Source organism: Enteractinococcus fodinae, from assembly GCF_031458395.1.
GTDB lineage: Bacteria > Actinomycetota > Actinomycetes > Actinomycetales > Micrococcaceae > Yaniella > Yaniella fodinae.
The window spans coordinates 748,669-863,522 of sequence record NZ_JAVDYJ010000001.1 but is presented as its reverse complement, the minus strand read 5'-3'; the positions used below and the strand labels follow the sequence as shown (position 1 = coordinate 863,522).

Sequence of the window (114,854 nt, the reverse complement as noted above, 5' to 3'; positions counted from 1 at the left end):
GACGGGGCAGCTCTCCTTCGCTTCGGCTGCTAGACGCTGAAAGTCGGCGTCCTCGATACCTTCGATAGTCGAGTTGTTGACCAACTCGATGCCCGTAATGCCGCCTTCCCCAGCGTTGAAAGTGACGTTCGCAGTACTCTCGATAGTCGTTGGGGGCGTGCCATTTTCGGCGAGCATGTTCGAAAACTGCATAGAATAACAGGTCGCTAGGGCGGCACCAATAAGCTCCTCGGGCGAGGTCGTGCCCTGCTCGGATTCCTCAGCGCGAGCTTTCCAGTGCGTTGGAAACGTGCCGAGCTGGGACGTTTCTAGACTTGTCGTGCCGCTGCCGGATTGTAGATCGCCGTTCCAGACGGCTTTGCCTGAGCTGGTGATGGGACGTGGCATGCATACTCCTAGGTTGCTTCCTGGATCACAAGGTACGGCCGTGATTGGTGCACACTGTATCACCGACCCAGGGCAGATCAACAGGGAGTATGCCGCCCAATCTCAGCTCTTCATAGAGCGGCTGCGGTGACTTGTACTGTCGTCATCGTTCAACGACTCGGCGATTCCCGAGACCGTGTTGTCGAGATATGTATCAGAGCGCCACTGATGGAGCTGATGGACCCTTGCCTCTATCGCATAAAACGACGGATGAGGCCCTCAACTCCACCTCGAGCACCACGACCACGACCTCCACGTCGTCCCATGCCTCCCATGCGAGACGGGCCGCGGCGTCGGGTACGCCCACCACCGCTGCTTCCTAGCATTCGCATCAATCTGTTGAGCATGTCTCCTCCTGAGAATGTCCGACGTACATTACAGAGGTAACGATACGCTCCCCTCGTGACTTCAAGCTAGAGCGATTGCCAAGAAGTTGAGGTTCAAGCGGACTCTCGAAAAGATCCTCTTGTTAGAGCGGTGGTACCCGGAGCGTTTGAGATGTCGTCAGTGCTGCCAAATCAAGGCGACGTCGAAGGCGGCGCAGTCTACCGAGGTCACACGCTCACGCTTTGAGGACGTAGCGCAGGGTCTCAACTACTTGGTCGGTTGTGGTGCACCAGGCCTGAGCCTCGGCGTCGACTTCCTTGAGCGGATGAACGATGTCTTCGTCGTGCAGAGTGACGTAGGGCTTACCCAACGCGGCGCAGTAACCCGCGTCAAACGCGGCATTCCACTGCTTATATTGGTCCCCGAAGCGCACTACGACCATGTCGCTTTGCTCAATCAGGGTTCGAGTGCGAATCGCATTGACTTTCGCGGACTGGTGGTCACGCCAGAATTGACTCTCTGCCTCACCCAGGTGGTCGCCGGCGGCGTCGCTTGCGGGGTGATCAGTCACCGGGGCGGTGAATTCAACGTCCAGCCCTGCGGCCTCAGCGCCACGTTGGATTTCGTCACGCCAATCGGTGTGGATTTCACCAGACAGATATACGTTAAAAGTCATTGGTTAAGCCTCCTATATCGGTCCTCTTCGGAATAGTTCTCCTCCACCACCCTAGTAGCTGTACGAATATAGGAGGTTTTGGTAAGAGAATTCACTCACCGGGAGCGCGCCCATCCTTTTGCGGTTCCAAGGGGATAATGGCAGCAATCTGCTCCCTTGCACGGTCCTCTGCGCGACTCAGCTCATAATGGCTTTGAAGGTTAAGCCAAAACTCGGCTGAGGTGCCGAAGTACTTCCCAAGCCGCAAAGCGGTATCCGCTGTGATGCCGCGTTTGCCATGAACGATTTCGTTGATGCGCCGTGACGGTACACCGATCGACACAGCGAGCTTATTCTGAGTAATCCCGAATCCCGTTATGAAGTCCTCCATGAGTACCTCACCCGGGTGAATCGGAGGGATCTTCTCAGTGGTAGTCAACGATCTCCTCCTCTGTCCAAACGAAACAAATTCGCCACTGATGCTGTACGGTCCGGTCCGGTCGTCCTGCAGAGCTTCGAGCCGGTTTCCCGGTGGACTCCGCAGGTCATTCAGTGCCACTGCGGATCCCACCTGATGAAGCTTACTCAATGCCACCCGCTGGATCCGAGGATCGATGGATGGGACGCGCTCACGACGCCACAGTCGCTCGGTGTCCTTGTTGCCAAACGACCTAATCACACTGATAGCGTCTAACGGGATGCGTTATTAACGCTAGATGCTAAAGCGGGATTCGACCGCATTCCGTGACCGAATAACCTCCTAAGTTCGGGAAGCTGCACTTCGTTGCCCGCAGCCACTCAATAACCAATGCGTCAGTAACTTCCGTCAGATATTCATCATCGGAGGCATACAGCTGGCCTCCAGCAAAGTCTGACGAAAGTGACCACACACGGCTGAGGAATCGCCATGTCATGAGACTGATGACTAGGCTGGGTCTATGGCCACAGTTATTCTCGTGCGGCACGGCCGCACGACAGCGAACGCCACCGGAGTGTTAGCAGGCCGGTCCCCTGGGGTCAGACTCGATGAAACCGGACACAAGCAGGCAGCGCACACCGCGGAACGCTTGGCGGCAGTACCCCTAGTTGGCGTGGTTTCCAGCCCGTTGGAGCGCTGCCTACAAACTGCCGAGGCCGTGCTGCAACGCCAGGCACAAACATCCGAGCTGCTCACGGATTCGGGTTTGAACGAATGCGATTATGGGTCCTGGCAAGGCGGTACCCTCACCGAGCTGGCCAAGGAAGAACTTTGGTCGCAGGTGCAGTCACACCCTTCGGGAGTGACTTTTCCAGGTGGGGAAACCATGGCGGGAATGCAGGTCCGAGCAGTGTCAGCCATTCGGCGTTACGACGCAGCCTTCGAAACAGAACATGGAAAACGCGCGGTGTGGGTTGCGGTCAGCCACGGGGACATCATCAAGTCCATCCTGGCTGATGCGTTAGGAATGCACCTGGATCTCTTTCAGCGTCTGAGTGTAGGACCAGCCTCCGCATCGATTGTGCATTACGGTACAGGCAGCCCGCGGGTGTACGGCATAAACACTGAAGCCGGAGATCTCTCCTGGCTCGCTCCGGGCCTGGACACTTCCGAAGCCCCGGTAGGCGGCGGAGCAGGCCACCAAGCATCATGAACACAACAGGTCTAGGATTTTAACATGCCCACAACAGTCCACGAGTTTAATTGGCCCGATCGCGTCGTCATTGGAACCATCGGCAAGCCGGGTGAACGCACGTTCTATTTGCAGGCACGCGCCGGAGCCCAGCTGGCTAGTATTGCCCTCGAGAAACAGCAGGCGGCGCTACTCGCAGAAATGATCGACAAGATTCTTGATGAACTGAGCTCCATTGAAGGGAACCCACACAGCGTTCCAACGCATACCCCCGTGGAACTGGTCGATAATGAACCCTTAGAAGATGTTGTCGAACTCTTCCGGGTGGGCAACATGAACCTAGGCTGGGATCCCAGCACAGCACAGGTTGTGCTCGAAGCCTTTGCCCTAAATGATTCCGATATCGACAATGAACTCGCACAGCAAAATCCAACTTCGAATGAAATGCTGCGGGTGCGGATGCCGGTCGGTATGGCCCGCACTTTTGCCAAACGGAGCGATGAAATAGTGGCAGCAGGGCGACCAATTTGCGCCAACTGCGGTCACCCCATTGACCCCGACGGCCACACCTGCGCCGAACCCGAACTGTAATGCCCGACCAAAATCTGCTCACCGCCGAGCTGGAACTCACCGGCCGCATCACCACAGCGTCAAATGCGACTTTCTTGGGGAATATCGGTGAAGTAAGCGTCGTCTACAAGCCGATAGCTGGCGAAAAACCACTATGGGATTTTCCGCACGCCACCTTAGCCCACCGGGAAGTAGCCGCCTTTCTCGTATCCGAGGCCCTCGGCTGGAACTTGGTGCCGCGCACGTGGCTGCGCGATGGTCGTTTCGGAGAAGGCATGGTGCAACTGTGGCAGGAGACAGATCCCACACAGCATGCAGTAAACCTGGTGCCTACCCACCAACTGCCGACCACGGGCTGGAAGACCGTTCTGCACGGACAGGATGGGGACGGGGAACAGGTCACACTGCTGCACGAAGACAGCCCGGAGCTACGACGCATGGCGATATTCGACGCTCTAATCAACAACGCCGATCGAAAAGGCGACCATGTTCTCGCCATGCTCGATGGACACCAGTACGGCGTGGACCATGGGTTGAGCTTTCATCATGAACCTAAACTCCGCACCGTGCTCTGGGGGTGGGTAGGCGAGCCACTGACCGATGCAGAATTGGACGGGATCCATCAGCTAAACCAAGCGTTATCCGGTGAGCTTGGCCAAGAGCTAGCCACACTTCTAAGTTCCAACGAACTTTCCGCCCTAGCGAGCCGCTGCACCGACTTACGCCGAACCGGGCAGTTCCCTGCACCCAGCGGCCATATGCCTGCGATTCCTTGGCCGCTGTTCTAAACAACACTCAAGCGCTCCAAGGCACCCACATCTACGCGAACTCAGATGGTCACCTGAACCGAGTAGCACCTGACCTGGAGCTCTGCCTGAACCAAGCTACCCGCAGCCAAGTCAGTACTAAACCGGTCATTCAGATACTGTCCGTAACTATGCAAACACGCCTGGTTCGCCGTCTGACGAAGTGCCGGATGGCTTCGCAATTTCCTGTTGCCGTTCCCGGCGCTCCGAGCATTCGGAGGAATTTCAGCACCACAACAGCGCTCCTCGCTTTTACAGTAGCGATAAGCTAATCAATGGACTGTATGGGAGTCTGACCAGCTTGGGCGAGGTCGTTTCGGGCCTGAGTAGTTGCTTTACCGTTAGTACCAACTGCATAATCGCTTCGACATCCGGCAAGGCGAGCAGAGCACCTGGGTCGCCCAGGACCAGCGTCCAATCTTGAGAAACAACCAGCACCCCTAGCGACGCTCAGTGTTCCTTGCTCGTTTCTCCAGTGGTAAGACGTCTGATCGAAAGAGTCTTTCTCCTACCCCTCGACGCACCATGTTCATATTGAGCAATCGGCTCACACCACAGGTCATGAGCGCGAAACCTTAGCTCTGTTATACCTGTCGCATACAGCCACGCACTAAGAGAGGTTGCCCGTTACCTTCACGTTCACTACAAGGCCAGGACGGATACCGTTAAACATTAAACCGAAACTCAACAACGTCGCCATCTTGCATCAGGTAGTCCTTGCCTTCCAGGCGTACTTTGCCCTGTGCTTTGGCTTCAGCCATTGAACCGGCAGCCACGAGATCCTCGAAGGAAACGACTTCAGCACGGATAAAGCCGCGCTGGAAGTCAGTGTGGATGACTCCTGCGGCTTCCGGTGCGGTGTCGCCGACGCGGATGGTCCACGCGCGGGCTTCTTTCGGTCCTGCGGTCAGGTAGGTCTGTAGACCTAGCGTTTCAAAGCCAACGCGTGCAAGCTGATCCATCCCGGACTCCTCGCGGCCGGCCATCTCAAGCATCTCTTGGGCTTCTTCTTCAGACAGCTCTACAAGTTCAGATTCGAACTGCGCGTCGAGGAATACCGCGCGGGCCGGCGCCACCATGTCGCGGAGTTCTTGTTGCTTGGCTTCATCCGAAAGTACGGCGTCGTCTGAGTTAAAGACGTAGATGAATGGCTTGGCGGTCAGGAGGTTGAGCTCCTGCAGATTGTCCATGTCTAGCTTGTCCGAGTCGATAGACGAGAAGATGGTGTCGCCACGCTCCAGGACGGTTTGCGCTGCCTGCATTGCGTCCAAGACCTCTTTATCGGTCTTCTTACCTTTGACCTCTTTTTCAACGCGCGGGATCGCGCGCTCTAAGGTCTGCATATCTGCCAGGATCAGTTCGGTATTGATGGTCTCCATATCGGAGGCCGGATCAATCTTCCCGTCAACGTGCATCACGTCGGAGTCTTCGAAGACGCGAACGACCTGGGCGATAGCGGAAGATTCGCGAATGTTAGCTAAGAACTGGTTGCCGAGGCCTTCCCCTTCGGATGCGCCTTTCACAATGCCCGCGATATCCACGAACGAGACGGTGGCCGGCAGGATTTTCTGGGAACCAAAAATTTCTGCGAGCTTGTCTAAGCGCTCATCCGGGAGATTAACGATCCCGACGTTGGGTTCGATTGTCGCGAACGGGTAGTTCGCTGCGAGAACCGTCTGACGAGTGATGGCATTAAATAACGTTGACTTACCGACGTTGGGCAGTCCGACAAAACCTATTGATAAAGACACGGCCCCTACTCTACCCGTTGGGATAGGTCCAGGCTTCGCCGTGGTCGATTTTGAACGTTCAGCGGAAATACGCAGCTCCGTTGGCCCGAAGTCCGGCCTCAGGTCAACGGAGGTTACGTGTTATTCGACGAGTTTGCCTTCGGTGCTGACTTCACGGATGAGCTCGCTGATCTCATCCGGGACTGGAGCGATTGCTTCGCGGCTAACACCGGTTGCAGGTGACCAGACCAGATTGACCTGCAGCTCTGGATCTAAGTCGGGGTAGTCGCTGCGGTTATGTGCGCCACGAGTTTCGCGTCGTTCAAGGGCTGCTTCGAGCGTGGCCCGTGCAGACAGCGCAGAAGATTTCAGGTCATAGGCGTGGGCCAAATCTTGGAACCCGGCGATATCCGGATGAATGCCGAGATCTTCCATGCGAGTCTCAATATCATCGAGCTGGCCTAGGCCTTCCTTGAGTCCATCTTCAGACCGCACAACACCCGCGTGGTCGGTCATCATATTTCGGATGGCGCGTTGGAGTGCTCGGACGTTTTCTGGTCCATCTGCGGCAAGGAGCCGGTCAAGCTCACCCCGTGCGGCGTCGACCGCATCGGCGGATCGCGTCTGGGCTTCCAGGTTCACCGAATACTCGGCGGCGGCTTGTCCCACGATTCGCCCGAACACGAGCAGTTCAATCAGTGAGTTGCCGCCCAGCCGGTTTGCACCGTGCAAGCCACTGGATGCTTCACCAATTGCATACAGTCCTTCAACATCGGTTGAGTGGTCTTCGGGATGCACCCAGACTCCGCCCATGGAATAGTGCGCGGTCGGTGCGATCTCGATGGGTTCGCGGGTGATATCGAGCATTTGTACTTCGATCATGGTCTGGTACACGCGTGGGAGTCGTTCCATGATGGTCTGGCGCGGTAGGTGGGAAATATCGAGCCATACTCCCCCGTTTTCAGTGCCACGCCCTTCTTGGATTTCCGTATAAGCGGCCAGGGCAACCCGGTCGCGGGTGGACAGTTCCATGCGTTCTGGGTCGTAGCGTTCCATGAAACGCTCACCGAGGGCATTGCGCAGAATGCCGCCTTCACCTCGAGCGGCCTCAGAGATCAACGTCCCGGCAGCGTGTTCGGGTTCGATGATGCCGGAGGGATGGAATTGCACGAGCTCTGGGTCGCGAAGTCTTGCTCCGGCTTCGACTGCCAGCCGAAACGAGTCGCCGGTGTTTTCATCTCGTCTGGATGAGGTGCGTCGCCAGATCCGGTTATGGCCACCGGCAGCCAGGATGATGGCGTCCGCATGGATGAGATACCGGGTTCCGTTGTGGAGGTCGAAACCGTAGGCACCGAACACTTGGTTATCGGTAGTCAAGATATCGGTGATGTAGACGGTATCGAGAATAGGAATCTCTAGACGTTCACTGTGTTCGACCAGGCTGCGCTGAATTTCCAGACCGGTGTAGTCTCCAGCGAAGGCCGTCCGACGGAACGTATGGGCTCCGAAGAAGCGCTGTGAAATGCGGCCGTCTTTTTCGCGAGCAAAGCCCATGCCATAGCGTTCTAGATCAGCGATACCTTCGGCTGCGCCTTTGGTGACGATTTCGACGGTCCGTGGGTCGGCCAGGTAGTAGCTTTCTTTAATGGTGTCTGCGGCGTGTTGCTGCCAGCTATCGTCAGCATCCATGGTCCCCAAGGGCGCATTGATGCCACCGGCTGCGAGCGCGGTGTGGGCATCATGGCGTGGACGCTTACCAACTGCAGTGACCGCGACGCCTCGTTCGGCGAGTTCGATTGCGGATCGCAGTCCTGAACCGCCGGTGCCGATGACCAGCACACTGGTAGAAATCTGTTGTTCTTGGTGGTTTCGTTTCATCATGCTCTCACGCTATAAACCGATCCACCATGAGTCCAATGAATTATCTCAGTGGTCACGATACAGATATGCTATCGACATGAATCTCGAACAGTTGCAGAGTTTTCTCGCGGTCGCTGAAACCGGGCATTTCACCAAGGCAGCAGCCGATCTTCACCTCGCCCAACCGACATTGAGTCGACAAATCTCGACGTTGGAGGCTGAGTTGGGGACCACGTTATTCAACCGCGCCCGGGGCAATATTTCGCTCACGGCAGCTGGGGAAGCTTTGTTGCCGGTGGCGTCCCGCATGTTGGCAGATGCCGACTATATCCGCGTGCAAATGCAAGAACTGGCAGGTTTGCATCAGGGGCGCGTGCGGCTTGGGGCTCCCCCAAGTATGTGCGTCTCAGTGGTTGCTGAAGTCATTGGCCCTTATCACCGTCAGTACCCGGGAGTGGAGCTCCAACTACGCGAGTCAGGGTCTCGTCAGCTGCTCAACGAGTTGGTCGGCGGCACGATAGATTTGGCGCTGGTTGTTGCCTCGGACCATGATCCTGGTGCAACCGGGGCTTTAGAGCACATTCCATTGCTGGTCGAAGAGTTGGTGGTGATCTCCTCCGACCAGCAGTACTTGGAAGGCTACGACCAAGAGCTGACCTTGAGCCAGTTGGCGGGGATCCCTCAAATTGTGTTTTCCCAAAGTTATGACTTGCGTGCGACCACCATGGACGCTTATCGGCAACAGGGCCTCACCCCCAACGTGGTATTAGAGGGTGCTGAGATGGATGCGGTCTTACGGTTCGTCGAGCGCGGTCTTGGTGTTGCCGTCGTGCCAGCCACGGTGTTGGTCGATCGCCCCGGGTTCTCTTCCCGACGCCTTACTGAACCATCGCTGAAGCGCACTATTTCGCTGGCCCATCGCAAAGACGCCCAGTTGGGTAGAGCAGCTGAGGTAATGCATGATTTGATTGCTTCGACCGTCCATGAGCTTGCTGAGCAGAGCCCAGCGATTCGCTCACTCGTCGACTGACAGATCCACTGGACGGCTGTGTCAGGCCGACGTGCTCTCTAAGATTGCGCGGGTGCTGGCTTCCGGTCTCAGATCAATGCGACGAAGCAGCTGTGCGTTCAGCGCCACCACCACGGTCGACAGTGACATCAAGATGGCCCCCACCGACATCGGGAGCACGAACCCTATCGGGGCCAAGATGCCAGCCGCCAGCGGAACCGCCAAGAGGTTGTAGCCGGCAGCCCACCAGAGGTTTTGTTTCATCTTCCGGTACGTCGCGCGGGACAACTCAATCACTGATAAGACCGACCGAGGATCGGAACTAGCCAGGATCACGCCGGCGGAGGCGATGGCGACATCTGTGCCGGCGCCGATGGCGATGCCGACATTTGCTTGAGCTAGTGCTGGGGCGTCGTTGACTCCATCACCGACCATCGCCACGGTCTTGCCCTCGTCTTGTAGTTGTACGACTTTGGCTGCTTTATCTTCGGGACGAACCCCGGCAAAGACTCGATCAATCTTCAATTCGTCTGCTACTTGATGCGCGACTGCTTCGGCATCACCGGTGATCATCACAACTTCGACACCCAGTCGGTGCAGGGCTGCAACCGCCTCATAGGACTCTGATCGAATTTCATCTGCCAGTTTGAGCGCACCAATGACGACCCCGTCACGCGCGACGTGCAAGATGATGGCGCCTTCGTGTCGCCACTCCTGGGCAATCGGCAGCTCGTCCTGGCCGAGCTCTTGCAACATGTACGGGCCGCCCACGCGGATGGTTTGGCCCTGCACGGTAGCGGTCACTCCGACTGCCGGGGAGGAGGAGAAATCAGTCAGTGGGAAAGGCTCGAGTCCGCGTTGCTCAGCTGCCCCGACGATGGCTTTGGCAAGCGGGTGTTCACTGGCAGATTCGGCAGAGGCGGCCAGCGCGAGCACCCCATTGGCGGTCAAATCCTCGGTGGCCTCAATGGCGGTGACCACAGGGTCGCCTTTGGTCAAGGTACCGGTTTTATCGAACAGCACAGTGTCGACCTGGCGCATGGACTCCAATGCCAAGCGATCTTTGATGAGCACTCCCCCACGGGCTGCACGCTCAGTGGCGATGGAAACCACCAACGGGATAGCCAAGCCCAAAGCGTGGGGACATGCGATCACCAAGACCGTTACAACCCTGACGATTGCTTCGTCGGGTCCACCCACTATCATCCACACGATCGCTGTGATGACAGCGGCACCCAGTGCGTACCAGAACAGCAATGCTGCGGCCCGATCTGCCAGTCGTTGGGCACGCGATGATGATGCTTGAGCTTCTGCAACCAGCTGGTTAATGCCGGCAAGTGCGGTATCATCTCCGGTCGCTGTGACCCGGATCCGAAGTCCGGAATCCGTGGCGACTGTTCCGGCCGTGACACCGTCTCCTACGTGACGGGTCACCGGGCGCGATTCGCCAGTAATCATCGATTCATCAATAGCCGCCTGACCTTCAACTATCTGACCATCGGCAGGCACGCTTGCCCCGGGGCGGACCAGGACGATGTCATCGACTTTCAAATCCTCGGGACTGACCGTGACGATCTCGCCGTCTTCAACGCGTTCTGCTTCATCGGGCAATAAAGCTGCCAAAGAGTCGAGAGCAGAGGTCGTTTGTTCGATCGAGCGCATCTCAATCCAGTGGCCCAACAACATAATGACAACAAGTAGTGCCAGCTCCCACCAGAACTCGAGATCCTGCCCGACCAGCCCCAGGGTGGCGGCCCACGAAGCGAAGAAGGCCACGCTGATACCCAATGAGATGAGCAACATCATGCCGGGGGCGCGGGCACGAATTTCCTCGACTGCCCCGGTCAGGAAAGGGCGCCCACCCCAGACATACATCACCGTGCCTAACGCCGCGGCAACCCAGATTCCCCATTCAGGCACCGTGTATCCCAGAAGATGCCCAAACATGGGAGAAAATGCCACCACGGGGATCCCCAGGAGCAGATTAATCCAGAATAGCGACCGGAACTGGGCGACGTGATCGCCATGATCCCCGTGGCCGTGATGAGCATGGCCGGCATGGCTGTCATCGTGGTCCGGCGCATGGTGATCGTGCGTGTCATGTGTGCCGTGGTGCTCGTGGTGATGGTGAGTCATGGCGCCTCTCTTGCAGCCCAGTGAGGAGCGGCAGATCGTCTTCAATCCTACAAACCCATCCTCGCACAGACCTCACCAGGCCCTTAACAGGCAAGTGCCTCTCACATAACAGTCAAGTGCTTCTCACGCATCGAGACCTTGGTGCCAGGGTCATCTTAGGCGGCCCAAAGGTTTACTGCCTCGAGATCGGGCCCGGCGATCCACGGAGTTTGGACCTCATCGACGGTGAGATATCCATGGTTCCAGTCCACGATTTCATCGAAAATATCGTCCAGCGACGCCGACCAGTAATTCGAGGTGAAGATTCGTTGGCTCATGATGAAAGGAATGACCACAGATTGGCCGGTGAGGTGATCGACCAACAGCCATCCGGGATAGTTCGCGACGATAAGATGTGCCAGCGCTTCTGGAGACTCGTCTTTCTCCACATTCGCAGTACCTCGGGACATCGTGGTCTCGTCGAGCAACTGGTCTCCAAAGAACGCACCCAGCCCGCGAAACAGTTCGAAGGATTTTTGGGTCAGGTGGCCTTCATCATCGCGTCGTGTCCGTTCGTACACGAATTCGGCGTAGTCCTCGAAGGTTGCGCATCCGTGGTCCCGGCTGATTTTTTGAAAGCGCTTGACGTCCTGGCGGATACAGGTTTTCTCTCGTCGGGTGAAAGCTCGCGGGGTCAGCAGAAAAGAAAAGTTCCTATGCATCGGATGTGCTCCTATCGCCTCGTGTGCTGTTCCGATACATAGAAGCCTGGCAGCTGCCGCGCAATCGTGTGCTACACAGGAACCAAAATGTGGATAACTACTGGGTGTCGGGTCCCGATGCGTCCTGCTGCGGTTCAAGACTGCGGATCTGATCGACGATCTGGGCCAACTGGCGCCGCGTGGTGACCCCGGATTTGGCGAAGACATGTTTACCGTGGCGAAAGGCCACCAGGGTGGGCAGGGACCGGATACCCATAATGGCCGCCAGGTCCTGTTGCTCATCGGTGTTCACCGTCGCAAACAGCACGTCGTCGAACTGGGTCGCCACGTCAGAATAGATCGGACTAAATCGTGCACACGTGGTGCACCAGGGTGCCCAGAAATCGACGATCACTGTGGCATGTTCTTGGACCGTTTCTGCGAGGGTTTCCAGCGTGAGCTGCTGCATCGCTGTCTCCAATCCGGCGTTCTTCAACTTCACCGGAGCCCACCCTACTAGTCGACGAAGATATCTTTTTCGAGATCGGCTGGATCCACTCCGGGAGAGTATTTCGCAAAGTCTGTTACCCCGGCGTCTTCGAGCACGTCTTCGCACAACACCGTTTGGCCCGCGTACCTGCTGGGTTTGGCGGTCAGCACCGCATAGGCGGCATCAGAATAAACCTCAGGGGTACGCGAGCGCTGGTACATCGTTGTGCCACCCAAGGCGTATTGCACGGCTGCCGTTTGGATGGTGGTCTTGGGCCATAGGCAGGTGGCTGGGATATCGTTTTGAGCGCCGATGCCCAGGGTCGCTAAGCTCATGCCGTATTTGGCCATCATGTAGGCCGGGGCTGCACCCAACCACTTTGGCGACATATTCACCGGTGGCGACAGACTCAAAATGCGCGGGTCGGCTGATTCCTGCAAGTACGGCAGCGCCGTGCGAGTCAACAAGAAGGTGCCGCGAGCGTTGATGTCTTGCATCAGGTCATAGCGTTTCATCTCGATATCTTCTGCCGAGTCCAGGCTGATCGCCGACGCGTTGTTAATGACGATATCGATGCCGCCATAGGCCTCGACGGCAGCATCCACGGCAACGTGCACGTCGGCCTCTTCACGAACATCCCCGACGATCGGCAGCGCTTGTCCCCCGGCGGCCCGAATTTCTTCGGCGGCGGTGTAGACGGTACCGGGCAGTTTGGGATGAGGTTCTGCGGTTTTGGCTAACAAGACGATGTTGGCACCGTCTTCGGCTAAACGTTTTGCGATGGCGAGGCCGATTCCTCGACTCCCGCCTGAGATCAAGACCGTATTGTTGCGCACTGTAGAAGTTGACACCGAGACTCCATAAGGTAGGGCTGTTGTCCAGGTTACATTCTGCCACGTTATCTCGGTACCGCAAGTATCGAGTACCTGCCTAACAGCTTCGTCACATACTCCGCGCGTTCGGCTTACCGTGTCCCTGTCATATGCCAAGGTAAGTACATGGAGATTTCAACAGCCGTCATGTTGACGATTTTGGTTGCGGTGTTATGTTTTGCCGTGGGTTTTGTGGTGGGCCGTCGAACAGCACCGGGCGGGTCCAATGGCACCGAAGCCGCATTGCGTGAGCAGCTAGCCACGGAACGAACACGAGCCGACTTATTGGAACAGCAGCGCTCTGAGGACCGCCAGCAGTTTCAATCGCAGCAGCAGATCGTGCAAATGCTGGGGCCACTGTCTCAGCAGTTAGAACATCTTGGCGGTCAGGTCGCACAGTTAGAACGGGACCGGGGTCAGCAATACGGTCAGTTATCTCAGCAGCTGCGCACGGCCCACGCCACCGATGCCGCACTGTTAGAAAATACCCACAAATTGGTCACTAGCCTGCGTTCGTCCTCGGCTCGTGGGCATTGGGGTGAGGTACAGTTGCGTCGCATTGTCGAAGCTGCCGGGATGCTAGAACACACCGATTTTGATGAACAGGTGAGTTTCTCGGTCAATACCGCTGCTCGGGACGGTGAAGTATTCCGACCAGATATGCTCGTGCACTTACCCGGCGGCAAATCGCTGATCGTCGATGCGAAGGCTCCGCTATCGGCCATCCTGCAAGCCGCCGAAATTGTCGATGATGGCACAGAAGAGTCCCACCGTCGGCGGACTGAATATGAAGCTGCCCACGCCCGCGCGCTGCGTGCTCACATCAAGGAACTTGGGACAAAGAAGTACTGGAACGCCCTGGATAACACACCCGATCTGGTGCTGCTGTTTCTGCCGGCTGAATCCCATCTTGCTGCGGCGCTCGAAGCCGATGCCCAGTTACTGGACTACTCCTTTAGTCAGGGTGTCGCACTGGTGTCACCGGTCTCGCTGCTGGCCACCTTGAAATCGGTCGCCTACGCCTGGCAGCAGGAAAATTTGGTCGATAACGCGCGCACTGTCTTCGCCTCGGCCCGGGAGCTGTACGAACGGTTAGGTCTGATGGGCCGCAGACTCGACTCATTGGGCAAATCTATTAATACAACAGTGACTCGGTTCAACTCCATGATGGCCACCCTGGAGGGTCGCGTGTTGCCCTCGGCCCGCCGCCTCGAGGAACTCGACGCCTCACTAGAAACCATCCAGGTGGGCGAACCGATTCAACAAAGCACCCGCGATGTCACCGCCCCTGAACTCCAGGCTGACATCGATACGGTGACCAACTTCAAAGAAACGGAGTAGTACGATGCATCGGCAGTCGCCCAAGTCGATCATCACAGGCTTCCAGCAGGTCTGGAACGCCCACGATGCTGATGCTCTGGCTGAGTTATTTGTCGAAGATGCCCATTTTGTTAACGTCACCGGACTGTGGTGGTCCAATAGAACACAAATCCGCCAAGCGCATCAATTTGGTTTTGACCATATCTTCGGCCAGTCGCACATGAGTGTGGGAAGAACCGAGATCCGCATGCTCGGTGAGGATCACGCGGTGGTCCACGCCCGGGTGACGGTAACCGGCCAGAACACCCCCGATGGTCAGACCGCCGGAGACCGGCGTACGATCTTCACATTCGTTGTCACTCGCCTGAGGGACGATCAAGGCCCATATTGGCGAGCCGTCTCGGCTCAGAACACGGATGTCGTACCCGGTGGGCCCGAGACACACGTCAACGCGCCCGAGGGGCAGTCTGCAGTTCGCTACCGCGCTTAGCGCCGTCGGTGTGAGGAAATGAACCCGCCCAAAATGCCCAATAAGGTCAGGCCCACCCCAACCGCGATGAGCACGATGAGTTGCGGATCCGCCCAATCCTGCACGGCTCGCAACAAGGGGCGCAACAGGGCCAACTGCGAAGCGTCATCGGTGCTATCCAACAGCTGGTTCTGCATCAGGGTGTACCCGACTTTGACCAGCACCCCACCTAGTGCCACCAGTAATCCGGTCAGTAACCACACGATCCAGCGGCTTCCCGGTGAGGCCACGACCAGTGCCATGACGAACAGTAACACTGCCAGGGCTAGCATGGCCGGCCACAACGTCATCACCTCTTCGGCTACCACCACCTGTTCAGCCGTCAAAACGGACACCGGAGGGATTGAGGTGGGCACCGTGGCATCAATATCGGACTCCATGTCCAAGGATGCATCGACCCCTGGAATAGTAGACAGCGCATCCTCGATCATCGACACCACCAGCCCCACGATCGGCTCCAGGCGCAGGTCCAGTTGGGCTGCGGTGGAATTTTCCGGAATCGATTCGCCGGCGTTGAGCTGGGAACGCAACGTATTGATATCATCGGCCCAACCGAGCCGGGTGGCTTCGAGGGACTCCTGCCAAGCCTGGTCAAAGCCGTCAGCAGCAACGACTTGGCCACTGGCTTCGCTGACCGCACGATTAATGGTCTCATCCACCGCAGCCACGCCGGTTGCGCCCACCGTCATATTGCCCAGCGCGTCGGGAACCGCTGATTTGAAATCTTCTGCGGCCTCGCCGGAGCCTAGAATCTCTTGGACAGGCTCCGGTTCATGGACAAGGTCGCTGAGCCGCCAAGAAACTAACCCAACAACCGTCGTCAAGCCAGCAAGAATGGCAAGCACAACGGCCAAGAAGTTACGCATCCGTGAATCCCGCTTTCTTCACATTGTCCGATGTGTGACATCATCATGGTGGTCAAAAACTAGTGTAGGTGGAACAGATGTCTGAACACACGTCCGGTACTGCGCAACCACAACAAGCCGCAGACACCACGCCCGAGAACCCGTGGCCCTTGTCGCGGCTGTCTGACAACCTCAAACAGTACATCGAACGCGTCTCCCCCACCTGGGTCGAAGGCCAACTGATCGAACATCGCGTCAGCCGCGGTCACGCCTGGATGACCCTACGCGACCTGGATGTTGAAATGTCCCTGCCGGTGGTCGCATGGTCCCGCACCGCCCAAACGCTCGACCCATCGATTAAAGAAGGCGCCCGTGTGGTCGCCTTAGTCAAACCGAACTTCTATACCAAAACCGGTCGATTGACCATGATCGTCAATGACATGCGCCCGGTGGGGATCGGCGAGCTGTTAGCCCGGGTTGAACGACTGCGACGAGCCCTGGCGGAAGAGGGCCTGTTCGCACCCGAACGCAAAAAACCCTTGCCGATGCTGCCCAATCGGATCGGACTGATCACCGGACGAGACTCAGATGCGATGCACGACGTGCAGCGCAACGTGTGGTTACGCTGGCCTGCGGCAGAATTTGAAGTCTTCCACGCCGCTATGCAGGGCCCACAGGTCAGCTCCGAAGTCACTGCCGCGTTGTACGCCTTGGATCAGAACCCAGCCGTCGATGTGATTGTCATAGCCCGTGGTGGCGGCGCCTTAGAAGAGGTCATTTTGCCGTTTTCCGATGAGGCGCTGATCCGTGCTGTTTCTGGGGTGCGAACTCCGGTGGTGTCTGCGATCGGTCACGAAGCTGACCGGCCGGTCTTGGACGACGTGGCAGACTTCCGGGCATCAACTCCCACCGATGCGGCGAAAACCATCGTGCCCGATGCCGCGATGGAACGCGCCGGGATCTCAGATGTTCGACTGCGCATGGCCCAGGCAGTGCAACGCCTAGTCGATGTGCAAGCCCACCAGATCCAACAGCTACGCTCCCGGCCGGTGCTGGCGCAGCCCGAAACCATGATCACCGCTCGGCGAGATGAAGTCAGACAACTTCTGGCTCGAATCCGCTCAACGTTTGCCCATCAATTGCATCGTGCCACCGATCATGTCGGTCAGCTCCAAGCTCGCGTCCGATCGCTGTCGCCCCAGCAGACGCTCAACCGTGGATATGCCGTCGTCCAACACGATGATGCGATCCTGCGCAACGCCGGGCAGGTCACGGTGGGCGACAAACTTGATATTTTGGTAGCAGCCGGCCGACTGACCGCAACTGCCACCTCCGTAACCGAAACGACCCAGGAGTAAGACTCGTGACTGAACAACCACAAAACCAACCCGCCGTTGAAGGATTCTCCTCGGCTGATGTCTCCGACGTCGACACCATGACCTATGAGCAAGCTCGTACCGAACTCATCCAAACCGTGGAACGGTTGGAAGCCGGTGGCGCAGGCTTAGAAGAATCCTTGGCCCTGTGGGAGCGCGGGGAAGCCCTAGCACGCCGGTGTGAAGCCTGGCTCGATGGCGCCCGGACGCGTCTGGAAGAAGTACGCGCCCAGACCGAACCGGCTGAACCAGCCGAAAGCTAATGCGCTGTTAGGCGTAGCGGTTGCGATAGTCGGCTAAGAATGCGCCGATGCGTTCAATACCTTCGGTCAGTTCATGGACCGACGGTAGTGTGACCAACCGGAAGTGATCGGTGTCGGGATAATTGAAGGCGCGCCCATGGGAGACCAGAATGCGTTGTTGACGCAGCAATTCGATGACAAAACTTTCGTCATCGTTAATCGGGTAAACCTCAGGGTCAAGTTTCGGGAAGAGATACAACGCGCCCTGAGCCTCTTGCACCGAAACACCCGGGATCTCCCGAAGCATCTGGGTTGCCAGGTTGCGCTGCTCCAATAGGCGTCCACCGGGCAAAATCAAGTCGTTGATCGACTGGTACCCACCCAGGGCTGTTTGGATTACGTGCTGGGCTGGCACATTGGAACACATCCGCATATTGGCCAGCAGAGTCAAGCCTTCTAAAAAGTCGGTCGCGCGGTGCTTGGCACCCGACACGGCCACCCAGCCAGCACGGTAACCGGCCACCCGGTAGGCCTTGGACAGCCCGGAAAACGTTAACACCAGGACATCGTCAGCAATCGATGCCGCGTGAATGTGCTCGGCATCTTCGTACAGGATTTTTTCATAAATCTCATCCGACAGTACGACCAGCCCGTAACGTCGCGCTATCTCGAAAATGCCTTCGAGGGTCTCACGCGAATACACCGCACCCGTGGGGTTATTCGGATTGATAATGACAATGGCTTTGGTACGTTCGGAGACTCGGGATTCAATGTGTTCGAGGTCTGGGGTCCAGCCTTCTTCTTCCACACACCGGTAGTGCACCGCATTACCACCGGATAGCGTCGTAGCGCCCGTCCACAGTGGGTAATCCGGTGCCGGGATGAGCACCTCATCGCCATCATCCAGCAGAGCCTGGAGCACCATGGAGATCATTTCGGACACACCGTTGCCGATGAACACATCATCGCTGCGGATGTCCATGATGCCTGCGGTTTCGTAGTACTGCGATACCGCCCGACGCGCCGGGGTGATCCCCTTCGAATCCGAATAACCTTGGGCCTCTGGCAGATTGGCGATCATATCTTTGAGGATCTCGCTTGGTGCTTCGAACCCAAAGGGTGCCGGGTTGCCGATATTCAACCGCATAATACGTTGCCCGGCGGCTTCTAAGCGTTGTGCTTCTTCCAGGATGGGACCGCGGACGTCGTAACGAACGTTGAGTAACTTTGATGACTGGCGAATATCGCGGTAAGTAGAAGTGGTCGGCACCTGGGTCCTCCTGAAAGCCTTCGAGTGTAGCTCGATTGTAGATGACAACTAATCATTGTCAGTAGAGATATCGCTCACAGTGTTTTGTTCAGCTAAGCCGCGGGCGGCTAACCAGTAGCGGATCGCGTGTTCCACATCGTAGACGAGGTCCGATGATGACGTGTGGGCATTGTGGTAACCGCGCAACAAATCGGTCGCCGCATCGCTATCTAACGCATCCAGGACTGTCGCGATGTGATCGGTGAGCGGGTCTTCCACCTCAGGATCCGCTACAGCGATCACATTGCTGTGTGGCCACTGATCGGTCACCACATCGAGTGTGGCGAGCCCCTGATCGGGAATCATCGGATCGATGCTATACAGCAGCGCGACCGTGTCGTCTTCGACGATGAGCTTTTCTGCCAACGCCGCATAGGATTCGGTATCTTCCGGTGGTGCTGCCGCAAACTCCGGTTCACACCCCAGATCAGCCAGTGCACTCGCGGTGGCGGCAACCTCATGTTCGGGGGTATGAACATGAAGCCAAGTTTGTTGGTCGCACGCTGGTGCCAACGGCTGGTCGGCCGCCTCATCTTGGTGCAGCTGGAATCGTGCTGCTGTAACCGTCGAGGTGGCTGGGACCAAGCCCAGTTCTGCGGGCGCTTGGGTGACGATTTCAAGACTCTCAGGCACGCGCAGTGGGTTTTCTTCCATCGTGGGGTCTTGGTGGGCAGTGACGACCCCGATCCGCGCATGATCATCTGCAGTCTGGGCATCTGCTTCTAGTGCAGCAAAGACGTCATCGGGTTCGTGATGCTGTTCGAGATCGACTTCAATAGACTGCTCTGCCACGTAGTCGGCCACGGCAAGTGCCATGGCATGATCCAAGCTAGATTCGGTAGTGACAATCGTCAGGCTCGTGGCGTCTACGTCCTGCTCCCCCGCACAACTGGTCAAGACCAGCGCGGCAGTAGCGCAGCCTGCGATAAGTACTCGTGGGATTTTCACCATGGCTGGGTCACTGGTCCTGGGCAGGGGCGTCGAGCGAGGCTGCGGTTTCCAGCGCCTCGAGGACCCATTCCGAAACCCGGTGCCCCTTGGTTATGGTGCGATTATGCAGCTGGCTGATTGGGAACCAACCGGCGTCAGTGGAGGACCCACCGACCTCTGGACGCAAGGTTCCGGAGACAATTTCGGCGGTGTATAACAGGCGCAGAATTTGCAGCGGAAGCACCTTCCCGGGGACCCGTTTTTCCAGCGGCACCACATGCGTGGACACTGATAAAAAGCGGGTTAATTCAACGTTATAGCCGGTTTCTTCCCAGACTTCTCGCACGCAGGCAGCCTCGGGTTGTTCCTCGTATTCGATGCCCCCGCCGGGAAGGGTCCAGAATGAGCCAACTGAGCTTTCCCACAGACTCAGCAAAACTTCATCCTTTTTCGTAATTAGCGCATAAGACGCCGGTCGCCACTGAAAATCCATATTTTCTCAGTCTAGCGGTCGCAACCGGCTCGAAGGGATCACTAGACTGGCACACATGGAGTTCTCGACGTCTTCGGCTGAATTTGAGGGATCTGACAGCCAATCCGATCTACCGTCCATGGTCGAACCGAAACTTCGGGCATTACTGACCGATGGACCTTCTAGCGTTGATCTGCACCAGGAAACCGCGCACACTGCACGCGGCTGGCTAGATTTGGCCCACGAAGCAGCATACGCTGATGACCTGGAAAGAGCCTTAGCGTGTGCTACACATGGGCTGGCAAGTGCCGGCACCGGACCCGAGGTCAAACTCGGGCTGTACCGTCTCCTCGCATCGGTGCATCACAAACTCGAAGATGAAGAGGCCACCCAACACGCGATCCACAAGCGCACCGAGCTCCTGCGTTCCTTGGGCCAGACGCACCAGGCGGAGATGGAAGAACAATTGGGTTCACTGCTTTTTGCCGAGGCCGATGGCTTCGCCTCGACTGTGCTCTCCGGGGTGGCCGATCAAGAGCGCGCTAACGACAGCATCGACACCGTGTTAGCCGATGTGCTCATCGGGCTGGCGGTACATCAGATGAGCCAAATGCGAGCCGATGAAGCGCTTGAGCTCATTGAAGAGGCTGTCGCGTTACAGCGCCGCCGGGCAGCGGCAGGTTATCGACTCTCCGCCGGATCATTAGCCAATACCGAGATGTTCCTGACGCACCTGAAGTTCATGAACGACGAAGTCGACGAAGCCGATGAACTGTCCAAAACAATTTTAGATGCTGGCTGCAACCGAGCCGTGCGCGCTGCCATGTGGATGATGCAAGCGGTCATCGCCCACCACCGCAATGAGATGGCCCAATCAGCCACCTTCGGGATGCGCGCGTTGGAATTATATGCCCGGCTGCAGATACGCCCCGGTGCCGCCTCTGCTGCCTCCCTGGTTGCCTCGGTCGCTCGTCGCGTCGAACGCCACCAGTTGTCCGTGTTGGCTTGGAAAGTGGCCGTCCATCAAGCTGAACAGGGTGAGGTTGACGAGACCTCCGGTTTGGTCGCTGCTCTGGGGCATCAACTCCTTGATGCCGGAGAAGTCTCCGAAGCCGAAGATGTGCTCAGCGGATTGGTGACCCGCGAACGACTGGCTGGAAATCACCACGTCTTAGCTCATGCGTTGATCGATCTGGGCAACGCGGTGTGTCGTCAAGAGCGCTATACCGATGCGACCAAGCATTGGCGTGACGCCATCGATGCGTTTTTGAAGGTAGACCGCGTGATGGAAGCCGCCAGGACCAGTCTTGCGGCAGCCATGAAATTGGCTGAGACCGAAGATTCCTCGGTCTATCCGGAAGCCGAAGAGCTCCTACGTCAGGCGATTGAGATGGCTCGCGCCTCGGAGGACCCGGCCATTGAAACCCAAGGCTTGCGCGAATTAGCCAGGCTGCTGTGTGCCCAGAACAAGCCCGAAGGTTTGGATCTATACGATGAGGCGATCCAGTTGGCAGGCAACGACGATGTACGCTACGTTGCCGCGGATCTGACCCGGCAAAAAGCTCGGGCATATGCCATGCTCGGCAAAACGAAAAAAGCGGTTGCGACGGCACTGACCGCCGCGGACATGTTCGAAGATGAAGCCGAGCTTGCCATGGGTCACGGTTGCGAATTGTTGGCCGGCAAAATTCTGATTGAAAACCAGAGCTGGGTAGAAGCCACCACCTTGTTCACGACGATTGCTGAGTCGGACGGGATCGAACCGCAGCTTCGCAAAGCAGCATTGCTTGGGTTGGCGACGGCACTGCGCGGTCAGGGCGACTTCGACGAGTCAGATCGGGTGAAGTTAGCCGCTGAGCGCATCAAAGTCGAAAAATCTTCGAAGACTGAACACGACTTTCTCGACGATGACTTTTTCGAAGACTAAGCCAACTCGAGTAGGGCTTCAGCAATGCTCACGTAGGTGAGCGCCCGGTGGCGCGTGGCCTCGTCGGGCTGGTACGTGGGCAGCAAGCTGATCACGACTGCAGCCGCTCGCACCGCCAGTGTGGCGGGATTGGTGTGGGCTGATAATTGTCGGAAGGTGCGCAACGCTGCTTGCCAACCCCACGCGGTATGGTCCTCGGGGCCCAGCACCGCCAGATGGCCCACCAGGCACGCGAAATCATCCACTCGGTAACCCGGCCCTGCCCCATCGACATCTAAGATGTGCTGCACCCGGCCGCTCACCGGATCTACCAGCAGGTGAGCCTCGTACAGGTCCCCGTGCGTGGGCACGATCGGCCCCAGCTCTAACCGGTTATGGGCGTGTTCCAGTCGTGCCCCGAGTCGGTACAGCCGGTCGTGATGTGCTGGCATCGCTGCCAGGGCTGCGTGGATGAATTCCTGGTGGCGGTCTGCCCAGGAAGGTCGGTGTGGCAATTGCAGTACTTCGGGCGGCAGGCGGTCCAATATCTCGACCAGTTCTTCTGGGTCGAATCGGTTGTGCACACCTTCGGTGCGAATGTATTCTCCCAGGGGCATACCGTGGCCGCCCGCCAGCGGTAACACGTCTTGGACCGGTATGGCGACCGGCTCAACGACCGGCACTCCGGCGGAAGCTAACAGCTCGTGTAAGGCATATAGCGAGCTGGCTTCCCCGGCACGTAAGACTTTGAGAAAAAGGGTCTGGCCGAGCTCGCCGGGCCGCTGTGGTGCAAACCGAGCTCGAAAGACGGCTCGGTTCATGGGCCGGTAGATCACCGTGTGCAGGGCATTGAGTTCGAGGTGCGGGGCGAAATGCCGTTGTACTTGAGCCGGGGTGGCGGCTAACCCTAATCCGCGCAGTACCGGATCGGCAGGATGTTGCCAGACAAACAGAGTGCTGGTCCCGATTGAGGTGTGATACCCGGTGGCCTGCGGTGCAACAGTCGCGGTGGTGATGCCGTAATACGCCTGGGTGACGGGCCCGTGTGGAGGTTGGCTGTGCACCTCGACGATGGCATAGTAGTGACCTGCGCGGTGTTGGACATCGTGCAAGACGGCATGCTGGAGCCGCTGTCGGCGTTGGGCGACAACGGCTTCAAGCACTCCGGTGAGTTGGGTGGCACTAAACGGGCCGAACCCACCGGTGAGAACAACCATAGATGTTAGATTGCGCGCCGGCGGTTGAGTACTTTATCCAAATCCAGCCGGGTGTTTGCTTTCTCGCTAATTTTGTCTTGGTACTGGCTTGAAACACCATCGGATAACAGCACATCGGCCGATGGTGTCGGATCTTGGGGTGTCTCCAGCGGTTCCGGTGCTGCTCGCTCAACTTCGGGGGCGTCTAAATAGATGGGGCGTGGCAGCGGGATGCGAGCCGGGATGGGCTGAGGCGCGTCCGCAACGGGTTCTTCAACTTCTTGTTCGATGTGCTGTTGCTGCTTGGCTGGCTCATCAGCGAAGTCGAAGACCTCATCGTTTGTTGGTCTCGGTGTCAGGTCTGCACCGGTTTCGGGGTATGTGGCAATGGTGGTCTCAAGGCCTTCAGAGATGCTGAGTTGTTCGCGTTCTCGAGCACGTTTCTTGGAATCCAAGATGACGAGTCCGCGCAGAGTGCCGTAGCAGGCCGTCGCGATGAGTGCGCTGATGAGGGTGATCAGCCAAGTCGAAGCACCGAACAGCCCGGCTATCGCGGTGATGACCGCGACCAGCAGAGCAAGTGCTCCGACCGCAAAAACCGATAAACGGCCCCAGCGAATTGAGAATCCAGTGCCGCCGGAGTGCGTCGAAGAGGGGGAAGATTTCATAGCTTTCCTTCGTTGGCGGGATTCACGTCGTTTCCGACTACGTTGGGTGACAACCGGACGACGAGCAAGCAAAAGTAAGCCGGCTACGACTACGACAACCACCACGATGGAAGTGGCGATGTCTATTTCGGGCAAGAATCCGAGTGTAGCGGCTAACGACTCTTCAAGCTCTCGGAGACGGGTGTCCACTCTCCATACGATATACCGAGCTTTCCAGAAGCCCCCGGGTTTTCTTCGTGTGTTGCTGGTTTGAGAGTGAAGACGGTTACTTCAGTCGGGAAAGTAGGCCCTCAGCAGGGATTTCATCTTTTGTCAAGGCAAAGGATTGATGGTCTCGCCATTGGCCGTTGATGTGAATATAGTCCTTGCGTAGTCCCTCGGAACGGAAACCTAATTTTTCCACGACACGCAGTGATGCGGTGTTGCTGGGCACAATGTTGATTTCGATGCGATGCAGTCCAACCCGGGTGAACAGATAATCACTGGCTAACGCCACAGCGGTGGGCACAATATTTTGTCCGGCGTGGGCCTGGTCCACCCAGTAGCCCAAGCTCGTGGAGCGCATGGACCCCCATAACACCGGGCCTGCGATGAGCTGTCCCACCAGGGTGGTCGTGGCGTTGGTGGTTCGAAAGATCGCCCACGGATACGATTGGCCGGCCCTGCCATCGCGGTTATGAGCTCGAATCATGGACCCATAGCTCATGATCGGCGGGTTGCCGGTCGGGTCGGTGGTTTCCCAGGGGGTCAACCATGCTGCGTTGCGCCTTCGGACATCATGCCACTGCTTGCGGTGGGCGTGACGCAGTGGGGCCAGTTGCAAATCCCTATGTTGGAGGATCACCGGCCAGATCGTGGGCAAAGCAGCAAAACGAGTCATGATCCACCATTGTAGGTCTGCAGGGCAGATGATGTGTTTGGTTGTGTCCGGCACGGTGTCACAATAAGACTATGACTGCTGAACTCAAAGACCAGTTACGCAAACGCTTCTTTAGTCAACGCAAGCAGCTTGGCCAGCGCGAGCGAGCGCGTCAATCTGAAGCGATCTGTACCGTTTTACTGGATTGGTATCGCGGTTTGGATAGTGCAGAGCGTCCCACCGGCAAGGTGGCGATGACCATCAAATTTGGGACCGAGCCGGATACGGATCCTGTCATGGAGGCCTTGCACGCTGATGGGGTCCAGATTTGGGTACCCATCTCACATGCGGATCGCTCCATGTCGTGGGTCCAGTGGGCGCCTGATGTGCCGATGGAACAATCGGCGTTGGGGCCCATTCAGGAGCCGGTGGGTGAACGTTTCGGTCCCGAAGCTGTCGCCGATGCCGATGTGATCCTCGTGCCGGCCCTTGCCGTGGATTCAGCCGGTTTTCGATTAGGCAAAGGTGGCGGATACTATGACCGTTTTCTTGCCGCGCTGCCCGATCTGACTACGCGACTACCGTTTTTGGTGACACCGGTATTTGACTATGAGTTCGTAGATGCCCGGGCAGAAGCGTTTCCGGTGGAGCAACATGATCTGCCGGTTCAAGCGGTCGTGACTGCTGAGACCGGGTTGATGTGGGTTTAGTAGTGCGGCGGTTTCTCGTCCATGATCGCCCGATCGCGGGCAGAAAGCTTCGGATCGGGCTTCTTTGCTTCGGGCTGCAGTTGGTCTAAGCGGGGTTCTGGCCCGTCAGCACTCGCAGGGCCGGTGCCTGCCACGGTGGCACGTCTGGGCCTGCGGCGGGCTTTGGCCCGGTCTGCTTCATTGGGTTGTTTAGAGGTCGTCATAGAAAAGATCACTGCCATTGTCCGGTGTGGGCAGTGCTGTCAGGTGTAATTTGTCGGTGAATGCATCGGCGACACCGAGGGGGTCGGTGAAGACATCGATGGCCCAGAGCCCAGCGTTTTGCCAACCCAGGCGGGACAGCTGCGCCGGAATCGTTCTGGTGCGGGTCCGCACGGGCGTGTGGTGGTATCGGGTGGAGCCATCATATCCGACGGCCACCGGCAGGTAGTTTTCATCGATATGGAAGTCAGGGCGGTGCCCATCGGGGTTATACAGCAGCAGGTCAGTGAAGCCGCGCTGGTCAAATTTGTGCGCCGCTCCCCTGGTGGCTAGATGCTGGACGAAGTCGTCGGTTAGACAATCCAGGGAGGTGGATTGTGGTTCGTTGACGGGTTGGCCAACGGTCGCTGGCAGGTTCACCAACAGTTCCCAGAAGAAATACGCTCCGGACATCAGGCTGTCGAAGTTGATTTCTTGCGGGTGGATGGCGGTGAAAATGGTCAGGCGTTGCCGTGCCCGCGTGAACGCGGTGGCGTAGTATTCGATGCCGTGGTGTTCGGAGAGCGGTCCGAAATGGTGAACCACTTTGCCGGTGGCGGTTCGACCATAACCCAGCGTGAAAATCACGTGGTCGGCTACCAGGCCGTGGGCGCGTTCCATTGGTGCCACCACGAAGCCTTGCCCGTTGGGTGAGGTCTCGGCGCTAAAGAATTTGGTAGCCCACCGGTGATTGGGCAGGTTGTAGCGAATGGATTCGGCAATCCGGCGCGCGTGTGCCGTATTTGAGGCGATCACGGCCAGGGATTCTTCCGGGTGATCACGGAAGTGTTCAAAGACCGCATCCACGGTGCGGGTGACTTCTGCGGTCGTGGATTCAACCCCGTCGTCGCCCATCCCCGGGCTGCCCGGTTCGGTGAGGTATTCGGCGTGAATGCCGGTTTGGGTACTGGTGGAAATTTCTTGCGGCGTGGGAGCGCGGTCGAGTCCCCCGTCGTAGAGCTGATCACCCAGGGTGCGTGCCAGATACTGGTTGACACCCCGGTGCATGATCTTCAGCGGGGTGGCGGGCAGGACCCGGCTGAGCGCCTGGTGGACTGACTCGGCCTGGCGTGGCTGCGCGGAGCGTGCCGTGGGGTCAATGGAGACTTGGAAGCTTACCGGTCTGCCGGAGACCGTATCCCCGAAGGCCACGACCTGCTCGGCCCGCGAAATCGCTCCGAGCCCGGTTGCCAGCCCGATGGTTTCGGCATCTAGTACGAGCACGGTATCGAAGGTGATGTCGGCTGGTAATTCGGCCAATGCCAGCGGCGAAGTGGTCAGGATCGGGACCAGCGGTTGGAGCAGTTTCGGATTGATCCGCAGGATGGTATCAACGTTTGCGCCACCGGTGCGCAGTAATTTGCGCAACGATCCGGCAGCATCGGGATAGTTGTTGGTGGCTTGTTCCCACCGGGTGGCCAGCTGATGACGCACCCGCGACGGACCGGATTCCAAATGGGCGGTGTCGGCGATGCGGAATTCTTCTTCCAACCGGGTCAACTGCTTGCCGGTGGTTGCGGCCAGGTGTTCGTCGGCTGAAATCATCGCTTCAAGCGCTGATTGCCACCATGCGACCTCAAGTTCGAGGGTGACCTGGTCGGCGGTAACGCCGCGCGCTTGGAAGTCAACCAGCAGTTCATCCAGCCCTTGTTCGGTGAGCTGATCAATGACAATGGTGCGCTCGGGCAGGGTGTGCAGGGTTTGGGCGTCGTTGACGAGTTGGCTCAACACATCGTGGAGTTCACCCGGATCAATCTTGGTCAGGTGATGGGCTTCGGTCGAGGCCGGGGCCAACATATCCTGCAGGCGGTTGAGATCCTCATAGAGCTTGTGTGTGTCGTCGGCGAGTGATTCGACACCGGGCGGGATGACCGGGTTGCGTTTCGATGTTGTCCACTGGTTCCAACCGGTGAGCTGATCTTGGACCTTCATGAGCGCTTCGTGCAGGTTCGGCACGTCCACGCCGGGACGGATGTATTCGCGTGCCAGCCAGCGCAGCCGGGTGCGGGTCATGGCCGACATGTCGATACCGTGTTGTTTCCGCCAGGAACCCGAGGCGGTCGCGGCAATCAGATCAGTCACGGGCCGGTCGAAAATATCCGGGGTGAATTTGTCGAGCGTGTCGCGGACTTCGCGCAGCAATTCGACCTGTCTGGTCCACTCGGTAACATTATTGCCGATGGTTAGTTGTGCATGAGCCATCGCGCTTTCCAACCGCGGCGCGACATCGGAAAGATCTTGGTGAACTTGTTCGGCAAGTTCAAGCGCTGCTTCGGCTTCGTGCACGTTGCGCAGTCTTGCGCCGTACCACGGTGATTCGGTCGCGGATTGGTCGAAAGCCCCCAGTTGTGCGGCGTACCGGAGCTGTTCGGCGACTTCTTGTCGGTCGACGGTGGCATCCAAGACGGAGCGTTTCAGCCGTACCGAAGTCGCAGGTGCCGGGTCGGCGTTCATGAGTTTGACCAGTTCGTTCATCGCTTGGATGGGTGAACACTGCCAGCGTTCCCGCACCTCATGCAGTGAATGCGTATGATCGACGAGTTGTTGGCGCACCTCGCGCAAGGTTTCATGGATCCGGCGTACCGCGGGTTCTTTGGCGCGTTCGGCACTGAGCAGTGACCGGATGAGTTGTTCGGTCACGTCTTTGGGACCGGTATCTGCCTGGACGCTGAGCACCAGTGGATCCAGCTGAATGCCGGCTAAGCGGTGACAAAACTCGTTCAGCGTGGAGGTTTTCTCTGCCAGGACAAGCACGCGTTTGCCCTGGGTCGCCAAACCGACGGCCGCGGCAACGGCGGTCTGGGTTTGTCCGGTTCCCGGAGGCGTCGAAACCACAAGTGATTCGCCAGCAACGATGTGATCAACGGCGGTTTGTTGTGACCGGTCGAGGTCTACCACCAGCGTTTCATCGGCCGGATCGCGTTCATCCAGCGGGGTCGTTTCGTGGGTCAGCTCGGGAGCTTCATCAGCGAACCCGGCCTCTTCGGTGCCCGCGCCCACCTCGTACAGGGCGTTGATAATGTCGTGGTCTGGATCCACGACATCCCGGGAGGCGGTGTCCGATAAATCAGCGAACGTGGAAATCAACAGGCGATGCTCGACCACTAAACCACGCAACTTAGCGGCTTGTGAGCGCAAGAGTTCTAACGCGGGTAACGGTTCGAGTTTCGCGGTAGTGTATGCGGATTCTTCAAGGATCTGCGGGTCTAAGGTCAGTCCATAATTATCGGCAAAAAAGCGCACCAAGGCCGGGTTGAGGCGTGCCGCACCGACGATTTGCACATCGTAATCGTCACGGTTTGCTCGGGCAGCTAACCGGACTGGAGCCAACAGGACCGGGGCGGAAAGTTGCTGATTGACCCCATTTTCGCTGACCCGCCAGGTGGCCAGCCCTGCGGCCAAATACCCAACATTGATGCCGCGATCATCGAGGAGTTCTTGGACCTTGGTATCGATGGCTTCTGCGGTTTTGATGTTGCGCTGCATCTCGGGCTGGTCACGCATCAGGGTGGTCAGCCGCGTGCGGCGTGCTGAGAGGAATTGCGTCAGCCCGCTGGGCTGCGAGTGCGTGATATCAATCGAGTTGGAGTTGGTCGGGGCGTACCGCAGCATCGTGTCGGTCTCGGTGCCCGTGGCGATTTCCGCTAACCAGCGGGAAAAGTCGCGTTCTGCAACCTCAACAGGATCAGCCTCAGCAGAAGCAATCTCAGCGGGATCAACCTCGGCTTCGATTGGTTCCGACTCAGTCGCCGCTACTTCCATCGAGGTGTCGAGTTCGTCAGTAGACAGCGCTGTAACGTCTTGGTCGACGTCCTCTTGTTCGCGGCTCACGCTCATCCTTCCTGTGGTTGATACAGGTTGCACCTACACGACTCTAGTACGTTAGGCACTGAGTTTGGCGTTGCCACACCACACGCAACACTGATGATGCGCCGAAATCACCGGGCTGTGAGGATTCCTCTACTCCGGGGATTATTCCCATTCGATCGTGCCAGGTGGCTTCCCCGTAATATCGAGCACCACGCGGTTAATGCCCGCTACTTCTGAGGTGATCCGCTGGGAAATTCTATCCAGGATATCGTATGGGATTCGCGCGAAGGAGGCGGTCATGGCGTCTTCGGAGTGCACCGGGCGCAAGACGACCGGATGCCCGTAGGTCCGCCCGCCATCGTTGACGCCGACCGAGCGCACGTCGGCCAGCAGCACGACCGGTGACTGCCAGATCTCCCGATCCAGCCCAGAGGCCGTGAGTTCCTCGCGCACGATCGCGTCTGCTTCACGCAACAGGTCAAGACGCTCTTTACTGATCGCACCGACGATACGGATGCCCAGTCCCGGTCCGGGGAAGGGTTGCCGCCAGACGATCTCATCGGGCAGACCCAACTTGGTGCCAACCGCACGGACTTCGTCTTTGAACAGTTGCCGCAGCGGTTCGACGAGTTCGAATTCGAGATCTTCGGGCAGGCCGCCAACGTTGTGATGAGACTTAATGACTTTTGACCCGTCGGCATCCCCGGATTCAATCACATCGGGATAGACGGTCCCTTGGACCAGGAATCTCACATCTGTCGCGTTGGGGTCGTGGGCTGATTCAGCGACAATATCTGCTTGGGCCTGTTCAAAGGTGCGGATGAACCGTTCACCGATGATCTTGCGTTTTTGCTCCGGGTCGGAAACCCCCTCGAGGGCGCTCAAGAAATCTGCTTCAGCGTCAATCATGACAAGCTTTGCCCCACCGGTGGACGCCCCAAAGGCTCGTTCGATCTCGGTGGATTCATCTTTGCGCATCAGGCCATGATTGACATACACCGCGGTGAGCTGGTCCCCGACGGCACGTTGGACGAGTGCGGCTGCCACCGCGGAATCGACCCCGCCGGATAATCCGACGATGGCCCGTTTATCACCGATTTGTTCGCGAATCGCAGCGACCTGGTGCTCAATGACCTGGTCCACCGACCAGTCTGGGGTCAGATCTGCTGCGATGAACAGAAAGTTTCTGATCGCGGCCTGGCCGTGGCTGGAAGCCTCGACGGCAGGGTCCCACAGCGTCCCGTAGATCTGGGCTTCAACGTTTTCGGCTGCGGCAACCGGCATGACGGTGTCCCAGGCGGTGACAACAAACCCCTCTGGGGCCTCGGTGACCGTGTGCGCAACATTGACGGCCACATCCTGGGCGGAATCCTGTCCGGAGAAGAGCGCGGCGTTGTCATCGAGGTTGTTGATGTTCACCACTTGATGGGACAGCTCGGTCGTGGGAGCTAGGGTGCCACCCAACGCGTTGACAACGGCCAAAAAGCCACCCGAGACAGCCAGGACCGGGATGCCTGCGGTGAGCAAGCGATCATCGATCTGCGGGAGTGCTTCAGTCGCAGACGAGCGAGCCGCGATCACCAGCGCAGCCGGCTGAGCTGCCAGAAGGGCTTCAGCCCCTGCCGTGTACGGGTGAACTTCGGAATAGACTTTGGCTTCGCGGATGCGGCGCGCGAGCAGTTGGGCGTCATCTGAGCCGTAATCCACGACAATGACGGTGTCTTGCGCTGGAGTTTGGGGTGTAATCATCACAGCAATCCAGTCTACTGGATCCTACGGGTGGGCACCCGCGTGCGGCACGCTAATATCGCAGGACGCCTTCGGGGTGGGCGGCCAGTTCTTCTTCGACGTTGCGGTTGACCTGTTTTTCAACGATGAACGACAGGAATGGGACCACACCACCACCGGCCATGGCCAGCAGGCGCACCCCGCCCCAGCGCATCATCGACCACAAGCGGAAGCAACCCAACAGGTAGAGCACATACAACCAGCCGTGCACAATCAAGATCAGCAGCGAGATGTTGACGCCCTCCACGACGGCTTGTTCGTGGTAGAGTCCCAGGACGAACTCGGTGCCGTCTTCGGTGGTGCCCCCGGCAAACAGCTCGCGACCAAAACCGTATTTCACGATCATCTGGAAGACGAGTAGCAGCAGGAAGATACCGGTGAGCCAGGCGGTGAACTTATACAAGCTCTGGGCGCTACGGATTTGTCGGTGGGTCCCGCCGAAGCGGCGTTTCTTTTTGCCTTCGGGCCGCGGTGGAGCGTGCCCGACGTCGGCTTCGGTGATGTCTTCTGGATCAGGCAGGGTCGAGGGATCGACCGGTGGGGTTTGGTTTTTTTCAGTCATAGCGTATTAGGTGTCTTTCTGCTCGTTCGGGCCGTGTCCGTGATAGGCACGGTAGGCCTGTTCGGCGGCAGCTTTTTCTTTTCGGGCTTCTTCGCGGAGACGTTCAAGTTCTTGGGCGCGCCAGTGTTGTTCCCACAGCTCATCGAGTTCGGCTTCGCGCTGGTCTTTGAGGTAGTCATCGCGCACGAAACGCCACCACAGGTACAGCGAGAAGATCGCAAAAATGAACCATTCGACGGCATAGAAGATGTTCAGCCAGGCAACTTCGGCTTCTTCAGGTTGCGGTTCGGTCGCGACCCCTTCGACCCCAGCATCCCCGGTGACCACGTATTCAGTACCGCCAACGGTAAAGGACTCGGCCACCACATACCCGGCATAGAGGTCCCGATCCCACAGGTTGACCAGTTCGGCGGAGGCCAGCATTTGGGTGCGCTTGGGATTGATGAAGTGGTTGGTATTGGGAGTTGGTCCCTCCCCGGGGATCAGTCGACCTTCGAATTCGATCATGTCATTGCTCGAGATACCCACCGATGATTCAAATAGGTCGGTGAGCTCTTCTGCGCTAACATCGATTTCTTGTGGAATCCAACCCCAGGCCACCGGGATGCCGTAGCCCTCGGGTGCGCCGTCAACGGTCGCGCTGGAGACCAGCCACAGTCCCACGTCGCCCTCGTGGACGCGGGATTCAACTTGCACACTGGTGGTGGGGTCCAGCTGTCCGGTGAAGGTCACGACCTGGTCGGCTTCATCCCCCATCATGGGCACACCGGGTTCGAAGTGTTCGGTCAGCGGGACCGGGGTTTCGGTTTCGGCGTGGGAGCGCGGCTGGTCTGAGGTGGATTGTTCAAACTGCCACTGGGTGAGCAGCACGAAGATCGTGGCGACCGCCAGGGTCAGAAGGAGGAAACCAATCCACCGGGGTTTGAGAGCTGTACGGAGCAAGCGGGAATCACCTTGTGTAGGTTTCGGACAGGTGGACCTCAACTTTTTGGAAGTCTTTGAGATCCGTGTAGCCGCACGAGGCCATTGCCCGGCGCAGCGCGCCCATCAGGTTGGCGGTGCCGTTGGTGTGGCTGGACGGGCCTTTGAGCACCTGTTCCAACGGGGCGACGGTGCCGACTTCGGTGCGGTCACCGCGGGGGAATTCTGGGTGGGCTGCTTCCAGACCCCAGTGCCAGCCTTTGCCGGGGGCTTCTTCGGCGCGTGCCAGGGTGGTGCCCAGCATGACGGCGTCGGCCCCCATGCCAATGGCTTTGACGATATCGCCCGAGTTGCCCATGCCACCGTCGGCGATGACGTGCACGTAGCGGCCGCCAGATTCGTCCATGTAGTCGCGGCGTGCTTCGGCAATATCGGAGATCGCGGTGGCCATTGGCACTCGGATACCGAGGGCACGGCGAGTGGTTGATGACGCGCCGCCACCAAACCCAACCAGCACACCGGCGGCCCCGGTGCGCATCAGGTGCAGGGCCGGGGTGTAACCGGCCGCTCCCCCGACGATAACGGGCACATCGAGTTCGTAAATGAACTTTTTGAGATCCAGCGGTTCTTTGGTTTCGGAGACGTGTTGTGCCGAAACGGTGGTGCCACGAATGACGAACATATCGACACCGGCATCGAGAACGGTCTTGTAGAACTCTTGGGTGCGTTGCGGTGTCAGCGCACCGGCAACCACGACCCCGGATTCACGGATTTCTTCCAGGCGGGCTGAAATGAGTTCTGGCTTGATGGGTGCGGAGTACAGCTGCTGCAACCGGGCGGTGTTTTCCGGAGAGAATGACTGGGCTTGCAGCGCAGCGATTTCATCCAGGACCGGTTGTGGGTCTTCATACCGGGTCCAGAGGCCCTCGAGGTTGAGGACACCCATGCCGCCGAGTTTGCCCAGTTGGATCGCGGTGGCCGGTGACATGACCGAATCCATGGGTGCACCGATGACGGGCATGGAGAAGTTGAACGCATCAATCTGCCAGTCAAGCGAGACGTCTTCTGGGTCGCGGGTTCGACGGGTTGGCACAATTGATACTGCGTCCAGGGGCATGGCTTGTCTGCCGCGTTTGCCTCGGCCAATTTCAACTTGATTGCTCACGTGTATCCAATTTCTATCCGGTATCGGATGGGTTAATCGCTTTGTGGGGTCACCGACATCATACTTAGGCGCGGTAGTTTGGTGCTTCGACCGTCATCATGATGTCATGCGGATGCGACTCTTTCAGCCCCGCGGCGGTGATGCGAACAAACCGGCCCTCGCGCTGCAGGGTTTCGATATCTGGGGCACCCGTGTAGAACATGGTCTGACGCAGACCGCCTTCCAACTGGTGCAGCACAGCACCCAGTGGGCCGCGATATGGCACTTGACCTTCAATGCCTTCGGGGATGAGTTTTTCGTCTTCTGGCACATCGGCCTGGAAGTAACGGTCTTTGGAATACGACCGGGAGCCGTCGCGAGTTTGCATCGCACCCAGGGACCCCATACCGCGATAGGTCTTGAATTGTTTCCCATTGTAAAACACGAGGTCACCGGGTGATTCTGCGGTGCCGGCCAGCAGCGAGCCCAGCATAACGGAGTTCGCACCGGCCACCAGGGCTTTGCCGATGTCACCGGAGTGTTGCAAACCGCCATCCGCGATCACTGGCACCCCGGCCGGGATAGCGGCTTTGGCTGCTTCATAGATCGCGGTGACCTGGGGAACGCCGACGCCTGCGACGACGCGGGTGGTGCAGATCGAACCTGGGCCGACGCCGACTTTCACGGCATCGACGCCAGCATCCACGAGGGCTTTGGCACCCTGGTAGGTTGCGGCCTGACCGCCGATGACATCGACGTGGTCGGCCGCTGGATCGGATTTGAGTTTGGCGACCATATCGAGCACACCCTGGGTGTGACCGTTGGCGGTATCTACGACGAGCACGTCGACGCCGGCATCGACCATGGTCATGGCGCGTTCATAGCCGTCGCCGAAGAAACCTACGGCGCCACCGACCAGCAGGCGGCCTTCATCGTCTTTTGCTGCGTTGGGGAATTCTTCGGCCTTGTCGAAGTCTTTGACCGTGATGAGGCCTTCGAGTTTGTTGTCCCGATCAACCAGTGGCAGTTTTTCGATGCGGTGCTGCTGCAAAAGGCGCTTGACCTCGTCGCGCTCCACATTGAACGGAGCGGTGATCAGCGGCATCTTCGTCATAATCTCGTGGACCGGTGTGGTTTCGTATTCGGCACGCGGCACAAACCGGGTGTCACGGTTGGTGATGATGCCCAGCAACACGCCATCTGAATCCACGACGGGCAGCCCAGAAATGCGGTAGCGGCCGCACAACTGGTCCCATTCGGCAAGGGTGGCTTCCGGGGAAATGGTGACCGGGTCGGTGATCATGCCGGATTCGTTGCGTTTGACCTTGTCGACTTCCGAGGCCTGGTCTTGGACCGACAGGTTGCGGTGGATGACACCCATCCCACCGTAGCGGGCCATAGCGATCGCCAGCGGCGCTTCGGTCACGGTATCCATGGCCGCGGAGATGATGGGAACGTTGATGCGGATGCGTTTGGTCAGCTGCGTGGAGACGTTCGCATCGGCGGGAATGACGTCGGTCATGTTGGGTAGCAACAGGACGTCATCATAGGTCAGCCCTACGAACCCAAATGGGTCGTGGGCGGTGTTGACAGGTTCGGATGATGGCCCGGAAGTGTGGTCGGTCACAGGTTCATACCCTTTCAAGAAAGCCGTTGGTTTCTATACTAAGGGCTTTGTTCGGAGGATTATTCCGAACGTCGCTGTGGGCGAGGTTTCATCGCAGACCGTGAACACTCCCGGGCCAAAACGGCCTGAATTTTTACTCTACGGTGCCACCGGTTTGTTCGGCGTATTGCTCGGGAGTGAGAATTTCGCCTTCTTCAGAAACGTCCACGGTGAATAACCACCCGGCACCATAGGGGTCTTCGTTGATGCGTTCTGGGTTTTGGATGACATCTTCGTTGGTTTCGACCACGGTACCGGTGACCGGTGAGTAGAGCTCCGAGACGGATTTGGTGGATTCCAGTTCGCCGCAGACTTCGCCGGCGGTGACAGTGTCGCCGACTTCTGGTAGCTCAGCGAACACCACATCACCCAATTGGTCGGCTGCATAGTCGGTGATCCCGATGCGGACGGGGTCTTCGTCATTGAGCCATTCGTGTTCGGCGGAGTAACGGAGGTCGGGTTTAACTACTGACATGAGTCTTCCTTCGATCGGTGTATTAGCGAGTGTAGAACGGCGGTTTGGTAATAGTAAACGGTAGGGCTTTGCCGCGCACATCGACCTCGACTTCGGTGTCGGGGTCTGCGTGTGCAGCATCGATATACCCCAGCGCGACTGGTTTGCCCAGCGTGGGCGAGGGAATCCCGGAGGTAACGGTTCCGATTGTTTGGCCATCCAGCGTGATGTCGGCCCCGCTGCGAGCGGCGCGACGTTGGCCGCTAGTCAAACCCACCAGCACCTGGTCGGGAGTCTGGTCCCGCAGTGGTTCCAGTGCGGAACGGCCCACAAAGTTCTCGGGCTTATCAAAGGAGACAATGCGTCCCATGCCGGCGTCAAAGGGGGTGCGCTGCGTAGACAGTTCATTGCCGTATAGCGGCATCCCGGCTTCTAAGCGCAGCGAGTCCCGGCTGGCCAGTCCACACGGGGTGATGTCCACATCGATGTCGAGGCCAAAGATCTGGTCCCAGAGTTGGCTGATCCGCTCATTGGGGGTAATGATCTCAAAACCGTCTTCGCCGGTGTACCCGGTGCGGGCGACGATCCAGTCGCTGCCGTTGACGGTGACCTCAGTGACACGATAGTTCTTTAACGAGCCGGCGGCTTCGGCAAAGTCGTCTCCCAGGGCCGCGACTACGTCGGCGGCTTTTGGACCCTGGATCCCTACGAGTGCTAAATCAGCCGTGGCATCCGTGATTTCCACATTCATCCCTGCGGTCCGAGTCGCTACCGCTTCGGAGACGGCCTGTGCATTCCCCGCATTGGGAACCATCAGGTACCGGTCTTCACCTAGCCGATAGACGATCAAATCGTCCAAGATGGTGCCGTCCTCCGTGAGCATGACCGTGTATTTGGCTCGACCAACGGTCATCTTGGAAAAGTCCCCGGCCAGCGCGGTGTTCAGTCCGGTGACCGCATCCGGGCCGGTCACAAAGATTTCTCCCATGTGCGACAGGTCGAAGATGCCCACCGACTCTCGCACTGCTTTATGCTCGGTCATTTCGGAGGTGTATTTCAGCGGCATGTTCCAGCCGTTGAAATCGGTGAAGCTTGCGCCCAGTTTTTCGTGAGCGTCAAACAATGGAGTGGTTTTCAGTGTCATGTTCGATCGCTCCTAGGCGTCCAGTTCGAAGGCTTCGGGTGGTGGGCAGGAGCAGACCAGATTGCGGTCGCCCCCTGCTTGGTCGATGCGCGAGACCGGGGTGAAGTATTTATCCACGCGCAGCTCGGGAACCGGGAAAGCGGCCTGTTCGACCGAATACGCGCGATCCCAGTCGGAGCTGATCACTTCGGCCACCGTGTGCGGGGCGTGGCGCAGCGCGGAGTCTTCAACGTTGAGTTTGCCGTCTTCGATTTCAGCGATCTCTTCACGGATGGTGATCATCGCGGTGATGAATCGTTCCAGCTCTGCCATGTCTTCGGACTCGGTCGGCTCCACCATCAGGGTGCCAGGCACGGGGAAGGCCATGGTGGGCGCGTGGAATCCGAAGTCCATCAGCCGCTTGGCGACATCTTCGGCGGTCACACCGGTGTTTTTGGTGATCTCACGCAGGTCCAGGATGCATTCGTGGGCCACCAGATCATTGAGTCCGACATACAACACCGGGTAATGATCTTTGAGTCGGTGTGCCACATAATTGGCCGACAGCACGGCCACCTGGGTGGCTTCGGTCAGTGCTTCGGCACCCATCATCGAAATGTATGCCCAGGTGATGGGCAGGACACCGGCCGAACCGTGCAGGGTGGAGGCCACCGGCGTGGCATCTTCTGGCAGTTCGCCGTTGGGATCGGCTGGCAGGTACGGAATCAAGTGTTCGGCCACGCAGACCGGCCCGACACCGGGACCTCCGCCCCCGTGTGGGATGGCGAAGGTTTTATGGAGGTTCAGGTGCGAAACGTCGCCACCGAATTTTCCTGGCTGAGCGAGCCCGACCAGGGCGTTGAGGTTGGCCCCGTCAATGTAGACCTGCCCGCCAACGTTGTGGATCTTTTCGCAGATCTCGACCACATCGGCATCGTAAATGCCCGCGGTGGAGGGGTAGGTGACCATGATCGCGGCGATGCGGTCGCCGTGTTGTTCGAGTACCTCGTCCAGGTGTGCGGAGTCGATCGATCCGTCGTCTGCGGTTTTGACCACGATGACTTGTAGTCCGGCCAGCACCGCGGAGGCCGCGTTGGTGCCGTGTGCTGAAGCCGGGATGATGCAGATATCGCGGTCGGTTTCGCCCTGGTCTTGCAGGTAGTGGCGGATGGCCAACAACCCGGCGTATTCGCCTTGCGAACCAGCGTTGGGTTGCAACGAGACGGCCGCATACCCGGTGATGGCTTCAAGCTTGGATTCCAGGTCTTCGATGAGTTCCCGCCAGCCGGCAGCCTGTTCGGCCGGGACATACGGGTGGATGCCGGCAAATTCGGGCCAGGTGGTGGCTTCCATTTCGGCAGCAGCGTTGAGTTTCATCGTGCACGACCCCAGAGGGATCATGGTCCGGTCCAGTGCCAGGTCACGGTTTGCCAGTCGCGTGCAGTACCGCATCATGGTCATCTCGGAGCGAATGGTATTGAAGATCTCGTGGGTCATGAATTCGGACTCACGCACGATATCTGTCGGAATCGCCTCGTCAGCAGATTCGGAAACTTCAGCGCCGAAGATGTTCGCCACGGCGGCGATATCTTCGTCGGTGGTGGTTTCATCGGCCGAGATCCCGATTTGCGTGTCCGAGTAGCGGCGCAGGTTGTAGCCTGCCGACTCAGCCTTGGACAGGGTCTCATCGGCGTTGTCCACGGTGACCACGATGGTGTCGAAGAAGTGCTCGGCGGCCAGTTCGAAACCTGCCGAACGCAGTCCGGCCGCCAGACGGGTGGCCATGCTGTGGGTGCGCTGGGCAATTTTGGTGACGCCTTCGGGCCCGTGATAAACCCCGTACATTCCTGCCATCACGGCCAACAGGGCCTGGGCTGTACAGATATTGGAGGTCGCGCGTTCACGGCGGATGTGTTGTTCACGGGTTTGCAGCGCCAACCGGTAAGCGGGGGTGCCGTTGGTGTCTTGTGACACGCCAACCAGGCGGCCCGGCATTTGGCGCACGTAGCGTTCTTGGGTGGCCATGTAGGCAGCATGGGGGCCACCGTAGAACAGGGGCACCCCGAAGCGCTGGGTGGTACCCACTGCGATGTCGGCGCCCTGCTCCCCCGGCGGGGTGATCATGGTCAGCGACAGCAGGTCGGCAATGACGCTGATCATCGCGCCGCGTTCTTTAGCTTCGTCAAAGACTTCCTGGTGGTTGGCGATCGCACCGTCGTCTCCGGGCTGCTGGACAAGCACCCCGCACAGCTCACCTTCGGGCAGGCCTTCGGTGGCAAGGTCGACCAGAATGGTTTCGATGCCCAGCGACCGGGTGCGCCCCAGCACGACGGCCAGGGTTTGCGGGAAGATGTTTTTGTCGATGACCACCGGATCGTTGGCGTGCTTGCGGTTGGCACGACGCATCATGATGACAGCTTCTGCCGCAGCAGAAGATTCATCCAGGAGGGAGGCGTTGGCAATTTCCATGCCGGTCAGGTCAGAGACCATAGTTTGGAAGTTCAACAATGCTTCCAAACGGCCCTGGGAGATTTCGGGCTGATAGGGCGTATAGGCCGTGTACCACCCGGGGTTTTCATACACATTGCGACGAATCACGGCCGGGGTGATGGTGTCGTAGAACCCTTGGCCGATCATCGAGGTCTTGGTGGTGTTTTTTGCGGCCAGCTCGCGCAGGCGGGCCAGGGCTTGCGTCTCGGTTAGTGGTTCGGGCAGTTTCAGTGGCTCTGGCTGCACGATATTTTCCGGCATTGCTGCCGTGGTGAGCGCATCGAGGCTGTCATAGCCGAGCGCATCGAGCATTTCGCTCAGGCCAGATTCGCGCGGGCCGAGGTGGCGGTGGGCGAAGTTTGAAAGATCATACACTGTCATGGGGTCTCCTGGGTGAGGATGGCGTTGTATCCGTTCTACCCCTCCCCATCTGTTATACAACCTGAGAGTTTTCCAGGATGTCCTGGTTGCCCCGTCGGTGAGCCATAGTGGCTACTTTCCAGATCTGCCTGGAGCAAGCGGTTGGGATACCTGAGAGATTCCTGGGGAGGAAGTTGCACCGTCGGTGCCCACATCACGTGGGCTCTCCCGCCTGCCATGTACGGCCAATATTCAAAATGCTTCGGGTCACAGTATAGCCCGCCCGCCGCCGATTGAGAACTTCCCCGCTGAGCGCCGCGCATGTCCCGACGATGGTGTGCCGGGGCATGCGCGTCACGTGCGATGCTTAGATCGCGGTGATTTTTACGGGGATGTTGCCCCGAACTGCCTTCGAATAGGGGCACAATTCGTGCGTGCGTTCCGCGACCTGCTGTGCGGTTTGCTGTTCAACGCCCGGAATTTCAACCTTCAACTCGACGGATAGGCCGAAGCTTTCGCCTTCTTTACCAATGCCGACTTCCGAGTAGACGACAGCGTCACTCGTATCGACGTCGAATTCTTTACCGGCCAGACCTAATGCGCTGCGGAAGCAGGCGCCGTAACCGACGGCAAAGAGTTGCTCGGGGTTGGCGCCGCCGCCAGGTCCGCCTTGTTCCTTCGGCGCGCGTAGGTCGACATCAACCATACCGTCATCGGTCGTTCCACGGCCGTCACGGCCACCGGTGATCTCAGCTTTTGCGGTGTATGCGATCTTTTCAGGTGTCTTCATACATGTGCTCCTCTCATCGAAGCTGCGTTGCTTCAGTTCAGGTGCCGAATGACTGGCGACCCATCTCCCAGCATCGTCATTTGGGTCCTCAGTGTCTAGGAATGAGCACGCGTGACAGACATTTCACAGGTGCTTATCTGGTTCTTAATGCACAAGACCTCCATCCCGAAGCTGGGATGGAGGTCTTGGGTGAAGCGTGGAAGAGCTTAGTCTTCTTCGTCTTCGACCTGGTCTGCGACCAGGGTTTCGGTGGTGAGCACCATACCGGCGATCGAGGCGGCGTTGGCCAGGGCCGAACGGGTCACCTTGACCGGGTCGATGATGCCGGCATCCACGAGGTTGCCGTATTCACCGGTTGCGGCGTTGTAGCCTTCGTTTGGCTTCAGATCGGCTACGCGGGAAACAACGACGGAGCCGTCTTCGCCAGCGTTCAGGGCGATCCAGCGGGTTGGCTGAACGATGGCGCGGCGCACAACGTTGACGCCGGAAGCTTGGTCTGATGGCAGATTCTTCAAAGAATCGGCTTCATCAAGGGCGGCAGCAGCGTTGATCAGGGCGGTACCGCCACCGGCAACGATGCCTTCTTCCAGTGCTGCACGGGTTGAAGAGACCGCATCTTCGATGCGACCCTTGCGCTCTTTGAGCTCAACCTCGGTGGCAGCGCCAACTTTGATGACCGAAACGCCACCGGCCAGTTTGGCCAGACGTTCCTGGAGTTTTTCACGATCCCAGTCGGAGTCGGTGGCTTCGATCTCGGAACGGATCTGCGAAACACGGTCAGCAACGTCCTGGGCTTCACCGGCGCCATCCACAATGGTGGTGGCTTCCTTGGTGACGGTTACGCGACGTGCGCTACCCAGCACTTCCAGACCAACCTGATCCAGTTTCATGCCCAGGTCTTCTGAGACGACCTGTGCACCGGTCAGGGTGGCAATATCCTGGAGCATGGCTTTGCGGCGGTCACCGAAGCCAGGGGCTTTGACGGCAACTGCGTTGAGGGTACCGCGCAGTTTGTTCACAACCAGGGTCGACAGGGCTTCGCCGTCGACATCTTCGGCAATGATGAACAGTGGTTTCTTTTCCTGCAGGACTTTTTCCAGCAGTGGCAAGAAATCCTGGACGTTGGAGATCTTGGACTGGGTCAGCAGAATGTATGGATCTTCCAGCACGGCTTCCTGACGCTCCGCGTCAGTGACCATGTATGGCGACAGGTAACCCTTGTCGAATTCCATACCTTCGGTGATTTCCAGTTCGGTGTCAGTGGTCGAGGATTCTTCAACGGTGATAACACCGTTGACACCGACGGTGTCGAATGCCTTGGCCAGCAGTTCGCCGATTTCGGTTTCACCCGAGGAAATGGCGGCCACGTGGGCAACCATGTCACCGGATACTTCTACGGCGTTTTCCAACAAGCGTTCCTGCAGTACTTCTACGGCAGCTTCGACACCTTTTTTGACTTCTCCGGGTGCTGCACCGGCAGCTACCAGACGCAGACCCTCATTGACCAGAGCCTGGGCAAGAACGGTTGCGGTCGTGGTGCCGTCACCGGCGATGTCTTGAGTTTTGGTGGCAACTTCTTTTGCCAGCTGGGCACCCATGTTTTCATAGGGGTCTTCCAGTTCGACTTCGCGTGCAATGGTCACGCCGTCGTTGGTGATGTTTGGGGCGCCCCATGATTTATCGAGGACAACGTTGCGGCCTTTTGGACCAAGGGTGACTTTTACGGTGTCAGCCAGCTTGTCCACACCGGCCTGCAGTGCGCGACGAGCATCGTCTCTGAATAGCAGCTGTTTAGCCAACTGTGCTCCTTTATGGTTCGGTTCGAAAAATGGTTACTGACGGGGCAGACTTATTTTTCGATGACAGCCAGCACGTCACGAGCAGACAGGACCAGGTACTCCTGGCCGCTGTATTTCACTTCGGTGCCGCCGTATTTGGAGAACAACACAACGTCGCCTTCGGAAACATCAACGGAGATGCGTTCGCCGTTATCAGCAACGCGGCCTGGGCCGACTGCTACGACTTTTCCTTCTTGTGGTTTTTCCTGTGCGGTATCTGGGATAACCAAACCGGAAGCAGTGGTCTGCTCGGCGGCCAGTGGTTCAACTACGATGCGGTCCTCAAGAGGCTTGATGGAGACAGCCATGAATCTCTCCTACTAATGTAAAAGGTAAATATTCTGATTATGCCGGGCAAGCCACCCGTCGTCGCGGGTGCCGGATGGCTGGAACCTAAAGGCTTTTAGCACTCGCAGCATGCGGGTGCCAATTCCCAACTGTATTACCGGATTAGCACTTGGTCAAATAGAGTGCTAATCCCGTGATCCATTGCACATTCACATAGGGCGTTTATATAATCTCTTTATGTATTCCACGCCTGATCCCCTGGCAGATCCCCCAGAACACTCAGCGACCGCCAAGGCCCAGGCAAGTACGCCGCAGCAGCCACTAGCTAATCAAATCCTGGCATCGGCTTCGCGCTTCGCCCGCGTGGTCACCCAGGCTTCTGACATTCCAATTTCGGCCGTCTCAATGCGCGCGCTAGGGTACATCGAACGCCACGGTCCGCAGCGCATCTCACGCATGGCGGCCTACGAATCCATCTCGCAGCCGGCAATGACTTCTGCGGTGAACCGCCTCGAAGAAGACGGACTCGTAGTGCGCCACGAGGACCCCGCCGATGCACGGGCTCAACTGGTCGTACTGACTGAGACCGGCCGGCAGCTCCTTGACGAGTATCGCCAGCAAGTTGCCACCGTCTTACAGCCCAAACTTGAAGCCCTGTCAGTCGAGGAATACTCCGCTATTGAGCGCGCAGTCGATTTACTCAATTCCCTCACCGACGATCTGACAGGAAACGCCTAACCCACGAAAGCAGCTGATCACTCATGTCCAGCAGGACAGCCGGAAAGTTTTTAGCACAACCCGCCAGCGTGTGGGCCATTACGTTTGCCACTGCAGTGTCCTTTGTCGGCATCGGTCTGGTCTCCCCCATCTTGCCCACCATCGCAAACGAACTCCAGGCGTCCGCCTTTGAATCGATGCTGCTTTTTACCTCATCCTTGCTGGTCACGGCCGGCACCATGTTTTTTGCGGGCTTCATTTCGACGAGGATCGGCATCAAAGCCACACTCGTCTCCGGGCTGGTACTCATCATTATTTTTGCTGGCATTTCCGGGCTGTCAGATACGATCGGTCAGATCATTGGACTTCGCGCTGGCTGGGGTTTCGGCAACGCACTGTTTTTCACCATGGCACTGGCGGGTATTGTTGGCGCAGCCAACGGTGGCTCCGCCGCTGCCATTATCTTGTACGAGGCCGCGCTTGGTATGGGAATGGCTCTGGGCCCGCTCGTGGGAGGCACCTTGGGCACGATCTCCTGGCGAGCACCCTTCCTCGGAACCGCCTTGCTGACGGCACTTGCCGCGACCACAATCGCAATCTTTGTCAAACCCCTCCCCAAACCCGACGACATGCCCATCTCTGTCGGGTTCAGCGTCCTTCGACGTCGCCCCCTGCTCGTCTGGTCAGCAGCCTCCCTCTGTGCGAATTTCACGGTCATCTGTGTCTTGGCCTATGCCCCACACGCACTGGCCGGGGCAGCAAAGGCCTCCGGTGCAGAGCACTCATCGCTCACCCTTGGACTCGTCTTTTTTGGCTGGGGTAGCGCCTTAGCTATTTTTTCGCTCGTGCTCCCCAGGCTCATGAGCCGCTATCTCGGACTCATCCCCGCCATCCTGACCGGTCTGGCCCTCATGGCAAGTGGGATGCTGGTATTGGCCCTCAACATCCATAACCTGACGATCGTGATTGTTGGGATCATACTGATGGGCGGCTTACAGGGTGTCACGAATACGCTCTTTACTGAAGCTGCGCTCAATGCGACATCACTGCCACATAACATTGCGTCTTCGTCGTTCTCAGCGCTCCGCTTTTTAGGCGGCGCCATCTTTCCTCTTGTCTCAGCGCCCCTGATCGCCCTGTGGGGAGCACCGGGCCCGTTTTGGGGCAGTCTCCTTGTCCTAGTGCTCGCAGCCTGCATCATCGTGGGCGGCTATCGGGTCTTCTCTGCCGCACAGCGCCAACGCGGCAGGATCTTCAGCCGGGCAGCCGGTTCGGTGCCGACCCATACTCGCTCACCGGGAGCATGAACCGGGTACGCTGGGTAGCGTGTCTGATACAACTGCTTCCGAACTCGCCGGCGTCCTCACACCGGAGGGTTATCGGCTTCTCAATGAATTATGGCGCAGCGGCGATTACTCCACGATGGAGCCGCTCAAACTGTCTGAACGATTGCGCGCCGAGGGCCACCAGCCGACCGTGGTGAGCTCGGTGTTGACCCAGCTGAAATTACGAACAGCCGCGGAAGCAAAGTTTGGGCCTTTTGTCGATCAGATGCTCTTTACCGACGCCGGACTCCAGCAGGCCACCCCGCTGAAAGTGGCCGCCCACCATGCCCGGCGTTTCGCTCGCGCCGGCGTGGATGAAGTGATCGATCTGGGTTCTGGCCTGGGAGCTGATGCCTTAGCGATTGCTGGCCTTGATATTCCGGTCACCGCTGTCGAGATTGACGAGACCACAGCAGCCGCTACGACCATCAACCTGATGGCTTTTCCACACGCCAAAGTCGAAGTGGCCGATGCCACCCAGTGGGTTCAGGACAACCCCGTCGCTACCGACACCACGCGTGGCTACTGGCTGGATCCGGCACGGCGAAAGACTTCATCGCAGGGAACCGTGCGGATTTTTGATCCCGAAGCATTCTCCCCTCCCCTGTCGTTTGTCGAAGACCTGGCCGATGTGGGGTATGCCTTAGGCGTCAAGCTCGGCCCGGCATTAGCCCATGATGTTGTGCCTGACACCGCTGAAGCGCAATGGGTATCACTACACGGCAATGTGGTCGAGGCGGTGTTGTGGTTCAATATGGCCCAGCGCTCGGATGTGCGTCGAGCTGCGCTGGTCATTCATGGCCTCGGCGCTGCCGAACTCACCTCGCCAACAGACTTCGGACACTCCCCGCAAGTTCCGGTCAGTGGTATTGAGGGTGCTACTGGGTATCTGTATGAACCCGACGGCGCGGTTATCCGGGCGGGCCTGGTCACAGATTTGATGGTCGAACATTTCATGGATGGTGATCCCACCGATGCTGCTGCCGGCCGGCAATTAGATGAACACATTGCTTACTTTTGTTCGGACGTGGCCAAGCAGACGCCCTTCGCCACCGGATATCGGATCATCGAAGTGTTGCCGTACAAGATCAAAGCGTTGCGGCGTTACATTAAAGAACAAGGCGTCACCCGACTGGATATTAAGAAGCGCGGCCTAGATGCATCGCCCGAGGAGTTGCGGCGCACGTTAATGCAGGGGCTCAACACGAAAAAACCCGCATCCGGTAAGCACCTCACCATCGTCCTGACCCGTGTGGGAGACGCGCGGTACGCGATTGTGGTCGAACCCATCTAACCACCACTTCCTTGACCTTCATTCGCCCAACGTCATGGCAGGTGCGGCTAGATTGGGAAACTCTAGCTCAGATTGAGCAGCTCGCGCAGCTCCTCCAACGCTCCGGGCACCACACTATAGTGGGCCCATTTGCCTCGCTGCTCACGAGTCACCAGACCAGCGTCGACGAGCTTTTTCATGTGATGACTGACCGTCGGCTGCGTAATCTGCAGCTCCTCGGTGAGATCGCATGCACACACATCCTGGCAGCCTTGCGCGGTCACATGCGACAGCAGACGTAACCGGGTGGGGTCTGCGAGCGCTTTGAACATGGCAGCCAGGCGTTGCGCTTGGTCTGCTTCGATGGGCCCCTCGGTTAGAGAGCAGCACTCGACGCGGCTCAAATCGATCTGGTTTCCAGTGGCAGTCATACCGCCATCTTACATTGACGGACATCTATACGTCAGGGTAGTGTCAGCTGACGGATTGATACCCGTCGATATGAGGTTGAGGCGAGCATGCCCCACGGTAGAAACAAAGCAGTTCAGACTGCTCAGGCACCAGTGATGCAGAAGATGTCCTTTCTGGACCGCTGGTTAGCAGTCTGGATATTGGCAGCCATGGGGCTGGGCTTGGCGTTGGGACATTTCCTGCCGGGCCTCAACCACGTCTTGGACGCTATGACCATCGGTGGGATTTCCATCCCGATCGCCGTGGGGTTACTCGTGATGATGTACCCGGTGTTGGCAAAAGTGCGGTACAACGAAACCCAACGCATCACCGGCGACCGAAAACTTATCGTGTTGTCACTGATCTTGAACTGGGTCTTGGGGCCACTGTTCATGTTCGTACTGGCCTGGGTGTTCTTACCCGACCTGCCCGAATACCGGACCGGGCTGATCATTGTGGGCCTGGCCCGCTGCATCGCTATGGTCTTTATTTGGAACGATATGGCCTGCGGAGATCGTGAGGCTGCTGCAGTGCTGGTTGCGATTAACTCGGTCTTCCAAGTGGTGGCCTACGGCGCGCTGGGCTGGTTCTATTTACAAGCGCTGCCCTCGTGGCTGGGACTCGAAACCACCTCGGCGGAATTCTCCCTTGGCGCCATCGTGACTTCAGTACTGGTGTTTTTGGGCATCCCCCTGCTGGCAGGATTCCTCACCCGAACCCTGGGTGAAAAAGCTAAGGGCCGCGACTGGTACGAGACCACTTTCCTACCGAAGATCGGTCCCTGGGCGCTCTACGGTCTGCTGTTCACGGTGGTCCTGCTCTTTTCCTTCCAAGGTGAAGCTATTATTGCCCAACCGTTGGACGTGGCCCGCATGGCCGTACCACTGCTGTTGTATTTCGTGCTGATGTTCGTGGTCAGCTTCTTCGCCTCGAAGTTGGTCGGGTTGAACTATGCCAAGTCCACCTCCGTGGCGTTTACCGCCTCGGGTAACAATTTTGAGCTGGCGATCGCAGTGGCTATCGGCACCTTTGGCATCACCTCGGGTCAGGCACTGGCCGGTGTTGTGGGTCCACTGATCGAAGTACCGGTACTGGTCGGCCTGGTGTATGTGGCGTTGTGGTTGGGCCGTCGCTGGTTCCCCGGTGACCCCACCGTCCCGGTCCCCCAGCACCACGCTTCCGCCGCATCCGACCAACCAAACCGTACTACCACAGGAGTCTCGTCGTGACCACCGAACATATTAACCAGCCCACTGTCTTATTTGTCTGCGTCCATAACGCCGGACGCTCCCAGATGGCCGCCGGATACCTTCGCCACCTGGCCGGGGATCAGATCACCGTAGGTTCTGCCGGGTCGGAGCCCGCCGATCAGCTCAACCCGGTGGCCATTGAGGCGATGGCTGAAGAAGGCATCGATATCACCGCAGCTACCCCGCAGGTACTGACGAACACCGCTGTGCAAGCCGCGGATGTGGTCATCACGATGGGCTGTGGGGACACGTGCCCAATCTATCCCGGCAAACGGTACGAGGACTGGGACCTGGATGACCCTGCCGGTCAAGACATCGAGGCAGTGCGAGCCATCCGAGACGATATCAAGGCTCGTATTCAACGACTCATCACCGACCTGCTACACACCACACCGGAAAACCCCCGCTAAGCCCTCGCACGCCCTGACGAAGGAATGCCCGCATGCCGCACGACACAGAACTGCCAGTTATCATTATCGGTGCTGGTCCGGTCGGCTTAGCCGCCGCCGCGCACTTACACGAGCGCGGACAGCAACCGCTGGTACTGGAGGCCGGTCCGACGGTTGGGGCAGCCGTCCGCCAGTGGGGTCACACCCGATTATTTTCCCCCTGGCGCTACAACATCGACGACGCCGCCCGACGCCTGTTGGAATCCAGCACATGGCAGGCCCCGGACCCGGACCAGCTTCCCACCGGTCACGAGCTCGTGCAGGAATACTTGTTCCCATTGGCCGAAGCCCTAGGCGAGGTGGTACGGACTCGCACCCAAGTACTTGCCGTTTCCAGGTCAGGGATTGATAAGACACGCAGCACCAGCAGAGCCGATACTCCCCTGGTCGTCCGGGTCCGTTCTTCCGATGGACACATTGAAGATCTGCTGGCACGTAGCGTGCTGGATGCGTCCGGGACATGGCATCAGCCCAATCCGCTGGGCCAGTCTGGTCTGCCGACACCGGGCGAGGACCTGGCCAGAGCTCACGGGCTGATTTCCCATCCCTTGCCTGACGTCCATGGGCCTGAACGGGACCGCTTTGCTCATCGCCACGTCCTGGTGGTCGGGGCTGGCCACTCCGCAGCGAACACCCTGCTTGACCTAGCCGATGTGGCTGACCAGGCACCGGGCACCCGGATCAGCTGGGCGATACGTGGCAACGAGGTCACGAAAGTCTACGGCGGCGAAGCACATGATGAACTTGCCGCTCGCGGAGCTTTGGGCACCCGTCTCCGACGACTGGTCGAGTCCGGGGTGATCAACCTGCACACCCAATTCATGATCCAGAGTTTCGACAGCACGCCCACCGGACTGACGGTGTTTGCGGATACCGTTGGTGGCCCAACGCAACTTGCCGTCGACGTACTTGTGCCTGCTACTGGGTTCCGTCCAGACCTCAACATGCTGTCCGAATTACGTCTTGAACTGGACCCAGCAGTCGAAGCGCCACGGCAATTGGGACCATTGATCGATCCGGAGTTTCACTCCTGCGGGTCCGTCAAACCGCACGGTGAACGGGTCCTGGCGCATCCCGAACCCGGGTTCTATCTTGTCGGGATGAAAAGTTACGGGCGTGCTCCAACCTTTTTGTTGGCTACCGGCTACGAACAGGTCCGCTCGATCGCGGCAGCCCTGGCAGGTGACCGCGCCGCAGCCGACGACGTGCACTTGGACCTGCCTGAAACCGGAGTGTGCAGCGCGAATTTCGGACAACCTGCTACCCTGCAGGAAGCACCCGTAGCATTGCCGCTAAGTGCCACCGGCTGCTGTTCCTCACCCTAAAGGATGACCCTGACCGTTGCTAAGTACTTGGCTCGAAGACCGGCAGATTCCGCTCTACCTGATCGCTCTGCTGGCCGGGGCAGGATTCGGGTTGCTCGCCCCAACGCCTGCTGCCGGGTTAGAGATAGCCATCACTCCGGTGTTGAGGTTGCTGCTTTATGCAACATTTTTGAGTATTCCGCTGACCCGGTTGGGGCAGGTGGTTTACGAGGGCCGCTTTCTGGCTGGGCTGGTGGTGCTGAACTTTGTCATCGTGCCAGTGGTGGTATTTGCCCTGTCGCGTTTCGTTGCCGATCATCCTGCGTTATCGCTGGGAGTGTTGTTCGTACTCCTCACCCCGTGTATTGACTACGTCATAGTCTTCTCTGGGCTGGCCGGGGCAGCCCATGAACGACTCCTGGCAGCAGCACCTCTCCTAATGCTGGGCCAAATGCTACTGCTACCCGTATACCTGGGGCTGTTTGTCGGGCCCGAACTAGTTGATGTCATCGACATCGGCCCATTCGTTGAGGCGTTTGGTTTGCTGATCGTGGTCCCGCTGGTGCTCGCCGCCGCCACGCAATTCTTGGCGGCTCGTGCCCGGCTGGCGCAACGCGTCATGCGCAGCTTTGAGACGCTGATGGTGCCCCTAGTCATGCTGACCCTGGCAGTCGTGGTCGCCTCCCAAATCGACGCGGTCAGAATCGAACTGGACCAACTGCTGCGAGTCATCCCGCTGTACGTCCTGTTCCTAATGGTCATGATCCCACTCGGGGTGCTCACCGGCCGAGTCTTCACACAAGACACCGCCACGACTCGAGCCACCGTGTTTTCTGGAGCAACGCGCAACTCACTGGTGGTTTTACCCTTAGCCCTGGCACTACCAGACTCGCTGGCCCTCGTCGCCGTGGTAGTAGTCACCCAAACACTGGTCGAGCTGATCGGGATGGTCATCTACGTGCGCCTCATTCCACGGATCATCCCGGACCGAGCCACTGTGCGATAAGACAATTCTGTCAAGCCTTGACAGCGCTCTCCAATGCTAGATTAACTAGTGATTTGGACACGAGCCGCAATCATGAAATGAGGACCTGTATGTGCATTGTGAAGCGCCAACCGATGGCCGGCGCGGGGTGCATACATGTTGCTTCCTAACCCTCGCGGCCCGTTGACCGAAGCCCTCTTCGACGCGCTGCGCTCAGCAACTACCACTCACCTCGCAGACGCCCCGGATCCCAGTGACACCGAGGACGCCCAGCTAGCGCTCTGGGTGTTATATGAACTCCACCACCGGGGCTTCGAGGATGTTTGCGACGAGCTGGAATGGGACCCGAACCTGATCGGGGTGCGCCGGCGACTCGAAGCCGATCTTGAACGCACGCTGCGCTCTCGCACGCCGCAGCTACCTGTACCGGAAACTCCGGAAGCATTTTCAGCGACATTTTTCGACTTTATCGCCGATCACGATGGCCCATCGTTGGCGAGCCACGTACACCGGTCAGCATCCAAAGACCAAGTTCACGAGTTCTTACGTCACAAATCGATCTACCATCTCAAAGAATCCGACCACACCACCTGGGTGATCCCGCGGTTGTCTGACCCGGTGAAGGCGGCGGTAGTAGAACTGCAATACGACGAATACGGGGCAGGCGATCCGAACCGCTTGCACGCTACGTTGTTTGCGGAAGGGTTAGAAGCCAGCGGATTAGATGCGGCATATGGCGCTTATATTGATGAAGCGCCCGTAGAAGTATTAGAACAGAACAATACGATGTCACTGTTTGGGCTCAACCGTCGGCTTCGTGCAGCCTCCTTGGGCTTCCTCGCTGCGTTCGAAGCGACCAGCTCGGTCCCGTCCCGACGGATTGCACAGGGTCTGGATAGGCTCGGCTTCCCTGCCGAGATGATCGAGTACTACACCGAGCATGTGGAAGCAGATGCCGTCCACGAGCAGCTCGCGGTTCGGACGATCTGCGGGGCGCTGCTCGACGAAGAGCCTGAGCTGCGCGAAGATGTGTTCTTCGGCGCGTGGACCAGCATGGATCTCGAGGATCGCTACGCCAAGCGGATGTTAGCGGCGTGGTCAGCATGAGTCAGGCATCCAACTCAGATCACCCGGACATTATTCTGTGCCCGGGTGGTCCGATGCTCTTGCGCGGCGATCACGTGGTCCAAGATGAAGACGGCACTGAGCACCAGACCACACGTCCTGTCAGTGCGGTGTGCCGCTGTGGGAAATCACAGATCAAACCGTGGTGCGACGGCACCCATAAGTTCTTACGCATACGCCCATCGACTGATTAGCGAGTCAGGTGAACGATCACGCCAGTATCGAATGAGCGGGTCTCTCCCACGGTGACCGAACCCAACTCTGCGGCATGCGCAGCAATGCGTTTTACTTGGGTGCTGTTGCCTAACTGCAGCAATGCTGAACCGGTCTCGGTCAGGTGCTGATCGATCAGGTCCACGCACGTACGGGCGAGGTCCAGTCCGTCATCACCACCGTCAATTGACGTCAACGGGTCGGCCGGGAATTTCAAGGTATCGGTCGACGGCACCCAGGGCGGGTCCGCAATGATCAGGCCGAAACGTTCATCGGCACCAAGCGCCTCTTCGATCCGGGCCAACCGAAACTCCACTTGCGAGGCCAGCCCATTGGCCGCGGCGTTTTCCTCGGCGAAGCGTTGAGCAACCGGGCTGAAGTCAACCATCACAAGGTGGCGCGAGGAGTCCCGGATCGCGCCCAACCCAATGTGGCCGACCCCGGCACATAACTCCAGCACCGGTCCCGGGGGTGTATCGCTCAACAGGTCCGCTGCCCAGGCAGACTGTGCGGCAGTCCAGGGGCGTGGTTCCAGCACGTCGCTGTTGTACCTGATGGTGAGTCCGTGAAACGTCAGTTGCTGTTCCTGCACTAGCACACCTCGATGGATCTCTCCGCGGCACGCGTGGTTCGGCGTGCGGCGTCTTTGGGGCTCACGCCTCGACTGCGTTCTTGCGAGTGGTCACGAGCGCCCGAACACCGAAGATCACATAGATAATCAGCAGGACGAACGTGATCGCGCTGGTAATCACCGCGGCAGGACGCTCTGCTTCTCCTGCAACGAGCGCGCCGAGTTCCATGACATTCATGCTGGTGCCGAGGATACCGAGCACGGCTACGATCAAGGCGATGATCGTGCCGACTCGCGCATTCTTGAGCCCCACGAGCCCGCAGATTAAAATGACGGCTCCGAGCACGGCCGGGATCAGTGCGGTCCAGCTAGCGAATGCGGTGGCGATGTACGCGATGACACCAAGGATGATCAGGACGCCACCAAGGCCAATGGTCAGACGGGGCATACCGCTCCTTAAAACGCTGACATTTTCTTCTACACAGCGTAGCAGAAACGACACCCGTGCCGGGCTGTAACCGCGCCTATCAAGGGAGGTTTTTCAGCCCGGGACGTTGCCGGGCCGGCCAGGTGGCGCGAGCTAGAAGTACACGGCTAGCGGACCGTCAACGTCGTCGATGATACGAACCGAGGTGCCAAAGATTTCGGTGAGCACCGAGGATTTCATGGTGTCGGCGCAGGTGTCGAAGTGGGTGACCTGGCCGTCGTTCATCGCCAAGATGTTATCTGAGTAGCGTGAGGCGAAGTTGATGTCGTGCATGACCACGATAACGGTGCGGCCTAACTCATCGGCGGCCGCTCGCAGCTGACGCATCATCTGCACTGAGTGGCTCATGTCTAGGTTGTTCAGGGGCTCGTCGAGGAAGACGTATTCGGTATCTTGAGCCAGCACCATGGCGACGTAGGCGCGTTGGCGTTGTCCGCCAGAGAGCTCATCGAGATAGCGGTCTTGCAGTGCCGTCAGGTTGAGAAATTCAAGGGCTTCGTTGATGTGGCGTTCATCGTCGACCGTCAGGCGGCCCTTGGAGTGCGGGTAACGGCCGAAACCGATCAGCTGGCGGACGGTCAGGCGAGTCACAAAGTGGTTTTCCTGTCGCAGGATGGCCAGCTTCTTGGCGACATCATTGGACTTGGCTTGAGCCACGTCGAGCCCGCCGACGGTAATGGAGCCGGAATCGGGGGTCATCAGACGCCCCATCATGGTCAGTACGGTGGATTTACCAGCACCGTTGGGGCCCACCAGTGAGGTGATACCGCCCGAGGGGATCTCCACGTTGATGGGACCGATGGTGGTTTCTCCCGAGTACGTTTTTGTAACATTTTCGAGGGTTATCATAGCCGTCCCTTCCGCATGATGACGATTAGAAATACTAGCCCACCGATCAGCTCGACAATGATGGTAACCGCACCCTGGGCGTAAAAAATATGCCGCAAGACAAAATATGCGCCGGTTAGTAAGACATAACCGAGCAGAAACGCTATCGGGAAGATCGCCCGGTGGCTGTAGGTATCCGCGATCGAATATGCCATCGTGGCGACCAGGAAGCCCAAGAAGGTCATGGGGCCGACTAACGAGGTGGTCATGGCCATCAAGATGGAGACCGCAACGAGCACCTTGATCAGCTCGTGGCGGTGGTTGAGTCCCAGGTTGGTAGAAACCGCGGACCCCAGGGATAGCGTATCGAGTCGGCGGGCATTGGCCCACAACCAGATCCCGACAATCACCACGATGGGGATCGCATAGGGCAAATACTCGGTGCTGGCATTGGAAATGTTGCCCATCAACCGCGCGGTGAGGATATCGAATTCATTGGGGTCCAGCATGCGTTGCATAAAGGTGGTCAGTGAGGCCAGCCCGGCGCCGATCACGACCCCCACCAGCAGCATGGTGTGCACGTTGGCGAACTTTGACCCCAACAACCAGGAGTACAGCAGGGTCGCAAACGCCACCATGACGATGACCTGGAAGAAATACGACACAATCCCGCGCGTCAGTGCGGCTCCTGCGGCCCCAAAGATGAAGACCGCGGCGGTATTGATCAGCCCGTAGAGCGCTTCGAAACCTAAGATCGACGGGGTGACAATCCGGTTGGCTGTCACCGTGTGGAAGGCAACGGTGGCAAAGGAGTGAGCCAGGGCCACCACGGCAATCACCAGGACCGAGGTCACGCGTGATTCGGCAATTTTCCAGAATCCGTCAGAGCCAAAGGGCATCGGATTGCCGTAGACAATGGTGCCGATGGTCAACGCGATTGCGGCGACGATGAGCACGATCATCGAGACCCACCAGCGGCGCCGATGTTTTGTATCGACGAAGTTCGATGTGGTCACGGTGTCGATGGCAGGTGAATTAGCCACGGCGCCCCTTCCGTACGATGAGGTACACAAAGACGGTGGCACCGAGCACGCCCAGGATCATCGAGACCGGAATTTCGAAAGGCATGATGAGAGTTCTGCCGATGATATCGGTCAGGGTGATCACCACAATGCCGACCATCACCACCCAGGGCAGGTTTGATCGGAGGTTATCGCCGCGGAACATGGACACCAGGTTGGGGACGACCAGCCCCAGGAAGGGCAAGGCCCCCACCACCACGGAGACCACACCGGTGGTCACGGCCACGATCGAAATACCGACAATCATGACGGCCCGGTAATTCAGGCCCACCGAGGTGGCAATTTCTTGGCCAAGGCCGGCGACAGTGAATCGGTCGGCGATGAAATACACCAGGATGGTGGTGGCTGCAACGATCCACAGCAGCTCGTATCGTCCCCGGGTCACGCCGGTGAAGGAGCCCGCAAACCAGATGCCAAGGTTTTGCAGCATATCGGTTTGCAGCGCCACAAAGGTTGAGACGGCACCGACCACGGCACCAAGCATGAGCCCAACGATGGGTACGACCAGTGAAGACTTCAGGGCCACACGCTGTAGGAAGGCGAAGAAAATGATGGTGCCGATCATCGCGAAGATAATGGCAACGACCATCCGCAAAAACAGTGACGGTTGCGGAAAGAAGATATAGGTGAGGATGAGCCCTAGCCCGGCCCATTCAATGGTCCCGGTGGTGGAGGGTTCCACGAAGCGGTTTTGGGTCATCAGCTGCATAATCAGACCGACCACTGCCATTGAGGCCCCGGCAAGAATCAGGGCCAGGGTGCGGGGGACGCGAGTGATGAAAAACATCTCGCGTCCGCCCTCGGAGTTGAGGTCATAGACCCCGATAAATAGTGATGCTACGACCAGGCTGATGGTGACCATCAGCCCGATCAGCAACGGCCAAGTGCGTGACCAGACTCCGGGTTTTTGCGATACACCCGCTACAGTCGCGAGCCCACCGGGGCGGGATTGAGAAAGTTTAGTCACGCAAAGCCTTTAGATTATTCCGACCACATATCAGCCAGCTCGTTGAGGACGAGAGTGTAGTTCTGGATATCCTCAGCGACGTAGAAGTCTGCTGGCATGTAGTAGATGTTATCGTTTTCAACCGCCGGCACGTTCTGCAAGGCTTCTGATTCTTCGATGAGCTCTTTCGCGCCTGCCGAAGTACCGTCACCCACGGCTGCGTCACGGTCCATCACGATGAGAAATTCTGGATTCGCCGAGGCAATGGCCTCAACGGAGATGTCATCACCGGTGTCGACGTTTGAGCCATCGTCCTCGAGTGCGGGGGTCAACTCAAGAATGTCATACAGCGGGCCAATGGCACGCCCGGTAGTTGGCGCTGAGTAGTTAATGTCGCCACCTGAGGTGATCAGCCCGGAGACTGAGACGTCGGGATCGTAGGCTTCTTGGGCGCGTTCTAATGCTTCATCGAAGTCTGCGATTAATTCCGAAGCTTGGTCTTGTTCCCCGAAGACCTCCCCTAGTAGCGTCATTTGGTCGCGGAATTCTTGGTCAATGGTGCCCGACTCTGTGTCGAGGTCGGTGTTGACGATTGGCACTCCGTCTTCGACAGCGCTGGCGATGGCTTCGCTGTGTTGTGTGAAACGCTGGCCATTGATGACCAGGTCTGGTTGCGCGGCGGTCACCATCTCCATGTCTGGTTCACGGTGGTTACCGATGTTGAGCAGCTCTTCGTCCTGGGTGTATTTCTCCAGGACCTCCATGTTTGCGGGCATGAGATCTACCGGTGCGGCGGAGAGTTCAACGTCCCACTCGGCTAGCGTGCGAAAGAGCCGGTTGTCGGTGGCAACGACCGAGGACGGCTCCGCAGGCACAGTGTGCTCGGTTCCAGCCATGTCCGTCACTTCAACGGTCGCGGCATCATCGCCACCGCCGTTGGTGTCTTCGGCGCTATCAGCGTCCGGGGAACCGCAAGCACTAAGTCCCAGCGCTCCGATGGCAAAGAGAGCGGCTACACGAGTGCGCGTCAATCCAATTGTTTTCACGTTACAGTCTCCAAAAATGACAGAGTAAGATAATACGTTAGCACCCTTAGGCAGTTAGGTCAGCCTAAGCTAACTTCGCATCAGTTTAGTGAGCCTTCCTGAATTAGCGCAAGGCGGAATGACGTTATCCAGATCACACTACTGATGTAAACCGCAGAAAGCCGCCATTTGCGGCCAGAAAAACTTTAAATAAAGCTCAGAAACTGGACCCATCTATCCGTCGGCCTGTGCAATTCGTACCGATTTCATGCCAAAGTCCGGTTGCGCCTGTTGGTAAGTTCATTATCGGCTAAGTTTTGTGCGCGTCGAAGAAGTACCAACAGACTCCCAGGAATTTCTGGGGAAACGTCCCGGAGTCTCAGATCAGCAGACGCTACGTTCCCACACTGCCGCCCGGTACGATGAAGTGGAGATATACAGGAGGCTTCACGGTGCGTTTAGATTTTGCAAAATCAGCTCAGTCCAGCATTGGTATTGAATGGGAGCTGGGGCTTGTCGACGCCGACACCGGAGAGTTACGCAACGTCAGTGACGATATCTTGGCACAACTGAAACTGCCCTCGGATGAGCCATATCAAATTGTGGGCGAATTTATGCTCAACACCTTGGAACTCGTCACCGGCGTGTGCAACACCGTTGACGAGGGCCTCGATCAACTCGCCTCCGCCGGACGCCACATCTTGGAGCTGATCGATACCGACGATATGGCATTGTTCTCCCAGGGGACCCACCCCTTTGCGTTCGGGTTAGACGAACGCATTTCGTCGGGTCAGCGCTACCAAAAGTTACTCGATAAAACGCAGTACTGGGCCTATCAGATGCTGATCTACGGTGTGCATGCCCATATCGGGTTGGATCATGTCGCCAAAGCGATGCCCGCGGTGAACTACCTCATTCAGTATTACCCACATATGCTGGCCCTAAGTGCCTCAAGCCCCTACTGGGGTGGCTACGACACCGGTTACGCATCACAGCGCACCCTAATATTCCAACAGCTGCCCACCACCGGTCTGCCCTTCCAATTTCATCAGTGGTCGGAGTACGAACACGTCGTGGGAGACCTCTTCAACGTGGGCGTGGTCGATGATGTCACAGAGGTGCGATGGGATATTCGGCCGGTTCCGCGCTTTGGCACCGTCGAACAACGGGTCTGTGACGGAGTGGCCACCTTACAACAGGTTGGAGCTATCACAGCCCTCACGCAGTGCTTAGTCCATGAGGCCGTCGGAGGCGACGCGGACGCGGTCAGAGAGATTGATATCTTGCCGCCGTGGTTCGTGCAAGAAAATAAGTGGCGCGCGGCCCGGTACGGACTTGAAGCCGACATCATTATCGATACGGCGGGCACCCAGTTGCCGGTAACTCAACATCTCGACCAGACCCTGAACCGGTTGGAGCCCATTGCAGCCGAACTCAAGTGCGCTCGCGAACTGAGTTGGGTTGAAGACATGATCCGGTCGGACACGTCTGCGGCCCGTCAGCGTGCACAGACGCAATCGACGTTTGGACATCGGGTAAGCCAGGAAAAACTGGCCGCTCTGGTGCTGGATTCAGCAGCCGAGACCGGCCAGTCATTACGGACCTGGCGCTAGCGTTACCGCATGCTCTTGACGACGAAGGTGTCGCGTTTCCCGAAGTAGAACAAGCCGGTGAGAATCGACCCGACCAGCACCACGGCCATCACGATCAGCAGCGGGTAGGGCCCAAGCTGCACGATTAAGGGTATCGATGCCGCCGTCACGAGCCCGCCACCAAAGAAGGGCTCAAACGCTAGCTGTTTATAGCCAAAGGCTTCATACGCGGGACTTTCTTGTTTGGGATCGGCCATGCGCAGCAACAATAGCCCGGTGGCGGTGACACCCATGGACTGACCGAAGTCGGCGATACCGCGTTCGAACCAGTAACTTTGGATAAAGCGGGGAGCCAGGAAGAACAACACAAACACGTTCCAGGCAATACCGGCAATCGCCAGGATGGCAAATGGGCCGATGTTGTTGGCGATAGCGTCCAAGGACAACGTGGCCAAAGCGGCGATGATCAGGGTATCCAGTGCCAGGCCTTGGATACGCTCCATGGTGCCGCGGTCGATCAAGTTGGCCAGGCCGGTTTTATCCGCAACTAACTGAATGATTACGCCGCCCAGCATGGCAAGTGGAAACAGTGGGACGTAGGCGAAGATCTCGATGCTATCGGCCCACAGCCACTGCTCGACAGCCTGCAAGCCAGACAAGATTCCTTGACCAATGATGATCGCCACGGCAATGATACCGATGTGCAACGTCAACGTGTCCAGCGACTCTGAGCGAACGGTCTGCGCCCCGCCGGAAGGCTGGTCCCGGTGATAGAAGCCTTGGGCAATTTCAGGATCTTGATTCGATTTCACATCCAGGGTCTCTGAATGGCCTCGCCGGGCCGCCCAGTTGACCGCAATCACGCCAACAATCACGCCGGATAGGATGCCAACGGTCGCCATCACTAATGCGAGGTCGCCGCCTTCTTCGAAGCCCAACTCGGTCATGACCGGTGCCATCCCGGCCGCCGTACCGTGACCGCCTTCGAAGCCGATCTCGATCAGAGCACCGAACATCGGGCTGACATTAAACAGCGGCACGAGGATTAATACGGCCAGCAGCATGCCGATGACATATTGGCCGGAGGCAAACGTGAAGCCCAAAGATAATTGGGGCCCGAGCAAGGTCACTGCCCGTTTGGGCGAAGGGATGGCGCTGCCAAGAAATAGGGCAGCGAAGACCACACTGATCAGCAGGCCGGGGATTTCCGACCAGACGGACATCACCTCAGCCCCGAAAAGCCCGCCTTCGGTGAGACCGTCCCAGCCGAGCCAACCACCCAAACGACCCAGAACTTGCGGGCCGACAATCAGGGCAATAAATCCTGCGATCAGTGAGACCGGGAGGAAGAGTTTTTGTGCGGTTTTGCTGTAGGCACGCACCGCGATGCCCACCAGTGCCAAGACACCCAGTAATAAAATGGCCAGCGCAACAGTTGTAGGCGACATACGAGGGACCTTTCATCCGGGCGTGTTCGACACACCGCTGACGGGTACGGTATGAGATCTACCAGTTCACTACCGCCTACCGCAATCTTTAGAGCTCGTCAGACACGGATTGAGGTCAGACACTCACAATGCCGACGTGTTGCGTTGGGTCCGCAGAAAATTGCAAATCCGATGGGGAGACTCCGTCAGCCACCAATTGAGCGCCAAGCGCTGCGACCATCGCGCCGTTATCGGTGCACAGGTTCAAGGGCGGGATGGTCAAGCCGATACCTGCAGCGTGGGTTCTTTCGGTCAGCAGTTGCCGGAGTCGAGAGTTCGCAGCCACTCCCCCGCCCAGCAGAATGTGGTCGATACCGTGCTCGGAGGCCGCCAGCACAGTCTTTTTGGTAATCACATCTGCCACCGCTTCCTGGAAGGAAGCGGCAATGTCATTGGCTGGGACGGGCAGGTCACGCAGGTGGTACTGTTCCACGGCCCGGGAGACGGCGGTTTTCAAACCAGAAAACGACCAGTTATAGCGGTCTTTGCCAGGGGTTTCTGGGGTACCCATGTTTTTGGGTGCGCTCAACCCGCGCGGAAAACGGAAGGCCTGCGGGTCGCCTTCCTTGGCCATCTTGTCGATGGCGGGACCACCCGGATAGCCTGCCCCGATGAGCCGCGCGACCTTGTCGTAGGCTTCACCGGCGGCATCATCAATGGTACTGCCAAGTAATTCCACGTCGGAGGTCAGGGAGTTGATCTTGAGCATTTCGGTGTGCCCGCCGGATACCAGTAACGCCCCAAGTTGGCTGCTGTTGCCCAGATCAGCGGCAACATCATCGAGGTAACCCACCCCGATATGCGCGATGAGGTGATTGATGCCGTAGAGGGGTTTGCCGGTGGCGACCGCGAGCGCTTTGGCCCCGGCGACACCGACCATCAGTGCCCCGGCCAGACCCGGTCCGGCGGTCACAGCGATGGCATCAATATCAGCCAAGTCGAGCTGCGCTTCGTCGAGAGCAGCGTTGAGGACGGGCAGGAATTCCGTGACGTGGGCACGCGCTGCGATTTCTGGGATCACACCCCCGAAGGCCACGTGGTCGTCCATAGAGGAAGCGACCTGATGGGCCAAGAGTTTCGTCCCGGACACAATGCCGACACCGGTTTCGTCGCACGAGGTTTCAATGCCTACCACGATGGGGCCTGTCATGTTACTCCTTACTGGACAGCGCGGTGGCTGTGGATGGGCCGGGTTCGCGCAGCCGTTTGCGCATCACCCAGGCGTCGATACCGCCAGGATAATACCGGGGGCGCGTGTGGATGTGGGTGAATCCGTTGTCGGCATAAAGCTGTTGGGCCACGGTGTTATCTGCTCGAACTTCTAATAAGAGGTCCTCGGCTCCCAGCTCGTGGGCGGTGCGGATGAGCCAGAGCAGTAATGTGGCTCCGAGCTTTTTGCCGGTGTGGTCCGGGTGGACGCCAATGGTGGTGATGTCGGCAAACGGTGGCCCATAGAGCAGCCCCGCAAAACCAACGATAACGCCTCGGTGGGTGATCACCTGGTAGAACCGGTCGGGGTTCTTATGTACTGAGGCTTGGTATTCGGCGGTGAAGATGTCCAGGGACCAGGCGTCGGGACCAAACACTGTCGCGTCCAGCTCGGCCACGGGTGCCACATCTGCGGCGGTCCAGGCTCGTTGCGTGTAGCCGGTGGGCAGCACGAGGGGTTCGGGGATGGTCATGGGCGCAGGTTTTTGGGGATCTGGGCATCGTGACCACGTAAATATTGTGGTTCGACGGGTAAGAGTTCGCTCCCGCGGCGCAGCGCAAGGCTGCCGAACGCGGCGATATCGGCGGCGTCTGGGACCGCATCGGTATACCCGGTCATGCCATGCAGGACCTCGGGGTACAGTCCAGCTCCGGCACCGTAGACCGGCAGTTTGGTCACGTCTTGCGGGTCGGTCACGAAAGGTCCGTGCAGTCGCTGGGGTTGACCGCCAATGTTGTCGTAGTGGGCCCAGTAGACCTCTTTGCGTCGGGCGTCAGTGGCCACGATGAATTCTTCGGCCCCGATGCGGAAGGCTGCAGGTGCCACACGGTGGGCCAACCCATCATGGCTGAGCACCCCGTAGACCGGGACCTGCCAGGTGTGCGCCAGGGTTTGGGCGGTAATAATGCCTGCTCGTAGTCCGGTGAACGGCCCCGGTCCGACACCCACGAAGATCCCATCGAGAGCTTGCGGGTTGTGGGGGTCCAGGCCCGCTTCTGCCAGGACCTCGGTGATGAATCCGGCCAGGACCTCCGAGTGGTTGCGGTGCGAGTCGGTTGCCCGGTGGGCAATGGTTTGGCCGTCGCGGTAGACTGCCGCCGAGGCAGTCGCCGAGGTGTCCATGGCTAAATACGTGGTACTCATAGTTGTCCTTCCCAGCGCGGTCCGTAGCCGGTCAGAATCGCGCTGCGGGATTCATCGACCTCGTCGTCGGAAAAGTCGGTGACCAATTCGTCGGTGGAAGCTCCGGGGCGGATCAGCTCGATATCAAGGTAGGAGTCGGTCAGGTCTTCGGCGGTGCCGCGTCCCCATTCGATGACCACCACCGAGTCGGTCAGCCACGTTTCCAAATCGAGACTGGCCAACTCGTCGGCGCCGGTGATGCGGTACGCGTCGACGTGGACCAGATTGAGCCCATCCGCCGGATGGTTGTGGTGACGGGCTAACACAAAGGTGGGCGAAGTAATCGGTGCGGTGATCCCCAGGGCTTTCGCCATGGCCTGGGTGAAGGTGGTTTTGCCGGCCCCCAGATCGCCGGTGAGGATAATGACATCGCCGGCGCGCAGCTGAGCGGCGACCCGGGTGGCAAGTGCTTGGGTATCGGCGAGGTCGGCGAGTTCATAACGTTGTTGCATGGTTAGATCCAAGGCTTGTGGATGCGTGGCACGCGCGCACCGATCCGCGTGACGAGTTCGTAGTTGATCGTGCCGGCAGCCAGGGCCCATGCATCGGAGGTGAGCCCGGACTTTGGGCCGAACAGTTCCACGGGCGCCCCGACGGGGGCGGTAAGTTCATCGTCGCGGTCGGTATTGAGGTCAACGACGAACTGATCCATGGCAATACGGCCGGCCACGCGGTAATAGTTGCCGTCAATCCACACGGGGGCTCCTTCGGCGATGCGCGGCACCCCGTCGGCATAGCCACACGGCACCAGTGCTAGCCGCGTGGGAGTCTGACAGCGGTAGGCGTAGCCGTAGGACACTCCGGTGCCTTCATCAGCAGGCTTATTATTGGCCACGGTGGTGCCAAAACTCATCACCTGGCGCAGCCCGAGATCCTCGGGGGTGCGTTCGGCAAAGGGGCTCAACCCATAGATCGCGACCCCGGCCCGCACCATATCCAAGTGCGTATCAGGCCGCGACAGCAGCGCCGGTGAATTCGCAACGTGGCGGACGTCGACGGTCAGTCCGTGTTTGCGGGCGGTATCCACGGCTTGGTGGTAGGCGGCGAGCTGTTCATCCACGGCGGCTTCCCCGTCGGGGTCATCGGCGGTGGCGAAATGGGTAAAGACCCCCACGACGCGCACGATGCCGGTCTGTTGGAGTTCGGAGGCGCGTTTGCACAACTCATCCCACTGTTCGGGGGCCGCACCGTTGCGTGACAGGCCGGTGTCGATTTTCAGATGAATGCGGGCTGGCAGGTCAGCAGCGCGTGCGGCTTCGGCGACCATTTCGATTTCTGGGCCGGAGACCCCGATATCGATGTTGTGTTCAATGGCCGCTCGAAAGGGCGTCCGGATGGTGTGCAACCAGGCCAGTAGAGGGGCGGTGATGCCGGCTTCGCGTAACTCGAGCGCTTCGCGAATGTGGGCGGTCCCGATCCAGGTGGCCCCGGCAGCCACAGCGGTTTTGGCGACTTCGACCGCGCCGTGGCCGTAACCGTCGGCTTTGACCACAGCCATCACCTGGGCGGGTTTGACCCAGCGGGCGATGGTTTCGACGTTGTGTGCGAGCGCTGCGTGATCAATTGTCACCCAACGCTCTGGTTCTGCGGTCCAGGAGGTAGCCATAATGGTCTATTATTCCAGACCGAACTGCTTTGCTTGGCGAATGTAGTCAGCCAAGCTCGAGACGACAACCCCGCCGTCGGCTGCTGCTAGCTGGCCGGCCATCGAATGCAACCGGACTCCGGCGACCATGAGGCCAAACACTCGATCCGAGATCGCGGGGTCGTCGGGGTCTACGGTGGACAATCCGGCGCCCAGGATCCCGGCGAGCGTGTCGCCGGTGCCGGCGGTGGCAAGTTCAGCGGTGTAGGGCGGGTGCAGGCTGCGCTGGCCGGTGGGACCAAAGATGTAGGTGGTTGCGGATTTCAGCACCACCCACACCCCAAACCGTTGGGCGAAGGTTTCGGCTTGAGCTGCCACGTCTTGGTCGGTCAGATCGGGGGCGAGCCGCTGGGTCAGGCGCCGCATTTCCCCCACGTGTGGTGTCAAGACCAATGCGGCATAGTGAGCCTCGAAATGCTGGGCCGCTAAGACATCCAGACCCGAAGCGTCGACGAGCACCGGTAAGTCGTGTTGGGCGCCGGTTTCCAACGCTGCGGTAGCGGAGTGTTGGCCGCGCACCGTAGTGCCAAGACCAGGGCCGATCACGAGTGCGGTGGCTTTGGGCGTGATATTGTCTTCGACCACTACTTGTGGGGTGGCGGCTATGACGTGGTCGGCGACGATTTTGCCCCGCGGTGGTTCAGCGACCAAACTCAGATAGCCCACGCCGGTAGCGGTGGCAGCCTGAGTCACCAGGACTGCGGCCCCGGGGTATTCCGGTGAGCCTGCCACGACACTGAGCACCCCTCGGGAATATTTGTGCGCATCCCACCGTGGGCCACCGTAGTAGCGGGCCACATCGGTGTGCTCGGCAACCCACCACGGGGCTTCAATCGATGCTAATTCTGGTCCGATGCCAATATCAATGACGTGAATCCGGCCGGCATGGTGTGCGCCAGCTCCGACAAGGAGCCCGACTTTGGGCCCGCCAAAGGTCACGGTCACATCGGCTTGCAGACTCGCACCCGGGATGTCCCCGGTGTCAGCATGCACCCCCGAGGGGATGTCACACGCGATGATGCCTGCGGTAGCAGGAATGTGCAGGTTGCGGTCTGCCAAATAGGTCGGCATATCGAAGCTACCACTGAAGCCGGTACCAAACACCCCGTCAAGAACTACATCGGCTGCGTGGTCAATGCGGGTCGTGAAGCGGCCGCCCGCTGTGCGAAACGCTGTCCGGGCGGCGGGGTGGAGCTGGTCTGGGTCAGCGGTGATCGGCACGGCTTCGATGTGCACGCCTCGGGACGCGAGAAAACTTAAGGCCCACAGGGTGTCGCCCCCGTTATTGCCTTTACCCACCAGACCTATGACGCGGCTGCCATAAATCCGCCCCCGGTGTCGTAGAAAATCCAGGGTGTGCTGCGCCAGTCCCCAGGCCGCGGTGCGCATCAGGGTGGGTCCTTCACCGGCTGCCAGCCGTGGCTGTTCAGCCTCACGGATGTGGGTCCCGGTATAGCAGCGGTACATTAGCCCTCAGCAACGACCATAGCGGTTGCCCATCCCCCGTCGTGCGAGAGGGACAAGTGCCACCGACGGACCCCTTTGGCCGCGGCAATATCGGCCACGGTACCGGTCACGACGACATATGGGACACCGGAGGCTTCCCGGCCGATCTGGCAGTGCTGCCAGTTCATCCCAGCGGGTGCCGAAAGTGCTTTGGCGACGGCTTCTTTTGCTGCGAATCGTGCGGCCAGGGACTGGAGACTCAGGTGCCGTTCTGCGGGGGTAAATAAGCGTTCACGCAGTTTTGGGGTGCGCTCCAACTGCCGCTCGAAGCGCGCTATGTCAACCATGTCCACACCAATGCCGATGATCATAATTCGTAGTCTACCTTTTCTTGATGAGGGGTTTGTGATGTGTGGATTCGTAACTTCGGGTTCTGTCGCATCCACCGCAGCGCATCAAAGGTCAAGATGATCACCGCAATCCACACCAGAATAAAGCCGATCCAGCGGCCCGTTGACATCGCCTCGTTAAAGACGAAATACCCTAAAATGAACTGTGCAATGGGTGCGATGTACTGAAACATGCCCACCGTCGATAACGGTAACCGTGCTGCCGCACCGGCAAATAATAATAAGGGCACGACCGTGACGATCCCCACGACCGGCAGGGTCGCCGATTGGACGGTATCGAAGGTCTCAAACACACCTATCCCACCGGCTGTCCCGACCAGCCCCATGGAGGCGACCACCAACCAGATCCCGGAGGGAATGCTCAGCCACATGGTTTCCACGGTCAGGCCCGTCAGCGAATCAACCGACGGGCCGGTTTTGTTTTTCACCAGGCCGTAGAAGGCAAAGGAGAACGCGAGCGCCAGGGATAACCAGGGCAGGTTTCCGTAATCTACGGTCAGCACTACGACGGCCGCGAAGGAGACGGCTAGGGCTGCCCACTGCAGTGGGCGCAACCGTTCTTTCAAGATGACCACACCCAACACGATGGTCACCACCGGGTTTATAAAGTATCCCAGGGAAACTTCCAAGACGCGGTGGGTGGCGACCCCGTAGATGTAGAGTCCCCAGTTGAGCACGATCAGGTGGCCCGCCAGGATCAGTAACAGGTGGTCCCGGCGCGATTTCAGGACGGTTGCCAGGCGTCGCCACGCGCCTCGGAGCACAGCAACCACGATCAGGGTGACCCCCAGTGCCAGCACGATCCGCCAGGCTAATAAGTCCAGCGGGTTGGGTGTCATGTAATAGGCAAACAGCAGGGGCAGGATGCCCCACAAAAAGTAGGCTAAAAACGCTTGGATATAGCCGCTGTTGCGTGCTGGTTGTGCAGCTGGTTGCTGAGCACTCGTCACCGATCCCCCTGGTATTTGCTTATCTTTTGGCCGGCCGGCGGCTAAGCTGGTGTCTACGATTTGTTAACTAACCGGTCTCATGAGCCATAATGAATAGGTGACTTTCCACATTAACGATGCGCCGCGCCCTCAACCGAGCACTCCGAATGCACCGCATACGCCGGTGAGCCCGGTTACCGAGCCCATCAGTTTTGTGGGTTCACCCCCGGTCGAGCCGCAGTACACATACTCGCCGTTCATTGAACTCGACCGCTCTACCTGGTCCAGATTAGCCCACGAGTTGGAACAACCCTTCGATCAGTCGGATGTCGAACGGCTTCGCGGTCTGGGTGACAAGCTGTCGCTGACCGAAGTGGCCGAAGTGTACTTACCGCTCTCCCGGCTGCTCAGTATTTATGTTGATGCCACGGCGAAACTGCGCGAAGCCTCCAATAAGTTCTTAGGTGAAAGCACGCGCCGGACACCATTTGTGATCGGGGTTGCTGGATCCGTGGCCGTCGGTAAATCCACCAGCGCGCGTGTGTTGCAGGAAATGTTGCGGCGCTGGCCGAATACCCCGCGAGTAGAGCTTGTGACCACCGATGGTTTCTTGTATCCCAATGCTGAGCTGCGTCGCCGTGGTCTGATGGAACGCAAGGGCTTTCCGGAGTCCTTTGACCGTCGTCGGCTGCTACGTTTCGTATCGGATGTGAAATCCGGGGTGCCCGAGGTGCGCGCCCCGATGTATTCCCACCTGACGTACGACATCGTGCCGAATCAGCAGATTGTGGTGCGTCGCCCCGATGTACTCATCGTCGAAGGCCTCAACGTCCTGGCTCCACCACGGCCACGCTCGGATGGCACCTCGGGGCTGTCCGTGTCAGATTTCTTCGATTACTCGGTCTATGTGGATGCTTCGTATGACGCGGTCCGGAAGTGGTACGTCAACCGCTTTATGGAATTACGCTCGGGCGCCTTTGCCAACCCGGATTCGTATTTCCACCGGTACTCTGCACTCAGCGACGATGAGGCCATCAAGACCGCTACGGGTATTTGGGATCGTATTAACGGTCCCAACCTTGTGCAAAACGTCCTGCCGACCAGGGGCCGGGCTAAACTGGTCTTGACCAAGAACGAAGATCATCACGTCAAGCGCGTTCTGATGAGGAAGATATAACAATGTCTCGCACCACCAGGGTGACCATTACTGCCTCGGCGGTCACACTGCTTTGTCTTGGTGCGAGCTTATCTGCCTCACCCCAGGTGATCGCCGAAACGCTTGGCCGCGAAGTGCATACCTTCTCCCCGCTGGATCCCAGCACCTACCCGGGCCGGGCCGAACAAGAACCGCCCCGTGCTTTGGACGCCTCGACGGCGCCACGCCAACAGTCCACGATGTCGCCTGATGGCACCTGGATGCCCAAGCAACCCACTGAAGATGCCGATGCGACAGCGCCTGGCGCGCAACCCCCAGTCTTTGGGATCGCCGGTGCCGAAGCCTCAGCACAGCCTCCTCAGACACCCAGCACGCAAGCCGACAGCCACGAGCCAGCTGCTCCCCAAACCTCTGATGTGGCCTCCGCACCCGAAAATGTCGACGAGGATGCCGGGCTGGACCCTACCGACCAAGACGACACGGAAACCGGTCAGCCAGCTGAAGAAGACGACCCTGTTGTCCCAGATGTCGATACACCAGAGTCGGTAACGGTCATCGTCAATAAGCTGCGTCCCCTTCCGGAAGACTTTGTCCCGGAAGACCTCGTTGAGCTGCCCGCCGAGTTCAGCCAGGACACAGTTGAACTGCGTGAAGAAGCAGCCGAAGCCACCGAAAAATTATTTGCCGCGGCTCATGAAGATGGTATTGATCTAACGGTTATCTCCGCCTACCGGTCTTTTGAGTATCAACAAGAGCTATACGAAGGGTATACGGCCCAACACGGCACCGATCGAACCAATGAAATGTCGGCGCGACCCGGCCATTCGGAGCATCAAACCGGGCTGGCGATCGACGTGGACACCCCCGACGGAGCGCACACCCTGCAGCAGAGTTTTGGCGAAACCCAAGCAGGCCAGTGGCTTGCTGAACACGCTGACACCTACGGATTCGTCATCCGGTATCCCCAAGGCGCACACGAGGTTACCGGCTTCCAGTATGAGCCGTGGCACCTGCGATATTTCGGCGAAGACTATGCCCAGCAGATTATGGAAGGCTCGGGAGTCGCTGAAACCGAGTTTGATCTCGATCCGGCCCCGGACTACGCCCCATAGCGTCACATCAGCGGCAGCACGGAGGCTGAGTGCGCCGTGACCTTATACTGTCACCATGCTCAAAGGTTTCAAAGATTTTCTTGCCCAAGGCAATGCGATGGACTTGGCGGTGGCGGTCATTATCGGGGCCGCCTTCACACAGGTCGTGACCGCGTTAACCGATGCTGTGCTGATGCCGTTGATTTCCGCGCTGGTTGGGTCCCCGAATTTTGATGAATTCGCCAAAGTCACGCTCAACGGCAATGAGATTGCTTTTGGTGTTTTACTCACCGCGATCGTGAACTTCTTATTGGTCGCAGCAGCAGTGTATTTCGCGATTATCGTCCCGATGAATAAACTTCTGGCGATGCGCCGCCACGAGGTGGAAGACGAAGAGGAAACCCCAGAAGATATCGCCTTACTGCGTGAGATTCGCGATGCGTTAGCCAACCAGCCACGACCCTAACCGGACATGTCAGGGATACAGGGCAGCCAATTATATGGTGGATTTTCACACTGTGGGACAGCCATGAGTCCGACTGCGATCCCCGCGGCTATCAACCCGGCAAGCACGATGATGGCAAACACGACCCAGCGGCGGGCTCGAAGGTTTTCTGGCGGATCAGACGAGACCTCTGCGGGGTCATGCCCGGCTAACACGTTGGCTTCACGGTGGAACTCATCGGCGTCGCGCCGAAAATAGCCTTCGGCGCGACGCTCCGGCTCTTGTGACGGCCTCGGGGTTTCGGAAGAACTCACAGGGCGAGGTTTTCCGAGACCACATTGGCCAAGTGGCGGGCCTGCTGGTCTGCGGTGTCCTTATCGGCAGCTTCCACCATGACGCGGACCACGGGTTCGGTTCCGGACGGACGCAAGAGAACGCGCCCGGTTTTGCCAAGCTGTTTTTCGACGCTGGTGACAGCCTCCGAGACGACCCCGTTGGCATTCACACCAGACTTATCAACATTTTTGACATTGATGAGCACCTGCGGCAACCGGGTCATGACCTTCGCCAGATCAGCCAGCCGCTGTTTGGTGTCATTCATGCGAGCCGCTAACTGCAATCCGGTCAAAATGCCATCGCCGGTGGTGGCCCATTTCGAAAAGATAATGTGGCCAGACTGTTCACCGCCGATGGAGTAGCCGTTTTCATGCATAGCTTCGAGGACGTAACGGTCCCCAACTTTGGTCTCCACGACGTTGATCTCGTGTTCTTGCATGGCCAGTTTCAGCCCGAGGTTACTCATGACTGTGACTACCAGCGTGTCATCGTTGAGTTCGCCTTGGTCTTTCAGCGCCACAGCCATGATCGCCATGATCTGGTCGCCGTCGACTATGGAGCCGGTATGGTCCACGGCTAAGAACCGGTCGGCGTCGCCGTCTAGGGCCACGCCCAGGTCTGCTCCGTGTTCCAGGACCGCTGCCTGGAGGTTTTCCATGTGCGTGGAACCATAGTTGTGGTTAATGTTCAAGCCATCGGGGTTCGCGCCGATGACGAAAACCTCGGCTCCCGCATCAGCAAAAACCTGGGGAGCTACTGCCGCGCCAGCGCCGTGGGCGGCGTCAATGACGATTTTCATCCCGTCGAGGCGGTTGGGCAACGATTTGAGCAGGTGCAATACGTACCGGTCTTCAGCATCAGCAAAGCGCCGAACGCGACCGACCCGTTCGCCGGTGGGTCGCAGTGGTTGTTCTTCCATTTGCGCCGTGATCCGGTCCTCTTGAGCGTCGGTCAGTTTTTCGCCGCCGCGGGCCAGGAATTTGATGCCGTTGTCGGGTGCGGGGTTATGCGACGCCGAGATCATCACACCGAAGTCCGCGTTGATATCCTCGACCAAGTATGCGGCTGCAGGCGTGGGCAGCACACCGGCGTCATAAACATCGATGCCGGAGGAGGCCAGCCCGGCGGAGATCGCGGCGTTAATGAAGTCCGAGGAGATCCGGGGATCTCGAGCGATGACTGCCTTGGGACGTGCGCCCTCGGCGGCTTCGTGGCCTAGGACTACTGCTGCAGCCTGAGCCAATTGTGTTGCCAGCTCCACGGTAATTGTCTCGTTGGCTACGCCACGGACCCCGTCTGTACCAAATAGTTTTGACATCGTTCCCAATTCTGTGTGATTGACGAACCGCACCGGATCGTGCGTGTTCTGCTCTGCTAATGATCGGACTGGCTGAGTAGCCCCTTAAGCAGCCCGCCCGAGGTGTGCTCGAAGCGTGGCCAACCTCCTACGTCACGGATCTGATGCGTATAGCAGCGCCGCGGGGATCTTGAATGTGTGGCAGAGAACCTGGTCGTCACAGCTCACTTTGCGCCTACTTTCCTTCCCGTACGGGCATCTAATGCGCTTCATTTTACCCGTTGTGGCCTGTCATCGACCGTGTTTGTCAGGAAACATGTTTGAGCCGCGTCACAGTGTAGCCCCCGTCTGGTCCCCCGGCTATCTTATAGAAGGTTTAACCCTTACAACATGGAGTGATGAGATGAGACAAGGCAAGACACTATTGTCAGTGGTCTTTGCCGGGATCGTTGCGTTCTTTAGCTTTTTCATGGCACCGGCGGCTCTAGCCGATGCGGAACCTGATGCTGAAGGCGGCGCCCCCGACGGTGAACTCTACGTCATCGGTACAGACACCACGTTTGCACCGTTTGAGTTCCGAGACCCTAATGGCGAATTGGTCGGCATTGATATTGATTTGATGAAGGCCGTCGCAGAAGACCAAGGTTTCCGAGTCGAATTCCGTTCGATGGGGTTCAACGCGGCCCTACAGGCGCTCAGCGCCAACCAGGTGGACGGGGTCATTGCTGGGGCTGGGATTACTGAGGAACGCCAAGAGATCTATGATTTCTCGGACCCGTATTTTACCGGTGAACTCACCGTGGCAGCACTCGAAGGTGCCGACATTTCCGGATGGGACGATCTCGAAGGCGAATCTGTGGCCGTAAAAACCGGTTCGTTGTCCGAAGAGTGGGCCCGGGAGATGCAAGAAGATTACGACTTCGAAATTAACGCGTTAGATCAGACCACCACAATGGTGGAGTCGGTCAAGTCCGGTCATGACACCGCACTCGTCGATGATCTGCCAATCATTGCCTATGGGATCCAGCAGGGCTCAGGTTTAGAGCTGGTCTCAGAACCCGAACCGACGGGCGACTACGGATTCTTAGTCAATAAGGGTGAAAACCAAGAGCTGCTGGAAATGTTCAACCAGGGCCTGGCCAACCTGCAGGAATCTGGGGAATACGATGAGATCTTAGCCGCGTATCTGGGCGATGAAGAGGCCGGGCCGGATGCGTCCACATTCTTGGGATTGCTCTCAACCTCGATGCCGGCGTTGCTCGTGGGGCTACAGAACACCCTGCTGATCACCGGTATTTCCTTTGCCATTGCGATGGCCCTGGGCCTGATGTTCGGTTTCATGAAGATCTCCACCAACATCCTCCTGCGCGGTATCTCGACCGCCTTCATCGCGATCTTCCGCGGTACGCCGGTGCTTGTGTGGGCGTTCTTCTTCTACTTCGGGTTGCCGCAGCTGATCAATACGCCCATCAATATCTGGGTGGCGGGTGCGCTCACCTTGTCGCTCAACGGGGCGGCATATATTGCCGAGATCGTGCGCGGTTCGGTCCAATCCGTGGATCCAGGACAGGCAGAAGCTGCGCGCTCACTGGCGATGACTCGCGGTCAGACCATGCGCAAGGTCGTCCTGCCGCAGGCATTCAAAATGATGACCCCGTCGCTGATTAACCAGTTGATCATCATGCTTAAAGATTCCTCCTTGCTCTTAGCCATCGGTTTTGGTGAGCTGTTGTACCAGGCACAGCAGATTTATGCGGCGAACTTCCGCACCACTGAAGTCCTACTGATCGTGGCCGCCATCTATTTCGTGGCCATTTGGCTGCTCACCTGGGTCGCAAACATTGTGGATAGAAGGGTAAATAAATAAATGACAAATCCAGAAACCTCGACTATTCCGTTGGTGACCGATGATGAGACCAACGTCATCCGCATCGAAAATCTGCATAAGAGCTTCGGCGAGCACGAAGTCCTGCGCGGGGTCAATGCTGAGGTCAAATCCGGTGAAGTTGTCTGTGTGATCGGTCCTTCGGGGTCCGGGAAGTCAACGCTGCTGCGGTGCATTAATGGCCTCGAAACCATCACCTCGGGCAATATTTGGCTCGGTGGCTACAACCTTTCGGACGAAAAAGTGGATCTCAATGAGGTCCGCAAGCACGTGGGCATGGTGTTCCAGCACTTCAACTTGTTCCCAAACATGACCGTGGTAGAAAACATCACGTTGGCACCGATCCAAGTCAAAAAATACAGCGATGACCGGGCACGCAAAGAAGCCTTGGAACTCTTGCGCAGGGTTGGACTCGAGGATAAAGCGGACGCTCGCCCAGCCTCGCTGTCGGGCGGCCAGAAACAGCGCGTGGCGATTGCTCGGGCATTGGCGATGAATCCCGAAATCATGCTCTTTGACGAAGCGACCTCAGCGCTGGACCCGGAGATGGTTGGCGAAGTGCTGGGCGTCATTCGCAGCCTGGCCGATGAAGGCATGACCATGGTGCTAGTCACCCACGAGATGGGCTTTGCTCGTGAAGTGGCCGACCGTGTGGCGTTCATCGATGCGGGTGTCATTCAGGAACACGGCTCACCAGAGGATATCTTTGGCGCCCCGAAATCGCCACGACTCAAAGACTTCCTCTCCAAGGTACTCTGACCACCACCTACCACGACAACGCCGCGGTCCCCACCCAGGAGGTTGGTGGCCGCGGCATTGTTATGTTCCGAAGACACGGGTTAGATAAGCGTTGGCGAAGACCCTGTTGGGGTCCAACTCGTCGCGCAATGCAAGAGCGTGATCCCAACACGGGTACAGCGTGGCCAGTTCCTGGGCCGTAAGGCTGTGAAGTTTTCCCCAGTGCGGTCGACCGCCTGCGGCCCGGAAGATGGGCTCGATTCGGGCAAAGTATTGCCGATGGTCTTGGCTGAAATGCTGGTGTACGGCGATGTAGCCGGTCCTGCGTCCATGGTTCGTGGCCAGCCAGGCCGTATCAGCGGCTGCCGAGCGGACTTCCATCGGATAAGTGCTGGAGATTTCGCCGCGGCGGTAGAGCTGGCGTAACTCAGCCAAGACTTCCGGGATGGCCGCAAAGGGGAGGGCGTATTCCATCTCATTAAACCGAACTCTGCGATCTGAGGTGAACGCGGTGGACCAGTGCGCCCGACGAGTACTACTCCCCCACCCCAGCGTCGCGAGACGGTTCAGGTGGGGAACCCACCCCGGCTTCACCCGTCCCAGCTGACAGATCCCAGCCAGGGTCATGTTCATGACGACTTCATCGACTGCGCGCTCGCGCAGTCGCGCCATCCGTGTTGGTCTGGTGTGGCTCACGGGTAACCGCGTAGATGCTTTCGTGATGACTTCGCGATCATGTCCGAACCAGAAGAACTCAAAGTGGTCATGGTCGGTGTTGAGATCATCCCAGTGCTCCAGCACCCAGTCGAGTTCGGCGTGCCGTTCCACCGTGTGCATGTCATAGGCAGGAACTAACTGGAGGGTCACCGTGGTGAGGATGCCAAAAGCGCCCAGGGTCACGCGCAGCGCATCCAGAAGCTCAGGGTGATGATCTTGTGAAACAGTGAGTACCTCACCGGTCCCGGTGATGAGTTCACAACCCACGACTTGGGAAGCTAACCCGCCAAAGGTCAGACCGGTGCCATGCGTTGAGGTCGAAATTGCCCCGGCGATGGATTGTCTGTTGATATCCCCCAGATTTTGTAATGCCAGTCCGGTATCGGCCAGCAGCTGGGGTATCTGCCAGAGGCGGGTGCCGGCACGCAGTGTGACCTGCCGGCGCACGGGATCCAGGGCGACCATGCCGGTGTAGCGCGATAAGTCCAGCTGAATATCGTCTGCTACGGCGATCCCGGTGAAGGAGTGACCGGCACCGATGGCCTTCATGCGGGATCCCTGTGCGATGGCTTCGCGCACCGCCCGTTGCAGCTGCGTGCTCGTCCAAGGTGTTTCTACCTTGGCGGGGGTTGCGCGTTGGAGTTTGGACCAGTTTGTCCAGGTGTATTTCATGGGGGCCTGTCTGGTCACAGCACAAAACCGTCGCCGCGATACGTGGTGACGGTGGCTGTGATGCGATGTTGAGTGACGAGATGGAAGTGGTTGACGTGTTCGGCCAGTTCCCCAGCTTTGGCATGACGAAACCAGATGCGCTGACCAATGTCCGGCACAGCTGACCCGGCAGCGTGCAACGGGGTCTGCACTTCACCGGCGCCTTCGGTTCTGGTGTAGTGCAGTCCGGACGGGTAGACGGGCAGCGGCAGACGGTCGGCGCCGGGGGTTCCAGAGGCGATCCACCCGCCACCCTGGACGGTGACGAACCCGGGTGCGGGATGGCGGGTGACGTCTAGGCCGAAAAAGGCCGCCGGCTCGGGGGTGAAGGTGTCATAGTGATCGAACAGGTGCGGGCCATAAATGCCAGACCCAGCGGCGACTTCGGTGACCGCGTCATCTGTGGCAGTGGATTCCAGCGAGCCGGTGCCCCCGCCGTTGACGAATTCCAGGTCCGGGAGACCACGGCTGGTCAGCACGCGTTGAGCGGCACGCACGAGGTGGCGGCGGCGAGCGCGCAATTCAGTGTTGGAAATGCGTTTGATGGCTGAGATGAGTGGGTTGTTATCGGTCACGCCGGCGATCTGGGCTTCGTAACCCATCAGCCCGACCAGCCGGAACATGTGGGTGGCGGTGATGTATTCGGCCGCGGCGGTTACGTGGTCAACGGTGTGGATGGGTGATCTGCGGGTCCCAATGTGCAGCGGACCTGCTCGCAACGACATATCGAGATCTAGGCACACGCGCACCGCAGCTACCCCGGTACCAAGGCGTCGAATGAACTGCAGCTGCTCTGGGTGATCGATCATCACCGTGATGGCTTGCAGCAGGTGTTCGGAGTCCAACAACTGGGTCAGTGCGTGGCGGTCTGTGGTGGGATAGGCGACCACCACGTCTTGGGCCACGCCGGTTTGGACCAACATGATAGCTTCACGGAGGCTGAAGGCTAACACTCCGGCGTATCCGGGGGTCGCGAGCAGGGCTGTGAGCACGCCGGTCGAGCGGAGAGATTTTGAGGCGATGCGCACCGGTTTACCACCAGCGCGCTGCACCAACGCATGAGCATTAGCAGACAGGGCGTGCAGGTCTAAGACAGCCACCGGTGCAGCAAGATGCTGACAGGCGGTAGCTAATCGGCGATGTTGGTCTCCAGGATTGGGCGTGTTGGGGCCCAAGAGGTCAAAGGCAGGTGCCATGCTGGCCTGCTACCGTGGTCTGTCAGTCTGGAAGCGGCGGGCGGCTTGCAGGTCGTTGGCCGGAATTTTCCCGGCCGACAGCAGCCGCCGAACGGCCCAGTGTGCCCAGGCAGGAACCGGCTGGGTGATGAGTTTGATTGTGTCGAAACGCGTGGATTTATCCAACACCGCACGTTGTTGGGTGAAGGTTTCCAGCGACCATTTGCCGTGGTAGTGGCCGGTGCCGGAGGCGCCAACGCCCCCGAACGGCAGGTGTGGCGTGGCAACGTGCATGACCGGGACGTTGATCCCGATCCCGCCGGCGACCACGCGTGGCAAGAAGTACTCTTTAAGGCTGGCCGATTCGGTAAACAGGTAGCAGGCCAACGGCTCCTCCCGCTGACGGATCCGGTCCAGGGCGTCATCGGGACCGGTGACAGAGATGATCGGGAGTACTGGGCCGAACAGCTCCCGCGACATGACCGCGTCGTGCTCGGCCACGTTGGTCACGACGGTCGGCTCGATATACCGCCGGGAGGCATCACTGGTGCCGCCGTGGATGATCGTTCCGCTGGTCTTGGCCAACAGGTCGGCTACTGATTGGGTGTGCTCGGGGGTGATCATACGCGGATAGTCGGGATTCGTTGCCGGATCAGTCCCAAACTGCCGTAGCAGTTCAGCAAGAATCGCTTCTCGTAGTTGCTCTGCGACGTCTTGGTGGACATAAATGTGGTTCGGGGCCACACAGGTTTGGCCCGCGTTGAAGAACTTGCCCCACACCAGTCGTGTCGCTGTGGTTTTGAGGTTGGCATCGTGATGAACGTAGACCGGTGATTGACCGCCAAGTTCCAGGGTGTAGTCAATATGCCGTTCGGCGCACGCCTGGGCGATGATCGAACCGACACGGGAGGAACCGGTAAAGAACACATAATTGGGACCGGCTTCGATCATCTCGTGGACGACCTCGGGTCCACCGGTGATAACTCGCACGGCATGCGGATCCAGGTACCGAGGAATCAGTTCGGCCAGGGCGGCTTCTACCGCTGTGCTAATTTCGGAAGGCTTGAGTACGACGGTATTGCCGGTGGCGACTGCACCGGCTAAGGGCGACAGCGACAGCATGACCGGGTAATTCCACGGGGAGATGACCAATACCGTGCCACGCGGTTCGTGTTCGATCCGCGACGTAGCTGGCCACAATGCCATCGGGGTGCGAACTCGTTGGGGTGTAGCCCAGTCGGCGGCGTGTTTGCGCAGCCACTTGATCTCTTCCAGCACCTGCCCGATTTCAGAAACCCAGGCTTCAAAACCGTTTTTGCCGAGGTCTTTTCGTAAGGCTGCTTCGAGGGTGTCAGCATGTTCCTCGAGCATACGCTGCAGAGCAGCGAGCTGACTCAACCGCCAACTCACACTGCGGGTGCGTCCGGTGGCGAAGATATGATTAAGGTCCTGAATGGTCGTGGCTGCGGTCATGAACCACCTTTCTAGGGTTTACCTCAGCGTACTGTTACTCCTGAGTAACACGCAACGTGACGCGACCAAGATCGCGATGTGCTTCGCAACGCGCCATCTTCTAGGGCACCGTTATTTCACGGTATCGATTGCTACTCCGCTGCCGGGCTTGAGCCGTAACCGCCGCCCCCGGCGGTCTGGATCGTAATGCCTTCGCCGGCTTGCACCTCAAACCTCGTCATCGATTCCCGATGCTCGTCACCGTCGGGGCCGTGTCGGATCACGCTGCCGGGTTTACCGTCGGCGCCACCGGCTAGTCCCCACGGCGCGGTGGTCACTCGAGAAGTGCCGGCTACTACTTGTGCTTTGCCGCGCGTCAAGGTGAGATGGCGGATCAGTCCGTCGCCGCCACGGTAGCGCCCATCGCCGCCGGTGTTTTCAGCGATTTGGTATGCCTCGACCCGCAGCGGGTATTCGCGTTCGATTACTTCACACGGGGTGTTGCGCGTGTTGGTCATATGGGTGTGGATCGCTGATGCACCATCCTGGTCGGGCATCGCACCCTGCCCACCGCCGTAGGTTTCCACATAGGAGAAGTATTGGCCCGTGGTTTCGTCGAATCCACCGATGGTCATAATCGACATAGACCCCGAGGAGGCCGCCGGAACCTGTTCGGGAGCGAACTCGTGAAATGCCCCCAGCAGCGCATCGACAATGCGCTGGGAGGTTTGAATATTGCCGTTGGCCACCGGGGCGGGAAATTTCGCTGCGACCAATGATCCTTCTCGGGTGGTGACGCTGATGGGTTCCATCAGCCCGGCATTTGAGGGCAGGGTCGGGTCCGTGAGCAGTTTGATCACATAGGCCACACAGCCCTCGGTGACTGCCCAAGAACAGTTCACGGCTCCGTCCACCTGATCGTCGGTGGCGATAAAGTCGACGAACAACTCGTCGCCGGAGACTTCGACCGTCACCGTGATCGCCACATCGCGTTGTTGATTTCCGTCGTGTTCCAAAGAATCGGTAAATGTCCCAGTACCATCGGGCAGTTGTTCGATCGCCGCCCGGGTCCGGCGGGCCGCATACCCGACCAGAGCATGGGTCGATTGCGCGAATCGCTCAGCGCCCCATTCTTCGAGGAGTTCATGGATGCGGCGCTCGCCTAACCGGTTCGCGGCCACCTGGGCCATAATGTCACCGCGGGTTTTATCTTGGGTCCGAATATTGGCCAGCATGACGGACAGGAGCTCCTGGCGCAATGTGCCTTGGGAGAAGAGCTTGACCGGGGGAACACGAACCCCCTCCTGGAAAATTTCGGTGGCATGAGTCGCCATAGAACCCGGGGTGATACCACCAACATCGACGTGGTGGGCCATATTGGCCACGACAGCGATCAATTCGTCCTGCCAGAAGACCGGCGTGATGACACACATGTCCGGCAAATGTGACCCACCCAAATACGGATTGTTGGTGATCAGCACGTCACCTTCAACGAGGCGATCAGCGCCGTAGGTCGCCAGGGCGTTTTTGATCATCGTCGGCATGAGCCCCAGGTGGAGCGGAATGTGTTCGGCTTGTGAGATCAACATGCCATCAGGGCCGTAGATACCGGCTGAGCAGTCGCGCCGGTCTTTGATATTAGGTGAATAACTGGTCTGGATCAGTGCGGTGCCGACCTCTTCGGAAATGGACTCTAGCCGGTTCCGGGCGATTTCCAGTTCGACCGGGTTTAGCGCTGCGGTCTCCATACTCACTCCTGTTCCTGGGCCGGGCGAAGGTGTAAGAAGTCGTAGGTATCGTTGTGCGCGACTTGGTCTGGGCGCACGTAAATGGTCGAGTCGAACTGTTCGATCACGGCTGGTCCGGTGATGACGGTGCCGTCACCGAAGGTAGCCCGGTCATAAATGGGCACTTGACGCCAGGCGCCGTCGATATACACCTCGCGGTGGCGCTGCGGAGTGACCTCGGCGTCAATGCTGGCCACAGATTCGAGTTCCCCGTGTTCTAACGGCTGAGTGACTACCAGTCGGGCGACTACGATCTCCATGAGCGCATCCGGGTCGGCGAAACCATAGTTGGCTTCGTGGGCGTGTTCAAAGATCTCGCGCTGGCGCTCCCAGTCCTCATCCCAGGGAACCGTCAACTCGTAAGACTGGCCAATGTACCGGGCATCAACGAGCTGTTCGAAGTGCGTTTCAGCTTCCGGGTGGTCCAGATCCTCACGAGCCGTTGCCTGCATGGCTTCGAATGTCCCGGAAAGGTCGGCCAGCGCTGCAGCGGCGCGGGCGTCGACACTGGTGGCGTAGTCATGTCGAATCGGGGCATCAAGCATCCCGACCGCCGAAGCGATCCCAGGTCGCGGCGGAATGACCGCCGATTGCATGTTGAGCTCATGGGCAAGATCAGCTCCGTGCAGCGGACCGGCACCGCCGAAGGCCATGAGGTCGCAGGTGCGAAGGTCCACTCCACGTTCGACCGAAACTTTGCGGATGCCACGGGCCATGGTTGCGGTGATAACTCGAAGGATGCCTTCGGCGGTGTCTTCTGCCGATAAGCCCAGCTGCTGTCCCCAGTCTGACATTGCCTCGTGGGCTGCTTGCACATCGAGACTGAACTCACCGCCAAGCAGCTCATCACCCAGGCGGCCCAGTACGGCGTGAGCATCCGTGACCGTCAGTTCAGTGCCACCGCGCTGGTAGCTGATCGGACCGGGCTCGGCGCCGGCGGAATGGGGTCCAACACGGAGTCCCCCGCCAGAATCTAACCATGCAATGGAACCGCCACCGGCTCCGATCGTATGGACGTCCACCGAAGGCAGCTTGAGGGGAAGGCCGGCTATTTCTGAGGAGAGTGTCTCGTCGGGGATCCCGTCACGGATAAGCGCGATGTCGGTTGAGGTCCCACCGATATCAAACGACACCACGCGCGGCAGTCCCAGGTGTTTGGCCCAGTTGGCGGCACCGACCACTCCCCCGGCCAGCCCGGATAATACGGTTCGTGCCGGATGCTGCGCAGCGTCATCAGGGCTGAGCAACCCACCGGAGGATTGCATAATGCGCCATTTGGTGTTGACGCCGGCTTGTTCGAGGCCTTGTTCGAGACGCTGGATATAGCTGGATATTCGCGGGGCGACATAAGCATTGATCGCTGCGGTGGAGGTCCGCTCGTACTCCCGCATCTCAGCGGTGACGTCAGTTGCGGCTACCACGTGATCGGCCACGCCGAGGTCGGCGATCAGGTCTGCGGCGCGTTGTTCGTGGGCAGGGTTGACGTAAGCGTTGAGAAACGACACGACGACCACATCAAGTTGTTGGTCTCGCAAGGGTTCCACAGCGTCGCGCAGGGCTGCCTCGTCGAGCTCAACCAGGATGTTTCCCTCGGCATCCATGCGTTGGATCGCTTCGACGATCGCAGCGCGCGGGATCAACGGTTCGGGACGACGTTGATGTTGGTCATAGATTGATGGTCTGGCTTGATGAGCTATCGCCAGGACGTCCCGGAACCCACTGGTCGTGACCATACCGACACGGGCGCCATCCCGGGTGATGACGGTGTTGGTGGCAACCGTGCTGCCGTGTACAAATCGAGTGAGTTCCTGCGGGGTGCGATCGATTCGTTCAAGCGCACCGTGAACCCCATCAATGACCGCTTGGTTCGGTGCCTGCGGCGTGGAGGGGAGCTTCCAGACATGCATCGTGCCATCGGTGGTTCGAACGGCCACATCCGTGAACGTTCCTCCCGTATCGATGGCCATGTGCAGCTGCTCGTCTGGTTGACTCATGATCACTCGGTCACGCCCTTCTACGTTGACGCTGTCGGCTGGTACATCTTAGATCGTAGCGTGACATGTGCCGCAATGAGAGGGTTCCATCACTGTCTTCGTACCTTGGTGGCCCGGTCCACTCTGACTTAACGCAAAAAACATCCGCCAGCGCAATGCTGACGGATGTCTTTTGTAAAACTGTTGGCGAGTTAACGCTTCGAGTATTGTGGCGCTTTACGGGCCTTCTTGAGACCGGCCTTCTTGCGCTCAACTGCACGAGCGTCACGAGTCAGGAAGCCAGCTTTCTTCAGCGGGCCGCGGTTGTTCTCGCGATCGATTTCGTTCAGTGCACGAGCAATGCCCAGACGGACCGCACCGGCTTGACCGGAAGGGCCGCCACCGTGCACGAGCGCGATGACGTCGTAGGCGCCTTCGAGTTCAAGTACACGGAATGGGTCATTGACTTCCTGCTGGTGCAGTTTGTTCGGGAAGTACGCGTCGAGTTCGCGACCGTTGATCTTCCAGGTACCGGTACCTGGAATGAGACGGACACGAGCGATGGCGCGTTTGCGACGGCCAACGGCCTGACCGGATTGGGTCAGCGCTGGGCGTTCAGCAACTTCTTCAGTTGTAACGGTGGTATCAGATTCCGAGGTGTAGCTGGTCAGCTCCTGGTCCTCAGTGATCTCATTGACGTTTTCAGTCATGGGTTCTCCTTGAACTCAGGGCTTACTGGGCGACCTGGTCGATGATAAATTCTTTTGGCTGCTGGGCAGCGTGCGGGTGATCAGAACCTTCGTAAACCTTCAGTTTCTTGAACATCTGGTCAGCGATGCGGTTCTTCGGCAGCATACCCTTGACAGCTTTTTCTACGGCGCGAACTGGGTTTTTCTCCAGCAGTTCGGCGTAAGTCGTCGAGGTCAAGCCACCCGGGTAACCAGAGTGACGGTATGCTTTTTTCTGCTCAAGCTTCGCGCCGGTCAAAGCAACTTTGTCGGCGTTAGTGATGATCACGAAATCGCCCATGTCCATGTGTGGGGCAAAAGTGGGCTTGTGCTTGCCGCGCAGCAGCGTTGCCACCTGGCTGGCAAGACGCCCTAGCACCACATCGGTGGCGTCAATGACGTGCCATTGACGATCTACGTCGTCTGGCGTTGGTGTAAACGTACGCACTATGTTTAGCCTTCGTATGTCGGGTTCGGTCAGCAATATATCGCACGGCCGTGAGATTCAGTTGCGCGACATTGCTGTTAAGTTGACAGTGCATCTCCGGTACACCAGGTGAGGGCTGGCGTGAAGCCGGGTCCGATCTTCCCGGTGCCGCAACGACCCATCGACGATGCAACGACGTCAGGCCCTGCTGCGCTTGCGATCCGGGAGGACACGCACAACAGCTACCCATAATACTACGGATCGGCCTCAGTGACCAAATCGCGTCGAGTTCTTGGTCACTACAGTATCTTCGACGAGTCCGTGAACAGGCTTCGACGAGGTCAGATATCGGCGATCACGAGTTTTTTCATACGCAGCATGTTCGCATAGGCACCCGGATGCTGCATGAGCTGATCCATCTGCCGTGGCACGATCTGCCAGGACACCCCGAACCGATCTTTGCACCAGCCACACTGTTCGGCCTCGGGTACCGCCGACAGCGCCTCCCAGTAGTAGTCGATTTCTGCCTAGTCTTCACACGCCACCAGCAGCGAGATCGCTTCGGTGAACGTGGCATCTTGGTCCACGGCTGAGTCCATGGCCATAAACCATTGCCCATCGAGCGTGAAATCACTGAACATCAACGACGTTGTGGTGGCGGGGCCTGTCGGTTCGCGATAGCGGAACTGCGCACCTATGGATGAGTTCGGAAACACCTGGGTCCAATATTCGATCGCTTCAGCCGCGAGGTTCTGGTGGACCCCACCAAAGAGGAAGGCCGGCATGATAAATGGCCGCGGGTCACCTTCTGGATCCGTGAGGATCAGCTGCCACGACACACCATAACGGTCTTGGACCCACCCGTAGCGGCGACTGAATGCATACTCCTGCAGTGGCATCAGCGTCTGCCCACCAGCCAAGAGCCGATGCCAGAGCGCATCGAGGTCAGCGCGTGCTGCGTCAGTATCCACGTATTGCAAGGGATCAAAGTTGAGCGTGAAAGAGATCGCCGGGGTCGGGGTAAATTGTTCGCCGGCATTGATTGCTGTCAGCCGGAACCCGCGCAGCGAGAAGTCCGATACCAACAACTGGCCGGCGAAATCGCGCTGGAACTCCGGAAGTCCGGTTTCCGGATAGGACACCGTTTTGAGTATTTTAGAACCTCTGCCGAAAGTCTCAAGATAATGTTCCACAGCTTCCCCGGCGGTGCCCTGAAACCAAATATTGGGAGTAATCCTGGGTGTCGTCACCATGACAACATTTTTTCAGCTGCTGGGGGCTCTCTCCTATGTGTCCGGTACAAAGATTCTTCCATCGCTAGTCGTCACGCGAAGGTGGTGCTGCCGATTGTTCACACGGGTAACGAGTCGGTGAGCGCTCTGGACTGTCAAGTGGTGCGATAGAGTTGTATCGGTCGGCCTGCTGCGTGCCGACTAGAAGGAAGCACCGTGGAATTACGTCAACTTGAATACTTCATGGCTGTGGCCGAAGAATTGCACTTTGGTCGCGCCGCCGCTCGGTTACACATTTCCCAACCTCCCCTAACCGTGCACATCAAACGGTTGGAAGAAGAGCTGGGGGTGACGTTATTTGACCGCACGTCCCGTCGAGTGTCGCTGACGGCCGAGGGAGCTCGGTTTCAGGATCTGATCCGGCCCATTTTGCAGGACCTTGACGAGGCAGTCGAAGACATCCGAGAAATCAAGGCAGGACGTCGCGGCCGAGTCCGAGTCGGGTTCGTCTCCTCCGCAAGTTATGAGCTCATCCCAGCTGGGGTCCGTGATGTACGCCTGCAGCATCCCGGTATCCAACTGGACCTGCAGCCAATGGCCACCGGTGAGCAAGTCGAAGCGTTACTGGAAAACCGCCTGGATATCGGCATCATGCGCGATGCACCATTACAGTCTGGGCTCCAGTTCACCACGCTGTTGACTGAACAAATGGTCGCCGTGTTGCCATCGAACCATGGACTCGCCAGCCAAGAGGCCGTGTCCCCGGAAGATCTCATCAAACTTCCGCTGGTGCTCTTCCCGTATCAGTCGATGCCGGGCTATGTCACCAATATTATGGAAATCTTCCACCATCTGGGTCACCCGCCGCGAGTCGTGCAACGCGCAGTGAACCAGGAAAACGTGATGGGTCTGGTTGCCGCCGGCGTCGGCGCTTCGATTTTACCGGCATCATTTTCGTCGTTCTCGTTCCCCGGGGTGGTCACCACCCCCATCACTTCCCGGCCCACGACCCGGCTCGAGCTGGTGACGGACCAGCAAGAGGTCACCGCCAATACAGCCGCGGTTGTGGCCGTTATTTCTGATGCCGCAGCGCGGATTAGCCGGAAGTCTGCTGCGAAGTAGTCCGCCTGGCTCGGGTTTGGGCAGCGCGGGCCGCGACCTGGTCATCGGGTGGATACTCCACCCCCTCCAGCACCAGCCCGTGGGCTGGGGCCAGACTCATATAGGAATCCCGAACGGGCTCAGCCAGTCTGTCGCGCAACCAGCCTGGTGCACGTGTGCCGTCGCCGACTTGGAGCAGCGCACCGACCAGGGCCCGCACCATGTGATGACAAAACGCGTCGGCACGTAACCGCACGCTCAAGGTATCTGCGGTGGTCTCCAGCTCGAAGTGCTGCAGGGTACGCAGCGTGGTTGCCCCGGGTCGAGGTTTGCAAAACGAACCAAAGTCATACAGACCGTGAAGCCCGGCGATTTCTGCGGCCATGAGGTCAATGTTGAGTGGCTTGCGGTGATGATATGTGAAATGCCGGGTGAGCGGGTCGGGATCGTTGGCTGCGATCCGGTACCGGTAGCTGCGCGAGAGCGCTGAGAACCTGGCGTCAAAGCCGGGCGGGGCGATGCGGGCCTGCAGGATTCGAATCGCCCCATCCTCACGGGCAAGGACACCATTGAGCTTGGAGACCATCGCAGCTTCGGCCGGGCGTTCAGGGCTGTTGCCGGGTAGCTTCTCCCAAAGACTTACGGGCACGTCACAGTGGATGACCTGTCTGGCGGCATGGACGCCGGCATCGGTCCGTCCAGCCACAGTAACTGAGATCGGCTCACGAAAAATTGTTGCCAGTCCGGTTTCGATCGCATCTTGGACGGTCGGTAAACCGGGTTGGGTGGCCCAACCGTGATAGTCAGTCCCGTCGTAGGCCAGATCGATCCTGATACGGTGTGTGGCGGTGTCGTGCATAGCTGTCAGTGTAGTCGGTGACCGAGATATTAAAACATCAAGCCCCGCACAGTGGCGGGGCTTGATGTTTAGAAGAGTCTCAGCGACTTATTTGTTTTCCTCTTCGGCCTTTTCGGCGTCGTCGGAAGTTGCTTGGGTCTCTTCTTCAGTTGCAGCAGTATCTTCAACCTGGGCTTCGTCAGCTTCGGTCGATTCAACTACAGTGTCTTCGGATGCAGCTTCGGCGACACCTTCTGCTTCAGCAATAACAGCCTGTTTTGGCGAAACTGGTTCCATGACCAATTCAATGACTGCCATGGGGGCGTTGTCGCCGGAGCGGTTGCCGATCTTGGTGATGCGGGTGTAGCCGCCTTCACGCTGTGCCATGGCTGGGCCGATAACGGTGAACAGCTCGTGCACAACGGATTTGTTGGTGCGCGAGTTGCCGGCGATTAGGCCCTGTACTTTGCGGCGTGAAGCAAGATCGCCTTGCTTAGCGTAGGTGACCAGACGTTCTGCATATGGCTGGAGGCGCTTGGCCTTGGTGAGCGTGGTCTTGATGGACTTGTGCTCGAACAGGCTCACCGACAGGTTAGCCAGCATACGACGCTGGTGTGCCGGTCCGCCGCCCAGGCGCGGTCCTTTTGTTGGGGTAGGCATGAATTCTCCTTGTATGATCTCCCGGCGTTTGGGCCGAGAGTCAGTGGTTCAGATAGGTCTTAGAGTCCGTACTCGTTTGACTCCTGGGAGTCAAAGGGCGAGTCGAAGTTCCCCGGCCCGCCGTCTTTCAACGACAGTCCGAGTTCATCAAGTTTCTCTTTGACTTCGTCGATGGATTTGGCACCGAAGTTGCGGATGTCCATCAGATCGGTCTCGGAGCGTGCAACAAGTTCACCAACGGTGTTGATGCCTTCGCGCTTGAGGCAGTTATAAGACCGTACCGTCAGTTCCAGGTCTTCTACCGGTAGTGCAAGATCTGCTGCAACACTGGTATCGACCGGCGAGGGGCCAACTTCGATACCTTCTGCTTCGACATTGAGTTCGCGTGCCAGACCAAATAGTTCAACCAGGGTGGAACCCGCAGAGGCCAGAGCATCGCGGGGTGCCATGGATGGTTTGGTTTCCACATCGATGGTCAGCTTGTCGAAGTCGGTGCGCTGTTCAACACGAGTCGCATCAACTTTGAAGGTGACCACCATGACTGGTGAGTAGATGGAGTCGACTGGGATCCGGCCGATTTCAGCATCTGGGGATTTGTTCTGGGCTGCTGTGACATAGCCACGACCACGTTCAATGGTCAGTTCCATGTCGAATTTGCCCTTTTCGTTCAGGGTGGCGATGTGCAGGTCCGGGTTGTGGACCTCGACACCGGCCGGTGGTGTGATGTCTGCTGCGGTCACGACACCGGGGCCCTGCTTGCGCAGGTAAGCAACGACTGGCTCGTCGTGGTGGGATGAGACCGATAGTTGCTTGACGTTCAAGATGACTTCAGTGACGTCTTCTTTTACACCCTGGATGGTGGTGAACTCGTGCAGTACCTGGTCAATCCGAACCGAGGTGACAGCAGCACCTGGGATCGAGGACAGCAGGGTACGACGCAGCGAGTTGCCGAGGGTGTAACCGAAACCTGGCTCCAGTGGTTCGATAACGAACCGGGAACGGGTTTCTGATACGGGTTCTTCAGTCAACGTGGGGCGCTGTGCAATGAGCACTGACATTTCCTTTCGGCGCGATCCGCCATTTGATGCGCGCAGTTGGGGGAAACGAGGGAAAAATTTCTGGTGTTATCCGCAACCGGTGGCCAACATGGCTGTCGACCTGGTCGCGGTGTGCTCAAAAGCCTTAGACGCGACGACGTTTAGCCGGGCGTGCACCGTTGTGCGCAACTGGAGTGACGTCCGAAATGGAGCCAACTTCCAGGCCGGCGGCCTGCAGCGAACGAATCGCGGTTTCGCGACCGGAGCCTGGGCCTTTGACGAAGACGTCGACTTTACGCATCCCGTGTTCTTGGGCGCGCTTGGCAGCATGCTCAGCCGCGGTTTGAGCAGCAAACGGGGTCGATTTACGGGAACCTTTGAAACCCATCTCTCCGGCAGAAGCCCAAGAGATCACAGCACCGGTGGTATCGGTGATGGACACGATGGTGTTGTTGAAGGTTGATTTAATGTGGGCTTGGCCCTGAGTAATATTCTTCTTGGAGCGACGTCCCTTACGTGGGGCCGCACCGCGTGGCTTTGCCATAGAATGCTCTCCTACAAAAAGCTTGGATTAGTAATACTTGGTGGGACGAGAAGTTACTTCTTGCGTCCTGCAACAGTCTTCTTCGGGCCCTTACGGGTACGTGCGTTGTTCTTGGTGCGCTGACCGCGGACTGGTAGACCACGACGGTGGCGCAGACCTTGGTAAGAACCAATTTCGACTTTGCGACGAATGTCTGCTGCAACTTCACGGCGGAGGTCACCTTCAACCTGAAGGTTGCCTTCGATGTAGTCGCGCAGTTTCACCATTTCGTCATCAGATAGATCTTTGACGCGAGTGCTCGCGTCAATGCCGGTCGCTTCCAGAATTTGGGTTGCGCGGCTGTTGCCAACACCATAAATGTAGGTGAGAGCGATGACGACACGCTTTTCACGTGGAATATCAACGCCTGCTAGACGTGCCATATGGCCGTTCTCCTGTTCTTTATGACAAAGGTCTTCGACAACACGTCCTTACCCGGGAATAATTTCCGGCCAGGCGGTGCAATGCGAGATGTGAAGAACTCGACACATCTGCGACACTGTCCTTACCTGGCGGATAAGTCTTCGGCCTTTGTCTTGTCCGAAGGTTGAGTTAATACTCTGTGTTGCCGCGGCCCGTTGGTGGGCCTAATTACACTTGCGCTGGGCCTTAGCCCTGGCGCTGTTTGTGGCGTGGGTTAGAGCAGATCACCATGACATTGCCGTGGCGGCGAATGACTTTGCAGTCATCGCAGATCCGCTTCACGCTTGGCTGAACCTTCACAGGGTTCCTCCTTGAGCGTTCCAGAGGTGGATGGGTTTATTTGTAGCGGTAGACGATACGGCCTCGTTCAAGGTCGTATGGGCTAAGCTCGACCACCACACGGTCTTCTGGCAGGATGCGAATATAGTGTTGACGCATTTTGCCGGAAATGGTGGCAAGCACGATGTGGTCGTTATCTAGCCGGACCCGGAACATTGCGTTTGGTAACGCTTCTGAAACGGTTCCTTCAACTTCAATGACGCCTTCTTTTTTAGCCATGTCCTCCACAATCTGTTGTCTTCTGTCACCGCACTGGATCGATACCGATCATGGCAATTCCAAAAGCATGTTCTTGAGCTGCTTTCGTGCCGGTAAATATCCGGACACACCGAAACTTAAAGGCAGAAACAGCCAAGGATCTATGTTAGCGCATTTGGTCAAATAATGCCAAGCAGCATTGACACAAGACTACTTTTGTGGGATTGGCACCGGGACGACACCAAACGGAGCAAGTCCTGCCGCTCCCCCGTCGGGTGCGGTGATGACCCAGATACCCTCTTTGTGCCGGGCGACTGAGTGTTCCCATTGGGAGGCATTCGATCCGTCTACGGTGACCACGGTCCAGTCGTCAGCCAGTGTCCGTGTTTCGATACTTCCGCGGACTAGCATTGGTTCAATCGCCAAGACCATCCCGGCTTTGACCCGTGGCCCGCGCATGCCGGAGCGGTAGTTGAAGACATCCGGTGCCTGGTGCATTGCCGAGCCGATGCCGTGACCAACATAGTCTTCGAGGATCCCCAGGGGTTCGCCTTGTTGTGCTCGAACGTAGTCTTCGATTGCGTTGCCGATCTCGCCGACGTGCTTGGCCTTGGCATAGGCAGCAATCCCGGCCCACATCGCGGCTTCGGTGATTTCTGAGAGTCGTTGGTCTGCCGGATCCACATCGCCGACCAACACGGTGCGAGCGGAATCGGAATGCCAACCATCGATGACCGCTCCGGCGTCCACCGAGATGATGTCGCCGTCGTTGAGCACTCGGTCACCGGGTATGCCATGAACGACTTCATCATTGACGGAGGCACAAATCGTGGCGGGGAAGCCGTGATAGCCCAAGAAGTTGGAGGTGGCGCCATGTTCAGCTAAGACGCTGCGGAAGACTTGGTCTAGCTCGTTGGTGGTGACACCGGGTTGCGCTGCTGCTACGACGGCGTCCAGGCCCTTGTGCAGGATGAGCCCGGCTTGGTGCATGGTGGCCATTTGGGCGGGGGTTTTCAGTTCGATATGTCGTGCCATGAAGTGTGTTTAACCTTTGCGACCCGGTGGTCAGGCCGATGTGTCGGGCCGCGACCATTATGTGGACAATTGTCAAGCGTAATGTGATGTGGCGGAGGGTGCCAATTTCACTGCGGAAGTTGTCGACCAACGAAAAACCGACCCGGTGACCGGGTCGGTTTTGTCGAACGCAGGAGAACTTAATCGTTCGTGCGTGGTTTGATGACCGGCAGCGTACCAGTCCGTGCACGAATGTTGTAGATCGTCTGCAGCAGGCGTTCGGTGACGTCATCAATTGCACCGGTACCGTCGACTCGACCAACGATGCCGCGTTCTACATACCCTTCGATCAGGTCTTCGGTCTCTTGGTGGTAGAGGTCCAAGCGATGTTTGATGACCTCTTCGGTGTCATCAGAACGACCCTCGGTCGCGGCACGCGCCAGGAGACGCTCGACGATTTCCTCGTCAGGCACTTCCAAGACCAAAACCGCAGTTAGGGTATCGTTTTTTTCTTCCATGATTTTTTCCAGGGCCTCAACTTGGCCAGCGGTCCTGGGATAGCCGTCAAGCAGGAACCCGTTTGACACATCAGCCTGGTTGAGACGGTCCGCGACCATCCGGTTGGTGACGTCGTCGGGCACAAAGTCGCCAGCGTCGATGTAGCGCTTGGCTTCTTGGCCCAGCTCGGTCATTTCTTTGACGTTGTACCGGAAGATATCTCCGGTCGAGATCGCCGGGATGGCCATCTTATCGGCAATGCGCACAGCTTGGGTGCCTTTGCCTGACCCTGGAGGGCCCATGATGAGCAAACGTGTCATGTGTTGTCCTGTCCTTGTTCGGGGTCTCGGATCTGGGTCTCAGCTTAGCGGAGCAAGCCTTCGTAGTGGCGTTGTTCCATTTGTGCGTCGATCTGTTTGATTGTTGTCAGGGCAACACCCACCATAATGAGGATGGAAGTGCCGCCGAATGGGAAGTTCTGGTCTGCCCCGATGAGCACGAATGCGATCAGTGGCAACATGGCGATCATGCCCAGGTAGAGGGCCCCGACGAAGGTCACCCGCGAGATGACGTATTCGAGGTATTGGACGGTGGGACGACCTGCCCGCACGCCCGGGATGAAGCCACCTTGGCGCTTCATATTGTCCGAGACGTCTTGCGGGTTGAACGTGATGGTCACGTAGAAGTACGTGAAGAAGATCGTCATAAAGAAGAACACGGCCATATACAGCGGGTGGGCGCCGGTGCCGAAGTACTGCTGCAACCACACGACCCAGCCGGCCGGTTCAGTACCGTCGGTGGGCATATTGAACTGAATCAAGATCTGCGGCAGCATCAGAATGGAGGACGCGAAGATCACCGGAATCACGCCGGCCATGTTGACCTTGATCGGAATGTAGGTCGTGGTTGAACCCACGGTGCGTCGGCCGATCTGGCGGCGTGCGTACTGGACCGGGATACGACGCTGGGAATCTTCCACGAACACAATGAGCATCATCACGGCGATGCCGATGACCATGACCAGCCCGAAGATGCGCCAGCCTTGGGTCTGCCAGATGGCGCCCAACCCTGCGGGGAAGCCCGCGGAAATAGCCACGAAAATCATCAGCGACATACCGTTGCCGACGCCACGTTCGGTGATCTGTTCACCCATCCACATGATGACGATCGCCCCGATTGCCAGGGTTAACACCAGCAGCAGGGTGGACCAGATGCCGTCGTCCGATAGCAGCGAGACGTTACAGTTGAGCAGCGCCCCGGAGCGGGCCAGGGTGGCGATGGTGGTCGCGTTGAGCAAGGCCAGGCCAACGGTGAGGTATCGAGTGTATTGCGTCAGGCGGGCTTGACCCTCTGGGCCTTCTTTTTGCAGTCGTTCGAAGGCTGGGATCACCACGCGCAAAAGCTGGGTGATGATGGCGGCCGTAATGTAGGGCATGATCCCTAGGGCAAAGATGGACACTTGGAGCAGCGCTCCACCGGAGAACATATTGACAAACGAATAGAGCCCACCGGTGGTGTCACCTTGAGCCAGGCACATTTGCACGTTGCCATAGTCCACGCTCGGCGCGGGGATGAAAACCCCTACCCGATAGATGGCGATGATGCCCAAGGTAAATAGGATCTTGGTCCGCAGATCTGGGGTTTTGAAAACCCTGGCTATCGTGCTGAACAAGTGTCCTCCTGACAGTAGTGCGAGAGCGCACTCTTTTTGAGATCCAACAGAATGGGGATCTTACGTACACAGCTGTACCTATTCTAGGCACGCTCAGAATTCTAACGTTAAAACCTGGGGCCCTCGACCTGTGACGAGACGCGTCAGGTCGAGGGCCCCTTGGGTATATCACTGTTCTAGTGCAGAACGGTGTTATGCAGTTGTGGTGGTGCCTCCGGCAGCGGCGATCTTGTCGACAGCTGATTTGGAGAACGCATCTGCGGTAACGTTGACGGCCACCGAGATTTCACCTGAACCCAAGACTTTGACCGGCTGGTTCTTACGAACCAGACCTTTTGCCACGAGGTCAGCAACGGTGACGTCGCCGCCTTCTGGGAAGGATTCGGTCAGTTTGTCGAGGTTGACAACCTGGTAGTTGATTTTCGCGGGGTTTTTGAAGCCACGCAGTTTCGGAAGGCGCATGTACAGCGGTAGCTGGCCACCTTCGAAACCTGCTGGCACCTTGTTGCGTGCCTTGGTTCCTTTGGTACCGCGGGTTGCTGTTTTGCCACCCTTACCGCCTTCACCACGACCGTAGCGCAGTTTGCGCTTGTTCGAACCCTTAGCGGGACGTAGGTCGTGAAGTTTCAGCGCTTCTTGTTGTTCTTCAGCCATTAGTCGACCTCCTCGACCTTAACCAAGTGGGACACGGCGTTGACCATGCCCACGGTGACGGGGTCGGCGGTGCGGGTAACGACTTTGCCGATACCCCGCAGACCGAGCGACCGCAGAGTTTCAACATGCTGTGGCTTGCTGCCAATAACCGAGCGAACCTGCGTAATCTGCAGTGTCGCGTCGGATGGGGCAAGGTTTTTGCGTGTTGTTTCGAAGTTCGACATGCTTACGCACCTGCCTTTTCTTCAGCACGTTTTGCACGGGCTTCAGCAATCGTCCGCAGCATAGGCGCTGGGGCAACTTCGTCGATTGGCAGTCCGCGGCGAGCTGCGACCTCTTCTGGGCCTTCAAGCTTACGCAGGGCATCGACGGTGGCGCGAACAATGTTGATCGCGTTGGCCGAGCCCATGGATTTGGACAGCACGTCGTTGATGCCTGCGGCTTCGAGGACCGCACGGACTGGACCACCGGCGATCACACCGGTACCGGGGGATGCTGGACGCAACAGGACAACGCCTGCGGCATCTTCACCCTGGGACAGGTGTGGAATGGTGGTACCTACCAGTGGGACGCGGAAGAAGTTCTTCTTGGCTTCTTCTACACCCTTGGCAATTGCGGCCGGTACTTCTTTAGCTTTCCCGTAGCCGACACCAACCATACCTTCGCCATCGCCGACAACGACCAGAGCGGTAAAGGCGAAACGACGTCCACCCTTGACCACTTTGGCCACACGGTTGATGGTTACGACACGTTCTAAGAACTGGTCACGGTTCTCTTCACGGGCGCCTTTACGGCCACCACGTTCACTCCGCTGGCCGCGCTGACCACGGTCGGAACCCTGGCCCTGGCCACGTCGTGCGCCACGGCCACCACGTTCTTGACGTTCGGTGTCCTGGCTTTCGGAACCCTGCGAGGTTTCGGAGACCGTCTCGTTGGTTTCGGTTGCCTGTGTGTCTTTTTCGTTATTTGCTTCGGTCACAGCTTCAGTCCACCTTCCCGTGCACCGTCGGCGACAGCGGCGATACGACCGTGGTATTTGTGACCGGCACGGTCAAAGACCACCTGAGTCACACCGGCGTCTTCGGCGCGCTGTGCAATCATTTCGCCCACTTTGCGAGCTTTTTCAGTTTTCTCGGCTTCCAGTGCACGCAGATCGGCTTCCATAGTGGAGGCCGAAGCGAGCGTGACACCGGCTTCGTCGTCGATGACTTGGGCAAAGATGTGGCGTGCTGAACGGTTCACTACTAACCGTGGGCGTGCAGCGGTACCCTGGATCCGTTTGCGTACACGTGCGTGACGGCGACGGCGGGCAGCGTTTTTGCCTTTGCCTTTGATACTGACAGTTGACATTACTTACCTGCCTTTCCGGCCTTGCGGCGGATTTTCTCACCCTCGTAGCGGATACCCTTGGCCTTATAAGGTTCGGTAACGCGCAGCTTACGGATGTTGGCGGCAGTTTCGCCGACAAGTTGTTTATCGATACCGGACACGGTGATCGTGTTGCCTTCGATGGCAAAGTTGATGCCTTCTGGGGCTGCGACATCGATGCTATGGGAGAAGCCCAGCTGCAGTTCGAGGTCGTTGCCCTTGGCCAGCACGCGGTAACCAGTACCGTGCAGTTCCAGTTTCTTGGAGTAGCCTTCGGTAACCCCGACGATCATGTTGTCGATCAGGGTACGGGTCAGGCCGTGGAGCGAACGTGAATCGCGTTCGTCATCCGGGCGGGTGACGGTGATGACGTTTTCTTCCATCTTGGCTTCAATTGGGCCGCGGATGGTCATCCCCAGCTCGCCTTTAGGTCCTTTGACGGACACATCGGAGCCGTCGATGGCAACTTCAACGCCGGAAGGTACGGTGATCGGAAGCTTTCCAATACGTGACATTGTTTCCCTTCCTTTCTGTTACCAGACGTAGGCGAGGACTTCCCCACCCACACCTTTCGACGCTGCTTGACGGTCGGTCAGCAGACCTGAGGACGTTGACAGGATGGCGATGCCCAGTCCACCTAGCACGTGTGGCAGGTTGTTGGACTTGGCGTAAACGCGCAGGCCTGGTTTGGAGATGCGGCGCAATCCAGCGATGGAGCGTTGACGCTGTGGACCAAATTTCAGTTCCAACACGAGGTCTTTCCCTACGCGTGCGTCAACTTCTTTATAGTCGCTGATATAGCCTTCGTTTTTGAGAATTTCGGCGACACCAATCTTCAGTTTTGAAGACGGCATGGTCACGGAATCGTGATGCGCCGAGTTAGCGTTGCGCAGACGTGTCAACATGTCTGCGACGGGGTCGGTCATACTCATATGTGGCTTTAGCCTTTTCTCGTTGTGGTTTCCTGAGCCGGTACACCGGAGCAGGACCTATAACGTAGTTAGATTACTGGTCTGCCTTGAACGGGAAGCCCAGTGCACGCAACAGTGCACGGCCTTCTTCGTCGTTTTTAGCGGTGGTGACGACGGTGATATCCATGCCGCGTACCCGGTCGATCTTGTCTTGATCGATTTCGTGGAACACGGATTGTTCGGACAGACCGAAAGTGTAGTTGCCGTTGCCATCGAACTGGCGAGGGCTCAGGCCGCGGAAGTCACGAATACGTGGCAGTGCGAAGGTCACCAGACGGTCCAGGAATTCCCACATGCGGTCGCCGCGCATGGTGACGTGTGCACCAATCGGCATACCTTCACGCAGCTTGAACTGTGCGATGGATTTCTTGGCGCGCGATACCTGTGGCTTCTGGCCGGTAATCAATGTGAGGTCTTCGATAGCACCGTTGATGACTTTGGAGTCACGCGCGGCTTCACCGACACCCATGTTGACGACGACTTTTTCCAGGCCTGGGACCTGCATGACGTTGACGTACTCGAACTCTTGTTGCAGTTCAGGCTTGATCTCGTCACGGTATTTGGTCTTGAGGCGCGGGGTAACCTTGGAGGCTGCGTTTTCAGATACCTGTGTCATTACAGCTCCTTTCCAGAGGCCTTGGCATAACGGACCTTGACGGTCTTGGTGACGCCTTCTTCTTCGACTTCTTCAAAGCGGTACCCAACGCGAGTTGGTTTTTCGGTTTCAGGGTCGACTACGGCAACCTTGGAGATGTGTAGCAGAGCTTCCTCTTCGACACGTCCACCTTCGGTTGCACCGTCCGGTCCCTGGCCGGCACGTACGTGCTTGGTCACACGGTTAATGCCTTCAACCAGTACGCGATCTTCTTTTGGTAGGACGCGCAGGACTTTGCCCTGTTTGCCGCGGTCTTTACCTGACAGAACCTGTACGAGATCGTCTTTTTTGATCTTTGCCATTGGTTAAATCACCTCCGGTGCCAGCGAAACGATACGCATGAACTGGTTATCACGTAGCTCACGGGCCACTGGGCCGAAGATACGAGTACCGCGTGGTTCGTTATCCTGACGGAGGATGACGGCTGCGTTTTCGTCGAACTTGATGTAGGAGCCATCGGAGCGTCGTACCGATTTCTTGGTACGAACCACTACTGCCTTGACGACTTCGCCTTTTTTGACGGCACCGCCCGGGATGGCATCTTTAACGGTGGCGACGATAACGTCGCCAATGGATGCATAGCGGCGTCCTGAGCCACCAAGAACACGAATGGTGTGAATTTCTTTCGCACCGGTGTTGTCGGCAACTTTGAGCCGCGATTCCTGTTGAATCACTTGCTTACTCCTGCTTGTCTCGCTGGTTCTCAACCCTCGGTTGGGTCGAGCCTTGCGGAACGGTCATGGAAATATTCTTGCTGTGCTTACCCCCGACTAGGTGAGACGTATGTAGCCGAACACGCGCACAGAGGCTGTTTGGTCACACAGTGCTTTTGAGCCGGGGCCGAGGCACGTTTGTGCAAGATGCTGTGCTGACTTTTCGTCAGATGCTCGGTGGATGGCCGGGCTATGAAAAGGGCACAGCTACAACATGCTACCTCATACCAGGGTGTTTTGGAAAATCATTGTCCGCCACTCCCCCGCCATGATTGCTTTGCGCACGTTTGTTTGTTAAACACCGCATCCGCACCAGATCTCTGATGCGGATGCGGTGATGTGGAAGCGCGGGTTACTTGGCGCGTTCTACGATGTCGGTAAGACGCCAGTGCTTGCCTTTGGCAAGCGGACGGGTCTCGGCTATCCGAACGATGTCGCCGATGCCGGCGGTGTTTTCTTCGTCGTGGGCCTTGACGCGTTTGGTCCGGCGCATGATTTTGCCGTACAGAGCGTGCTGTTTGAAGTATTCGATTTCGACAACGATGGTTTTTTGCATCTTGTCGGAAACAACTACTCCACGCAAAGTTTTGCGGTAGTTACGTTCTGGAGCGGCTGCGGTGTCAACAGACTCAGTCACTGTGATTCCTCCTCAGCCTACTTGCGGCTTTTCTTTTTGTCTTTGATGTCTTCTTCGCTGGCTTCCACTTCTTGGCGGATACCAAGGTCGCGTTCGCGAAGCACAGTCATAATGCGTGCGACATCGCGTTTGACGACCTTGATGCGACCGGAGTTGTCGAGCTGTCCGGTTGCGGCTTGGAAGCGCAGGTTGAATAACTCGGCTTTGGCTTTGTCGAGTTCTTCACGCAGGCGTGCGTTGTCGAAGCCATCCAAAGCATCTGTGGATAGTTCTGGTGAACCTAGTGCCATGGTTATTCACCACCCTCTCGGCGTACGATGCGAGCTTTGAGTGGCAGCTTGTGTGCGGCCAGACGTAGAGCTTCGCGGGCGACCTCTTCACTGACACCAGACAGTTCGAACATCACACGGCCGGGTTTGACGTTGGCAACCCAGAACTCTGGGGAGCCTTTACCCGAACCCATGCGAACTTCGGCTGGTTTTTTGGTCAGTGGGCGGTCTGGGAAAATGTTGATCCAGACGTGACCACCGCGCTTGATGTAACGCGTCATGGCGATACGAGCTGCCTCGATCTGACGGTTCGTTACGTATGCGCGACCGGTTGCTTGCAGTCCCCAGTCACCGAATGCTACTTCGGTGCCACCTTTGGCCATACCTTTACGGCCGGGACGGTGCTGTTTGCGGAATTTTACGCGACGTGGGATAAGCATTAGGCGTTGCCTCCTTGTGCGCCTGTGCGTGCACCCTGTGGGGCGCCACCGCGACGACGACGTGCTCCGCCGCGTCCACCACCACGTCCGCCACGGCCCGATGGGGCTGCGGCTTCCTGTGCGGCCAGTTCTTTATCGGTGAAGTCGCCCTTGTAGACCCATACTTTGACGCCAATACGTCCGTAGGTGGTCTTGGCTTCGAACTTACCGAAGTCGATGTTGGCGCGCAGGGTGTGCAGTGGCACACGACCTTCACGGTAGAACTCGGTACGGCCCATGTCGGCACCGCCCAGACGACCGGAGACCTGGATACGGATACCCTCGGCGCCGGCGCGCATTGCTGACTGGATGGAGCGACGCATTGCGCGGCGGAAAGCCACGCGTGCGGTGAGCTGTTCTGCAACACCTTGTGCGACGAGCTGCGCATCGAGTTCTGGTTTTTTGACTTCTAGAATGTTGAGCTGAATCTGCTTGCCGGTGAGCTTTTCAAGTTCCCGGCGAATGCGATCAGCTTCCGCACCACGGCGACCGATGACAATACCTGGGCGAGCAGTGTGCACGTCTACGCGGACACGGTCGCGGGTACGTTCGATCTCAACTTTGGAAATACCAGCACGTTCCATGCCGTCTTCGAGCAGGCTACGGATTTGGACGTCTTCTTTGACAAAATCCTTGTAGCGCTGACCTTTGACGTTGGAGTCGGCGAACCAACGCGAAACGTGATCTTTGGTAATGCCGAGGCGGAAGCCGTGTGGGTGAATTTTCTGACCCATTTAGTTGGTCCCACCTTTCTGATCTTCATCGATCGCAACAACCATGGTGACGTGGCTGGTGCGTTTTTTGATTTCGAAGGCACGTCCCTGAGCGCGTGGACGGTAGCGCTTCATGGTCGGGCCCTCATCAACGTAAGCTTCACTGACAAACAGTTCTTCTTCGTTGAAGGCCAGGCCTTCACGGTCTGCTTTGTCCCGTGCATTCGATACTGCCGAAGCGAGTACTTTATACACTGGATCGGATGCGCCCTGATGGGCGAATTTCAAGATGGCCAGGGCTTCATTCGCTTGCTTACCACGAACAAGGTCGACGACGCGCCGGGCCTTCATTGGCGTAACACGCAAATAGCGTGCAATTGCCTTGGCTTCCATTGCTTAATCCTCTCTAAGATCAGCCGACCGCGACTAGCGGCGGCCTTTCTGGTCGTCCTTGGAGTGGCCGCGGAAGGTACGCGTTGGCGCGAATTCTCCCAGTTTGTGTCCGACCATGGATTCGGTAATGAACACCGGCACGTGCTTGCGACCATCGTGGACTGCAATGGTGTGACCCAGCATGTCCGGGATGATCATCGATCGACGTGACCAGGTGCGAATAACGTTTTTGGTGCCCTTATCGTTCTCAGCAAGAACCTTGAGGTACAAGTGCTGATCTACGTAGGGGCCCTTCTTCAGGCTGCGTGGCATAAAGAGATCAGCTCCTATCGATTCTTCTTGCTTTTCGGACGACGACGCACGATGTACTGGTCGCTTGCCTTGTTTGGACGGCGGGTGCGGCCTTCCTTCTTACCGTTCGGGTTGGACGGGTGACGTCCACCAGAGGTACGACCTTCACCACCACCGTGTGGGTGATCCACCGGGTTCATGGCTGCACCACGAGTCTGCGGGCGTACGCCTTTCCAGCGCATACGTCCTGCTTTACCCCAGGAGATGTTGATTTGTTCAGCGTTGCCGACTTCACCAACGGTGGCGCGGCAGCGGATATCAACGTTGCGGATTTCACCGGAGGGCAAGCGCAGCTGGGCGTATTTGCCTTCACGAGCGACCAGCTGGATGGATGCTCCAGCGGAGCGGGCCAGTTTGGCGCCGCCACCTGGGCGCAGTTCCACAGCGTGGATTACGGTACCCAGTGGGATGTTGCGCAGCGGTAGGTTGTTGCCCGGTTTGATGTCGGCATTTGGGCCAGACTCCACCATGTCGTGCTGCTTGAGACGAGCTGGGGCGAGAATGTAGCGCTTGGCTCCATCGACGTAGTGCAACAGTGCGATGTTGGCGGTACGGTTCGGGTCGTATTCGATGTGAGCGACCTTGGCCGGGATGCCGTCTTTGTCGTGCCGGCGGAAGTCGACCAGACGGTACTGGCGCTTATGTCCGCCACCACGGTGACGTGATGTGATACGTCCGAGGTTGTTGCGGCCACCGCTCTTAGACAGGGGGCGAAGCAACGACTTTTCGGGCGTTGTTCGGGTGATTTCAGTGAACTCGGATACCGACGAGCCACGCTGGCCCGGGGTAACCGGTTTGTAATTACGAATTGCCATAAATATATTCCTCGATTAAGTGGTCTCCGGCCTAGAGGGCCGGACCTCCGAAGATGTCGATGGAACCGTCTTTCAGAGTGACGACCGCACGCTTGGTAGCTTTGCGGTTGCCATATCCGAAGCGGGTACGCTGACGCTTACCTTCACGGTTCATGGTGTTGACTGAAGCCACTTTGACATCGAAAATCGTTTCGATTGCCTGTTTGATTTCAGACTTGTTGGAGCGCGGGTCCACGAGGAAGGTGTAACGACCTTCGTCCATGTCCGCGTAGCTCTTTTCGCTCACGACGGGAGCTAGGATCACGTCGCGGGGGTTCTTGTCAATGTTGGTAGCCATGTGGTCTCCTCCTATTTGGCGCTTGCAGCGGCCACGAAGGCGTCGTATGCAGGCTTGGTAAAGACCACGTCATCAGCTTTGAGCACGTCGTACGTGTTGAGCTGATCAGCATACAGCGTGTGCACATGCTGCAGGTTACGAGTTGACAGTGCAGCGACGTCGTCCGAGCGGTCGATGACGACCAGGAAATTGCGACGTTCGTTTTGAACTTCAGCAAGAGCGGCTTTGGCGGCCTTCGTTGATGGGGTGTCCTGAGTGATCAGAGCCTCAACAACATGAATGCGGCCGTTGCGAGCACGGTCAGAGAGTGCTCCGCGAAGCGCTGCTGCTTTCATTTTCTTGGGGGTACGCTGCGAGTAATCGCGCGACTGTGGACCGTGGGCAACCCCACCACCGGTCATCTGAGGTTCGCGAATCGAACCCTGACGAGCGCGGCCGGTACCTTTTTGACGGAACGGTTTGCGTCCACCGCCGGATACTTCAGCGCGAGTCTTGGTCGCGTGAGTTCCTTGACGTGCTGCAGCAAGCTGTGCGTTGACAACCTGGTGCATGAGAGCAACATTTGCTTCGACGTCGAACAGGTCAGCTGGTAGATCCACCGATACTTTCTTGACAGCCATGTGCTAGGCTCCCTTCACTGCATCGCGAACCAGAACAACGCGACCGCGTGGGCCAGGTACTGCACCTTTGATGAGCAGCAGGTTGTTTTCTGCATCGATAGCATGCAGAGTCAGGTTCTGGGTGGTTGTTTTGACGTTGCCCATACGGCCTGGAAGCTTCTTGCCCTTGAACACACGACCTGGGGTGGCAGCGCCACCCACGGAACCGGGTTTGCGGTGGTTCTTTTTCGCACCGTGAGATGCAAACGAGCCGCTAAAGTTGTGGCGCTTCATGGCACCGGCGAAGCCTTTACCCTTGGAGTTCGCAGTGACATCAATTTTCTGTCCTGCTTCGAACTGTTCAACGGTTAGGTCCTGGCCGAGTTCGTAGTTAGCTACGTCTCCGGTACGGATTTCGACGAGATGACGGCGCGGTGTAACTCCGGCCTTATCGAAGTGTCCGACCAATGGCTTGGTGACTTTACGAGGGTCGATTGCACCGTAGGCAATCTGGACGGCAGTGTAACCGTCAGTTTCTTCATTACGAAGCTGGGTCACTACGTTAGGCTCAGCCTGAACCACAGTAACGGGAATGAGGTTGTTGTTCTCGTCCCATACCTGGGTCATGCCGAGCTTCGTGCCCATCAATCCCTTGACGTTTTTTTGGGATGTGGTCATAGTTCTCTCAGCACCTCCCTAGCTTAGAGTTTGATTTCAATGTTGACGTCCGCTGGCAGGTCGAGGCGCATCAGCGAATCAACAGCCTTTGGAGTCGGGTCTACGATATCGATAAGACGTTTGTGAGTACGCATTTCGAAGTGCTCACGGCTGTCTTTGTATTTGTGCGGAGAACGGATCACGGCGAACACATTCTTCTCTGTCGGTAGTGGAACCGGGCCTACTACCTGTGCGCCTGCGCGTGTGACCGTATCGACGATCTTCCGCGCTGAAGTGTCGATCACTTCGTGATCATACGACTTCAGCCGGATGCGGATTTTTTGTCCCGCCATGGCGTCTGCCTCATTTCCGTACTAGTTGAGTACCTGTCCCTGTGAACATGACGACAGCATTGGCTGTTCATGTATTGTTTTCGCTCATAAAGCCGAATCCGTAAAAAACGGGTTCCTCGACGATATGAGACCATCAAGATTTATAGCTCGCCACGCGCCGCGAAACTTGCGTCGAGTGGGAAGTTGATGTTTGTGTTTGTGCTCTCGTGTCGCGTGCTCGAGGCCACCGAGGCGGCTTCAGGCACAGTTGTTTTGAGCAACCTGTCTATTATGACAGAAATGTGGGCGCAACGCGAATCGGTGGCCCGAGTATTCGTCGGGACACGTCTGGGGTTTGCACCGCCCGTATAGCCTAGCAAGTTTGCGGTGAGTCTGCAGCTCGGTATGTTGTCTGGGCATGAGAAAACCCCCGCCCTAACGGACGGGGGTTTCTTGTCACTTAGCGCAGTGCTAAGCGCTCAATTCAAAACGTCTTACTCGACGATCTTGGTTACACGACCGGAACCAACGGTACGTCCACCTTCACGGATGGCGAAGCCGAGGCCGTCTTCCATCGCGATTGGCTGGATCAGTTCAACGCTCATCTCGGTGGTGTCACCTGGCATGACCATTTCGGTACCTTCTGGCAGGGTGATAACACCGGTTACGTCAGTGGTACGGAAGTAGAACTGTGGACGGTAGTTCGAGTAGAACGGGTTGTGACGGCCACCCTCGTCCTTGGACAGAATGTAGACGTTCGCTTCGAACTTGGTGTGTGGGGTGATCGAGCCTGGGGCTACGACAACCTGACCGCGTTCAACATCTTCACGACGCAGACCACGAAGCAGCAGACCACAGTTTTCGCCTGCCCAGGCTTCGTCGAGCTGCTTGTGGAACATCTCGATACCGGTAACGGTGGTCTTCTGGGATTCCTTGATACCAACGATTTCAACTTCAGAGTTGATAGCGAGGGTACCGCGTTCTGCACGACCGGTGACAACAGTACCGCGACCGGTAATGGTGAACACGTCTTCGATCGGCATCAGGAATGGCTTGTCACGGTCACGAGTTGGTTCTGGGATGTACTCGTCGACTGCGTCCATGAGGTCTTCAACAGCCTTGACCCACTTCTCGTCGCCTTCGATAGCTTTGAGAGCGGATACGCGGATGACTGGTGCGTCGTCACCGTCGAAGTCCTGGGAGGAGAGAAGTTCGCGAACTTCCATTTCGACCAGTTCCAGCAGGTCTTCATCGTCGACCATGTCGGATTTGTTCAGTGCAACCAGCAGCGAAGGTACGCCAACCTGCTTGGCCAGCAGAACGTGTTCGCGGGTCTGAGCCATTGGGCCGTCAGTAGCAGCTACAACGAGGATCGCGCCGTCCATCTGGGCGGCACCGGTGATCATGTTCTTGATGTAGTCAGCGTGACCTGGGGCGTCAACGTGGGCGTAGTGACGCTTTTCGGTTTCGTATTCAACGTGCGAGACGTTAATGGTAATACCGCGCTGGCGCTCTTCAGGTGCACCGTCGATGTCGGCGTAGTCGCGCTGTTCGTTGTACTCAGGGTACTTATCGGCAAGTACCTTTGAGATCGCAGCGGTGAGGGTGGTTTTACCATGGTCAACGTGACCGATGGTACCGATGTTGATGTGCGGCTTTGTCCGCTCGAACTTTGCCTTCGACACAGATTCCTCCTAGAACTGTTCGACTGGAGAAGGACATGCAGCCGCTTGTGGCGGTCTGACTTTGGTCCAGTCTACGTCAGATGTTGTTTTTACTAGTTTCCCCGGTGGTTAGGACCGGTCCGTGGATTGCTAAACAACCTCGGCCGCCAATGCGGACCGGACCCTAGTCCTGAACCAAATACCGTGTTCGGGGTGACACGCTATTTGGCTGGTGGTGGGCCTGGCGAACCAAGCCCACCCCATAAATCTAGCCAGCTAATAAGTCTAAATTATTGGCCGGAGTGTTTCTGAATAATTTCTTCAGAAACTGCAGCTGGTACCTCGCCGTACGAGTGGAAGGTCATGGTGTAGACGGCACGACCCTGGGTGCGGGAGCGAAGGTCACCGATGTAACCAAACATTTCCGACAGTGGGACGTGCGCCTTGACGACCTTGACACCGGCTGCGTCTTCCATCGATTCGATGGTACCGCGGCGCGAGTTCAGGTCACCAATGACGTCACCCATGTATTCTTCAGGGGTACGCACTTCAACGGCCATGATTGGTTCTAGCAGAACCGGCTTGGCGCGCTTGATGCCTTCCTTGAATACCTGGGAGCCAGCCAGTTTGAACGCCATTTCCGATGAGTCTACATCGTGGTAGGCGCCGTCTTCGAGCGTGGCTTTGACGCCAACCATTGGGTATCCGGCAAGCACACCGAACTGCATGGCTTCTTGCATACCTTGGTCAACTGATGGGATGTATTCACGTGGAATACGGCCACCGGTTACGGCATTCTTGAATTCGTAGGTTTCGCCATCTTCGGTATCCAGTGGCTCGAAGGTCACGACGACCTTCGCGAACTGGCCGGAACCACCGGTCTGTTTCTTGTGGGTGTAGTCGACGGATTCGACCTTGCGGCGAATGGTTTCGCGGTAGGAAACCTGTGGTTTACCCACGGTGGCTTCCACCTTGAATTCGCGCTTCATGCGGTCGACGAGTACGTCGAGGTGCAGTTCGCCCATACCGCCGATTTCGGTCTGACCGGTTTCTTCGTTCTGGGAAACAGTGAAGGTTGGATCTTCTGCCGACAGGCGCTGAATAGCGGTCGACAGTTTTTCCTGGTCACCCTTGGAGTTCGGCTCGATGGCTACCGAGATCACTGGTTCTGGGAATTCCATGGATTCCAGAATGATCGGCGCATCTTTAGCTGACAGGCTGTCACCGGTGGTGGTGTCTTTGAGGCCCACGACGGCGTAAATGTGGCCTGCCTGTGCTTCGTCAACAGGGTTTTCCTTGTTGGCGTGCATCTGGAACAACCGGGAGATGCGTTCCTGTTTCTGCTTGGTCGCATTCAGGATCTGGTCGCCGGATTTGATCTTGCCGGAGTACACGCGAATGTAGGTCAGCGTACCGAAGAATGGGTGCGCAGCGATCTTGAAGGCCAGCGCGGAGAATGGCTCGTTCAAGCTTGGCTTGCGAGTCAGCACTTCCTCTGGATCCTTCACGGACACACCGCTCACCGATTCGACATCCAGTGGGGATGGCAAGTAGTCAACGACAGCGTCGATGATCGGCTGAACACCGCGGTTCTTGAAGGCCGAGCCACAGAAGACTGGGTAGGCTTCGTCGGCTACGGTCAGGGCGCGTACACCGGCCATGATCTCTTCGTTGGTGAGCTCACCGTCGTCCAGGTACTTCATCATCAGTTCTTCCGATGATTCGGCTACGGATTCGATGAGTTCGTTGCGGTACTCTTCAGCACGTTCCTGCAGTTCTGCTGGGATGTCCTGAATGTCGTAGCTTGCACCAAGGGCGGTGTCACCTTTGGCATCTTCTGGCCAGACGAAGGCTTTCATCGTGACCAGGTCAACAACGCCGATGAACTCATTTTCAGCACCGATTGGAAGCTGCATGACCAGTGGCTTAGCACCGAGACGTGACTTGATGGTCTCTACGGTGTAGTAGAAGTCTGCACCAAGCTTATCCATCTTGTTGATGAAGCAGATACGCGGTACGCCGTATTTATCGGCCTGACGCCAGACAGTCTCGGACTGTGGCTCTACGCCTTCTTTGGCGTCGAAGACCGCAACCGCACCGTCGAGAACGCGCAGGGAGCGCTCAACTTCAACAGTGAAGTCAACGTGCCCTGGGGTATCGATCACGTTGATCTGGTTACCTTCCCAGAAGCTGGTGACAGCTGCGGAGGTAATGGTAATACCGCGTTCTTTTTCCTGGTCCATCCAGTCGGTGGTGGAAGCACCGTCGTGGGTTTCGCCCAGTTTGTGGTTCACACCGGTGTAAAACAGGATGCGCTCGGTTGTAGTAGTTTTACCGGCGTCAATGTGAGCCATGATGCCGATGTTACGAACTTTTGTGAGGTCGGTAAGCACTTCTTGTTGTGCCACAGGTTCTCCCTTGGTTGTTGCCTGTTTCCGTGAGCCACAGACTCCTGGTTGAGGCAACGGCTCGGATTGAGTACTGAGTAGGTGTGTGGTTTACCAGCGGTAGTGGGCAAACGCCTTGTTAGCTTCAGCCATCTTGTGGACGTCCTCACGACGTTTCACAGCTGCACCCAGTCCGTTGGAAGCATCCAGAATCTCGTTTGTCAGACGCTCAGTCATCGACTTTTCGCGGCGTGCTTTTGAGAAAGTCACTAGCCAACGCAGCGCCAGAGCGGTTGCGCGACCAGGCTTGACCTCTACGGGCACCTGGTATGTTGCGCCACCAACACGGCGTGAGCGGACTTCGAGTGCGGGACGAACGTTATCCAGTGCCTTTTTCAGCGTGGCTACTGGGTCGTCGCCGCCTTTTTCGCGGGTACCGTTCAGGGCACCGTAGACGATACGTTCAGCAGTCGATTTTTTACCATCGACCAAAACTTTGTTAATCAACTGGGTGACCAAGGATGAACCGTAAACAGGGTCAACTACCAGTGGGCGCTTAGGCGCAGGTCCTTTACGTGGCATGTGTTAGTTCTTCTCCTTCTTGGCACCATAACGGCTACGAGCCTGACGACGGTCTTTGACGCCCTGGGTATCCAGAGCACCGCGGACAATCTTGTAGCGGACACCTGGAAGGTCTTTCACGCCACCGCCACGAACGAGCACGATGGAGTGCTCCTGGAGGTTGTGGCCTTCACCTGGAATGTAAGCGGTAACTTCGATACCACCGGCCAGGCGGACACGTGCGACTTTACGCAGCGCGGAGTTCGGTTTCTTTGGGGTGGTCGTGTACACACGTGTGCACACGCCACGACGCATTGGGCGCGAGTCTAGAGCTGGCGCGCCAACACGTTTTGGCTTTGGTGTGCGGCCCTTACGGACCAACTGCTGAATTGTTGGCAAAATACTCTCCGTATAATCTCATCTTCTTTCGAACGGTCCGAGAGCTCTCGAAAGTGCTTCGAATCGAAAGAAAGCTTGGTCTTTTTTCGACGTCCAGTAGATTTTCACTTTAGACGTGCAAAAAGGTGGCATTTGTTGCGCAAGTTCCCCGCAACCCGGACAGAGTCCTACTGCCACTTTGAATCAATCGTTCCTAGTGTACCAGGTTCGACACTATTGCAACAATTCAGCGCGCGATGTGGGATTGTGCTCCCATCATGCGTTCATGGTGCCGGGCGTGTGTTGGACTTCGCCTGCAGCTTTGGTCAAACGATAGCGCTGATAGAGGTCTCGTTTCAGGTTGCGATCCTTGGAATACTGCAGTGGCCATCCAATACGCCGGGCACGTTTTGCTTCATCCAACAGCTGCTGTTGTTCGGCCGAAGCGTACTGGTGGGCGAGCTTGAGCGGGATAGTCGTCGAGACCGCCGGGCCTTGGGTGGTGAACGGTGCGGGATGCGCTGATTTTTCAACGAATTCGCGATGCAAGTACTCGGCCGGATTCGCCCCAGCCACGGTGAGATAGTAATGGTGTCGACCCAAGCGCGGGTTCATCTCGAGAAAATACGCTTCACCGGTGTCTTCATGTACTTTAATGTCAAACATCCCGAAGCCGTGCCAGTTCAGTGCGTCCATCAGTTGCACGCCTTGCGCCTCAACCGACTGGTCGCTAGCCGCAATCAGTGCCCGAGCATTCCCTTCAAGGCCCGGGGCGTGATCCTCGACGACCACTTGGGCTAAGCCGGTCAACACTGTGGTGCCGGTCCGGTCTCGAAAATGAGTCAAGATACGCAAGTTCGAGTCGGGGCCGGGGATGAACTGCTGGATGATCATCGTGCCCTGATACCCAGCTTGAATTGCTTTGCTCAAAACGTCGTGAAGTTGTTGCGGATCCGTCAGGTAGTGCACTTTGCGTCGGCCAGGGAATCGGGTGTTGGCCCACGCGCTGCCATCGCCGGCTTTGAGGATGAGCGGGTAGCTCCATTCAGGTTCCGCCAACGAATCAACAAATGCGCCGACGGAGTCCACACCTTCTGAGCAATCGATTGTCGCAGTGCGCGGATACTTGATGCCCAGGTTTGCACAGCGGGCATAGAACTGTTCTTTCAGCGCTGCCTGATCCAATTGCGCTGCTGACAGCTCCGGGAATACGTACCCCATATCGCGCAGTTTGGCGCTGTGCTCCACCACGATGCGCACTAGATGGTCGTATCCGGGCAACAGGATCAGGGGGCGTTGAGCGTCTCGCTGGAGTTCATCAGCGACTTTTTCAAGGTGAGCTAGCACGTGGTCGGCCTCGAACATTTGGCCAGCGGGGCATAACTGTGTGAGCTTGCTCCCTCCAACGACCAGGTTTTCCGCAGTCGGGACGACAACCGACTTGGCCCCATAGGCTTCATGAAACTCTCGGGCGAGGCTATAGGCGCCGAGGTCTCCCCCGGTGATGACGGGGACGAATGGTTGGGTGGCCGGGATCTGAGCGCTCATAGGTCATCAGTGTAGCAACAGCACACCGGGCCTTTGGTGGTCTGTTGTGCCCCCTGATCGCTGAGCCGGTTGGGGTACCCTTGAAATTGTGACACTTCAAAAGACCCTGAATATTCAAGAGATCTCCCCCGAGCAGCACCACAGCTTTCTTGCCGAACATGACCAAGCGTCATTTTTGCAGAACCCACTGTGGCCTCAAACCAAACAGGCGTGGCGTAGCCAATCGGTGGGATGGTGGGACCAAGATAAGCTCGTCGCAGCCTCTCTGGTGCTCTACCGGCCGATCCCGATCCCGGGGTTACGTGGTCGAAGCCTGGCATATCTTGCCGACGGCCCGGTCTTTGATCCAGACACCATTGCACTTGAATCAATTCTTCAGCCGTTGATCCCTTTCGCGCGTGCCGAGGGTGCGTTTCTCATCCGGATGGGTCTGCCTTTTGTGCTGCGACGCTGGGACGCCGATGACGTTCGCAAGGCGTTGTCGGCCGGTGAGCACAAAATGATCCCAGAGTTGTCACCTGCGGAGTCACACGAGACCGCATTGACGATGGCAGACGATCTGTCCCGTCTCGGGTGGCAAGAGCCTGCGTTGTCGGAAGATTTCGAGGCAGGGCAGGCACAATTCCAGGCGCGTATCCCGCTTCCGGTACTGACAGACGAGCAACGAGCTGACCGGGAGTCTCCGGAGTTCCAAGCCGCCGTTGAAGAAGTCCTCATGCGCATGGACAGTACCTCCCGCCGACAGACTCGAAAGTCCACCCGGTCTGAGCTGACCATTTCCTCCGGTGGGCGCGAGGCCATTGGCCAATGGCAAGCCTTGTATGAAGAGACCGCGGAGCGCGATGACTTTATCGGTCGGCCGCAAAGCTATTTTGAAGCGATGTTCGAGGCCCTCAATGCATCGGAGATCGCCCAGTGCAAAGTGCTCTTTGCGCATTACGAAGACAAGCTGCTCGCCTCGGCGATCTATGTGCAGCAACAAGGCACTGGATGGTACGTATATGGCGCCTCAACTCGTGAAGAGTCTAAACGGTATGCACCCCGTGGCTTACAGCTAGAGCAGATCCAGCTCAGCCTTGAGGCCGGAGCGTCCTGGTATGACCTGGGCGGTGTGTCAGCCACATTGGATAAGGACCATGAGCTGGCCGGGTTAACACGGTTCAAAACCACCATGGGGGCTGATGTAGTCCAAACCATGGGTGAATGGGACTACCCCATCAATAAGGTGATGGCTCGCGCATTCCAGGCATATATGCAACGCCGCGGCTAGCCTTTGCACTTCACCCTCCGAAGTTTCTTGCACAGTGATTTCATTAGCGAATCAAGTTGGGCGCAATTACTGTGGAGAGAAAATGCCGCTCTTTCGATATCTAAGGTTGTGGTTCCATGAGTTCCCCTAATGATTCCCTATCAGCAACGACGCCGCGCACCTCACTGGTCCTTGTGTTGACGGGTATGGGTGCGCTGTTGGTCGTCGTCGGGGTCATCGCCCTGATCGCCACAGACCCGGTGAACTGGTTCGGGGTTGGCCTGGCGTGGTTCGCGGGGGTGTACAGCATGGTGCTGGCGCGCTTGGTGCGCAACCGTCGCCTTGAACCGAAGAAGTAATAGTTCGTGTTAAACCATCGGAGCCAGTGCGAGATCTCGCACTGGCTCCGATTTTTTGTCTAGCTTAGGTGGCTAACGGTTAGCGGAACTCTCCGCCCATACCGTAGTCTTCCAGCGGAATGGCCTGGAAGTCACCACCGATTTCGGTGTCCATGCCCGGGTAATCGAAGTCCGGGAATGCGGCTGCACCGGTAAACATGTTTGCCTTGGCGTCGTCGGTTGGCTCCACGGCAACATTGGTGTAGCGATCCAGGCCGGTACCGGCTGGGATGAGCTTACCGATGATGACGTTTTCCTTCAGACCCAACAGCGGATCAGCCTTGGCTTCCATGGCGGCTTGCGTCAGGACGCGAGTCGTCTCCTGGAAGGATGCGGCCGACAACCACGAGTCGGTGGCCAACGATGCCTTGGTGATACCCATGAGCTCGTCACGACCAACGGCTGGACGTTTGCCTTCGGCCACAGCGGCGCGGTTGGCTGCAATGAACTGCGCACGGTCTGTGAGTTCACCAGGCAGCAGGGTGGTCTCACCGGAGTCGATGATCGTCACGCGACGTAGCATCTGGCGGACAATGACTTCCACGTGCTTGTCGTGAATGCCAACACCCTGTGATTGGTAGACCTCTTGGACCTCGTCGACCAGGAACTTCTGGGCGGCACGCGGGCCAAGAACGCGAAGGACCTGCTTCGGATCGATCGCACCGGAGACCAGCTGGGTGCCGACCTCGACGTGCTGACCGTCTTCGACCAACAAGCGGGAACGGCGCAGGACCGGGTAGGCCATTTCTTCTGAGCCGTCATCTGGTGTCAGAACCAGACGGATCTGCTTATCGTCTTCTTCGATGGTCACACGACCGGCGAACTCGGAGATTGGCGCGACACCCTTCGGGGTACGAGCTTCAAAGAGTTCCTGAATACGTGGCAGACCCTGGGTAATATCGTCAGCTGATGCAACACCACCGGTGTGGAAGGTACGCATGGTCAGCTGGGTACCTGGTTCACCAATCGACTGTGCGGCGATAATGCCGACGGCCTCACCGATGTCAACGACCTTGCCGGTCGCCATGGAACGGCCGTAGCACTTGGCACAGGTTCCCACAGCTGAGTCACAGGTCAGCACCGAACGAATCCGGATCTCGGAGACGCCAGCGTCGCGCAGGATGTTCAGCTTGGTGCTGCCAATGTCCTCGCCGCCCTCGACGATAACGTTGCCGTCAGCATCTTTGGCGTCGGTTGCAAGCACACGGGAGTAGGCCGAGGTTTCGATATCATCGACCAAGACCAGCTCGCCGTTTTCGTTTGGCTCAGCGATAACGGTGTTCAGACCACGACGAGTGCCACAGTCTTCTTCGCGCACGATGACGTCCTGGGAGACGTCCACCAGACGACGGGTCAGGTACCCGGAGTTTGCGGTCTTCAACGCGGTATCGGCGAGACCCTTACGGGCGCCGTGGGTAGCGGAGAAGTATTCCAGAACCGACAGGCCCTCACGGTATGAGGACTTGATCGGGCGTGGGATAATCTCACCCTTCGGGTTAGCAACCAGACCACGGATACCGGCAATCTGACGGACCTGCAACCAGTTACCACGAGCACCGGAAGTAACCATCCGGTTGATGGCGTTCTGTTTGCCCATACCCTTCTGCATTGCGGCAGCGACTTCGTCGGTGGCGCTGTTCCAGGTATCGATCAGTTCGGCACGGCGCTCATCATCGGAGATGAGACCGGTGTCGTACTGGGTCTGTACTTTGGCTGCCTGATCTTCGTAGAACTCCATGATGGTGGCTTTATCGAAGTTCGAGGTGATGTCGGAGATCGCCACGGTGACACCCGACCAGGTGCCCCAGTAGAAACCAGCATCTTTGAGGTTGTCCAGTGCGCGTGCTGTTTCAACCATTGGGTAGCGTTCGGCTAGGTCGTTGACCAATTCGCCGAGGGTACCTTTGGTTGCAACCATTTCCACCCATGGGTAGTTGGCTGGGAGCAACTGGTTGAACAGGACCCGTCCGATCGTGGTTTTCAGGTTGACACGTTGGCCTTCTTCCCAACCTTCTGGTGCAGGCTGCACCGCAGAGGGGACAAAGTTGTCAACACCAATGGTCACGGTGGCATTGAGGTGTACCTGTCCGGCGTCCATGGCCATGATGGCTTCACCCAGTGACGAGTAGGCATTGCCTACCCCGACGACGTCGTCTTGGACGTCGGTCAGGTGGTTGAGTCCGATGACCATATCCTGCGATGGCACCGCAACGGCGCGACCATCGGATGGTTTCAGGATGTTGTTGGACGACAGCATCAGCAGGCGTGCTTCAGCTTGGGCTTCGGGGCTCAGCGGCAGGTGGACTGCCATCTGGTCACCATCGAAGTCCGCGTTGAACGCAGCACAGACCAGTGGGTGCAGCTGAATCGCTTTACCTTCAACCAGCTGTGGTTCGAACGCCTGGATACCCAGACGGTGCAGGGTTGGTGCGCGGTTGAGCAGTACCGGATGTTCGGTAATGACTTCTTCGAGCACGTCCCAGACCTGTGGGCGGGTACGTTCAACCATGCGCTTGGCCGACTTGATGTTTTGGGCGTGGTTGAGGTCAACCAGACGCTTCATCACAAACGGCTTGAACAGTTCCAGCGCCATTTGTTTAGGCAGACCGGCCTGGTGCAGTTCCAGCTGTGGACCGACTACGATGACCGAACGGCCCGAGTAGTCGACACGTTTACCCAGCAGGTTCTGACGGAAACGGCCCTGTTTACCCTTGAGCATGTCTGACAGCGATTTCAGCGGACGGTTACCCGGTCCGGTGACCGCACGGCCACGACGACCGTTATCAAACAGTGAGTCAACGGATTCCTGCAGCATGCGCTTTTCGTTATTCACGATGATCTCGGGTGCACCGAGTTCCAGCAGACGCTTCAGACGCGAGTTGCGGTTGATCACACGACGGTAGAGGTCGTTGAGGTCAGAGGTCGCAAACCGGCCACCGTCCAGCTGCACCATGGGGCGCAGTTCTGGTGGAATGATCGGAACAGCGTCCAGGACCATGCCTTCTGGCGAGTTGTCGGTCGTCAGGAAAGCGTTGACGACTTTCAACCGTTTCAGCGCGCGTGTCTTGCGCTGACCTTTACCGGTCTGGATGATTTCGCGCAGGTGCTCTGCTTCGCCCTGGAGGTCGAAGTTCTGCAGACGACGCTGAATGGATTCAGCACCCATCGAGCCTTCGAAGTACTCGCCGTACTTGTCTCGCATGGCGCGGAAGATTTGCTCGTCGCCCTCGAGGTCACCGACCTTGAGGTTTTTGAAACGCTCCCAGACGTCTTCCATCTGTGAGATTTCAGCTTCAGAGCGCTTGCGAACCTGACCCATGGTCTTTTCGGCCAGGGACTTGGCTTTTTCACGCTCGGCGGCTTTGGCACCGGATTTTTCCAGTTCGGCGAGTTCTTCTTCGAGTTCGCGCTGGATGGCTGCGATATCGGAGTCGAGTTGTTTTTTCAGGAAGTTGACTTCCTGGTCGTACTCGGCCTGCAGGTTTGGCAGATCAGCATGACGGGCTTCTTCGTCCACGTCGGTGATCATGTAGGCAGCGAAGTAGATGATCTTTTCCAGATCCTTCGGTGCCAGGTCCAGCAGGTAGCCAAGACGTGATGGCACGCCTTTGAAGTACCAGATGTGGGTAACTGGAGCAGCCAGTTCGATGTGGCCCATACGGTCACGACGAACCTTGGAACGAGTGACTTCTACGCCACAGCGTTCACAGATGATGCCTTTGTAGCGGACGCGCTTGTACTTACCGCAGTAGCATTCCCAGTCACGGGTTGGGCCGAAGATGCGTTCACAAAACAGGCCGTCTTTTTCTGGCTTGAGTGTTCGGTAGTTAATGGTTTCAGGTTTTTTGACCTCGCCATAGGACCATTCGCGGATTTGGTCTGCGGTGGCCAGTCCGATGCGCATGAGGCCGAATGAGTTTTCTGTGGACATAGTCCTTATGAACTCCTGGTTCTAAAAATGGATGAAAGACTGATTGGTGAGGAGAACTTAGACTTCTTCTACCGAGCTGGGTTCAGCGCGGGAGAGATCGATGCCAAGTTCTTCAGCAGCACGGAATGAATCTTCATCCGAGTCACGCATTTCGATGTTGCGACCGTCAGCGGAGAGTACTTCCACGTTCAGGCACAATGACTGCATTTCTTTGATCAGTACCTTGAAGGATTCTGGAACCCCAGGTTCAGGAATGTTTTCACCTTTGACGATCGCCTCGTAGACCTTCACACGGCCGTGGACGTCGTCCGATTTGTGCGTCAGCAGTTCCTGCAGGGTGTAAG

Annotated in this window: 119 protein-coding genes, 1 pseudogene and 2 riboswitches (2 of these 122 only partly in view); of the genes and pseudogenes, 28 read left to right on the top strand and 92 right to left on the bottom strand. The window is 58.0% G+C overall.

Going from position 1 to position 114,854, the window contains the following annotated elements; genetic code table 11:
* The 3 genes from J2S62_RS04115 to J2S62_RS04105 all read right to left on the bottom strand — a co-directional run.
* Positions 1-387, bottom strand: the 5' portion of a protein-coding gene (locus tag J2S62_RS04115; RefSeq protein ID WP_310171711.1) for an OsmC family peroxiredoxin. Its footprint begins 51 nt before the window's first position; the window shows 387 of its 438 coding nt (coding positions 1-387); it begins with the start codon at positions 385-387; its stop codon lies off the left edge, out of view.
* A 601-nt stretch (positions 388-988) separates the two neighbouring features.
* Positions 989-1,429 carry a YtoQ family protein gene (locus J2S62_RS04110; protein ID WP_310171709.1) on the bottom strand — a complete coding sequence of 147 codons (441 nt, stop codon included), beginning with the start codon at positions 1,427-1,429 and terminating at the stop codon, positions 989-991.
* Between the two features lie 91 nt (positions 1,430-1,520).
* Positions 1,521-1,847, bottom strand: coding sequence for a HigA family addiction module antitoxin (locus J2S62_RS04105; RefSeq protein ID WP_310171706.1), 327 nt, complete (start codon positions 1,845-1,847; stop codon positions 1,521-1,523).
* Between the two features lie 499 nt (positions 1,848-2,346).
* Here J2S62_RS04105 and J2S62_RS04100 point away from each other — a divergent pair, with 499 nt between their 5' ends.
* Genes J2S62_RS04100 through J2S62_RS04090 form a run of 3 tightly spaced genes read left to right on the top strand, consistent with a single transcriptional unit; the run spans position 2,347 to position 4,376 of the window.
* Positions 2,347-3,039 carry an MSMEG_4193 family putative phosphomutase gene (locus J2S62_RS04100; protein WP_310171704.1) on the top strand — a complete coding sequence of 231 codons (693 nt, stop codon included), beginning with the start codon at positions 2,347-2,349 and terminating at the stop codon, positions 3,037-3,039.
* Positions 3,040-3,063: 24 nt separating this feature from the next.
* Positions 3,064-3,609 (top strand): DUF3090 domain-containing protein, encoded by a 546-nt coding sequence (locus J2S62_RS04095; RefSeq protein WP_310171702.1) that lies wholly within the window; start codon positions 3,064-3,066, stop codon positions 3,607-3,609.
* Positions 3,609-4,376: an SCO1664 family protein gene (locus tag J2S62_RS04090; RefSeq protein WP_310171700.1), complete on the top strand. Its 768-nt coding sequence runs from the start codon at positions 3,609-3,611 to the stop codon at positions 4,374-4,376. Before J2S62_RS04095 ends, J2S62_RS04090 begins: the two co-directional genes overlap by 1 nt.
* A gap of 683 nt (positions 4,377-5,059) precedes the next feature.
* Here the strand turns inward: J2S62_RS04090 and ychF are convergent.
* Both ychF and J2S62_RS04080 read right to left on the bottom strand, forming a co-directional pair.
* On the bottom strand, positions 5,060-6,145 hold the full coding sequence (gene ychF, locus J2S62_RS04085; protein WP_310171697.1) for a redox-regulated ATPase YchF: 1,086 nt from the start codon (positions 6,143-6,145) through the stop codon (positions 5,060-5,062).
* Between the two features lie 120 nt (positions 6,146-6,265).
* Entirely contained in the window at positions 6,266-8,005 is a 1,740-nt protein-coding gene (locus J2S62_RS04080) for an FAD-binding protein (protein WP_310171695.1), read from the bottom strand.
* A 76-nt stretch (positions 8,006-8,081) separates the two neighbouring features.
* Between J2S62_RS04080 and J2S62_RS04075 the strand changes: the two genes are divergently transcribed.
* On the top strand, positions 8,082-9,014 hold the full coding sequence (locus tag J2S62_RS04075; RefSeq protein ID WP_310171693.1) for a LysR family transcriptional regulator: 933 nt from the start codon (positions 8,082-8,084) through the stop codon (positions 9,012-9,014).
* 21 nt (positions 9,015-9,035) lie between these two features.
* On the opposite strand, the gene J2S62_RS04070 is transcribed toward J2S62_RS04075, so the two are convergent.
* From J2S62_RS04070 to J2S62_RS04055, 4 genes are all read right to left on the bottom strand, one after another.
* Entirely contained in the window at positions 9,036-11,129 is a 2,094-nt protein-coding gene (locus tag J2S62_RS04070; protein ID WP_310171689.1) for a heavy metal translocating P-type ATPase, read from the bottom strand.
* A gap of 155 nt (positions 11,130-11,284) precedes the next feature.
* Positions 11,285-11,830 (bottom strand): hypothetical protein, encoded by a 546-nt coding sequence (locus J2S62_RS04065; protein ID WP_310171686.1) that lies wholly within the window; start codon positions 11,828-11,830, stop codon positions 11,285-11,287.
* 97 nt (positions 11,831-11,927) lie between these two features.
* On the bottom strand, positions 11,928-12,311 hold the full coding sequence (locus J2S62_RS04060; protein WP_310171683.1) for a thioredoxin family protein: 384 nt from the start codon (positions 12,309-12,311) through the stop codon (positions 11,928-11,930).
* Positions 12,312-12,325: 14 nt separating this feature from the next.
* Positions 12,326-13,150, bottom strand: coding sequence for an SDR family oxidoreductase (locus J2S62_RS04055; protein WP_310171681.1), 825 nt, complete (start codon positions 13,148-13,150; stop codon positions 12,326-12,328).
* A 147-nt stretch (positions 13,151-13,297) separates the two neighbouring features.
* Between J2S62_RS04055 and J2S62_RS04050 the strand changes: the two genes are divergently transcribed.
* A complete protein-coding gene (locus J2S62_RS04050; RefSeq protein WP_310171677.1) occupies positions 13,298-14,512 on the top strand; it encodes a DNA recombination protein RmuC in 1,215 nt (404 codons plus the stop codon).
* A gap of 4 nt (positions 14,513-14,516) precedes the next feature.
* On the top strand, positions 14,517-14,981 hold the full coding sequence (locus J2S62_RS04045) for a YybH family protein (RefSeq protein WP_310171675.1): 465 nt from the start codon (positions 14,517-14,519) through the stop codon (positions 14,979-14,981).
* Here J2S62_RS04045 and J2S62_RS04040 read toward each other — a convergent pair.
* Positions 14,978-15,886 carry a hypothetical protein gene (locus tag J2S62_RS04040; protein ID WP_310171673.1) on the bottom strand — a complete coding sequence of 303 codons (909 nt, stop codon included), beginning with the start codon at positions 15,884-15,886 and terminating at the stop codon, positions 14,978-14,980. The genes J2S62_RS04045 and J2S62_RS04040 overlap by 4 nt on opposite strands.
* A gap of 77 nt (positions 15,887-15,963) precedes the next feature.
* On the opposite strand from J2S62_RS04040, the gene xseA reads away from it, so the two are divergent.
* Positions 15,964-17,223 carry an exodeoxyribonuclease VII large subunit gene (gene xseA / locus J2S62_RS04035; protein WP_310171671.1) on the top strand — a complete coding sequence of 420 codons (1,260 nt, stop codon included), beginning with the start codon at positions 15,964-15,966 and terminating at the stop codon, positions 17,221-17,223.
* A 5-nt stretch (positions 17,224-17,228) separates the two neighbouring features.
* Positions 17,229-17,504, top strand: coding sequence for an exodeoxyribonuclease VII small subunit (locus tag J2S62_RS04030; protein WP_310171670.1), 276 nt, complete (start codon positions 17,229-17,231; stop codon positions 17,502-17,504).
* A gap of 7 nt (positions 17,505-17,511) precedes the next feature.
* Here the strand turns inward: J2S62_RS04030 and J2S62_RS04025 are convergent, their stop codons facing one another.
* From J2S62_RS04025 to J2S62_RS04015, 3 genes are read right to left on the bottom strand one after another with little or no spacing between them, the layout of a single operon-like run.
* Entirely contained in the window at positions 17,512-18,753 is a 1,242-nt protein-coding gene (locus J2S62_RS04025; protein WP_310171668.1) for a pyridoxal phosphate-dependent aminotransferase, read from the bottom strand.
* A gap of 48 nt (positions 18,754-18,801) precedes the next feature.
* On the bottom strand, positions 18,802-19,743 hold the full coding sequence (locus J2S62_RS04020; RefSeq protein ID WP_310171666.1) for a hypothetical protein: 942 nt from the start codon (positions 19,741-19,743) through the stop codon (positions 18,802-18,804).
* A 7-nt stretch (positions 19,744-19,750) separates the two neighbouring features.
* Complete coding sequence (locus tag J2S62_RS04015) at positions 19,751-20,215, bottom strand: NUDIX hydrolase (RefSeq protein ID WP_310171664.1); 465 nt, start codon at positions 20,213-20,215, stop codon at positions 19,751-19,753.
* Between the two features lie 55 nt (positions 20,216-20,270).
* On the opposite strand from J2S62_RS04015, the gene J2S62_RS04010 reads away from it, so the two are divergent.
* The gene (locus J2S62_RS04010) at positions 20,271-22,121 is read left to right on the top strand and encodes an ATP-binding protein (RefSeq protein WP_310171662.1); all 1,851 of its coding nucleotides are present in this window, start codon (positions 20,271-20,273) and stop codon (positions 22,119-22,121) included.
* Here the strand turns inward: J2S62_RS04010 and J2S62_RS04005 are convergent.
* From J2S62_RS04005 to J2S62_RS03995, 3 genes are all read right to left on the bottom strand, one after another.
* A complete protein-coding gene (locus J2S62_RS04005; protein WP_310171660.1) occupies positions 22,118-23,317 on the bottom strand; it encodes an aminoglycoside phosphotransferase family protein in 1,200 nt (399 codons plus the stop codon). The genes J2S62_RS04010 and J2S62_RS04005 overlap by 4 nt on opposite strands.
* A gap of 5 nt (positions 23,318-23,322) precedes the next feature.
* Entirely contained in the window at positions 23,323-24,153 is an 831-nt protein-coding gene (locus tag J2S62_RS04000; RefSeq protein ID WP_310171657.1) for a hypothetical protein, read from the bottom strand.
* 76 nt (positions 24,154-24,229) lie between these two features.
* Positions 24,230-24,844, bottom strand: coding sequence for a GNAT family N-acetyltransferase (locus J2S62_RS03995; RefSeq protein WP_310171655.1), 615 nt, complete (start codon positions 24,842-24,844; stop codon positions 24,230-24,232).
* A 71-nt stretch (positions 24,845-24,915) separates the two neighbouring features.
* Here J2S62_RS03995 and J2S62_RS03990 point away from each other — a divergent pair, with 71 nt between their 5' ends.
* Positions 24,916-25,533 carry a 5-formyltetrahydrofolate cyclo-ligase gene (locus J2S62_RS03990; RefSeq protein WP_310171652.1) on the top strand — a complete coding sequence of 206 codons (618 nt, stop codon included), beginning with the start codon at positions 24,916-24,918 and terminating at the stop codon, positions 25,531-25,533.
* Here the strand turns inward: J2S62_RS03990 and J2S62_RS03985 are convergent.
* The 13 genes from J2S62_RS03985 to groES form a co-directional block, all read right to left on the bottom strand.
* Entirely contained in the window at positions 25,530-25,736 is a 207-nt protein-coding gene (locus tag J2S62_RS03985; protein ID WP_310171649.1) for a hypothetical protein, read from the bottom strand. The genes J2S62_RS03990 and J2S62_RS03985 overlap by 4 nt on opposite strands.
* Positions 25,723-29,604 carry a DUF4011 domain-containing protein gene (locus tag J2S62_RS03980; protein WP_310171646.1) on the bottom strand — a complete coding sequence of 1,294 codons (3,882 nt, stop codon included), beginning with the start codon at positions 29,602-29,604 and terminating at the stop codon, positions 25,723-25,725. The genes J2S62_RS03985 and J2S62_RS03980 overlap by 14 nt, the downstream gene beginning before the upstream one ends.
* A gap of 141 nt (positions 29,605-29,745) precedes the next feature.
* Entirely contained in the window at positions 29,746-31,332 is a 1,587-nt protein-coding gene (gene guaA, locus J2S62_RS03975; RefSeq protein WP_310175709.1) for a glutamine-hydrolyzing GMP synthase, read from the bottom strand.
* Between the two features lie 52 nt (positions 31,333-31,384).
* Positions 31,385-31,933 carry a DUF3817 domain-containing protein gene (locus J2S62_RS03970; protein WP_310171644.1) on the bottom strand — a complete coding sequence of 183 codons (549 nt, stop codon included), beginning with the start codon at positions 31,931-31,933 and terminating at the stop codon, positions 31,385-31,387.
* 6 nt (positions 31,934-31,939) lie between these two features.
* Complete coding sequence (locus tag J2S62_RS03965; RefSeq protein ID WP_310171642.1) at positions 31,940-32,875, bottom strand: SURF1 family protein; 936 nt, start codon at positions 32,873-32,875, stop codon at positions 31,940-31,942.
* A gap of 7 nt (positions 32,876-32,882) precedes the next feature.
* The gene (locus J2S62_RS03960; protein WP_310171638.1) at positions 32,883-34,019 is read right to left on the bottom strand and encodes a GuaB3 family IMP dehydrogenase-related protein; all 1,137 of its coding nucleotides are present in this window, start codon (positions 34,017-34,019) and stop codon (positions 32,883-32,885) included.
* A gap of 64 nt (positions 34,020-34,083) precedes the next feature.
* Positions 34,084-35,625 carry an IMP dehydrogenase gene (guaB, locus tag J2S62_RS03955; RefSeq protein ID WP_310171636.1) on the bottom strand — a complete coding sequence of 514 codons (1,542 nt, stop codon included), beginning with the start codon at positions 35,623-35,625 and terminating at the stop codon, positions 34,084-34,086.
* 133 nt (positions 35,626-35,758) lie between these two features.
* Positions 35,759-36,139 carry a glycine cleavage system protein GcvH gene (gene gcvH / locus J2S62_RS03950; RefSeq protein WP_310171634.1) on the bottom strand — a complete coding sequence of 127 codons (381 nt, stop codon included), beginning with the start codon at positions 36,137-36,139 and terminating at the stop codon, positions 35,759-35,761.
* Between the two features lie 22 nt (positions 36,140-36,161).
* A complete protein-coding gene (gcvT, locus tag J2S62_RS03945) occupies positions 36,162-37,262 on the bottom strand; it encodes a glycine cleavage system aminomethyltransferase GcvT (protein WP_310171632.1) in 1,101 nt (366 codons plus the stop codon).
* A 12-nt stretch (positions 37,263-37,274) separates the two neighbouring features.
* Positions 37,275-40,112 (bottom strand): aminomethyl-transferring glycine dehydrogenase, encoded by a 2,838-nt coding sequence (gcvP, locus tag J2S62_RS03940; protein ID WP_310171630.1) that lies wholly within the window; start codon positions 40,110-40,112, stop codon positions 37,275-37,277.
* Between the two features lie 39 nt (positions 40,113-40,151).
* Positions 40,152-40,240, bottom strand: a riboswitch (glycine riboswitch).
* A riboswitch (glycine riboswitch) is annotated at positions 40,241-40,332 on the bottom strand.
* 126 nt (positions 40,333-40,458) lie between these two features.
* Entirely contained in the window at positions 40,459-40,881 is a 423-nt protein-coding gene (locus J2S62_RS03935) for an organic hydroperoxide resistance protein (protein WP_310171628.1), read from the bottom strand.
* A gap of 206 nt (positions 40,882-41,087) precedes the next feature.
* Positions 41,088-42,680 carry a chaperonin GroEL gene (gene groL, locus J2S62_RS03930; RefSeq protein WP_310171627.1) on the bottom strand — a complete coding sequence of 531 codons (1,593 nt, stop codon included), beginning with the start codon at positions 42,678-42,680 and terminating at the stop codon, positions 41,088-41,090.
* 50 nt (positions 42,681-42,730) lie between these two features.
* A complete protein-coding gene (gene groES, locus J2S62_RS03925) occupies positions 42,731-43,027 on the bottom strand; it encodes a co-chaperone GroES (protein ID WP_310171625.1) in 297 nt (98 codons plus the stop codon).
* Between the two features lie 217 nt (positions 43,028-43,244).
* Between groES and J2S62_RS03920 the strand changes: the two genes are divergently transcribed.
* From J2S62_RS03920 to J2S62_RS03910, 3 genes are read left to right on the top strand one after another with little or no spacing between them, the layout of a single operon-like run.
* Positions 43,245-43,745, top strand: a complete 501-nt coding sequence (locus J2S62_RS03920) for a MarR family winged helix-turn-helix transcriptional regulator (protein WP_310171623.1) — start codon at positions 43,245-43,247, stop codon at positions 43,743-43,745.
* Between the two features lie 23 nt (positions 43,746-43,768).
* Positions 43,769-45,031 carry an MFS transporter gene (locus J2S62_RS03915; RefSeq protein WP_310171620.1) on the top strand — a complete coding sequence of 421 codons (1,263 nt, stop codon included), beginning with the start codon at positions 43,769-43,771 and terminating at the stop codon, positions 45,029-45,031.
* Between the two features lie 19 nt (positions 45,032-45,050).
* Positions 45,051-46,343: a THUMP-like domain-containing protein gene (locus J2S62_RS03910; protein WP_310171618.1), complete on the top strand. Its 1,293-nt coding sequence runs from the start codon at positions 45,051-45,053 to the stop codon at positions 46,341-46,343.
* Between the two features lie 62 nt (positions 46,344-46,405).
* Here J2S62_RS03910 and J2S62_RS03905 read toward each other — a convergent pair whose 3' ends face one another.
* Positions 46,406-46,753 carry an ArsR/SmtB family transcription factor gene (locus J2S62_RS03905; protein WP_310171615.1) on the bottom strand — a complete coding sequence of 116 codons (348 nt, stop codon included), beginning with the start codon at positions 46,751-46,753 and terminating at the stop codon, positions 46,406-46,408.
* A 135-nt stretch (positions 46,754-46,888) separates the two neighbouring features.
* Between J2S62_RS03905 and arsB the strand changes: the two genes are divergently transcribed.
* The 6 genes from arsB (at position 46,889) to J2S62_RS03875 (ending at position 52,079) form a co-directional block, all read left to right on the top strand.
* Entirely contained in the window at positions 46,889-48,001 is a 1,113-nt protein-coding gene (gene arsB / locus J2S62_RS03900; RefSeq protein ID WP_310175706.1) for an ACR3 family arsenite efflux transporter, read from the top strand.
* Entirely contained in the window at positions 47,998-48,432 is a 435-nt protein-coding gene (locus J2S62_RS03895; RefSeq protein ID WP_310171612.1) for an arsenate reductase ArsC, read from the top strand. The genes arsB and J2S62_RS03895 overlap by 4 nt, the downstream gene beginning before the upstream one ends.
* A 32-nt stretch (positions 48,433-48,464) precedes the next feature.
* The gene (locus tag J2S62_RS03890; RefSeq protein WP_310171609.1) at positions 48,465-49,796 is read left to right on the top strand and encodes an FAD-dependent oxidoreductase; all 1,332 of its coding nucleotides are present in this window, start codon (positions 48,465-48,467) and stop codon (positions 49,794-49,796) included.
* Between the two features lie 16 nt (positions 49,797-49,812).
* Positions 49,813-50,781 carry an arsenic resistance protein gene (locus J2S62_RS03885; RefSeq protein WP_310171606.1) on the top strand — a complete coding sequence of 323 codons (969 nt, stop codon included), beginning with the start codon at positions 49,813-49,815 and terminating at the stop codon, positions 50,779-50,781.
* Positions 50,782-50,916: 135 nt separating this feature from the next.
* On the top strand, positions 50,917-51,867 hold the full coding sequence (locus tag J2S62_RS03880) for an iron-containing redox enzyme family protein (protein WP_310171604.1): 951 nt from the start codon (positions 50,917-50,919) through the stop codon (positions 51,865-51,867).
* Positions 51,864-52,079 carry a CDGSH iron-sulfur domain-containing protein gene (locus tag J2S62_RS03875; RefSeq protein ID WP_310171601.1) on the top strand — a complete coding sequence of 72 codons (216 nt, stop codon included), beginning with the start codon at positions 51,864-51,866 and terminating at the stop codon, positions 52,077-52,079. Before J2S62_RS03880 ends, J2S62_RS03875 begins: the two co-directional genes overlap by 4 nt.
* On the opposite strand, the gene J2S62_RS03870 is transcribed toward J2S62_RS03875, so the two are convergent.
* From J2S62_RS03870 to J2S62_RS03845, 6 genes are all read right to left on the bottom strand, one after another.
* Positions 52,076-52,690, bottom strand: coding sequence for a class I SAM-dependent methyltransferase (locus J2S62_RS03870; protein ID WP_310171599.1), 615 nt, complete (start codon positions 52,688-52,690; stop codon positions 52,076-52,078). The genes J2S62_RS03875 and J2S62_RS03870 overlap by 4 nt on opposite strands.
* A 61-nt stretch (positions 52,691-52,751) precedes the next feature.
* A complete protein-coding gene (locus J2S62_RS03865; protein WP_310171596.1) occupies positions 52,752-53,117 on the bottom strand; it encodes a hypothetical protein in 366 nt (121 codons plus the stop codon).
* Positions 53,118-53,249: 132 nt separating this feature from the next.
* Positions 53,250-54,005: an iron ABC transporter ATP-binding protein gene (locus tag J2S62_RS03860; protein WP_310171594.1), complete on the bottom strand. Its 756-nt coding sequence runs from the start codon at positions 54,003-54,005 to the stop codon at positions 53,250-53,252.
* Positions 54,002-55,027: an iron chelate uptake ABC transporter family permease subunit gene (locus J2S62_RS03855; RefSeq protein WP_310171592.1), complete on the bottom strand. Its 1,026-nt coding sequence runs from the start codon at positions 55,025-55,027 to the stop codon at positions 54,002-54,004. The genes J2S62_RS03860 and J2S62_RS03855 overlap by 4 nt, the downstream gene beginning before the upstream one ends.
* A complete protein-coding gene (locus tag J2S62_RS03850) occupies positions 55,020-55,943 on the bottom strand; it encodes an ABC transporter permease (RefSeq protein WP_310175704.1) in 924 nt (307 codons plus the stop codon). The genes J2S62_RS03855 and J2S62_RS03850 overlap by 8 nt, the downstream gene beginning before the upstream one ends.
* Before the next feature lie 104 nt (positions 55,944-56,047).
* Positions 56,048-57,058, bottom strand: a complete 1,011-nt coding sequence (locus tag J2S62_RS03845) for a siderophore ABC transporter substrate-binding protein (protein WP_310171590.1) — start codon at positions 57,056-57,058, stop codon at positions 56,048-56,050.
* A 431-nt stretch (positions 57,059-57,489) separates the two neighbouring features.
* Here J2S62_RS03845 and J2S62_RS03840 point away from each other — a divergent pair, with 431 nt between their 5' ends.
* Positions 57,490-58,650 (top strand): glutamate--cysteine ligase, encoded by a 1,161-nt coding sequence (locus J2S62_RS03840; RefSeq protein WP_310171588.1) that lies wholly within the window; start codon positions 57,490-57,492, stop codon positions 58,648-58,650.
* A gap of 2 nt (positions 58,651-58,652) precedes the next feature.
* Here J2S62_RS03840 and J2S62_RS03835 read toward each other — a convergent pair whose 3' ends face one another.
* The 9 genes from J2S62_RS03835 to rarD form a co-directional block, all read right to left on the bottom strand.
* A complete protein-coding gene (locus J2S62_RS03835; RefSeq protein ID WP_310171586.1) occupies positions 58,653-60,077 on the bottom strand; it encodes a sodium/glutamate symporter in 1,425 nt (474 codons plus the stop codon).
* Between the two features lie 115 nt (positions 60,078-60,192).
* Positions 60,193-61,266, bottom strand: coding sequence for a tRNA (adenosine(37)-N6)-threonylcarbamoyltransferase complex transferase subunit TsaD (tsaD, locus tag J2S62_RS03830; RefSeq protein WP_310171584.1), 1,074 nt, complete (start codon positions 61,264-61,266; stop codon positions 60,193-60,195).
* Position 61,267: 1 nt separating this feature from the next.
* Complete coding sequence (locus J2S62_RS03825) at positions 61,268-61,798, bottom strand: GNAT family N-acetyltransferase (RefSeq protein ID WP_310171582.1); 531 nt, start codon at positions 61,796-61,798, stop codon at positions 61,268-61,270.
* Complete coding sequence (gene tsaB, locus J2S62_RS03820) at positions 61,795-62,469, bottom strand: tRNA (adenosine(37)-N6)-threonylcarbamoyltransferase complex dimerization subunit type 1 TsaB (protein WP_310171580.1); 675 nt, start codon at positions 62,467-62,469, stop codon at positions 61,795-61,797. The genes J2S62_RS03825 and tsaB overlap by 4 nt, the downstream gene beginning before the upstream one ends.
* Complete coding sequence (gene tsaE, locus J2S62_RS03815; protein WP_310171577.1) at positions 62,466-62,960, bottom strand: tRNA (adenosine(37)-N6)-threonylcarbamoyltransferase complex ATPase subunit type 1 TsaE; 495 nt, start codon at positions 62,958-62,960, stop codon at positions 62,466-62,468. Before tsaE ends, tsaB begins: the two co-directional genes overlap by 4 nt.
* A gap of 2 nt (positions 62,961-62,962) precedes the next feature.
* Positions 62,963-64,114: an alanine racemase gene (gene alr / locus J2S62_RS03810; RefSeq protein ID WP_310171574.1), complete on the bottom strand. Its 1,152-nt coding sequence runs from the start codon at positions 64,112-64,114 to the stop codon at positions 62,963-62,965.
* A 9-nt stretch (positions 64,115-64,123) separates the two neighbouring features.
* On the bottom strand, positions 64,124-65,620 hold the full coding sequence (locus tag J2S62_RS03805) for a bifunctional ADP-dependent NAD(P)H-hydrate dehydratase/NAD(P)H-hydrate epimerase (RefSeq protein ID WP_310171572.1): 1,497 nt from the start codon (positions 65,618-65,620) through the stop codon (positions 64,124-64,126).
* On the bottom strand, positions 65,620-65,970 hold the full coding sequence (locus J2S62_RS03800; RefSeq protein ID WP_310171570.1) for a holo-ACP synthase: 351 nt from the start codon (positions 65,968-65,970) through the stop codon (positions 65,620-65,622). Before J2S62_RS03800 ends, J2S62_RS03805 begins: the two co-directional genes overlap by 1 nt.
* Positions 65,967-66,959: an EamA family transporter RarD gene (gene rarD, locus J2S62_RS03795; RefSeq protein WP_310171568.1), complete on the bottom strand. Its 993-nt coding sequence runs from the start codon at positions 66,957-66,959 to the stop codon at positions 65,967-65,969. Before rarD ends, J2S62_RS03800 begins: the two co-directional genes overlap by 4 nt.
* Positions 66,960-67,143: 184 nt before the next feature.
* Between rarD and coaA the strand changes: the two genes are divergently transcribed.
* The 3 genes from coaA to mscL are packed head-to-tail and all read left to right on the top strand — an operon-like array spanning position 67,144 to position 69,651.
* Positions 67,144-68,115, top strand: coding sequence for a type I pantothenate kinase (coaA, locus tag J2S62_RS03790; RefSeq protein ID WP_310175701.1), 972 nt, complete (start codon positions 67,144-67,146; stop codon positions 68,113-68,115).
* A gap of 2 nt (positions 68,116-68,117) precedes the next feature.
* Positions 68,118-69,206, top strand: a complete 1,089-nt coding sequence (locus tag J2S62_RS03785) for a M15 family metallopeptidase (protein ID WP_310171565.1) — start codon at positions 68,118-68,120, stop codon at positions 69,204-69,206.
* 55 nt (positions 69,207-69,261) lie between these two features.
* A complete protein-coding gene (mscL, locus tag J2S62_RS03780) occupies positions 69,262-69,651 on the top strand; it encodes a large conductance mechanosensitive channel protein MscL (protein ID WP_310171563.1) in 390 nt (129 codons plus the stop codon).
* Here the strand turns inward: mscL and J2S62_RS03775 are convergent.
* Positions 69,648-69,944, bottom strand: coding sequence for a hypothetical protein (locus J2S62_RS03775; RefSeq protein WP_310171561.1), 297 nt, complete (start codon positions 69,942-69,944; stop codon positions 69,648-69,650). The genes mscL and J2S62_RS03775 overlap by 4 nt on opposite strands.
* Complete coding sequence (gene glmM / locus J2S62_RS03770) at positions 69,941-71,284, bottom strand: phosphoglucosamine mutase (protein WP_310171560.1); 1,344 nt, start codon at positions 71,282-71,284, stop codon at positions 69,941-69,943. The genes J2S62_RS03775 and glmM overlap by 4 nt, the downstream gene beginning before the upstream one ends.
* Before the next feature lie 382 nt (positions 71,285-71,666).
* Here glmM and J2S62_RS03765 point away from each other — a divergent pair, with 382 nt between their 5' ends.
* Both J2S62_RS03765 and J2S62_RS03760 read left to right on the top strand, forming a co-directional pair.
* Positions 71,667-73,130: an ABC transporter substrate-binding protein/permease gene (locus J2S62_RS03765; protein WP_310171558.1), complete on the top strand. Its 1,464-nt coding sequence runs from the start codon at positions 71,667-71,669 to the stop codon at positions 73,128-73,130.
* Complete coding sequence (locus J2S62_RS03760) at positions 73,131-73,907, top strand: amino acid ABC transporter ATP-binding protein (RefSeq protein WP_310171555.1); 777 nt, start codon at positions 73,131-73,133, stop codon at positions 73,905-73,907.
* Positions 73,908-73,967: 60 nt separating this feature from the next.
* Here the strand turns inward: J2S62_RS03760 and J2S62_RS03755 are convergent, their stop codons facing one another.
* The 8 genes and pseudogenes from J2S62_RS03755 to J2S62_RS03720 form a co-directional block, all read right to left on the bottom strand.
* Entirely contained in the window at positions 73,968-75,275 is a 1,308-nt protein-coding gene (locus tag J2S62_RS03755; protein ID WP_310171553.1) for a D-arabinono-1,4-lactone oxidase, read from the bottom strand.
* A gap of 14 nt (positions 75,276-75,289) precedes the next feature.
* A complete protein-coding gene (locus J2S62_RS03750; RefSeq protein WP_310171551.1) occupies positions 75,290-76,510 on the bottom strand; it encodes an alanine racemase in 1,221 nt (406 codons plus the stop codon).
* Between the two features lie 9 nt (positions 76,511-76,519).
* Positions 76,520-77,962 (bottom strand): aldehyde dehydrogenase family protein, encoded by a 1,443-nt coding sequence (locus J2S62_RS03745; protein ID WP_310171548.1) that lies wholly within the window; start codon positions 77,960-77,962, stop codon positions 76,520-76,522.
* A gap of 131 nt (positions 77,963-78,093) precedes the next feature.
* Positions 78,094-79,689: a hydantoinase B/oxoprolinase family protein gene (locus J2S62_RS03740; protein ID WP_310171545.1), complete on the bottom strand. Its 1,596-nt coding sequence runs from the start codon at positions 79,687-79,689 to the stop codon at positions 78,094-78,096.
* Positions 79,690-79,691: 2 nt separating this feature from the next.
* Complete coding sequence (locus J2S62_RS03735) at positions 79,692-81,722, bottom strand: hydantoinase/oxoprolinase family protein (RefSeq protein ID WP_310171542.1); 2,031 nt, start codon at positions 81,720-81,722, stop codon at positions 79,692-79,694.
* 191 nt (positions 81,723-81,913) lie between these two features.
* Complete coding sequence (gene rpsI, locus J2S62_RS03730) at positions 81,914-82,411, bottom strand: 30S ribosomal protein S9 (RefSeq protein WP_310171540.1); 498 nt, start codon at positions 82,409-82,411, stop codon at positions 81,914-81,916.
* 22 nt (positions 82,412-82,433) lie between these two features.
* Positions 82,434-82,877, bottom strand: a complete 444-nt coding sequence (gene rplM, locus J2S62_RS03725) for a 50S ribosomal protein L13 (protein WP_310171538.1) — start codon at positions 82,875-82,877, stop codon at positions 82,434-82,436.
* A gap of 320 nt (positions 82,878-83,197) precedes the next feature.
* A pseudogene (locus tag J2S62_RS03720) lies at positions 83,198-84,109 on the bottom strand (VOC family protein).
* 195 nt (positions 84,110-84,304) lie between these two features.
* On the opposite strand from J2S62_RS03720, the gene J2S62_RS03715 reads away from it, so the two are divergent.
* Positions 84,305-85,210 carry a LysR family transcriptional regulator gene (locus J2S62_RS03715; RefSeq protein ID WP_310171536.1) on the top strand — a complete coding sequence of 302 codons (906 nt, stop codon included), beginning with the start codon at positions 84,305-84,307 and terminating at the stop codon, positions 85,208-85,210.
* Here J2S62_RS03715 and truA read toward each other — a convergent pair.
* The 35 genes from truA to J2S62_RS03540 all read right to left on the bottom strand — a co-directional run bounded on the left by truA (position 85,185) and on the right by J2S62_RS03540 (position 108,932).
* Positions 85,185-86,048: a tRNA pseudouridine(38-40) synthase TruA gene (gene truA, locus J2S62_RS03710; RefSeq protein WP_310171534.1), complete on the bottom strand. Its 864-nt coding sequence runs from the start codon at positions 86,046-86,048 to the stop codon at positions 85,185-85,187. The genes J2S62_RS03715 and truA overlap by 26 nt on opposite strands.
* 87 nt (positions 86,049-86,135) lie before the next feature.
* Positions 86,136-86,687, bottom strand: coding sequence for a 50S ribosomal protein L17 (gene rplQ / locus J2S62_RS03705; RefSeq protein WP_310171532.1), 552 nt, complete (start codon positions 86,685-86,687; stop codon positions 86,136-86,138).
* Between the two features lie 59 nt (positions 86,688-86,746).
* Positions 86,747-87,739, bottom strand: a complete 993-nt coding sequence (locus J2S62_RS03700; protein WP_310171530.1) for a DNA-directed RNA polymerase subunit alpha — start codon at positions 87,737-87,739, stop codon at positions 86,747-86,749.
* A gap of 130 nt (positions 87,740-87,869) precedes the next feature.
* Positions 87,870-88,268, bottom strand: a complete 399-nt coding sequence (gene rpsK, locus J2S62_RS03695; RefSeq protein WP_141868301.1) for a 30S ribosomal protein S11 — start codon at positions 88,266-88,268, stop codon at positions 87,870-87,872.
* Between the two features lie 53 nt (positions 88,269-88,321).
* Entirely contained in the window at positions 88,322-88,690 is a 369-nt protein-coding gene (gene rpsM / locus J2S62_RS03690) for a 30S ribosomal protein S13 (protein WP_310171527.1), read from the bottom strand.
* Between the two features lie 226 nt (positions 88,691-88,916).
* Positions 88,917-89,030, bottom strand: coding sequence for a 50S ribosomal protein L36 (rpmJ, locus tag J2S62_RS03685; RefSeq protein WP_082911783.1), 114 nt, complete (start codon positions 89,028-89,030; stop codon positions 88,917-88,919).
* A 36-nt stretch (positions 89,031-89,066) separates the two neighbouring features.
* Entirely contained in the window at positions 89,067-89,288 is a 222-nt protein-coding gene (gene infA, locus J2S62_RS03680; protein WP_082911812.1) for a translation initiation factor IF-1, read from the bottom strand.
* Positions 89,289-89,477: 189 nt separating this feature from the next.
* Complete coding sequence (gene map, locus J2S62_RS03675) at positions 89,478-90,302, bottom strand: type I methionyl aminopeptidase (RefSeq protein ID WP_310171524.1); 825 nt, start codon at positions 90,300-90,302, stop codon at positions 89,478-89,480.
* Between the two features lie 179 nt (positions 90,303-90,481).
* A complete protein-coding gene (locus J2S62_RS03670) occupies positions 90,482-91,099 on the bottom strand; it encodes an adenylate kinase (RefSeq protein ID WP_310171522.1) in 618 nt (205 codons plus the stop codon).
* Positions 91,100-91,143: 44 nt separating this feature from the next.
* Complete coding sequence (gene secY, locus J2S62_RS03665) at positions 91,144-92,451, bottom strand: preprotein translocase subunit SecY (RefSeq protein WP_310171520.1); 1,308 nt, start codon at positions 92,449-92,451, stop codon at positions 91,144-91,146.
* Positions 92,452-92,643: 192 nt separating this feature from the next.
* Entirely contained in the window at positions 92,644-93,105 is a 462-nt protein-coding gene (rplO, locus tag J2S62_RS03660) for a 50S ribosomal protein L15 (RefSeq protein ID WP_310171518.1), read from the bottom strand.
* Positions 93,105-93,329: a 50S ribosomal protein L30 gene (gene rpmD / locus J2S62_RS03655; RefSeq protein ID WP_310171515.1), complete on the bottom strand. Its 225-nt coding sequence runs from the start codon at positions 93,327-93,329 to the stop codon at positions 93,105-93,107. Before rpmD ends, rplO begins: the two co-directional genes overlap by 1 nt.
* A 2-nt stretch (positions 93,330-93,331) precedes the next feature.
* Complete coding sequence (gene rpsE, locus J2S62_RS03650) at positions 93,332-94,084, bottom strand: 30S ribosomal protein S5 (RefSeq protein WP_310171513.1); 753 nt, start codon at positions 94,082-94,084, stop codon at positions 93,332-93,334.
* Positions 94,081-94,455: a 50S ribosomal protein L18 gene (rplR, locus tag J2S62_RS03645; RefSeq protein ID WP_310171511.1), complete on the bottom strand. Its 375-nt coding sequence runs from the start codon at positions 94,453-94,455 to the stop codon at positions 94,081-94,083. Before rplR ends, rpsE begins: the two co-directional genes overlap by 4 nt.
* Entirely contained in the window at positions 94,455-94,988 is a 534-nt protein-coding gene (gene rplF / locus J2S62_RS03640) for a 50S ribosomal protein L6 (RefSeq protein WP_310171509.1), read from the bottom strand. Before rplF ends, rplR begins: the two co-directional genes overlap by 1 nt.
* 18 nt (positions 94,989-95,006) lie before the next feature.
* Positions 95,007-95,405, bottom strand: coding sequence for a 30S ribosomal protein S8 (gene rpsH / locus J2S62_RS03635; protein WP_310171507.1), 399 nt, complete (start codon positions 95,403-95,405; stop codon positions 95,007-95,009).
* Between the two features lie 73 nt (positions 95,406-95,478).
* On the bottom strand, positions 95,479-96,060 hold the full coding sequence (gene rplE, locus J2S62_RS03630) for a 50S ribosomal protein L5 (RefSeq protein ID WP_310171506.1): 582 nt from the start codon (positions 96,058-96,060) through the stop codon (positions 95,479-95,481).
* Positions 96,060-96,401 carry a 50S ribosomal protein L24 gene (gene rplX, locus J2S62_RS03625; protein ID WP_310171505.1) on the bottom strand — a complete coding sequence of 114 codons (342 nt, stop codon included), beginning with the start codon at positions 96,399-96,401 and terminating at the stop codon, positions 96,060-96,062. Before rplX ends, rplE begins: the two co-directional genes overlap by 1 nt.
* Positions 96,402-96,404: 3 nt before the next feature.
* Positions 96,405-96,773, bottom strand: coding sequence for a 50S ribosomal protein L14 (gene rplN, locus J2S62_RS03620; RefSeq protein ID WP_310171503.1), 369 nt, complete (start codon positions 96,771-96,773; stop codon positions 96,405-96,407).
* A gap of 391 nt (positions 96,774-97,164) precedes the next feature.
* Positions 97,165-97,449, bottom strand: coding sequence for a 30S ribosomal protein S17 (rpsQ, locus tag J2S62_RS03615; protein ID WP_310171501.1), 285 nt, complete (start codon positions 97,447-97,449; stop codon positions 97,165-97,167).
* A 17-nt stretch (positions 97,450-97,466) separates the two neighbouring features.
* Positions 97,467-97,739: a 50S ribosomal protein L29 gene (gene rpmC, locus J2S62_RS03610; protein WP_310171499.1), complete on the bottom strand. Its 273-nt coding sequence runs from the start codon at positions 97,737-97,739 to the stop codon at positions 97,467-97,469.
* 2 nt (positions 97,740-97,741) lie between these two features.
* Entirely contained in the window at positions 97,742-98,158 is a 417-nt protein-coding gene (gene rplP / locus J2S62_RS03605) for a 50S ribosomal protein L16 (RefSeq protein ID WP_310171496.1), read from the bottom strand.
* A complete protein-coding gene (rpsC, locus tag J2S62_RS03600; RefSeq protein WP_310171494.1) occupies positions 98,158-98,931 on the bottom strand; it encodes a 30S ribosomal protein S3 in 774 nt (257 codons plus the stop codon). Before rpsC ends, rplP begins: the two co-directional genes overlap by 1 nt.
* The gene (gene rplV, locus J2S62_RS03595; RefSeq protein WP_310171493.1) at positions 98,932-99,303 is read right to left on the bottom strand and encodes a 50S ribosomal protein L22; all 372 of its coding nucleotides are present in this window, start codon (positions 99,301-99,303) and stop codon (positions 98,932-98,934) included.
* Positions 99,304-99,336: 33 nt separating this feature from the next.
* On the bottom strand, positions 99,337-99,615 hold the full coding sequence (gene rpsS / locus J2S62_RS03590) for a 30S ribosomal protein S19 (RefSeq protein WP_310171491.1): 279 nt from the start codon (positions 99,613-99,615) through the stop codon (positions 99,337-99,339).
* Positions 99,616-99,629: 14 nt separating this feature from the next.
* Positions 99,630-100,469: a 50S ribosomal protein L2 gene (gene rplB, locus J2S62_RS03585; RefSeq protein WP_310171489.1), complete on the bottom strand. Its 840-nt coding sequence runs from the start codon at positions 100,467-100,469 to the stop codon at positions 99,630-99,632.
* A 31-nt stretch (positions 100,470-100,500) separates the two neighbouring features.
* A complete protein-coding gene (gene rplW, locus J2S62_RS03580) occupies positions 100,501-100,806 on the bottom strand; it encodes a 50S ribosomal protein L23 (protein ID WP_310171487.1) in 306 nt (101 codons plus the stop codon).
* An 11-nt stretch (positions 100,807-100,817) separates the two neighbouring features.
* Positions 100,818-101,426: a 50S ribosomal protein L4 gene (gene rplD / locus J2S62_RS03575; RefSeq protein WP_310171484.1), complete on the bottom strand. Its 609-nt coding sequence runs from the start codon at positions 101,424-101,426 to the stop codon at positions 100,818-100,820.
* A gap of 3 nt (positions 101,427-101,429) precedes the next feature.
* Positions 101,430-102,083 (bottom strand): 50S ribosomal protein L3, encoded by a 654-nt coding sequence (rplC, locus tag J2S62_RS03570; RefSeq protein WP_310171482.1) that lies wholly within the window; start codon positions 102,081-102,083, stop codon positions 101,430-101,432.
* Between the two features lie 23 nt (positions 102,084-102,106).
* Complete coding sequence (gene rpsJ, locus J2S62_RS03565) at positions 102,107-102,415, bottom strand: 30S ribosomal protein S10 (RefSeq protein WP_022871386.1); 309 nt, start codon at positions 102,413-102,415, stop codon at positions 102,107-102,109.
* A 473-nt stretch (positions 102,416-102,888) separates the two neighbouring features.
* The gene (gene tuf / locus J2S62_RS03560) at positions 102,889-104,079 is read right to left on the bottom strand and encodes an elongation factor Tu (RefSeq protein WP_310171477.1); all 1,191 of its coding nucleotides are present in this window, start codon (positions 104,077-104,079) and stop codon (positions 102,889-102,891) included.
* A 269-nt stretch (positions 104,080-104,348) separates the two neighbouring features.
* Positions 104,349-106,412: an elongation factor G gene (gene fusA / locus J2S62_RS03555; RefSeq protein ID WP_407650005.1), complete on the bottom strand. Its 2,064-nt coding sequence runs from the start codon at positions 106,410-106,412 to the stop codon at positions 104,349-104,351.
* Positions 106,413-106,556: 144 nt separating this feature from the next.
* Complete coding sequence (rpsG, locus tag J2S62_RS03550; RefSeq protein WP_310171472.1) at positions 106,557-107,027, bottom strand: 30S ribosomal protein S7; 471 nt, start codon at positions 107,025-107,027, stop codon at positions 106,557-106,559.
* Between the two features lie 3 nt (positions 107,028-107,030).
* Positions 107,031-107,405, bottom strand: a complete 375-nt coding sequence (rpsL, locus tag J2S62_RS03545) for a 30S ribosomal protein S12 (RefSeq protein ID WP_310171470.1) — start codon at positions 107,403-107,405, stop codon at positions 107,031-107,033.
* A gap of 255 nt (positions 107,406-107,660) precedes the next feature.
* Positions 107,661-108,932 (bottom strand): carboxylate--amine ligase, encoded by a 1,272-nt coding sequence (locus J2S62_RS03540; RefSeq protein ID WP_310171468.1) that lies wholly within the window; start codon positions 108,930-108,932, stop codon positions 107,661-107,663.
* Positions 108,933-109,020: 88 nt separating this feature from the next.
* Here J2S62_RS03540 and J2S62_RS03535 point away from each other — a divergent pair, with 88 nt between their 5' ends.
* A complete protein-coding gene (locus J2S62_RS03535; protein WP_310171466.1) occupies positions 109,021-110,202 on the top strand; it encodes a lipid II:glycine glycyltransferase FemX in 1,182 nt (393 codons plus the stop codon).
* Between the two features lie 116 nt (positions 110,203-110,318).
* Positions 110,319-110,540 (top strand): hypothetical protein, encoded by a 222-nt coding sequence (locus tag J2S62_RS03530; RefSeq protein WP_310171464.1) that lies wholly within the window; start codon positions 110,319-110,321, stop codon positions 110,538-110,540.
* A gap of 79 nt (positions 110,541-110,619) precedes the next feature.
* On the opposite strand, the gene J2S62_RS03525 is transcribed toward J2S62_RS03530, so the two are convergent.
* Positions 110,620-114,510, bottom strand: coding sequence for a DNA-directed RNA polymerase subunit beta' (locus tag J2S62_RS03525; RefSeq protein ID WP_310171462.1), 3,891 nt, complete (start codon positions 114,508-114,510; stop codon positions 110,620-110,622).
* A 57-nt stretch (positions 114,511-114,567) separates the two neighbouring features.
* Positions 114,568-114,854: the 3' end of a DNA-directed RNA polymerase subunit beta gene (gene rpoB, locus J2S62_RS03520; protein ID WP_310171459.1), read on the bottom strand. It continues 3,220 nt past the right edge of the window; 287 of the gene's 3,507 nt are visible here — the last part of the coding sequence; its start codon lies beyond the right edge, outside the window; the stop codon is at positions 114,568-114,570.

Coding starts and splice junctions, on each gene's coding strand:
- J2S62_RS04050 (WP_310171677.1), top strand. CDS start 13,298: ATGGAGATTTCAACAGCCGTCATGTTGACGATTTTGGTTGCGGTGTTA.
- rplF (WP_310171509.1), bottom strand. CDS start 94,988: ATGTCACGTATTGGAAAGCTTCCGATCACCGTACCTTCCGGCGTTGAA.
- rpsM (WP_310171527.1), bottom strand. CDS start 88,690: ATGGCACGTCTAGCAGGCGTTGATATTCCACGTGAAAAGCGTGTCGTC.
- J2S62_RS03800 (WP_310171570.1), bottom strand. CDS start 65,970: ATGATCATCGGCATTGGTGTGGACATGGTTGACATAGCGCGCTTCGAG.
- rplX (WP_310171505.1), bottom strand. CDS start 96,401: ATGGCAAAGATCAAAAAAGACGATCTCGTACAGGTTCTGTCAGGTAAA.
- J2S62_RS03890 (WP_310171609.1), top strand. CDS start 48,465: ATGCCGCACGACACAGAACTGCCAGTTATCATTATCGGTGCTGGTCCG.
- gcvH (WP_310171634.1), bottom strand. CDS start 36,139: ATGTCAGTAGTTAAACCCGACCTCCGTTACTCCGCCGAACACGAATGG.
- J2S62_RS03745 (WP_310171548.1), bottom strand. CDS start 77,962: ATGACCGCAGCCACGACCATTCAGGACCTTAATCATATCTTCGCCACC.
- rpsI (WP_310171540.1), bottom strand. CDS start 82,411: ATGACTGAAAACGTCAATGAGATCACTGAGGACCAGGAGCTGACCAGC.
- J2S62_RS03530 (WP_310171464.1), top strand. CDS start 110,319: ATGAGTTCCCCTAATGATTCCCTATCAGCAACGACGCCGCGCACCTCA.
- tsaB (WP_310171580.1), bottom strand. CDS start 62,469: ATGAGTACCACGTATTTAGCCATGGACACCTCGGCGACTGCCTCGGCG.
- J2S62_RS03935 (WP_310171628.1), bottom strand. CDS start 40,881: ATGAAGACACCTGAAAAGATCGCATACACCGCAAAAGCTGAGATCACC.
- infA (WP_082911812.1), bottom strand. CDS start 89,288: ATGGCTAAAAAAGAAGGCGTCATTGAAGTTGAAGGAACCGTTTCAGAA.
- fusA (WP_407650005.1), bottom strand. CDS start 106,412: ATGGCTCACATTGACGCCGGTAAAACTACTACAACCGAGCGCATCCTG.
- tsaE (WP_310171577.1), bottom strand. CDS start 62,960: ATGCAACAACGTTATGAACTCGCCGACCTCGCCGATACCCAAGCACTT.
- J2S62_RS03880 (WP_310171604.1), top strand. CDS start 50,917: ATGTTGCTTCCTAACCCTCGCGGCCCGTTGACCGAAGCCCTCTTCGAC.
- arsB (WP_310175706.1), top strand. CDS start 46,889: ATGCAGAAGATGTCCTTTCTGGACCGCTGGTTAGCAGTCTGGATATTG.
- J2S62_RS03915 (WP_310171620.1), top strand. CDS start 43,769: ATGTCCAGCAGGACAGCCGGAAAGTTTTTAGCACAACCCGCCAGCGTG.
- rpmC (WP_310171499.1), bottom strand. CDS start 97,739: ATGGCACTAGGTTCACCAGAACTATCCACAGATGCTTTGGATGGCTTC.
- J2S62_RS04040 (WP_310171673.1), bottom strand. CDS start 15,886: ATGCGTAACTTCTTGGCCGTTGTGCTTGCCATTCTTGCTGGCTTGACG.
- mscL (WP_310171563.1), top strand. CDS start 69,262: ATGCTCAAAGGTTTCAAAGATTTTCTTGCCCAAGGCAATGCGATGGAC.
- rplW (WP_310171487.1), bottom strand. CDS start 100,806: ATGGCTACCAACATTGACAAGAACCCCCGCGACGTGATCCTAGCTCCC.
- J2S62_RS04010 (WP_310171662.1), top strand. CDS start 20,271: ATGGAGTTCTCGACGTCTTCGGCTGAATTTGAGGGATCTGACAGCCAA.
- J2S62_RS03750 (WP_310171551.1), bottom strand. CDS start 76,510: ATGGCACCTGCCTTTGACCTCTTGGGCCCCAACACGCCCAATCCTGGA.
- J2S62_RS03985 (WP_310171649.1), bottom strand. CDS start 25,736: ATGACGACCTCTAAACAACCCAATGAAGCAGACCGGGCCAAAGCCCGC.
- J2S62_RS04070 (WP_310171689.1), bottom strand. CDS start 11,129: ATGACTCACCATCACCACGAGCACCACGGCACACATGACACGCACGAT.
- rplR (WP_310171511.1), bottom strand. CDS start 94,455: ATGTCAACTGTCAGTATCAAAGGCAAAGGCAAAAACGCTGCCCGCCGT.
- J2S62_RS03755 (WP_310171553.1), bottom strand. CDS start 75,275: ATGAAATACACCTGGACAAACTGGTCCAAACTCCAACGCGCAACCCCC.
- J2S62_RS04065 (WP_310171686.1), bottom strand. CDS start 11,830: ATGCATAGGAACTTTTCTTTTCTGCTGACCCCGCGAGCTTTCACCCGA.
- J2S62_RS04100 (WP_310171704.1), top strand. CDS start 2,347: ATGGCCACAGTTATTCTCGTGCGGCACGGCCGCACGACAGCGAACGCC.
- J2S62_RS04090 (WP_310171700.1), top strand. CDS start 3,609: ATGCCCGACCAAAATCTGCTCACCGCCGAGCTGGAACTCACCGGCCGC.
- J2S62_RS03920 (WP_310171623.1), top strand. CDS start 43,245: ATGTATTCCACGCCTGATCCCCTGGCAGATCCCCCAGAACACTCAGCG.
- J2S62_RS04015 (WP_310171664.1), bottom strand. CDS start 20,215: ATGGATTTTCAGTGGCGACCGGCGTCTTATGCGCTAATTACGAAAAAG.
- rplQ (WP_310171532.1), bottom strand. CDS start 86,687: ATGCCTACCCCAACAAAAGGACCGCGCCTGGGCGGCGGACCGGCACAC.
- J2S62_RS03540 (WP_310171468.1), bottom strand. CDS start 108,932: ATGAGCGCTCAGATCCCGGCCACCCAACCATTCGTCCCCGTCATCACC.
- rpsG (WP_310171472.1), bottom strand. CDS start 107,027: ATGCCACGTAAAGGACCTGCGCCTAAGCGCCCACTGGTAGTTGACCCT.
- J2S62_RS03805 (WP_310171572.1), bottom strand. CDS start 65,620: ATGTACCGCTGCTATACCGGGACCCACATCCGTGAGGCTGAACAGCCA.
- truA (WP_310171534.1), bottom strand. CDS start 86,048: ATGCACGACACCGCCACACACCGTATCAGGATCGATCTGGCCTACGAC.
- J2S62_RS03835 (WP_310171586.1), bottom strand. CDS start 60,077: ATGTCGCCTACAACTGTTGCGCTGGCCATTTTATTACTGGGTGTCTTG.
- groES (WP_310171625.1), bottom strand. CDS start 43,027: ATGGCTGTCTCCATCAAGCCTCTTGAGGACCGCATCGTAGTTGAACCA.
- J2S62_RS03670 (WP_310171522.1), bottom strand. CDS start 91,099: ATGACACGTTTGCTCATCATGGGCCCTCCAGGGTCAGGCAAAGGCACC.
- rpsJ (WP_022871386.1), bottom strand. CDS start 102,415: ATGGCGGGACAAAAAATCCGCATCCGGCTGAAGTCGTATGATCACGAA.
- J2S62_RS04095 (WP_310171702.1), top strand. CDS start 3,064: ATGCCCACAACAGTCCACGAGTTTAATTGGCCCGATCGCGTCGTCATT.
- alr (WP_310171574.1), bottom strand. CDS start 64,114: ATGGCTACCTCCTGGACCGCAGAACCAGAGCGTTGGGTGACAATTGAT.
- J2S62_RS03785 (WP_310171565.1), top strand. CDS start 68,118: ATGTCTCGCACCACCAGGGTGACCATTACTGCCTCGGCGGTCACACTG.
- rpmD (WP_310171515.1), bottom strand. CDS start 93,329: ATGTCGAACTTCGAAACAACACGCAAAAACCTTGCCCCATCCGACGCG.
- J2S62_RS03990 (WP_310171652.1), top strand. CDS start 24,916: ATGACTGCTGAACTCAAAGACCAGTTACGCAAACGCTTCTTTAGTCAA.
- J2S62_RS03905 (WP_310171615.1), bottom strand. CDS start 46,753: ATGACTGCCACTGGAAACCAGATCGATTTGAGCCGCGTCGAGTGCTGC.
- J2S62_RS03860 (WP_310171594.1), bottom strand. CDS start 54,005: ATGATAACCCTCGAAAATGTTACAAAAACGTACTCGGGAGAAACCACC.
- J2S62_RS03970 (WP_310171644.1), bottom strand. CDS start 31,933: ATGACTGAAAAAAACCAAACCCCACCGGTCGATCCCTCGACCCTGCCT.
- rplC (WP_310171482.1), bottom strand. CDS start 102,083: ATGACCACATCCCAAAAAAACGTCAAGGGATTGATGGGCACGAAGCTC.
- rplD (WP_310171484.1), bottom strand. CDS start 101,426: ATGGCTGTCAAGAAAGTATCGGTGGATCTACCAGCTGACCTGTTCGAC.
- J2S62_RS04075 (WP_310171693.1), top strand. CDS start 8,082: ATGAATCTCGAACAGTTGCAGAGTTTTCTCGCGGTCGCTGAAACCGGG.
- J2S62_RS04020 (WP_310171666.1), bottom strand. CDS start 19,743: ATGGTGAAAATCCCACGAGTACTTATCGCAGGCTGCGCTACTGCCGCG.
- xseA (WP_310171671.1), top strand. CDS start 15,964: ATGTCTGAACACACGTCCGGTACTGCGCAACCACAACAAGCCGCAGAC.
- J2S62_RS04110 (WP_310171709.1), bottom strand. CDS start 1,429: ATGACTTTTAACGTATATCTGTCTGGTGAAATCCACACCGATTGGCGT.
- gcvT (WP_310171632.1), bottom strand. CDS start 37,262: ATGACACTGAAAACCACTCCATTGTTTGACGCTCACGAAAAACTGGGC.
- rplE (WP_310171506.1), bottom strand. CDS start 96,060: ATGACACAGGTATCTGAAAACGCAGCCTCCAAGGTTACCCCGCGCCTC.
- tsaD (WP_310171584.1), bottom strand. CDS start 61,266: ATGACAGGCCCCATCGTGGTAGGCATTGAAACCTCGTGCGACGAAACC.
- rpsK (WP_141868301.1), bottom strand. CDS start 88,268: ATGGCAAAGCCACGCGGTGCGGCCCCACGTAAGGGACGTCGCTCCAAG.
- glmM (WP_310171560.1), bottom strand. CDS start 71,284: ATGTCAAAACTATTTGGTACAGACGGGGTCCGTGGCGTAGCCAACGAG.
- guaA (WP_310175709.1), bottom strand. CDS start 31,332: ATGATTACACCCCAAACTCCAGCGCAAGACACCGTCATTGTCGTGGAT.
- J2S62_RS03740 (WP_310171545.1), bottom strand. CDS start 79,689: ATGGAGACCGCAGCGCTAAACCCGGTCGAACTGGAAATCGCCCGGAAC.
- J2S62_RS03825 (WP_310171582.1), bottom strand. CDS start 61,798: ATGACCATCCCCGAACCCCTCGTGCTGCCCACCGGCTACACGCAACGA.
- rpsS (WP_310171491.1), bottom strand. CDS start 99,615: ATGCCACGCAGCCTGAAGAAGGGCCCCTACGTAGATCAGCACTTGTAC.
- rplB (WP_310171489.1), bottom strand. CDS start 100,469: ATGGCAATTCGTAATTACAAACCGGTTACCCCGGGCCAGCGTGGCTCG.
- rpsH (WP_310171507.1), bottom strand. CDS start 95,405: ATGAGTATGACCGACCCCGTCGCAGACATGTTGACACGTCTGCGCAAC.
- gcvP (WP_310171630.1), bottom strand. CDS start 40,112: ATGACAGTGTATGATCTTTCAAACTTCGCCCACCGCCACCTCGGCCCG.
- rplP (WP_310171496.1), bottom strand. CDS start 98,158: ATGCTTATCCCACGTCGCGTAAAATTCCGCAAACAGCACCGTCCCGGC.
- rplO (WP_310171518.1), bottom strand. CDS start 93,105: ATGGCTGAAGAACAACAAGAAGCGCTGAAACTTCACGACCTACGTCCC.
- J2S62_RS03765 (WP_310171558.1), top strand. CDS start 71,667: ATGAGACAAGGCAAGACACTATTGTCAGTGGTCTTTGCCGGGATCGTT.
- map (WP_310171524.1), bottom strand. CDS start 90,302: ATGGCACGACATATCGAACTGAAAACCCCCGCCCAAATGGCCACCATG.
- rplV (WP_310171493.1), bottom strand. CDS start 99,303: ATGGAAGCCAAGGCAATTGCACGCTATTTGCGTGTTACGCCAATGAAG.
- J2S62_RS03735 (WP_310171542.1), bottom strand. CDS start 81,722: ATGAGTCAACCAGACGAGCAGCTGCACATGGCCATCGATACGGGAGGA.
- J2S62_RS03525 (WP_310171462.1), bottom strand. CDS start 114,510: ATGTCCACAGAAAACTCATTCGGCCTCATGCGCATCGGACTGGCCACC.
- J2S62_RS04005 (WP_310171660.1), bottom strand. CDS start 23,317: ATGGTTGTTCTCACCGGTGGGTTCGGCCCGTTTAGTGCCACCCAACTC.
- J2S62_RS03875 (WP_310171601.1), top strand. CDS start 51,864: ATGAGTCAGGCATCCAACTCAGATCACCCGGACATTATTCTGTGCCCG.
- J2S62_RS03995 (WP_310171655.1), bottom strand. CDS start 24,844: ATGACTCGTTTTGCTGCTTTGCCCACGATCTGGCCGGTGATCCTCCAA.
- rpsC (WP_310171494.1), bottom strand. CDS start 98,931: ATGGGTCAGAAAATTCACCCACACGGCTTCCGCCTCGGCATTACCAAA.
- J2S62_RS04045 (WP_310171675.1), top strand. CDS start 14,517: ATGCATCGGCAGTCGCCCAAGTCGATCATCACAGGCTTCCAGCAGGTC.
- J2S62_RS03760 (WP_310171555.1), top strand. CDS start 73,131: ATGACAAATCCAGAAACCTCGACTATTCCGTTGGTGACCGATGATGAG.
- J2S62_RS03865 (WP_310171596.1), bottom strand. CDS start 53,117: ATGCCCCGTCTGACCATTGGCCTTGGTGGCGTCCTGATCATCCTTGGT.
- J2S62_RS04080 (WP_310171695.1), bottom strand. CDS start 8,005: ATGATGAAACGAAACCACCAAGAACAACAGATTTCTACCAGTGTGCTG.